At 62.5% G+C, this 99,497-nt stretch carries 83 protein-coding genes and 5 pseudogenes; 56 read left to right on the forward strand and 32 right to left on the reverse strand.

The genetic code is table 11. The features are described 5' to 3' along the window. Positions 1–84: 84 nt before the first annotated feature. From VLA65_RS16875 to VLA65_RS16895, 5 genes and pseudogenes are all read right to left on the reverse strand, one after another. Positions 85–504: pseudogene (locus VLA65_RS16875) on the reverse strand (ParB/RepB/Spo0J family partition protein); the annotation flags it as partial. 314 nt (positions 505–818) lie between these two features. Beyond that, on the reverse strand, positions 819–1,067 hold the full coding sequence (locus tag VLA65_RS16880) for a hypothetical protein (RefSeq protein ID WP_332603155.1): 249 nt from the start codon (positions 1,065–1,067) through the stop codon (positions 819–821). 147 nt (positions 1,068–1,214) lie between these two features. Continuing rightward, the gene (locus tag VLA65_RS16885) at positions 1,215–2,546 is read right to left on the reverse strand and encodes an MFS transporter (RefSeq protein ID WP_332603156.1); all 1,332 of its coding nucleotides are present in this window, start codon (positions 2,544–2,546) and stop codon (positions 1,215–1,217) included. Positions 2,547–2,701: 155 nt separating this feature from the next. Continuing rightward, complete coding sequence (locus tag VLA65_RS16890; protein ID WP_332603157.1) at positions 2,702–3,748, reverse strand: NAD-dependent epimerase/dehydratase family protein; 1,047 nt, start codon at positions 3,746–3,748, stop codon at positions 2,702–2,704. A 13-nt stretch (positions 3,749–3,761) separates the two neighbouring features. Beyond that, positions 3,762–4,853, reverse strand: a complete 1,092-nt coding sequence (locus VLA65_RS16895; RefSeq protein WP_332603158.1) for a dihydrodipicolinate synthase family protein — start codon at positions 4,851–4,853, stop codon at positions 3,762–3,764. Positions 4,854–5,052: 199 nt separating this feature from the next. Here VLA65_RS16895 and VLA65_RS16900 point away from each other — a divergent pair, with 199 nt between their 5' ends. Genes VLA65_RS16900 through VLA65_RS16915 form a run of 4 tightly spaced genes read left to right on the forward strand, consistent with a single transcriptional unit; the run spans position 5,053 to position 9,470 of the window. Continuing rightward, complete coding sequence (locus VLA65_RS16900) at positions 5,053–6,231, forward strand: CaiB/BaiF CoA transferase family protein (RefSeq protein ID WP_332603159.1); 1,179 nt, start codon at positions 5,053–5,055, stop codon at positions 6,229–6,231. Continuing rightward, positions 6,221–7,033: an enoyl-CoA hydratase/isomerase family protein gene (locus VLA65_RS16905; protein ID WP_332603160.1), complete on the forward strand. Its 813-nt coding sequence runs from the start codon at positions 6,221–6,223 to the stop codon at positions 7,031–7,033. Before VLA65_RS16900 ends, VLA65_RS16905 begins: the two co-directional genes overlap by 11 nt. 5 nt (positions 7,034–7,038) lie before the next feature. Continuing rightward, positions 7,039–8,415 carry an FAD-dependent oxidoreductase gene (locus VLA65_RS16910; RefSeq protein WP_332603233.1) on the forward strand — a complete coding sequence of 459 codons (1,377 nt, stop codon included), beginning with the start codon at positions 7,039–7,041 and terminating at the stop codon, positions 8,413–8,415. Positions 8,416–8,438: 23 nt separating this feature from the next. Continuing rightward, on the forward strand, positions 8,439–9,470 hold the full coding sequence (locus VLA65_RS16915; RefSeq protein WP_332603161.1) for a LacI family DNA-binding transcriptional regulator: 1,032 nt from the start codon (positions 8,439–8,441) through the stop codon (positions 9,468–9,470). Positions 9,471–9,509: 39 nt separating this feature from the next. On the opposite strand, the gene VLA65_RS16920 is transcribed toward VLA65_RS16915, so the two are convergent. The 3 genes and pseudogenes from VLA65_RS16920 to VLA65_RS16930 all read right to left on the reverse strand — a co-directional run. Then, positions 9,510–11,915, reverse strand: a complete 2,406-nt coding sequence (locus VLA65_RS16920) for a site-specific integrase (RefSeq protein WP_332603162.1) — start codon at positions 11,913–11,915, stop codon at positions 9,510–9,512. Beyond that, entirely contained in the window at positions 11,908–13,092 is a 1,185-nt protein-coding gene (locus VLA65_RS16925) for a tyrosine-type recombinase/integrase (RefSeq protein WP_332603163.1), read from the reverse strand. The genes VLA65_RS16920 and VLA65_RS16925 overlap by 8 nt, the downstream gene beginning before the upstream one ends. 58 nt (positions 13,093–13,150) lie before the next feature. Continuing rightward, positions 13,151–14,062, reverse strand: a pseudogene (locus tag VLA65_RS16930) (ParB/RepB/Spo0J family partition protein); the annotation flags it as partial. A gap of 457 nt (positions 14,063–14,519) precedes the next feature. Here VLA65_RS16930 and VLA65_RS16935 point away from each other — a divergent pair. Continuing rightward, positions 14,520–14,771: a hypothetical protein gene (locus VLA65_RS16935; protein WP_332603164.1), complete on the forward strand. Its 252-nt coding sequence runs from the start codon at positions 14,520–14,522 to the stop codon at positions 14,769–14,771. Positions 14,772–15,355: 584 nt separating this feature from the next. Here the strand turns inward: VLA65_RS16935 and VLA65_RS16940 are convergent. Together VLA65_RS16940 and VLA65_RS16945 are read right to left on the reverse strand one after the other, a co-directional pair. After that, a complete protein-coding gene (locus tag VLA65_RS16940; RefSeq protein WP_332603165.1) occupies positions 15,356–15,874 on the reverse strand; it encodes a hypothetical protein in 519 nt (172 codons plus the stop codon). A gap of 129 nt (positions 15,875–16,003) precedes the next feature. Beyond that, complete coding sequence (locus VLA65_RS16945) at positions 16,004–16,660, reverse strand: helicase associated domain-containing protein (RefSeq protein WP_332603166.1); 657 nt, start codon at positions 16,658–16,660, stop codon at positions 16,004–16,006. Positions 16,661–17,268: 608 nt separating this feature from the next. Between VLA65_RS16945 and VLA65_RS16950 the strand changes: the two genes are divergently transcribed. The 12 genes from VLA65_RS16950 to VLA65_RS17005 all read left to right on the forward strand — a co-directional run bounded on the left by VLA65_RS16950 (position 17,269) and on the right by VLA65_RS17005 (position 28,207). Continuing rightward, positions 17,269–18,357 (forward strand): LacI family DNA-binding transcriptional regulator, encoded by a 1,089-nt coding sequence (locus VLA65_RS16950; RefSeq protein ID WP_332603167.1) that lies wholly within the window; start codon positions 17,269–17,271, stop codon positions 18,355–18,357. A gap of 358 nt (positions 18,358–18,715) precedes the next feature. Beyond that, on the forward strand, positions 18,716–19,630 hold the full coding sequence (locus VLA65_RS16955) for a BMP family ABC transporter substrate-binding protein (RefSeq protein ID WP_332603168.1): 915 nt from the start codon (positions 18,716–18,718) through the stop codon (positions 19,628–19,630). A gap of 32 nt (positions 19,631–19,662) precedes the next feature. After that, positions 19,663–21,189 (forward strand): ABC transporter ATP-binding protein, encoded by a 1,527-nt coding sequence (locus VLA65_RS16960; RefSeq protein WP_332603169.1) that lies wholly within the window; start codon positions 19,663–19,665, stop codon positions 21,187–21,189. Continuing rightward, positions 21,182–22,246, forward strand: coding sequence for an ABC transporter permease (locus VLA65_RS16965; RefSeq protein ID WP_332603170.1), 1,065 nt, complete (start codon positions 21,182–21,184; stop codon positions 22,244–22,246). The genes VLA65_RS16960 and VLA65_RS16965 overlap by 8 nt, the downstream gene beginning before the upstream one ends. Beyond that, complete coding sequence (locus VLA65_RS16970) at positions 22,239–23,147, forward strand: ABC transporter permease (protein ID WP_332603171.1); 909 nt, start codon at positions 22,239–22,241, stop codon at positions 23,145–23,147. Before VLA65_RS16965 ends, VLA65_RS16970 begins: the two co-directional genes overlap by 8 nt. A gap of 30 nt (positions 23,148–23,177) precedes the next feature. Further along, positions 23,178–23,669: a nucleoside deaminase gene (locus tag VLA65_RS16975; RefSeq protein ID WP_332603172.1), complete on the forward strand. Its 492-nt coding sequence runs from the start codon at positions 23,178–23,180 to the stop codon at positions 23,667–23,669. A gap of 28 nt (positions 23,670–23,697) precedes the next feature. After that, a complete protein-coding gene (locus VLA65_RS16980; RefSeq protein WP_332603173.1) occupies positions 23,698–24,735 on the forward strand; it encodes a Gfo/Idh/MocA family protein in 1,038 nt (345 codons plus the stop codon). Continuing rightward, positions 24,735–25,532 (forward strand): SDR family NAD(P)-dependent oxidoreductase, encoded by a 798-nt coding sequence (locus VLA65_RS16985; RefSeq protein ID WP_332603174.1) that lies wholly within the window; start codon positions 24,735–24,737, stop codon positions 25,530–25,532. Before VLA65_RS16980 ends, VLA65_RS16985 begins: the two co-directional genes overlap by 1 nt. 22 nt (positions 25,533–25,554) lie before the next feature. After that, positions 25,555–26,592: a nucleoside hydrolase gene (locus tag VLA65_RS16990; protein ID WP_332603175.1), complete on the forward strand. Its 1,038-nt coding sequence runs from the start codon at positions 25,555–25,557 to the stop codon at positions 26,590–26,592. Further along, positions 26,589–27,413 (forward strand): ribokinase, encoded by an 825-nt coding sequence (locus VLA65_RS16995; RefSeq protein ID WP_332603176.1) that lies wholly within the window; start codon positions 26,589–26,591, stop codon positions 27,411–27,413. Before VLA65_RS16990 ends, VLA65_RS16995 begins: the two co-directional genes overlap by 4 nt. A gap of 84 nt (positions 27,414–27,497) precedes the next feature. Then, positions 27,498–27,806, forward strand: coding sequence for a hypothetical protein (locus VLA65_RS17000; RefSeq protein WP_332603177.1), 309 nt, complete (start codon positions 27,498–27,500; stop codon positions 27,804–27,806). A 47-nt stretch (positions 27,807–27,853) separates the two neighbouring features. Further along, a complete protein-coding gene (locus VLA65_RS17005; protein ID WP_332603178.1) occupies positions 27,854–28,207 on the forward strand; it encodes a hypothetical protein in 354 nt (117 codons plus the stop codon). Between the two features lie 85 nt (positions 28,208–28,292). Here the strand turns inward: VLA65_RS17005 and VLA65_RS17010 are convergent, their stop codons facing one another. Continuing rightward, the gene (locus VLA65_RS17010; protein ID WP_332603179.1) at positions 28,293–28,748 is read right to left on the reverse strand and encodes a MaoC/PaaZ C-terminal domain-containing protein; all 456 of its coding nucleotides are present in this window, start codon (positions 28,746–28,748) and stop codon (positions 28,293–28,295) included. 162 nt (positions 28,749–28,910) lie between these two features. On the opposite strand from VLA65_RS17010, the gene VLA65_RS17015 reads away from it, so the two are divergent. From VLA65_RS17015 to VLA65_RS17075, 13 genes are all read left to right on the forward strand, one after another. Continuing rightward, positions 28,911–29,501, forward strand: coding sequence for a helix-turn-helix domain-containing protein (locus tag VLA65_RS17015; RefSeq protein WP_332603180.1), 591 nt, complete (start codon positions 28,911–28,913; stop codon positions 29,499–29,501). 135 nt (positions 29,502–29,636) lie between these two features. Next, on the forward strand, positions 29,637–30,938 hold the full coding sequence (locus tag VLA65_RS17020; protein ID WP_332603181.1) for an MFS transporter: 1,302 nt from the start codon (positions 29,637–29,639) through the stop codon (positions 30,936–30,938). A gap of 117 nt (positions 30,939–31,055) precedes the next feature. After that, complete coding sequence (locus tag VLA65_RS17025; protein ID WP_332603182.1) at positions 31,056–32,432, forward strand: FAD-dependent oxidoreductase; 1,377 nt, start codon at positions 31,056–31,058, stop codon at positions 32,430–32,432. Then, complete coding sequence (locus VLA65_RS17030) at positions 32,429–33,661, forward strand: CaiB/BaiF CoA transferase family protein (protein WP_332603183.1); 1,233 nt, start codon at positions 32,429–32,431, stop codon at positions 33,659–33,661. The genes VLA65_RS17025 and VLA65_RS17030 overlap by 4 nt, the downstream gene beginning before the upstream one ends. A gap of 93 nt (positions 33,662–33,754) precedes the next feature. Continuing rightward, positions 33,755–34,660: a dihydrodipicolinate synthase family protein gene (locus tag VLA65_RS17035; RefSeq protein WP_332603184.1), complete on the forward strand. Its 906-nt coding sequence runs from the start codon at positions 33,755–33,757 to the stop codon at positions 34,658–34,660. After that, positions 34,660–35,433 (forward strand): SDR family oxidoreductase, encoded by a 774-nt coding sequence (locus tag VLA65_RS17040; RefSeq protein ID WP_332603185.1) that lies wholly within the window; start codon positions 34,660–34,662, stop codon positions 35,431–35,433. The genes VLA65_RS17035 and VLA65_RS17040 overlap by 1 nt, the downstream gene beginning before the upstream one ends. 37 nt (positions 35,434–35,470) lie before the next feature. Then, positions 35,471–36,904: an aldehyde dehydrogenase family protein gene (locus VLA65_RS17045; RefSeq protein ID WP_332603186.1), complete on the forward strand. Its 1,434-nt coding sequence runs from the start codon at positions 35,471–35,473 to the stop codon at positions 36,902–36,904. Positions 36,905–37,645: 741 nt separating this feature from the next. Further along, positions 37,646–38,257, forward strand: a complete 612-nt coding sequence (locus tag VLA65_RS17050; RefSeq protein ID WP_332603187.1) for a recombinase family protein — start codon at positions 37,646–37,648, stop codon at positions 38,255–38,257. A gap of 538 nt (positions 38,258–38,795) precedes the next feature. Beyond that, positions 38,796–40,457: an amidohydrolase gene (locus VLA65_RS17055; RefSeq protein WP_332603188.1), complete on the forward strand. Its 1,662-nt coding sequence runs from the start codon at positions 38,796–38,798 to the stop codon at positions 40,455–40,457. Positions 40,458–40,464: 7 nt separating this feature from the next. Continuing rightward, the gene (locus VLA65_RS17060) at positions 40,465–41,547 is read left to right on the forward strand and encodes a C45 family peptidase (RefSeq protein WP_332603189.1); all 1,083 of its coding nucleotides are present in this window, start codon (positions 40,465–40,467) and stop codon (positions 41,545–41,547) included. A 629-nt stretch (positions 41,548–42,176) separates the two neighbouring features. After that, the gene (locus tag VLA65_RS17065) at positions 42,177–42,743 is read left to right on the forward strand and encodes a recombinase family protein (RefSeq protein ID WP_332603190.1); all 567 of its coding nucleotides are present in this window, start codon (positions 42,177–42,179) and stop codon (positions 42,741–42,743) included. 16 nt (positions 42,744–42,759) lie between these two features. Then, positions 42,760–44,202, forward strand: coding sequence for a Mu transposase C-terminal domain-containing protein (locus VLA65_RS17070; protein ID WP_332603191.1), 1,443 nt, complete (start codon positions 42,760–42,762; stop codon positions 44,200–44,202). After that, positions 44,189–45,115, forward strand: coding sequence for an AAA family ATPase (locus tag VLA65_RS17075; protein WP_332603192.1), 927 nt, complete (start codon positions 44,189–44,191; stop codon positions 45,113–45,115). Before VLA65_RS17070 ends, VLA65_RS17075 begins: the two co-directional genes overlap by 14 nt. Before the next feature lie 325 nt (positions 45,116–45,440). Here the strand turns inward: VLA65_RS17075 and VLA65_RS17080 are convergent, their stop codons facing one another. Then, on the reverse strand, positions 45,441–46,430 hold the full coding sequence (locus VLA65_RS17080; RefSeq protein WP_332603193.1) for a LacI family DNA-binding transcriptional regulator: 990 nt from the start codon (positions 46,428–46,430) through the stop codon (positions 45,441–45,443). 200 nt (positions 46,431–46,630) lie between these two features. On the opposite strand from VLA65_RS17080, the gene VLA65_RS17085 reads away from it, so the two are divergent. From VLA65_RS17085 to VLA65_RS17095, 3 genes are read left to right on the forward strand one after another with little or no spacing between them, the layout of a single operon-like run. Further along, positions 46,631–46,852, forward strand: coding sequence for a hypothetical protein (locus VLA65_RS17085; RefSeq protein WP_332603194.1), 222 nt, complete (start codon positions 46,631–46,633; stop codon positions 46,850–46,852). Then, positions 46,852–48,396, forward strand: a complete 1,545-nt coding sequence (locus VLA65_RS17090) for a sodium:solute symporter family protein (RefSeq protein WP_332603195.1) — start codon at positions 46,852–46,854, stop codon at positions 48,394–48,396. The genes VLA65_RS17085 and VLA65_RS17090 overlap by 1 nt, the downstream gene beginning before the upstream one ends. Before the next feature lie 53 nt (positions 48,397–48,449). Continuing rightward, positions 48,450–50,066, forward strand: coding sequence for an amidohydrolase (locus VLA65_RS17095; protein WP_332603196.1), 1,617 nt, complete (start codon positions 48,450–48,452; stop codon positions 50,064–50,066). Between the two features lie 361 nt (positions 50,067–50,427). On the opposite strand, the pseudogene VLA65_RS17100 reads toward VLA65_RS17095, so the two are convergent. From VLA65_RS17100 to VLA65_RS17110, 3 genes and pseudogenes are all read right to left on the reverse strand, one after another. Further along, positions 50,428–50,985: pseudogene (locus tag VLA65_RS17100) on the reverse strand (IS110 family transposase); the annotation flags it as partial. 430 nt (positions 50,986–51,415) lie between these two features. After that, a complete protein-coding gene (locus tag VLA65_RS17105; RefSeq protein ID WP_332603197.1) occupies positions 51,416–51,610 on the reverse strand; it encodes a hypothetical protein in 195 nt (64 codons plus the stop codon). 249 nt (positions 51,611–51,859) lie between these two features. Continuing rightward, on the reverse strand, positions 51,860–52,831 hold the full coding sequence (locus VLA65_RS17110) for a LysR family transcriptional regulator (RefSeq protein ID WP_332603198.1): 972 nt from the start codon (positions 52,829–52,831) through the stop codon (positions 51,860–51,862). Between the two features lie 295 nt (positions 52,832–53,126). Here VLA65_RS17110 and VLA65_RS17115 point away from each other — a divergent pair, with 295 nt between their 5' ends. The 9 genes from VLA65_RS17115 to VLA65_RS17160 all read left to right on the forward strand — a co-directional run bounded on the left by VLA65_RS17115 (position 53,127) and on the right by VLA65_RS17160 (position 66,109). After that, positions 53,127–54,029: an NAD(P)-dependent oxidoreductase gene (locus VLA65_RS17115; RefSeq protein ID WP_332603199.1), complete on the forward strand. Its 903-nt coding sequence runs from the start codon at positions 53,127–53,129 to the stop codon at positions 54,027–54,029. Continuing rightward, positions 54,026–55,498 carry an aldehyde dehydrogenase family protein gene (locus tag VLA65_RS17120; RefSeq protein WP_332603200.1) on the forward strand — a complete coding sequence of 491 codons (1,473 nt, stop codon included), beginning with the start codon at positions 54,026–54,028 and terminating at the stop codon, positions 55,496–55,498. The genes VLA65_RS17115 and VLA65_RS17120 overlap by 4 nt, the downstream gene beginning before the upstream one ends. Before the next feature lie 162 nt (positions 55,499–55,660). After that, the gene (locus tag VLA65_RS17125) at positions 55,661–56,956 is read left to right on the forward strand and encodes an MFS transporter (protein ID WP_332603201.1); all 1,296 of its coding nucleotides are present in this window, start codon (positions 55,661–55,663) and stop codon (positions 56,954–56,956) included. 2 nt (positions 56,957–56,958) lie between these two features. Then, entirely contained in the window at positions 56,959–58,086 is a 1,128-nt protein-coding gene (locus VLA65_RS17130) for a glutamate cyclase domain-containing protein (protein ID WP_332603202.1), read from the forward strand. Next, positions 58,076–59,368 carry an aminotransferase class I/II-fold pyridoxal phosphate-dependent enzyme gene (locus VLA65_RS17135; protein ID WP_332603203.1) on the forward strand — a complete coding sequence of 431 codons (1,293 nt, stop codon included), beginning with the start codon at positions 58,076–58,078 and terminating at the stop codon, positions 59,366–59,368. Before VLA65_RS17130 ends, VLA65_RS17135 begins: the two co-directional genes overlap by 11 nt. Next, on the forward strand, positions 59,365–60,417 hold the full coding sequence (locus VLA65_RS17140) for a glutamate cyclase domain-containing protein (RefSeq protein WP_332603204.1): 1,053 nt from the start codon (positions 59,365–59,367) through the stop codon (positions 60,415–60,417). Before VLA65_RS17135 ends, VLA65_RS17140 begins: the two co-directional genes overlap by 4 nt. 29 nt (positions 60,418–60,446) lie before the next feature. Next, positions 60,447–63,917: an NAD-glutamate dehydrogenase domain-containing protein gene (locus VLA65_RS17145; RefSeq protein WP_332603205.1), complete on the forward strand. Its 3,471-nt coding sequence runs from the start codon at positions 60,447–60,449 to the stop codon at positions 63,915–63,917. Between the two features lie 49 nt (positions 63,918–63,966). Continuing rightward, the gene (locus tag VLA65_RS17150) at positions 63,967–65,253 is read left to right on the forward strand and encodes an ATP-binding protein (protein ID WP_332603206.1); all 1,287 of its coding nucleotides are present in this window, start codon (positions 63,967–63,969) and stop codon (positions 65,251–65,253) included. Positions 65,254–65,935: 682 nt separating this feature from the next. Next, the gene (locus VLA65_RS17160) at positions 65,936–66,109 is read left to right on the forward strand and encodes a helix-turn-helix domain-containing protein (protein ID WP_332603207.1); all 174 of its coding nucleotides are present in this window, start codon (positions 65,936–65,938) and stop codon (positions 66,107–66,109) included. 179 nt (positions 66,110–66,288) lie between these two features. Here VLA65_RS17160 and VLA65_RS17165 read toward each other — a convergent pair whose 3' ends face one another. The 4 genes and pseudogenes from VLA65_RS17165 to VLA65_RS17180 form a co-directional block, all read right to left on the reverse strand. Continuing rightward, the gene (locus VLA65_RS17165) at positions 66,289–66,816 is read right to left on the reverse strand and encodes an AAA family ATPase (RefSeq protein WP_332603208.1); all 528 of its coding nucleotides are present in this window, start codon (positions 66,814–66,816) and stop codon (positions 66,289–66,291) included. 531 nt (positions 66,817–67,347) lie between these two features. Beyond that, a pseudogene (locus tag VLA65_RS17170) lies at positions 67,348–67,972 on the reverse strand (alpha/beta fold hydrolase); the annotation flags it as partial. A 34-nt stretch (positions 67,973–68,006) separates the two neighbouring features. Further along, a pseudogene (locus VLA65_RS17175) lies at positions 68,007–69,144 on the reverse strand (IS3 family transposase). Between the two features lie 383 nt (positions 69,145–69,527). Continuing rightward, entirely contained in the window at positions 69,528–70,874 is a 1,347-nt protein-coding gene (locus VLA65_RS17180) for an aspartate aminotransferase family protein (RefSeq protein WP_332603209.1), read from the reverse strand. A gap of 126 nt (positions 70,875–71,000) precedes the next feature. Between VLA65_RS17180 and VLA65_RS17185 the strand changes: the two genes are divergently transcribed. Further along, entirely contained in the window at positions 71,001–72,605 is a 1,605-nt protein-coding gene (locus VLA65_RS17185; protein ID WP_332603210.1) for a PucR family transcriptional regulator, read from the forward strand. Positions 72,606–72,990: 385 nt separating this feature from the next. Here the strand turns inward: VLA65_RS17185 and VLA65_RS22025 are convergent, their stop codons facing one another. The 3 genes from VLA65_RS22025 to VLA65_RS17195 form a co-directional block, all read right to left on the reverse strand. Beyond that, complete coding sequence (locus tag VLA65_RS22025) at positions 72,991–73,239, reverse strand: helix-turn-helix domain-containing protein (protein ID WP_442880319.1); 249 nt, start codon at positions 73,237–73,239, stop codon at positions 72,991–72,993. A 1,191-nt stretch (positions 73,240–74,430) separates the two neighbouring features. Next, on the reverse strand, positions 74,431–74,553 hold the full coding sequence (locus VLA65_RS17190) for a hypothetical protein (RefSeq protein ID WP_332603211.1): 123 nt from the start codon (positions 74,551–74,553) through the stop codon (positions 74,431–74,433). 88 nt (positions 74,554–74,641) lie between these two features. Continuing rightward, a complete protein-coding gene (locus tag VLA65_RS17195) occupies positions 74,642–74,944 on the reverse strand; it encodes a putative quinol monooxygenase (protein WP_332603212.1) in 303 nt (100 codons plus the stop codon). A gap of 222 nt (positions 74,945–75,166) precedes the next feature. Here VLA65_RS17195 and VLA65_RS17200 point away from each other — a divergent pair, with 222 nt between their 5' ends. Together VLA65_RS17200 and VLA65_RS17205 are read left to right on the forward strand one after the other, a co-directional pair. After that, complete coding sequence (locus tag VLA65_RS17200) at positions 75,167–76,408, forward strand: acyl-CoA dehydrogenase family protein (protein ID WP_332603213.1); 1,242 nt, start codon at positions 75,167–75,169, stop codon at positions 76,406–76,408. A 95-nt stretch (positions 76,409–76,503) separates the two neighbouring features. After that, positions 76,504–76,719 (forward strand): hypothetical protein, encoded by a 216-nt coding sequence (locus tag VLA65_RS17205; protein ID WP_332603214.1) that lies wholly within the window; start codon positions 76,504–76,506, stop codon positions 76,717–76,719. A 123-nt stretch (positions 76,720–76,842) separates the two neighbouring features. On the opposite strand, the gene VLA65_RS17210 is transcribed toward VLA65_RS17205, so the two are convergent. The 7 genes from VLA65_RS17210 to VLA65_RS17240 form a co-directional block, all read right to left on the reverse strand. Next, a complete protein-coding gene (locus tag VLA65_RS17210) occupies positions 76,843–77,757 on the reverse strand; it encodes a dioxygenase family protein (RefSeq protein WP_332603215.1) in 915 nt (304 codons plus the stop codon). Positions 77,758–77,795: 38 nt separating this feature from the next. Continuing rightward, positions 77,796–78,887 carry a maleylacetate reductase gene (locus VLA65_RS17215; protein WP_332603216.1) on the reverse strand — a complete coding sequence of 364 codons (1,092 nt, stop codon included), beginning with the start codon at positions 78,885–78,887 and terminating at the stop codon, positions 77,796–77,798. 40 nt (positions 78,888–78,927) lie between these two features. After that, positions 78,928–79,797, reverse strand: a complete 870-nt coding sequence (locus VLA65_RS17220; RefSeq protein WP_332603217.1) for an NAD(P)-dependent oxidoreductase — start codon at positions 79,795–79,797, stop codon at positions 78,928–78,930. After that, complete coding sequence (locus VLA65_RS17225; protein ID WP_332603218.1) at positions 79,794–81,176, reverse strand: M24 family metallopeptidase; 1,383 nt, start codon at positions 81,174–81,176, stop codon at positions 79,794–79,796. Before VLA65_RS17225 ends, VLA65_RS17220 begins: the two co-directional genes overlap by 4 nt. Positions 81,177–81,249: 73 nt before the next feature. Beyond that, positions 81,250–81,954 (reverse strand): SDR family NAD(P)-dependent oxidoreductase, encoded by a 705-nt coding sequence (locus VLA65_RS17230; protein ID WP_332603219.1) that lies wholly within the window; start codon positions 81,952–81,954, stop codon positions 81,250–81,252. Positions 81,955–82,060: 106 nt separating this feature from the next. Next, positions 82,061–83,389, reverse strand: a complete 1,329-nt coding sequence (locus VLA65_RS17235; RefSeq protein WP_332603234.1) for an MFS transporter — start codon at positions 83,387–83,389, stop codon at positions 82,061–82,063. A gap of 125 nt (positions 83,390–83,514) precedes the next feature. Next, positions 83,515–84,105 (reverse strand): flavin reductase family protein, encoded by a 591-nt coding sequence (locus VLA65_RS17240; RefSeq protein WP_332603220.1) that lies wholly within the window; start codon positions 84,103–84,105, stop codon positions 83,515–83,517. A 294-nt stretch (positions 84,106–84,399) separates the two neighbouring features. Here VLA65_RS17240 and VLA65_RS17245 point away from each other — a divergent pair, with 294 nt between their 5' ends. After that, positions 84,400–84,879 (forward strand): VOC family protein, encoded by a 480-nt coding sequence (locus tag VLA65_RS17245; RefSeq protein ID WP_223937319.1) that lies wholly within the window; start codon positions 84,400–84,402, stop codon positions 84,877–84,879. Between the two features lie 714 nt (positions 84,880–85,593). Beyond that, positions 85,594–86,892 (forward strand): PucR family transcriptional regulator, encoded by a 1,299-nt coding sequence (locus VLA65_RS17250; RefSeq protein WP_332603221.1) that lies wholly within the window; start codon positions 85,594–85,596, stop codon positions 86,890–86,892. 1 nt (position 86,893) lies between these two features. Here VLA65_RS17250 and VLA65_RS17255 read toward each other — a convergent pair whose 3' ends face one another. After that, a complete protein-coding gene (locus VLA65_RS17255) occupies positions 86,894–87,592 on the reverse strand; it encodes a GntR family transcriptional regulator (protein ID WP_332603222.1) in 699 nt (232 codons plus the stop codon). 5 nt (positions 87,593–87,597) lie between these two features. Beyond that, positions 87,598–88,128, reverse strand: a complete 531-nt coding sequence (locus VLA65_RS17260; RefSeq protein WP_332603223.1) for a VOC family protein — start codon at positions 88,126–88,128, stop codon at positions 87,598–87,600. A 698-nt stretch (positions 88,129–88,826) separates the two neighbouring features. On the opposite strand from VLA65_RS17260, the gene VLA65_RS17265 reads away from it, so the two are divergent. The 4 genes from VLA65_RS17265 to VLA65_RS17280 are packed head-to-tail and all read left to right on the forward strand — an operon-like array spanning position 88,827 to position 93,076. After that, the gene (locus VLA65_RS17265; protein WP_332603224.1) at positions 88,827–91,034 is read left to right on the forward strand and encodes an alpha-ketoacid dehydrogenase subunit alpha/beta; all 2,208 of its coding nucleotides are present in this window, start codon (positions 88,827–88,829) and stop codon (positions 91,032–91,034) included. Between the two features lie 32 nt (positions 91,035–91,066). After that, positions 91,067–92,329 (forward strand): dihydrolipoamide acetyltransferase family protein, encoded by a 1,263-nt coding sequence (locus tag VLA65_RS17270; protein ID WP_332603225.1) that lies wholly within the window; start codon positions 91,067–91,069, stop codon positions 92,327–92,329. 31 nt (positions 92,330–92,360) lie between these two features. Then, positions 92,361–92,813, forward strand: coding sequence for an aldehyde dehydrogenase family protein (locus VLA65_RS17275; RefSeq protein WP_442880320.1), 453 nt, complete (start codon positions 92,361–92,363; stop codon positions 92,811–92,813). Next, on the forward strand, positions 92,810–93,076 hold the full coding sequence (locus VLA65_RS17280; RefSeq protein ID WP_332603226.1) for a hypothetical protein: 267 nt from the start codon (positions 92,810–92,812) through the stop codon (positions 93,074–93,076). Before VLA65_RS17275 ends, VLA65_RS17280 begins: the two co-directional genes overlap by 4 nt. Before the next feature lie 55 nt (positions 93,077–93,131). Here VLA65_RS17280 and VLA65_RS17285 read toward each other — a convergent pair whose 3' ends face one another. Continuing rightward, a complete protein-coding gene (locus tag VLA65_RS17285) occupies positions 93,132–94,637 on the reverse strand; it encodes a CoA-acylating methylmalonate-semialdehyde dehydrogenase (RefSeq protein WP_332603227.1) in 1,506 nt (501 codons plus the stop codon). 1,136 nt (positions 94,638–95,773) lie between these two features. Here VLA65_RS17285 and VLA65_RS17290 point away from each other — a divergent pair. From VLA65_RS17290 to VLA65_RS17310, 5 genes are all read left to right on the forward strand, one after another. Then, the gene (locus VLA65_RS17290; protein WP_332603228.1) at positions 95,774–96,157 is read left to right on the forward strand and encodes a hypothetical protein; all 384 of its coding nucleotides are present in this window, start codon (positions 95,774–95,776) and stop codon (positions 96,155–96,157) included. A 232-nt stretch (positions 96,158–96,389) separates the two neighbouring features. Next, a complete protein-coding gene (locus VLA65_RS17295) occupies positions 96,390–96,512 on the forward strand; it encodes a hypothetical protein (protein WP_332603229.1) in 123 nt (40 codons plus the stop codon). Positions 96,513–96,667: 155 nt separating this feature from the next. Then, complete coding sequence (locus tag VLA65_RS17300; protein WP_332603230.1) at positions 96,668–97,237, forward strand: helix-turn-helix domain-containing protein; 570 nt, start codon at positions 96,668–96,670, stop codon at positions 97,235–97,237. A gap of 103 nt (positions 97,238–97,340) precedes the next feature. Next, positions 97,341–98,738: an NAD(P)/FAD-dependent oxidoreductase gene (locus tag VLA65_RS17305; protein WP_332603231.1), complete on the forward strand. Its 1,398-nt coding sequence runs from the start codon at positions 97,341–97,343 to the stop codon at positions 98,736–98,738. 114 nt (positions 98,739–98,852) lie between these two features. After that, a partial coding sequence (locus VLA65_RS17310; RefSeq protein ID WP_332603232.1) for an aldehyde dehydrogenase family protein occupies positions 98,853–99,497 on the forward strand: 645 nt, incomplete at its 3' end.

The raw sequence follows: 99,497 nt of genomic DNA on the forward strand, positions 1-99,497 counted from the left end.
CCCGACATTTCACGGTTCCGGGCCTGCGGGTGGTGTGGCCGGGGGGCCGTGCCGGGCGGTGGGGTTCCGCCCGGCACGCCGGTGTTATTCCGCCGTTTCCTCGCTGGTTTCGGAGGGGGCGTGCTTGTCGAGGATGATCTGTTCGACCTCGGCGGGGGTGTATCCCCATGCCACGAGCTGGCCGAGGTAGTCGGCGTGCCGCTCGCTGGCCGAGCGCCACGAGTCCTTGACGATCGTCTTCTCGTACCCGGCGCAGACGAGCGCGATCAGGGAGATCTCGGGCCGCGTTGTCGACTTGGCGACGTGGTCCCGGAGCGGGTTCCACGCCCAGCGGTCGCTGTCTTCGAACTTGGCTCCGATCATTTCGGCGGCCACCTTGCCGTCGTAGCCGCTGGCAGTTTCGGGGTGGTGGGTGATCGCGTGGACGGTGAAGTACTGCCATCCCTTCGGTACGGTCTCGCGGGCAAGGAGTGTCTTGACCCAGTCGCGGCGCACGGTCGTCGCTTCTCTGCACTTTTCAAGTGCAGACGACTTACGAGGGCGACGCTCGGTTGCGCTAGTCCTTTGTCAACGTTTGGGCGCCGGAATTCCAACCGTAACAGCAACCGCAATTGAAACAACGCTGGATGTGCCCGCGGACAGCCGGATTACAATCCACGGCCATTGCGCTGGCCGTCCCCCAGACGGGCATGGGCGGTGGCGGCCGATCCAATGCACTGGTTCACCAAGAGTCCTGGTGGGAGACACAGCCAGCCACGTCTCTGGAACCGTATTCCTCCGCGTCCCAGTTCTGCCCGCCAGCGCCCTCCCGGCTCGCCTCATGCCGGGTACTTCAGGCCGGCCGCCTGAGTCCTGAGCAGCCACTGCTCCCTACTGATTTTGAGTTCGTGTCCACGGGCCTTTTCGATCAGCATCCGGGGGTCGTTTCCGTCGGCCGTGAGCCAGGCCATGGAGGAGTCGTGGCTTGCTGTCTCGACGCAGCCTTCCCGCACTTTGCAGCCTTCGTGCCACAGTTCCACATTCGTGCCGCGAAGCAGGCACCATTCATCGAATATTGTTCCGCTCAACTTGCTGGACCTATCGGCTAAGAAGTCGTTATCTATGGTGAATTCGGTTTCTCCGTGCCACGCGACGCGGAGAAGAGGCTTGTAGGAAGGCGGACGGGCACCCGTTTCTTTCCCGGGTGCCCGTCCGCGTTCAAAGACCGTGGTCCTTTAGGGTGAAAGCTGTTCGAGGACGCGTTCCTTGGTTTCGAGGGCAAAGATTGCCACTACGGCCGCTGCGATGAGGGCGACGACTCCGAAGATGGCGAATACGGAGGCCAACCCGAAGGTGATGAGCGTACCGACGATGACCGGTCCCGCCATGGATGCCAGCCGGAGCCACGCGGTTGCCGTGCCAACGCCCAGTGCCCTGATTCGTGTTGGGTACAGCTCCGGGGTGTAGAGGTAGAGGCCAATGGCAACGGCGGCGGCGAAGAAGTAGGCGCCACTGCCGTAGATGAGAACATCCGCAGGGGTTTTGGCTCCTGTGAGCGTCAGAATGCCGAGGAATACGGCGGTCCCGGTAAGGGCGAAAGCGAACCATTTCCGGCGTCCCACGTAGTCGATGGTGAAGGCGCAGACGGCGGCTCCGACGAAGCCGATGGCGTTGCTGATCAGTCCGTAGCGCAGTGATTCTTCCAGCGGGAGATTGAAGACCGTCTTGTACAGGGTGGGCAGCCAGGTTCCGATGCCGTAGTAGACAAGATAGGCAGCGAACCACATGATCCAGACGACTAGGGTGCGCCTCAGGTAAGGGTGGCGGAACAGCTCGGCCCAAGTGGTCTTCTTATCCTGCACGGGAACGATCAGGGACTGGGCGGGTTCAGGGAGTGGCTGGCCGGTGGCTTTCTCGACTTTGCTCTCGATCAGGCTCATTGACTTGTCGGCGCGCTGGTGGCGTCCCTTGCTGGCCAGCCAGCGCGGGGATTCAGGCAGCCAGGTGCGGATGGCGTAAACCATGAGGATGGGTGCTGCTCCGATGATGAACATGTAGTGCCAGCCCAGGTTGGGAACGATCCAGAGGCCGACGGTGCCGGCGGCAACAACGCCAACGGAGAAGATCAGTTCGTAGACGAGGACGAACTTCCCGCGGCCGTGGGCCTTGGTCATCTCGCTGATGTAGACGGCGGCGATGGGGACCTGCCCGCCGAGACCGAGTCCCTGGATGGTGCGGAAGATCAGCAGGGATTCGAAGTTCCAGGCGAAGGAGCAGAGGATGCTCACGATCGCGAACGTGATGATGGAGGCGACCATGGCCGGGATGCGTCCGTAGCGTTCCGCAATCCACGAGAAGAATAGTGCGCCGACGAGCTGGCCGAGATAGCCCACCGAGATCAGCAGGCCGACCTGGGCGCCGTTGATGCCCCAGGCTGTCACGAGTACTGGAAGAACCTGGGCAATGGTCAGTGCGTCGAACGCATCGAAGAAGGTGGCGGTGCCAATAAGGACACGGGCCTTGACCTGCCATTTGGACAGCGGCAGGCGTTCGAGCCGGCTGGTCACGTCTTGTACGGAGCCTGGCCCGACGGATGGTGGTTGTAGGGTTTGGGGGGTAGAGTCCACGTCAAATCTCCACTCTGAGTTTGAGGGTTGGGGTTTGGTTGATGGTCCCGGCGTTGATGCTGGCTGGCATGAACGACGCCGGGACTGTCGGGGGTTTAGAAGACGCCCGTGCGGACCTCGAACTTGCTGGGCTTGCCCAAGGTCGGTTTTCCGGCTTTCGCCCACTCGGCGACCCACTTGATCATGGTCTCGACCGGGACGTTCGGGTTTCCGAGGATCCCGGCCGCTTCGTCGCAGTTGACGGCGAGGCAGTCCGTTTCGGTGCCGGAGAACGTCGGTGTGAGGCCGAAGATCTCACCGAAGCGGTTGGCGATGTGGCGCACGCTCACGAGCTCGGGGCCGCCGATGTTGATCGGTGACGTCGGGGTGTCGGTGTGGCGGAGCAGGCGGGCGAACTGGTTGATGGCGTCGCCTTGCCACAGGATGTTCACGGTTCCGGTTTCCAGGGGGATGGTCTTGCCGTCAAGGACCCACTGGGCGATTTCCTGCAGCACGCCGTAGCGCATGTCGATGGCGTAGACGAAACGGACGTTGCGGCCCGGGGAGTTGTGCAGCTTTGAGTAGTACTCGAAGATGCGTTCCCGGCCCACGACGGAGTTGGCGTACTCGCCCGGGCGTGCCAGCGGCGGGGTCTTTTCGGTGACACCGCCCTGCAGCGGGTTGCTCCATGGGTAGACATGGATCGTGGACAGGGCCACGATCCGGGAGCCGGCGTAGGCTTCGGCCACGATCGCCGGTGCGATGGTGTTCATTGCCCAGAGGAAGTCTTCGCGGCCTTTGAAGTCGAACTTCAGGCCGGCCATGTAGATGACGTTCTCTGTCTTGGGGAGCTTGTTGACGCCTTCGCGGTCCAGCAGGTCGCACGGGATGGTCTCCACACCCCATGCTTCGAGGTGCTCGCGGGATCCGGCTTCGGAGAAGCGCGAGACGGCGATGACGCGCTTGTCGGGGGCGGCACGCTTGATGAGGCGGGCGAGGGTGACGCCCATCTTGCCGGCGGCGCCGAGGATGGTGACGTCGCCAGGGACTTCGGCGAGGTCGTGGATGAGCTCCTGTGACGGAGTGGACATGAAGTCTTCCAGGTGCTCGACGTCGCGGAAGTACTCGGGGAAATCGGCGACTTTGAGGTAGTCGGTGTTCATGCTGAATCGCTTTCTAGTTGTTGCTGACGGTGACGAGCGGTGCGGGGTTGAGCCACCGCTGAAGGTTTTCTTTGACGAATTCGTCGTCGTTCATTTCCGGATGCTGGCGATAGACACGGTCGATCTCGTCCAGCTGGCCCGGGCTGAGGACTTCGTCCGGGTCAAGGCACCAGGTGCCCTTCAGTAGCCCCTGCCGGCGCAGGACTTCCATGCAGCCCGGGATGCAGCCGCGGAAATCATTCAGTGCATCGTAGATGGCACCGTTGCAGTCGGTGACGACCGAGTCCAGTGCGAGCATTTCGGCTGGGACGGCGGCGCCGTCGGGCAGTTCGTGGATCCGCTGCAGCAGGGCAACGGCCTCCCGCGTCCAGACGCTCCAGTGGCCCAGGAGGCCCCCTCGGATGCGGACCGTGACCTCTTCGCCTCCGCGGTTGATTGTGTAAGGGGCGAGCAGATCCAGGACGATGTGGTCGTCGTTGCCGGTGTACAGGGTGACCCGGTCTTCCGCGCGGGCATCGACAACCGCTCGGACGATGTCCAGCGTGCGGTAACGGTTGAACGGCGCCATTTTGATGGCGATCACGTTCTCGATGGCCGCAAACTCCCGCCAGAAACCGTACGACAAGTGGAATCCACCGACCTCGGGCAGCAGGGAGAACCCGATGACGGGCATGATCTGGGCGATCTCCCGGCAATGTTTCAGGATGTCCGCTTCGGACCTTCCTTTGAGGGCTGCGAGGTTCAGGAGGACCGCGTGATAGCCGAGGTGCTTCGCCATCTCCGCTTCGAAGACTGCCTGCTGCGTCGTTCCCGTGACACCGGCGATGAGGGCAAACGGCCGTCCCGTCCAGGAACGCGCCGTCTCGGCGGCGAGCTTCAGAACCGGCTCGTAGAGACCGTGCTGGCGGATGGCGAACTGTGTGGTGTGCACGCCAATTGCGATTCCGTCGGCTCCTGCGTCGATGTAGTAGCGCGTCAATGCGCTTTGCCGCACAGGGTCCAGCCTGCGCGTTGCGTCCAATGCCAGCGGGTGCGCCGGCAGCACCGCTCCGGCGCGAATAACGTCTCCGACCGCGCTGGGAACAGGACTGTTTTGTGGATTCATTGATACCTCTCCTTTGGGGCGTACTTCGAGTGAACCACATCACCCCGGGGTTGCACAACCGGTTGTGCAAGGGTAATTTTGAATGTGTTGAATCGGTTCTGTCGGAGCAAGGAAGCCAGGCAAGGCCGCTCGACGACATCTCAATCGCCCGCAATTCCTTCCATGCGGACGAGTGCCACCGCAGATAGGAACCCCCACAATGTTGTCCGGAATCCGTGTACTGAGCTTCACCCATTTCCTGCAAGGCCCTTCCGCGAGCCAAATGCTCGGAGACCTCGGAGCAGAGGTGATCAAGATTGAACCCCCAACGGGTGCTTTCGAACGCTCCTGGTCAGGCCCGGACGCTTATCTGGACGAAACCAGCGTGTTCTTCCTGCTGGCCAACCGGAACGTCTCCAGCTTGTCCATCGATCTGAAAGCCCCGGAATCCAGGGAAGTGCTGGACGACCTGGTGGCCACCGCCGATGTACTGGTTGAAAGCTTCCGGCCCGGTGCCATGGACCGGCTGGGGCTCGGCTACGAACGGCTGAAGGAAATCAATCCGCGATTGATCTACTGCTCGCTCTCGGGATACGGGTCCGATGGCCCGTACCGGGACCGTCCCGGCCAGGACATCCTGCTGCAGTCGCTGTCGGGACTCGCCGCAGCGACCGGACAGGCCGACGCGCCGCCGACTCCCACAGGCGCGTCCCTGGTTGACCAGCATGGCGCCGTGCTGGGTGCCTTCGGCATCCTGGCTGCCCTGCAGGGACGCGAACGCACCGGAACCGGGTGCAGGGTGGAAAGCAACCTTCTCAATGCGGCGCTGGATCTGCAGATCGAACCCTTGGGCTACTACCTGAACGGTTTCAAGGGGGACCGGAGCTCCGCCGGTGTGTCCTCCCGGTACTACAAGGCCCCGTACGGGGTCTTCGAAACCCGCGACGGCCACCTCTGCCTGTCCATCAACTCCTTGGCAACCCTCGGCGAAGTCTTCAACGACCCGTGGTTCCAAACTGTCGGCGACGACGAGTCCTACACACGCCGTGACGAGGTCAACAAGCGCATCACCGCGCACCTCGGCGACCGCGACAACCATACTTGGGAAGAGATTTTCGCCGTGCACAAGGTCTGGTTCGCCCCGGTCAATGAGTACGCCGACGTGGTTGCTGATCCACAGGTGGAATACAACGAAACGTTCCTCACGTTCTCCCACCCGCAGGCGGGCGACGTCAAGGTCCTGGGCCACCCGATCAAGTACGACGGCAAGAGGCCGGGACTGCGGACGGTCCCGCCCGGCTTGGGCGCCGACACCCGGGCCATTCTCCGGACCCTGCAGTACGACGACGTCAAGATCGACGGGCTTCTCGCCTCCGGGGCGGTGCGCCATGACCACTGAACCCACCGTCCTGGCCACGACCGAGAACGGCGTCCTGTACCTGACACTCAATCGTGAGAGAAAGTACAACGCGGTCGATTCCTCCGTCATCACCGGCATCAGCGAGGCAGTGGCGAAGGCCAACGCCTCGAACGACGTAGGCGCCATCGTCATCACCGGCAACGGCAAGGCCTTTTGCGCCGGTGCAGACATCAGCAACTACCATGAGGCCGACCCCGACATCCTCAAAGACTTCACCGCCTCGGCCAACGCACTCAGCAAGATCATCGAACGGTCCCGGATCCCCGTCATTGCTGCCATCAACGGTGTCGCCCTCGGCGGCGGATTCGAGATCGCCCTCAGCTGCGACATCCTGCTTGCCTCAACCGCTGCCTCGTTTGGCCTGCCCGAGATCAGCCTGGGGCTCATCCCCGGCTGGGGCGGAACCCAACGGATCACCAAGCTCCTCGGCCGGCACCGCGCCACCGAAATGATCATGCTCGCCACCCGCCTTTCCGCTGAGGAAGCCCGCTCACTCGGGATCATCTCCAGCATCCACGAACCCGACGAACTCCTCGACGCCGCAGGGGCACTTGCCAAACGCCTGGCCGCCGGTCCGCGGGAGGCCATCGCAGCCGCCAAACAGGCCATCGCCGAGGTGGCACGACTCCCCCGCGGCGGCTTCGAGACAGAACAGGAACTCCTCGACTCCCTGTTCCGGACAGCCGACGGCATCGAGGGCGTCCGCGCCTTCGTGAACAAGCGCAAACCCGAATTCGGAAAGGGCCGCGAACAGGCCGAAACCGCAGGAATTGGAAAGTGAGCCTCATGCTGATCGACCACTCCACCCCCGGGCTCGAATCCTGGCGGCTTGATGCCATTTACGCAGGAAAGGAGGAGCTCCCTGTCCTAGCCGACGTCGATGTCGTCGTCGTCGGGGGCGGCGCAGCAGGAGTCGCGGCAGCAACCACGGCTGCCGAAGCAGGCAAGAGTGTCGTCCTCGTCGAAAAGTACGGTTTCGCCGGCGGCGCAGCCGTCGCCGGCATGTCCGGAACCATCTGCGGCCTTTACGCCGCCTCCGACAAGTCCGGATCCCCCGAGCAGGTCGTCTTCGGTTTCACCGAACGCTTCAGACGAGCACTGCATGACAAGGGGGGCCTCACAGCCCCGCAAAAGTACGGCAAGACCTGGACTGTCGCACATGATCCTTTCGTCTGGCGCGACGTCGCCGACGACTTCTTAGCCGCTGCCGGGGTCCGAACCATATTTCACGCTGCTGTGGTAGGCGTGACGATGGACGGGGCCAGCCATACGGGCGTCGTCGTCGAATCGAACGCCGGACGTGCCCTCATCAAGGCCCGGCGGACTATCGATGCCTCCGGTGACGCAGCCGTCATTGCACGCGCCGGCCACCGCTACCGGTTCGGCCAGGACGGGCGTATTCAAAACCCCACCACGTTCTTCCGGATCGCCGGCGTTGACGTGGACGCGTTCGTCGCCGGATACGGGCCGGACAGCATCTCCCCTGTCTGGGTCAGCGAGCTGATCACCCAGCAGCGCGAGGCAGGCGCGGACCTGCCCCGCCAGAAAATCTTCGTCTTCACCACCCCGAACGAGGGGGAACTGCTTGTGAACGCGACCAGGCTCACCGGCTCTGACGGCCGGGCATTGAACGTGATTGATCCGGAAGACTTCACTCTGGCCGAGATCAACGGCCGGCGCCAGGTCCGTTCGTACGCCAAGTTCATCCGGGAAAATCTGCCTGGTTGCGGGGACGCCTATGTCATGGACACCGGAGTCGAAGCAGGCATCCGGCAAACCCGCAGCATCGAAGGGCTGGCCACGCTGGAAAACGAAGCAGTCGTCGAAGGCAGGAAGACTGCAGACAGTATTTGCCGCTCACCGTGGCCCATTGAGCTGCACGACGGCGACAAGCCACGCCTGCAATGGCTTCTCGACGACTATTACGACGTCCCGTACCTGTCCCTGGTCCCGGTCACCGGCAGCAACATCATCGTCGCCGGCAGGTGCCTCAGCGCCCGGCACGAAGCATTGGCATCCGCCAGGGTCACCGCCCAGTGCTTCGAGTATGGGCACGCGGCCGGCGCCGCAACGATCATCTCCCTGGAGCAGGACAAACAATTCGCTAACCTCGACGTTCAGCAGGTCAGGGCAGCCATGCGTACCCAAGGCAGCAATATCTAGCAAAATGGACAAAGGAAGGGCACATGGTAGTTTCTAGAACTGTGGGAACACTACAGGACGTCGCCGCGGCCGCCGGCGTCTCGAAGTCCGTCGCGTCAAGGGTGCTCAACGACGACACGACCTCACGGATCAGCGAGACCACCCGAGCGAAGGTCAAAGCCATCGCCGCTGAACTCAGCTATGTGCCCAACCACCGCTCCCGGGCACTACGTTTCGCCCGCTCAGGCGCCCTGGGGCTGATCATCCCTGACGTAAACAACTCGGTCTTCTCCGACCTCTTCACCGGGGTCCAGGAAATCTCCGAGGAACGCGGGGTGTCCGTTTTTCTCGGCCAGGCCTCAATCGATGGAACGAAAGGCCGCGGCCTGGCAAGCGTCATCGGACAGGGCCGCGTCGACGGAGTCATCCTCCAGCGACCCGAAACCGTCGATGACAAGACCCTGCTTTCCTACATCGACACTCCGGCCCCGGTGGTCCTCTTCAACTCCGTCCTGCCGAACCGAACGGGGTCCGTCACGCTTGACGACGTCCCGGCAGCCCGGGCCGCTACGGAGTACCTCATTGGACTGGGTCACCGCGACATAGCCCTGCTCGGAGGGACCTCCCTTCATGATGCGGCCGCCCGCCGCCGCGCCGGCTACATGGAGGCGATGGCCGACGCAGGATTGCAGATTAACCCCAAATGGATGCTCACGGCTGGGTGGGAAGCCGACGCTGGTGCAGCCGGGATGCGGAAACTCCTCGAACAAGGTCCGCCACCGACCGCAGTGGTTGTCGCCAGTGTCAACGCAGGTTTGGGCGCCGCCTCGGAAGCCGCACACAGAGGCATCCGAGTGCCCGGGCAGCTCTCCATCATCTGCATCCAGGACTCGTGGACAGCGCAAGTCTTCGTTCCCTCACTGACTGTGGTCCGGATGCCACTACGGCGAGCTGGAGCTGTCGCCGCACAAATGCTCCTGGACCACTTAGACGGAGCGGTGCTTTCGGACGAAATCGTCCGTCAACCGCCACCCGAGATCGTCGCTCGATCCTCCACCGCCGCTCCCTTCATCTAGTAGACCCCGCGTCGGTCAGGCCGCGCCCATCCCCCCGTATCAAATGCGAATGGCCGGGATGCCCAGACTGGTAGGGCCCCGCCGGGCGGATTTTTGCGCGTCGGCGCGTTTGTCTTTAAGGAACCGGAGGGTGAGGTCGATGCCTTCGAGCTCACCTAGCCACCCCTTTGTTTGGGCGAGTTCGCGTCGGGCGATGAGGTCAGTATTGATCTCGTCGAGGCGATCGATCATGCCGGGGTCAATCTGGAGCATGGGGCAGCGGATGCAGGCGTGTTCGTGTTCGCAGGGGGTCGCGTAAGGACGCCCGCAATTGCCCAGCTCGACCTTGCGTTTGTCGAAGTGCTCTTCAAATTCGGCCCATTCCGTTGAGGTCGGCGACCTGTATTCCCGGCCCGGCCTGGCGGCCCGCCGCCCGGCCAGATGGGCCTGGTAGTGGCGGATGACGTCTTCCTGGAAGACGGTGACGTAGCCGTGGGTGGTCTGCACGTCCAGGTGTCCGAGGAGGGCGGCGCCTATATGGATCGGCAGGCCGTGGTTCACAAGGTCGGTGGCGAACAGGCGGCGGAAGTCGTGCGGGGTGAACCGGCAGCCGGCCAGCTCCGGGTGCTCGACTGCCAGGGCATCGCTGAGCTTGGCCAGTTCCGCGCGGAGCGTCTCGGGAGTAATGACCTCGGTGCGTTGCCCGATCGTGCGCTGGAACAGGAAGGGCTGGGGTTCGCTTGTGATGCGTTCTTGCTTGACAAAGCGCGTCGCCAACGGCACACCCTTACGGTCCCTAGTCAGGCGGCGGATGATCGTCGCGATCACATGGAACAAGTCGGCGGTCATCGGGATCACGCGTTCGCGGTCGGTTTTGGACGGGGCGACCACCAACAATGCCACAACTTCCCCGTTGGGCCGGGCGTACTGGCGGATGCTCAGTTGGGATAGCTCAAGGAGTTCCTCGCAACGCAGCCCGGTGTGCCGCAAAGTCTCAACCGCTGCCCACTGCCAGAACGCGGCGTCCTCGGTGAAGGTGACGTTGAGCTTCCGTCCGGTTGACTCATCGAGCACCCGGATGTTGGCATGACCGTGACGCTCGGCGTGCCGGGCGTCACCGACGGTGAACAGCCGCCGATAGCGCTTCGTTCCGACCGTCAGTTCCTGGTCGGGTTCGGTATCGGTCGCTGCCGTCAGGAGGTCACGCAGGTGGTCCCGGCGTGCGGTGACGGCCGCTACGAAGGCAGGAAGGAGGGGTTGAAGCAAGCGTATGCGGCCATCCATGCGTTCCTTGGCTCGGCGTTTCGTTTTCGCCTGTGACCTGGTTTCCCTGCTGCCGATGGGGCAGGCAGCTACCCATCGGGCCCACATTTCTGGTTCCTGGGCTGCCCAGCCCTGGATATCGAGGTAGAAGGCCCGGATCGTCGTCAGGACCGCGTCCGCGCTCAGACGTGGCAACCCGTCTACGCGGATCTCCAGGACTGTCCGCCAGCTTTCATAGTTTTCCGGCGTGAGAGCGAGATCCGCTTGGGCGGGGTTGACCCTAAGGATCCCGGTCCAGAACTTTCCGCAAAGGTCCGCTGCGATGTCCCGCAAGGTCGTGTAGTCGATGTCATGGCTGCGCCTGGTCAGGTAGGCCACGAATAGTGCGTGGATGTCGGGGTCGGTGATGTTGTGCCGGTCGACGAGCTCCGCGGGAGTCATGGCCGGGGCGCGCATCGCTCCGCGCAACGTTGCAGGAACGTGCGCGGGGAAGTGGCCGGATTCGGCCATCACCCGCCAGGCGAGGTGACCGACGTAGGACTCGTAGCCGGCGCCCCAGCCGCCCTCACGGGTGGCGACCGCATAATGAAGCAGCGCTTCCGCGCTCAGATCGGCGAACGCGATGCCCTGAGTCGTCAATGCCGCGGCAACATCGAACCGGGCACAGCGTTTGAAATGCCCGGAGGTTTCGTGCTTGTCGACCAATGTCAGAAACCGCTCCAGGTCGGGGTCGTTCTGGGCGGCTTCGAAGTGTTCGTGGTAGCGCACGAAGCTGTTGACGCGGAACGCTGCCAACGACGGCCTGATCACGCGAAGGCAACACAGCAGCAGAAGGGAATGGCCCAGTTCCCTGTCCAGGCGAAGGTTCCCTGTGGTTAGTTCCCGGATCCGGCGTTTCCCGTCGTTCAGGCCCGAGGCGATCCATCTTTGCTGCCAAGTCTTGCCCGGGTGGCCTTCGAGGTAGCCGAGCAGCCACCTCAATCCCGCGCGGCGCAGCGAGCGTCTGGGTTGAGTCCGGGGCCAAATCAGATCGACCAGCCCGTTGATCGTCTCCAGTGTCCCCTTGTTGAGGTCTCCGTGGGGGCGCGGCGGGACCGCCGGCGCGGTTGCCGGGGCGGGCGTGATGACGCTGCGGGTCAGCTTCCTGCCCGAAGATGCCGGCTCAAGCAGCCTCTGCTGAGGGTGCCGGAGTGCCCTAACCACCGAACACCACCGTGAAGTCATCCGCGTCATAACCGGGCGTCAACGTTGGTTCGGGGCGGGGCGCGGCAAAGTGCTCCTGCACTTTTTGAAAGACTTCATCTATCCGCGGCCGCAGGTAGGGTGCCATTGAGGACACGCGCCGGTGGCGGGTCACGGCCATCACCTCGGGCAGTGTCAGGTTCGGGTCCGACACCATCCGGTCGATCGTCGTGTGCCGCAGATCGTGCAGCGACCAGTCCGTCCCAAGTACGGCATTGGCGCGCTGCAGGACGCGGCGGGCCGCGTGATAGGTCAGGGGTCGCGGCGTTCCGTGCAGGGCCCGCCAGACGAGCTCGCCAGGGCCCGGGGTGCCGTGCTCATGAAAGTACGCTGCCAAATACTGCAAGGACTCTGGCGACGCGGGGACCGGTTCCAGGATCCGGGACCCTTTTGAAACCACCCAGACTCGTTGCCCGGCCCAGTCCACCTGGTCGCCCCGGACGCCGAGTAGCTCGCTCGCCCGGGCGCCCGAGGACAGGTAGAGGCTCACGAGCGCCCTGTCACGGCTCGTCCGTAGGGCACCGATGAGCTCATCGACCAGATCGTCAGGAATGGAGCGCGGTGCCAGAACGGCCGTCTTCTGCCTCAACGGCGCACGACGCATTCCCGGGGTCTCCTCCAACGGGCTGCGGTGTGCCAGCCGTGCCCGGCGGCCAGGGCTCTCCGGCACAGGGTTCACCACCGGTCCACGAGCGAAACGGGCATGGAACGCGTAAAAGGAGGCGAGGACAGCCAGTGCGTGATTGATAGTCGATGGCGCATACCCCGCAGCCAATGGCTGCTTCCCTGTCCGCGGGTTCATCAGCCTGGCCCCGCTCCCCCGCCGCTGAGGATTCACCGTCGAGCGCATCCAGCCGACCATGACCTCGACGTCCATACGGCCCGCCTGGTCCCACGGGAGCCCGATCAGCTGCAGCACCCTCCACCAGCGCAGCAGGTCATTGCCATACGAACGCACCGTCAGCGGGCTCATATCTGTCAGTACCAGGTCCCTTAGAAATACCGAGAACTCTTCGATCTCTCGCCCTGCCTCGTCGACGACTGCATACGGCAGCAGGCCCGCCGTGTTTTGCCGGACCGCACCGATCCCCGGTAACCCGATCTGACCCTCAAGCAACTTCAACCGCATTTCGTCCATGATGACCACCTCTCCGAAGCACCTCGGTCCGGGCTCCATGAAGTTCAGTCAACAGGACCGATTCCATGGCCTTGTTGTTGGCAATCAGGGTTTTCCGTTCGGCTTTCTGCTCGTCGGTCATCGGGCCCTTCTGGGCCTGGGTGCCGCCGTCGTAGCGTTCGTACTTCGGTGTGAAGCCGAGTTCCTTCCAGCCTGTGATGACGGGCTTCGCGTTGTGCTGGCCCCGGTAGTCGGTGCTGATCAGGTAGGCGTTGGCGTCCTCCACGATGGCCGGTTCTCCATCTGCCCGGTTTGCCGCTGAGACGTACAGGCTCTCCTCGTCGGCGTAGTTCCCGGCGTCCTCCACGATGGCTTTGCCTTGGGTTGCCAGTTCCGCGATCAGCGCCGCGAGGGCGGCTACGTGGAGCAGCTGCTCGGGTTCATCCATGATGACCGATTCCAACTCAGCGATGGCTTCCTCATCCGACTCAAACTCGGCGAGGATCAGGGCTTCCTCGATGGTGCATCCCTTGCCCAGGGCGGAGGCTCCGGCCTCGGATGCCTTGGCCTTGAGCGCTCCCTCGACGGTGGTCTTGGCGCGGCCTGTCTTCTTGGCGATCTGTGCGGCGGACACGCCGATGAGGGAAAGCTGGTGGTAGGCGTCGGCCTCGTCGGCGTCGGAGAGTTCCGTGCGCTGGATGTTCTCGACTACCTGCGTGAGGATGCGGTCGGCTTCTTCGGGGCTGCCCACAAACATCACGGGGATGGTTCCGCGTCCGGCTTCGACGGCGCCGAGGGTGCGGCGCTGTCCCATCAGGACGTGCACGGTGCCGTCGTCCCTGCGGTGGGCGATCACGGGTTCGAGCACGCCGAGTTCCTTGATGCTTTTGACGAAGTCGGGCGTGAGTGCGGCGTCGCGCCGCACGTTGGTGTCCACGGTCAGGGTGGAGGGGTCGAGCATTTCCAGCACGGGTGTCTGGGTTTCGGTCATGGTTTTTGTGTCCTTTGCAGAGGATTGGGTGAGGGAGCGGCGTGACCGGGCCAGCTACTTCCGGTTCCTCCCCTGTTGTTTTTTGGCTGCTGGCGAAGCTTGCGGAGCTGTGGCCGACGGAAGCCTGTCTACCCGCAGGGCAAGGGGCGGGGAATCAGCGCAGGAAATAAGCGACGTAGGAGCGCCGGAGCCGATTCTTCGGGCCGCAGGCCCCGGAGGAACGGAGGGGCTGACGGGGTGGAGCGGACACGTACAATCCGAAGGACAGCAGCCAAAAAACGTCGTAGACACCAAGGTTCAGGGGGTCCGGAGCTCTGCGACGGCGCGTCCTGGACCCCACAGCCGGCCGCCGAGCGGACGCCCGATTACCTGGTTGCAGCGCAGCGGAAACCAGGCGGGGGCTGCGCTGGCAAGGGTAGCTCTGTCCGTGCTGTACTGCCGGTCCTAGGCTTGTCCCATGGACGAGGAGTTCAGGCTCTGGACCAAGAAGGACTGGCGAGAGGTCCGGACCCTTCACACGAAGACCATGCGGCTGCTGTCCGGCACGATTGAACCTGCCCTGGCTCTGAGGCCGAACGACATCGAGAGCAAGGCCGCCCAGGCCCGGTGCACGGAAGTTCTCGAGTCCTTGGAAGCGGCCATCGCGATCCAGGAGGAGATGTTGCGCGAACGCGGCCTGACCGGACCTCCCGACGATCCACCGGCTTGAGGAACAACAATGGACCTGCGAAGCTTTTTCCGGAGGCGACGGACGACATCTGGCGCGAAGGAATCGACCCCTGCGGCGGGTACGCCCACGACGCCGGATCCGCTGGCACCTGAACGGGCGGAGGACGTGGAACAGGCTTGGATTGAACTCCGGAAAGCCGCGGAAGGGTCCGGCGTGAGAACGTTCCGCGCCTGTGCGCGTGACGGGAGCAGGTGGGAAGACGACCCGGCCGCTGTCCGTCGTCTGGCTGCCATTCTCCGAAGCCTCAAGGAAACCGACACAGCCACCGGCGGCGACACTGCCCGCTAGGCTGCCGTTGCCGGACCCGGCCCCCTCGCCGGGGACCGCCACGCATCAGGTCGAAAGCTGCCCTCCTCGAAAGCATCCGGAACAGCGCGGGGGAACTTAGAATCCAGGCATGGAAGTCATCCTGACCATCGAAGCCCCTGACGGCACACAATCGACCGTCGATGCCACGGCCGGCAGCTACGAGGAAGCCAAGACGTCGGCCCGAGGCCCTGGTCCCGGAAGGGCACAGGATCATCGTGATCCGGACGGACGGCTACTGAACGGCAGCCGGAGGGCTACAACCGGTGTCCCGGGTGCCAGTAACGGTACCAGTATGCGGCTTCCGCGTCGGTGAGGATTTCGTCGATCCGCTCGGCTGTGAACTTCCCGAAATAGGGACGGTCTCGGGCCTCCAGCTCACCCAGGGACTCGAGGGCGCCGGCCAGCAGCGCGTCATCCCCCAGGGAGTCCTCGACCCGTTCCTTCACGCCGTCGGCGCTGAGGTCTTCCCAGATGTGGGGCGAGGTTGCCACGGCTTCGCGGGCCGCACGGAGACGCTCCCGGAGGTTTGTGCCGCGGGACTTCACATAGAGACGAACCTGATATTCGTCGGAGGTCACCGACAGGACCGGGGGTCGGCCGGTTGCTGCGGACGGGCCGGCAGGAGTGAGCCCGTACCGCCTCAGGGCCTGGTGCTGCCGCTGGTGGAGGTCCTGGCGGATTTCCCTGATGCGGTGCCCTGGCCGGGGCGTGGTTGCCGCCGGGGTGGTGCGGCTTCCATGGTTGCTGTCCTGGATGTTGTTGCCTGGCGTCATGGTGCGTCCCCGTGAGGTGGGCCAATATGCGCCCTAGTCCCCTCATGGTATTCCCGGCGCCCGAGCCGATGAAGAGAAGCAGGTGCCACGCCGGTCGTTCCCGGCACCGGCGCCTGCATAAGAAACCGCCTACGTCGCGGTCCGCCAGATGTTCCAGCCGGGGACGAGGGTATCGAGTTGTTCCCGGTGAGCCCCGCTCAGCCGGCCTTGGCTGGCGGCTTGACGCTGACCGTGCAGCCAGGTGCCGAGCTGCCGTTCGTCCTCGCCTTCCGGGTTCTTCCATGCCGGCCACCGGCCCCCGGCTAGGTGGAAGTGCGCGAGGCGGGTCAGGCATTGCTGCCAGTGGCGTTCGTCCCGGTCCTGCCGGTAAGAGCTCCGCCACGGCCCTGCATGGTCGAGGCGCCGGATTCTGTCCCCGCTGAGCTTGCCCTGCTTGTGCAGGGTGCGCTGGGTGGACAGCCAGCGGGCCAGGCTCCGTTCAGCCGGGCTGCTCCCCGTGGCTGTTCCGGGCGGCCGGCCGTTCTCCTTCAGGAAAGTCTGGAATTCCCGAAGCCTAGCCGTCCAGTCCGGTGTCGGGACGTCAACGGGGGTGGCCGGGGCGTTGCTCAGGTGTTCGTCCCGCAGACGGGGGTCTTCGCGTGCGCGGCGGCCGAGGGTCCGGTTGACCGTGGCCACCGGCACGTTGCAGGTCCTGGCGATCACCGCGGGGCTCAGCCCGCTCCGGTACATCAGTTCCCATTCGTCGCGGCTGGAAAAGGACCGCTCCCCTGTTGTTTCTTCCCCCACCTCATGAGCCTCGCACACCGGACACCTACGCCGGCGCATCCAGTTGCGGTTGCCGGGCAAAAGACAGCCAGCGGGCAGGCGGTTGCTCCCGGTCGGGCGTATGTTTCCGCCACGTCGGGAGGGTTGTGCCCATTGTGGACAGGTGGAGCCATCCCCACAGCTCAAAGCTGTCCCCACTGGGTTCAACCCGGTCGTTCCCGACCGCCCGGGCAGGCTCCGGTATTTGGGTCCCCAGGCGGTCTAGTTCCCGGGCGTCGTCCGGATCGGGGGCGGAGTTCCAGCTAAAGTCGACGTACCGGGCAACAGCCCGGGGGCGGCGTTGAACGAACAAAGGACCCGAATTTGGCCTCGGATCCTTGTTCAGAGCGTTGCCGCTCTTTGGTGCGATTTCAAGGGTCTACGCCTTGAGCCGTTTCGCCCGCCGATCTCTCCGCTCGCGTTGGCACTCAATGAAGCGGATGTAGATGGTTCTATCCTCATCAAATGTCATTGGCCCACATCTCGGGCAGGGCGGTGGGACCGGTTTTAGCGCCGAGTCCGTGCGCGTCTGTCTTGCACGTCCCCTGCCAGATCAGCGTAGGACGTATTCTGGGTTCATCTCGCACCGTGTGCTCGACGGTGCTTGCAAAGAAGGGATCACTCAAACTATGGCTGACACGGCAACCCAACGAACGCGCCGGGTCACAGCAACAGAAGTTGCGAAGCTGGCCGGCTGCTCTCAAGCTGCTGTTTCCCTCTGGATTACCGGCAAGTACGAGGGAAGACTCACGCCCGAATGGCAACAACGCATCGCGGCTGCTGTCGCCGAGCTTGGTTATGTTCCAAACCGTACGGCACAGAAGCTTTCCAGCGGCACAGGGCGGGCGGTTTCGTTCATTTTCCCTGGCTTTTCGTACAGCTTCTTCGGTCCCGTTCTTGAAGGGGTGAGCTCGGCTCTAGGCCATGGGTGGGATCTGTCCTTTTATGATTCGCGACCCAACGGGGGGTCCAGAAAGGACTCCGCTGAGGCTCTCGTTTCGGTCGCGGTTGGTGCCGACACCACGGGAGTGATTCTGGCCAGCCCGTCTTCCGCGGAACTAGGCGCAATTGGCGACGTGCTGGCGGCAACGGTGGTGGTGGATGCTCCGGAAGCCCCGTCAAATGCCTCGTTGGTGGCCTTCGATACCGATCCGAGTATTGATGAAATGGCTGCCCAGCTGGCGCGTCTGGGTCACAAGCGGGTCGGCTACGTCTCCTTGGCTGCTAACTCCCTGACGCTGATTGAGCGACGGAAATCCGTGGTTCGGTCTTTGAAAGCCCACGGAATCCAGCCGGTCGGACCCGATTTGCGCGTCACAACAGGCGGTCTTGACGCGACTGCCGACTTGTTTTCCGGCAAATGGCCGCACTGGCGTCATGAGAGGGTCACCGCCGTCATTTGTTCCGATGAACGGCACGCTTATGGCGTCCTCGCCGGGGCCAGGGCCATGGGACTGTCCGTCCCAGCGGACTTTTCACTCGTCGCGTTCAACGACAGCGATCCAGCTCAGCTACTCGCGCCATCTTTGTCCTCGATCCATCTGTCCGCTGTCGAACTTGGCGCGGCTGCAGGGAAAGCGCTGAAGGCCAGGGTTGGCGGGATCGTCGCCGCCCCCATCCTGGTCCCGACCAGTTACTTTGGCCGCGAATCGACAGGGATCGCACCCCTCGTCGACTAAGTCCGGCGCTCATCTTTCTCCTTGGATGTACACGGGATCACAAAAAGCCCTTGCGTTATGCGCATAACACGCCTATGCTGGCTTTACTTCAAACAGACCGGAGCCCTGCGGACCACCCCTTTCCACACGGCTTACAGTGCACGAAACGGTCCTTCGAAGAGCTTTCGACAGCGCACACGCAATCTGCGTCCGGCGCTCATCTCCGTTCATGTCAATAGGGAGTTCTAAGGTGAAAATCCCATCTCTGCCGCTGACTGCTGCCATTTCCGCTCTGGCCGCGTCCGCTCTTCTTCTTTCCGGGTGTTCTGCACCGGCTTCATCCGGGGCATCGTCCAACACGACGAAATCCGTAAATTTCGTGACCACCCAGCCGCCGGGGGACGGTTCCGGCGTCGATGATCTGATTGCCGGCCTCGCAAAGATCAAAGATCAGACCGGAGCTTCGACGAAGACGATCGAAGCCACTGACCCTTCCACGTATGAATCCTCCGTGCGCAACGCTGCGCAGGCCGGGGCGACGGTCATTGCCGGGGCCTTCCCGGACATCACAAACGCCCTGCGGACGGTGGCTGGAGAATTTCCGAACACTCAGTTCGTGCATATCTTTGCCGACGCCCCTCCCACACCTATCGCCAACCTCACGAGTGTGAGCTTCGACGTTTACAAGGCCGCCTACTTGAGTGGCTACGCGGCTGGATCCTTGACCAAGTCCAATACTTTGGGATGGATCGGTGGTGCGGGATCGCCGTTGCTGAACGCGAACTTCCATGCGTATAAGGCAGGCGCCCTGGCCGCGAACCCGAAGGTGAAAGTCATCTCCGGCATTGTCGGTTCCTTCTCTGATCCGGCAAAGGCCCGCGATATCGCCCTGGGCATGATCTCGCAGGGAGCAGACATGCTCCAGACCGACGCAGGTGGCAGCTCCCTGGGCATCATCCAGGCAGCTGAGACCAAGGATGCCTTGGTCCTCACTGATGCCTCGGAAGCTGTGGCAAAGGAGCACCCCAAGACCGTTGCAGGTACTACGTTCCTGAAGTTTGGTGACGCTTTAGCTGATGCCACTGAGCAAGTCCTCAAGGATGGCAAGGCCCTGGGCACCTACGCTGCCTCCCTCGACAAGGACCTCGTGGGTCTGAAGCTTTCGGACAGCTTCCTGTCCGGCGGCTCACCCCGCGCAGCGGCTCTGAAGGCCCTGCAGCCCAAGCTCGATGACCTCAAGAAGCAGATCGTGGGCGGCCAGATCAAGGTCACCTACGACACCAACGGCATCTAGCCAGAGATCCCTCACGGAAAGTTGCACTAGCAATGACAGGTCCACGCCTCGACATCAGCCAAGTCACCATGCGTTTCGGTGATTTCGCAGCCCTTGACGATGTCAGTGTTTCTTTTGAGCCCGGCTCGGTCCACGCCGTAGTAGGGCAAAACGGAGCAGGCAAGACCACGTTCGCACGCGTCGTCTGTGGGCTCTACGAGCCCACAGACGGGGCGGTTTATCTGAACGACAAACCCCTTGCCGCGGGCGATGTTATCGCCGCCCGCAAGCAGGGCGTCGACATGGTCCACCAGCACTTCACTTCTCCCCCGTCCATGACCATCGCCGAGTGCCTGGCCATGTTCTCCACCGATTCCCGCGCATTCCACGGCCGGCGCGCCCTGGAAGCCCACTGGCAAAAAGCCGCCGATTCCCTCGGCCTGGGCTTGGACGTCAAGCGTCGGGTGCGCGACCTTTCGGTCCCGCAGCGCCAGTCCCTCGAAATCACTCGGGCCCTGAGCGGCAACGCCCGTGTCATGATCTTCGATGAACCGACCGCCTCCATTCCCGCAGCTGACGTCCCTGCGCTTTTTGAACGCATCCGGTCACTCGCGGCCAGTGGAATGACCGTCGTCGTCGTTCTGCACAAGCTCTCGGAAGTCTTCGCCGTTGCCGACACGGTCACGGTTTTGGAGAGGGGCCGCGTCACCATGGCCCAAACGCCTGTGGCAGACTTGACCCCCGATATCGTCGCCCGACACATCATCGGCGAAAACGCCGCAGCAGGGGAGGCAGCCGAAACGGTCGATGGCGGCGGCGTGACCTTCACCGGCCGCGCAGGCTCGACGCTGCTTCAAGCCAATGCACTGAAAACCAAGTCCTTGCCCAATGACGCCGCTCTGGAAGACGTCAGCTTCGAGATCCGCCAAGGCGAGATCGTAGGAATCGCCGGCGTGGAAGGCAACGGCCAACGGTCACTGGTAGAAGCCATCGTGGGCCTTATCCCGTCGCAAGGAAGCCTCAGTCTCGCCGGAGAGGACATCACCGGAACTCCGGTGCTGGAGCGGCGACGCAAAGGCGTCCGGGCCATCCCGTTTGAACGCAACCTTGAAGGGGTTAGCTCAACAAGTTCGCTCTGGCCCAACGTCGCCATCTCCGAAGTCATGATGCAGCGCAGCGGCATCATCTCCCGCCGGAAACTCCGCGCCCGCGTCACCGAGCTGCTCACAAAATGGAACGTCTCCTACCGATCCATCGACCAGCCCGCCGGACAGCTGTCCGGGGGAAACGTCCAACGCGCCATCCTCTCACGCGAACTGGACACCAAAGCTGTCCTGGTCCTCGCAGCCCAGCCAACCCGCGGCCTGGACATCGGAGCCATTAACTTCGTCCAGCGCAGCCTGACCGAAATCGCAAACCGCGGCGGCGCCGTCATCCTCGTCTCCAGCGACTTGGATGAACTGCGCGCCCTCAGCACCCGAATTCTCGTCCTCCGGGGTGGCAAGCTCGTCGCTGAGCTTCCCCCAACAGCAAGCCTCATCGACATTGGAACCGAAATGGTAGGTGGCGTACATGCGTGACTTCTCAGCCATCGGCAGATCAGCACTTATGGTGCTCTCGGCGTTCTTCCTTGGATCACTGATCATCTTCGCCTCCGGCTACGACATCGTCGCCCTGTGGACCGGAACCCTCCAAGGAGCCATCACAGCTCCAGGTGCCCTGCAGAACACAATCCGCTGGACCATCCCGCTCATCGTTGCGGGCTTGGGCGTCCTCGTAAGTTTCCGGGCCGGCTTCTTCAACGTCGGCGCCCAGGGACAGATCTACATCGGCGCTTTATGCTCGGCCATCGTCGGTCTGGCCGTGAACGCCCCCGGACCAGTCGTCACCACCCTCTCGGTTCTCGCCGGCATGGCAGGCGGCGCCATCTGGGCGTTGATCGCAGCTGTCCTGAAAGTCGTCTTCGGCACCGATGAAGTGCTTTCGACACTCATGCTGAACTTCATCGCGGTACTGCTGGTCCAGTACGTCGCTGGCGGTCCGCTGCGTGACAAGGCAGGATCCAGCGCGGTGGCTTCCACCACTGCCATCGCCGCAGATGCCCGGCTATCCAACGGCTTGGGCACCTCCCCAACCCTGATCGCGATCACCGTCGTCGTGATCGGCATCGTGTGGGCCTGGCTGTCCTCCACCCGCAGCGGGCTGACCACCGACCTGCTGGGCCGCAACCCTGTCGTCGTCCGATGGCAAGGCGCTTCCTGCAACCGGCTGGCATTCTCCTGCTTCGGCGCAGCCGGAGCTGCCGCCGGCCTGGCCGGGGCAATGGACCTGCTCGGACCAGCCGGCCGCCTTGTTGCCGGTTTCTCACCGGAACTCGGGTTCACCGCGGTGCTCGTCGCCCTGGTCGGCCTGCTCCGGGTCCCCGGCGTCATCGCAGCTGGCCTGCTGTTCGGCGGCCTGCAAGCTGCCCTGCAGTACCTCCCCGCAGTAACGACCGTTCCCCGGTCCGCCCTTGACCTGATCCAAGGCCTCATCGCCGTCCTGATCACCCTGAAATTCCGCAAGATTGTCCTGCGCAAGAAGCAGGAAACGGCCACCGCCAAGAACGACAAAGTCCCGGAGAAAGCCCATGTATGAGTTCATAGCTACCGCAATCCGTGACGCGGCACCGCTCCTGTGGGTGGCGTTGGGCGGACTGATAGCCTTCCGGGTCGGCGTCTTCACCCTCGGTTTGGAAGGCCTGATGGCCATCGCCGCCTTCACCGCCGTGGCCGCGGCAAAAGCCACGGGCAACGTGTTCCTGGCCGTCGTCATTGCCATCCTCGTCACCGTCGCAGTGTCTGTCGTGTACTGGGCATGCATCACCGTATTCAAAGGTGACGTGATCATCGTCGGTATCGGGCTCTCCACCGTCGGGCTCACCGCCACTGTGTTCATGCTCAACGTCCTGTACGGGTCCCAGGCCACGGCAACGTCTCCGACGACGCTTCCTGATCCCATCTCAGACGGGGCGGACGCCGGAATCTTCTCCATCATGGGCGGCATGTCCATCCTTGTCTGGCTGCTGCCTGTCGTCGCCTTTGGCGTATGGGTGCTGCTGCGCCGCTCCCGGATTGGTTTGATGATGAACGCCGTTGGCGAGTTCCCCTTCGCTGCCCGTAGCGCTGGCCAGTCCCCGACCAAGCTTCGTCTTCTGGCTCTCATTGCCTGTGGAGCTCTGGTCGCCCTCGGCGGGGCCCAGCTCTCCCTCGACGGACTGAACTCCTTTTCCCAGGACATGACCGCCGGTCGCGGCTTCCTAGCCTTCAGCGCCATCATTTTCGGCGGCGGCACAGTCTGGGGAGTTTGCGGTGCGTGCCTGTTCTTCGGGTTCGCCAACGCCTTGGGCATCCTCGCGCAGGTCCAGGGATGGAAGCTGCCCACGGAATTCCTTCTGGCGCTGCCCTACCTGCTGACCATCGTCGCCGTCACTGTGGCCGCGTACATCGCCAAAAAGACCAACGGGTCAGCCGTCAGCTTCGCTGAATTGCGCGATTGACCCCCTGAACCACACCAGATAGGCACCGCCATGAACCCCATCACGAACCTCACCGCCCAGGACCAAGCCTGGCTCAAGCAGGCCATCGACCTCGCCACCGAAAACGTCCAGGCAGGCGGCGGCCCCTTCGGCGCCGTACTTGTCAGTGCAGATGGACTCATCGCCACCGGCCAGAACCAGGTCACCCGCTTGAACGATCCCACTGCACACGCCGAAGTCGTCGCTATCCGCAACGCCGGACAGGCAAGGGGCACTTTCAACCTCTCGGGACTGACCCTGTACTCATCCTGCGAACCGTGCCCGATGTGCATGGCCTCGGCCCTCTGGGCGCGGGTGGACCGGGTCGTTTACGCGGCCGACCGTCACGACGCGGCCGCCGGGGGATTCGACGACCTCGAATTCTACGAAATGTTTGCCCGCGACCGGTCGACCTGGGGTACCCCGGTCGAGGAAGCTGCGCTGGAGGAAAAGAAGGAACCCTTCCATGCCTGGCTGAACAACGCTGCGCGCATCGACTACTAGCTCTGCATACCTAAGAAAGAAGAACACCGTGGAGATTCCCCACGTCCGTCCGGTCATCATCGGATCCGGCATGATCGCTGCAAGCCACGCGAAGGCACTTCGGGACCTCGGCACCGCCCCGGCCGTCGTCTGGAGCCCCAACCGGGCCAACCGTGAACGCTTCGCCTCCCTCTGGGGCGCCACCGCCGCAAACTCCCTCAACGAAGCTTTGGATCTACCGGGCGTCTCGCACATGCACGTATGCACCACCCCGATGAACCACAACGACCCCATCCGCGAAGCCGCGGAGCGGGGATTGAGCATCATCAGCGAAAAGCCCCTCGCCCCTACCGCCGAACTCGCCGCCGAAGCCCTGCACCACGTCACCAGCAACGACGTGCCGAACTACCTGAACTTCAACCGCCGCCAAGACGAGGGCATTCAGATGCTGCGAGACCTGCTTGCCGAAGGTGAAATCGGTTCCCCGGTCTCGGTGTTCGGCCACTACCGCCAGCAATGGAACGCCAGCCCCAGCGGACTCGACTGGCGCTACGACCCCACCCAGGTCGGCCCCGCCAGGACAGTGATCGAAATCGGCTCGCACTGGCTGGACCTCGCCCACTTCGTCCTTGGCTCCGAAATCACCGCAGCCAACGCCTTGCTCGGCTACATGGGCGAACGCGACTACGACACCGGCTCAGAGAAGGGCCGCGTCACCCCGCCAAACGACGATCTGTTCGCCGCCATGCTCACCTTCGAGAACGGCGTCATCGGGCAGGTCTACGGCACCGAACTCGCTCACGGCGCCTTCGACGAAATCGAACTCCGCATCGATGGAACCACCGGCAGCGCCATATGGACCTCCGCGCACCCGAACCAATTGCAGATCGGCAACAAGGTCACCGGTCTACGGACCATCGGTTTCGACAGCGACACCGACTCCATCAGCCGCAGCATCGCAGCGATTTACACCAATCAAGCCAAGGAGAGGGGAGTGGCGACCTTCGAGGAAGGCCTTGCAAATGCCCGCGCCATGGACGCCATTCGCAACTCCGCCGAATCCCGCACGTGGAAGGAAACACGATAATGAACAACCTGGCACCCGCGACTGAACTCGCACCGACCGACAACCTCTCCCCGCTGGGATTCTCCCTGATCGGCAGAACAGCCCTCGTCACCGGCGCCGCAGGCGGAACAGGACGGGCCATCACCTCTGCGCTCGTCGCTGCCGGTGCCACCCGGGTACTGGGCTGGGACCGTGTAGCGGACGACTCCCCCAACGTTGAGGGCATGGTGATCGACCTCAGCGACACCGCCGACGTCGAACGCGCCCTCGCCGAGCTGGACGAAGTGCCCGAAATCATCGTCAACGCTGCCGGCTTCTACGCCAACCGTCCTACCTTCGATGTCGAGACATCGGATTTCCGCCGAACCCTGGACATCAACCTGACCAGCCCCTACATCATCCAGCGTGAGATTGGCCGGCGGCTGATCGCCGAGAACCGTCAGGGCGCCTTTATCAACATTGCCTCTGTCGCAGGTAAGCACGCCTTCGGAAACCAAGTGGATTACTCGGCATCCAAGGCCGGCCTGATCGGCTTGACCCGGGCAGCGGCACTGGACCTGGCACCCAACATCACCGTCAACGGCATCGCTCCCGGAACCGTAGACACCCCTATGATCTCCAAAGTCATTGCAGACGTCGCCGCGGTGACGGGTCTGTCCCTGGAGGAACAGCGCGAAGCCTTCATCGGAAGCATCCCAACCAAGCGCATGCAGCAGCCCAACGAAATCGCCGCGGCAGTAGTGTTCCTCGCATCCGTGGCCGCACGTTCGATCACCGGTGAGGTCCTGAACGTCGACGGTGGAAGCACCCGCGACTAGCCGGATCACCTGAAAGAAGCAGATGAGTTCCCTCAACCAACCCACATCCGCGCCGGTCAACGAGGCCGGCGCGGATGGCCAGAGCAACAAGCGGTCCCCTGTCCGTGTCATAGCGGATGTGGACACCGGCGTTGATGACGCGCTGGCCTTGACTTTCCTTGTCCGGGACCCGGGAGTTGACCTGGCGGCGGTCACTTGCGTCGCCGGCAACGCAAACGTGGACCAGGTCGTCCAGAACACCCTCGACGTACTGGAGCTGGCAGGCGCCGGATCTACTCCGGTCGGCCGGGGCGCTGAGCGCCCACTGATCAACGAAGCCCGGACCGCCCACGGCTTTCACGGCGCCAACGGCATCGCCGATCTTGAGCTGCCGCGCAGCCCTCACTCAGCCTCCGAGCTCCCTGCTCTTGAGTTGCTGCGTAGGACCATCGAAGAATCCGAGGTCCCGGTCACGTTGCTGGCGTTGGCACCCCTGACGAACATCGCCTTGTTTGTCCGGGCGTATCCACACACCGCACGCAAGCTTGAACGGATCGTTTTCATGGGCGGCTCGGTAGGCATGGGAAACGCCACCGCGGTTGCCGAGTTTAACGCCTGGCACGATCCTGAAGCGCTGTCGGTGGTGCTGGAGGCCGGTGTTCCGGTCACGATGTACGGCCTGGATGTCTTCTACACGGCCACGCTCCCCAGCGAGGACTACCTGCCGCTGCTGTCCTCGGCAGACGCGGGGGTCCGCCTGGTTGGCGAGCTGCTGCGCCACTCCGGTTCCAAGGAGTCCTCCGATCCCAGGCTGAAAGGGGGCGCGACCTTGGGCGATGCAGGAGCTGCCTGTTTGGTGGCCCGGCCCGAAACAGCCGTTCTTCAGAAGTTCCCGGTTTCCGTCGAACTGGCCGGGGGTTGCCGGGGCAAGACCATCGTGGATCAGCGCAGTCACGAGGGCGAAAGCGAGCTGCACGGAACGACCGTCCGAAATTCCTTGATCAACGTAGCAATGTCGATCGACCGTGATGCCATGCAAAGGCTGTTCATGTCCACGGTCCAGGCTGGATGCCCGGCATGAACGGACGCACGACCGTCGTTGGTTCCCTGAACGTCGATACTGTCCTCACCACAGAGCGGCATCCAAAGCCTGGGGAAACGGTCCTGGGTTCCTCCATCACAGACCGCCCCGGCGGTAAAGGCGCGAACCAAGCACTGGCTGCTGCCCGTGCAGGGTCTGCCACGGCTCTGATCGGGCGAACGGGAAATGATGCCGCGGGCAGGACTTACAGGGACAAACTCGCTGAACACGGCATCGGCATCGACTTCGTCATCGAAACCCCGGGACAGACCACGGGCCGGGCACACGTGTGCGTCGATAGCGCCGGAGAAAACAGCATCGTCGTCGTCCCGGGTGCCAACAGTGTCTTGACAGCCAAAGACGTGCGATCAGCTGAACAAGCCATCGCCGAATCCGGCGTCGTACTCCTTCAACTGGAGAGCCCGCCCGACGCCGTCCGCGAAGCCCTGCTGATCGCCCGCAAGCATTCTGTGCTGAGTATCCTCAACGCCTCGCCGGTCACGGAGCAGGCCGCTGAACTGGCGGCCATGGCCGACGTCGTGATCGTCAACGAACACGAGCGGGCCCAACTCCCGGCCCTGAGCAACCCGTGCGTCACGCTCGGGGGTGACGGTGCCAGCTGGCATGGATTCGCTTTCCGACCCGGGCCAACAACCGTTCAAGACACCACCGGCGCCGGTGACGCGTTCGCCGGGACCCTGGCAGCCAGCCTCGCGCTGGGTGCCACTGCAGAGGAAGCCCTTCGGCAAGCCGTCGCGGCCGGAGCCAAAGCAACAACCTGGACTGGAGCGCAGCCCTGGGAGTTAGCGTCCCCAACGTAATCCGTGCACCCATCGACGCCCGGCACCTGGCAACAGGGCCGGGCGTCGTCGGTATTAATTGCGCTACCAAACAAAGGTCGTGTCGTGCAAAGCAAACCACAAAACCCCATCCACATCATCATCCAGGCCATCGGCGAGGGCATAAGGAACGAAACCCTGGTCAGGACTGCACCCTTGGCCAGCGGGATAATCGTCGGGGATAACGGAATCCACATCACCGTCCAGTCTCCCTGCGACGTTCCCGAGATGTTGACCTGGGCCGAAAACCAGCTGCGCCCAGTCGCTGTGTCTGCGGCCAGCGGAATTCTTGTCACCAGGCACGGCCCCGCCAGCTACTCACTCTCCGTCGACCACACGGTCCCGGTCGGAGAAACACTCGAACGCAGCCTCTGAGCGGACGTCTACAGGTGGCGATCAAACCAAGATTGGATGCCCAACACATGCGATTCGTAGGAACTACACACAAGAATGTCTCCCGCTTTGGAGGTACCAGAGCTTATCCCACGGACACTGAACGGCGTCCGTCCGGGGAGGGCATACCGTCGGACAACACCCTGCCAGCCCACAGCGGACCCTCCAGCGTAGGCCCGTACTTTGACCGGGACTGGGGTCAGCTTGTCGAGGCGGAGCGTGTTCATGTCTGGAACAGCAGGATCTCAGGGACAGGCCGCGTCGACAGCGTCATGCCTGACGGGTCTGCCGTCTGGGTGTGGCTCGAGAACGGCATGGGCCGCGTGCTGCTGATCGAAGGTGAGGACCGGCTTCGGCGGCTCGACGGCGACCCCGGCTCTTAGTGCCTGGCGAGCAGAAAGCCATGCAATATGACATCCATGACTTCCCAGGCCCATGAGCAGGGAATCCACGGACCTGGGACAACTTTTAGCCCTCGACAGCGAAGGCTTTGGTCAGGTGGGTTGCGGCCAAAACCAGCTCGCCGTGCTGGTTGGTCACCCGTCCCTCAGCCAAGAACCGACGCTTCTCCTCGTCCCAGCCGGTCACCTGGTAGGTGGCGGTAATGGTGTCACCAAGAAAGACCGGTTTGATGAAGCGGACATTGTCGTAACCCAACGAGACGCCGACTCCCTCCCTGCCCGGGACCCTCCAGTAGACGGCAGAGGCGGTAGCCAGGTAGCCCAGGATCAAAACCCCGTGAGCTATCCGCTGACCATAGGCGCTTTTGCTCATTAGATCCGCGTCAACGTGGAAGGGCGCGAAGTCACCGGTTACCCCAGCGAACTGATAAACATCGAACTCTCCCACTGTCTTGCTGAAAACCGCTTGTTCTCCTTGCAGCTCGTCCAACTTCAAGGGCTGAGACAGCGTCGTTTCGCTCATGGTCGTTCCAATCTGAAAAGTTGACGGGGTGACGGGCGACACACCCGCTAATCCTGACCATAATGAACTAATATTCACTTCGTCAATGTTTTTTGCTTGACATGATGAAAAACGTTCATCATAGTGGTGATTGTCGTCGAGGCGGAGGGTTCCGGGAACACCATGAATGATCGTCAGGAAGTCCCGGTCTCGGCGCTGATGAATGAGATGGGAACGCGAATCCGTTCCCTTCGCAAGAGCCGCGGACTAACGGTCCAGCTGCTCAGTTCACTTTCCGGCCTGAGTGCCGGCATCGTGAGCCAACTTGAGCGAGGCCACGGCAATCCCTCGTTCACTACCTTGGCTCAGCTGGCCCACGCACTTGGAGTTCCGGCGGGCCAGCTTCTGACACCACAGGAGAATCACCTCTCCCCTGTCGTGCGGCACAATGAACGCCGTCAGCTGGGCGGCCACGGATTCGAACCCGACGGCGGGGTTTATGAGCTGCTCACCCCCGACCTTCGAGGAGCACTGGAAGTAACCCGCGTAGTATCCATGCCCGGGCATGACACCAGCGCCAACCCCTTCGTCCATCAAGGCGAAGAGTTCGGACACATTCTCTCCGGCACCAAAGACGTATACCTCGACGGCGAGCGTCACAGGCTCGGCCCCGGAGACTCCATCCGTTACGCATCAACCATCCCCCACTGGTATGTCAATCCCACTGACGAACCCTGCGTCGCCATCTGGGTGATCACGCCACCCACCTGGTAGATCTACCAGTCCTACCGGTCTTTTTCTTTTCGCATCGATCTCTCTGGTCGATGTCCCCTGCGTGCTTTCTGTTAATCCTCATTCTCCGCAGCCCCACACCGTAGTGAGCTGCGTCCATTTTCAAAGGATTGAAACATGATTGACCGATCAGAGACGACAGTAGTCGTCGCAGCTGAACAGAACATTTCCACCACAAGGTCAAACAAAAGGGCTCTATTGGCCCTTGGCCTGGGCAACACAATGGAGCAGTACGACTGGATCATTTTCGGTCTGCTCGCCTCCTTCATCGGTCCGCAGTTCTTCCCGTCCCATGACCCCCTGGCTGCCACGATGAACGCGTTGATCATCTTCGCGGTTGGCTTCGCCATGCGTCCTGTTGGCGGTGTCATCCTTGGTTTCGTGGCAGACCGCTTTGGCCGGCGCCGGGTACTGCTATGGTCCTTCACCCTCATGGCCCTGATGACCCTTGTTATCGGGATCACACCCTCCTACGCCGCCATCGGGCCCTGGGCGAGCATCATCCTGTGCGCCTGCCGGGTCATCCAAGGGATTTCCGCTGGCGTCGAAATTCCCCTCGTAACAAGCTATGCCGTGGAACTGACCCCCAAGGGAAATGAGGGACGTACCGGCGGCTACATGAGTTTCTACGTCAATCTGGGGATCCTCCTGGCGTCCCTCGTGAGCTTCTTCAACAGCCTCTTCCTCAGCGAAGAAGTCATGAACAGCTGGGGCTGGCGTATCCCATTCCTTGTCGGTGCCCTGTTGGGCGCGGTCGTCATCTTCCTCCGCAGGAGCCTGCCCGAGTCCCTCGTTGAAGCTGACCGCCAAACAACCCCGCAGATCTGGTCCGGCGTCCGCCGTGCCTGGATGGGTGTTCTGGCCATCGTCTTCGTCGTCGGTGCCGTCCAGGCCTATATCTACGCCTGGAACGTGGGACTGCCCAACCTGGCCCGCGGCACCTACCGCGAAAACCCCACCATGGTCTTCGCGGTCACCACGGTCCTGAGCGTTCTTCTCCTCGTCGCATCCCCAATCTGCGGAAAACTCGCTGACCGTTTCAAGCTCTCACGTGTCTTCATCTGGACCCGGCTGCTGGCAATCCCCTCGGTCTTCCTGATGCTGCTCTACACGGCGCAGGGCATGGGCACCTTCATTGCCGTTGTCTTCGGTGGCGCAGTGATGCTGGCCCTGAACTCGACCATTTACAACGTCGTCGCCACCTCGCTACTGCCCAAAGCGTGCCGAGGTACCGGCGTCGCGCTCGGCTACGGCATCGGCGTTGCACTGTTCGGTGGGACCGCTTCCTATCTGCTGCTGTGGCTCAGGGACAACAACATGATCTGGATGTTCCCCGTCTACATCTCTGTCCTTTCCCTGATTAGCGTCCTGCTGTACATCATCGTGCGGCGCAAGGGCGGCATCTACGCCGGCGAATAGCCCCTTACCCGAAGACTGCGTCCCTCCGGTTGGCGACGGAGGGACGCACCGGAGGCTCCGCCAACCCCGTCCCCGCACCCTCCAGCGCCACAGATTTACAGAAAGCAAGGAATAACAATGAACGAACTCGATCTGCGCGTCTCCAGCGACCAACTCCAGGCCCCGGTGGTAACCCGGTCGCAAGTGTTGGTCGTAGGCGGCGGCCCCGCAGGGGTCTCAGCGGCAGTTACCGCTGCCCGGTCTGGCGCCACGGTCACACTGCTTGAGCGGTATCCAACCCTTGGAGGCCTCGCTTCCGGTGGCATGGTCCTGGTCTTGGACGACATGGTCAACGGACAGGACATTACGGTCACCGGGATTGTCTCCGAATACGTCGAACGGCTGCAAATGCTAGGCCTGGCGATCGTTCCACCAGTCGAGGACCGCAAGACCTCAACGGAACTGTGGAATAAATGGAGCCGCTATGGAACCTTCGACTTTCATGCCCACGGACTTCCCAAGCCCATCTGCTACGCCGCCGCGTTCGACCCAGACGGCTGGAAGCGCGTTTCCAACGACCTCGTCCGCGAAGCTGGCGTCACGCTGCGCCTGCACTCGTGGTTCTCCCGCCCGATCGTCGACGACGGAGTCATCAAAGGCGTCATCTGTGAAACGAAATCCGGACCCCAGGCCTACCTCGCCGACGTCGTCATCGACACCACCGGTGACATCGACGTCGCTTCCCGGGCAGGGGCCAGCTACATCCAGGACTCCTACATCACCACCTTGGTCTTCCGCCTCGGTGGGGTCGACACAGCCGAAGCGGAACGCTTCGAACAGGAAAACCCCAAAGAAGGCCGCGCCATCAACCGCAAGATCAAGCGCCTCCTCGGCGGAGCCTGGGAACTGTGGTGGCTCAAAACCCCTATCGAAGGCGTCGTCTGGTGCAACGCCCCGCACATGAGCGGCTACAGCGGCGTGGACCCGGCCGACCTCACCGCAGCCGAATTCGCAGCACGCGACCGTATCACCGAAGCCCTGGCGTACGTCAAGGAAAACCTTCCGGGCTTCGCAAACGCGCACCTGCTCGACGTCGCGCCGCAGATCGGTGTCCGGCAAACCCGCCTGCTCGAAGGCGAATACGTCATGACCAAGGACGATGTCACCAGCCGCCGCCACTTCGCAGACACCGTCGCCCGCGGCCGCGACTACTACTACCCATACCGTTCCCTCCTTCCCAAGGACGTCGACCAGCTCCTCGTCGCCGGCAGGCATTACTCAGCAACACCGGAGGCCCAGAAGATGTCCCGCGAAATCCCGCCCTGCATGGCCATGGGCCAAGCCGTTGGCATCGCCGCAGCCCTCGCCTCGGAAAACGGCGTCATGGTCCGGGATATCGAGGCCGCCGACATCCAACAAGGTATGCGCCAGCACAACGCAGACCCGGGCGATATCCCCTCCGCCAACGCCACCATCGACGCCGGTTCGGTAGCGGCCGTGGAGACCGGGGCATGAGCACCGTCATCGACACTGCTACCACGGCCCCAGCCACCGTGACCGCTACGGCCCTGCCCTTGGCCGGGATCACCGTCGTGGACTTCACCCAGGTATTCATGGGACCGTCGGCCACCCAGCTCCTGGGCGACTACGGCGCCGACGTGATCAAAGTCGAACGACCTGGCGCCGGCGACATCTCCCGTAACTCCTTCCCGGACAAGGACGGTCAGGACAACCCGATCTTCCTGGCCATGAACCGCAACAAACGAAGCCTTTCGGTCGACACACGCAAAGACGAAGGCCGTGCCGTGCTGCAGCAGCTGCTCAGGGAAGCGGACGTCGTGGTCAGCAACTTCCGCTCCGGCGTCATGGAACGAATGGGCTTCGGCTACGAAGACCTCACAGCAGAAAACCCTGGCATTATCTGGGCCTCTGGGACGGGTTTCGGCCCCGAGGGTCCCTACTCCCATAAGGGCGGCCAGGACGCAATCGCGCAGGCCTACTCCGGGGTGATGTGGCGCCGGAACTCCGACACCGTCACGCCGTCGATCTATCCGACTCCGCTCTGTGACTACATCACAGGCATGCACCTCATGCAGGGCATCCTGCTGGCACTGCGCACCCGCCAGGTCTCCGGTGTCGGACAGAAGGTGGAAGTCAGCATGTACGACTCCATGCTGCACCTGCAGATGCAAGAGGCCTGCATGCAGCTAAATCGCGGCTACGAGGTCAACTGGGGAGCCATGCCGCTCAGCGGCGTCTTCGAAACCACCGACGGCGCTGTTTGCATGGTCGGCGGCTTCACACCGGACCCGCTCGCCCGGATCTCCGAGGCGTTCGGACTCGATGAGGACCTGACCGACCGACCAGCCTTCGCGACGCTGGAGGCGCAGTTCAAGAACAAGCCCGACCTGCAGGAGATTTTCCGGGAACACTTCGCAACCAACACCACCGCGTACTGGACCGGAAAACTTGAAGAGCAAGGCCTTCTTAACGCCCCAGTCCACACCCTGGAACAAACCCTGGAGGACGAGCAGACACACGTCAATAACATGATCGTCGAGGCCGAACACTCCACACTGGGCATCGTCAAAATGCTCAACGCACCCATCCGGCTGTCCACCACACCGGCGTCAGTACGCCGGGCAGCTCCCCGGTTAGGCGAACACAACGTCGAAATACTCCATGAAAACGGATTCGACGAAGCCACAATATCCCGGCTGATTGAACTTGGCGTCCTCCGCTAAGCCGGACAACCCGCAGGTAACCGTCCCGGCGCCGGCCGCCGCACGCCGTCGGCACCGGACCAGCCACCGGCTGACTGACTTGAAGGAAAACCCATGAGCAACCAATATCTGGCCCCAGGCGTCTGGGGAGTCATCGCGACACCATTCCTCGACCGCGATCTCGCAGTGGACACGACCAGCCTGGACCATCTGGCCAGACACTACGAAAGCATCGGAGCCACAGGGCTGACGGTTCTGGGTGTATTCGGTGAGGCAGCATCACTAACCCTGTCAGAACGGGCGCTGGTTCTGGAAACTGTCAGCAACGCAACTTCCCTGCCACAGGTGGTCGGGGTGACAGCACTGTCCACGCAGGCTGCTATCGACGAAATCCTCGCCGCGCAGGCCGTCTCTGGCATGCGCTTCGCGGCGGCCATGATCCAGGTCAATTCATCCATCCCAAAAGTGGTCACCGACCACCTTCAGACAATCCGTCGGGACACAGGGGCGGCGATCGTTCTGCAGGACTATCCCGCCGCCACCGGCGTCACCATCAAACCCGCTGACCTGATCGACGTCGTAAAGGCGTGTGACTTCATCGCAGCGGTAAAGGCCGAAAACGCACCCACCAGCGCCGCCATTTCAACCATCAGTCCCCAAATCGAGGCGCCCATATTCGGCGGACTCGGCGGGCAAGGCCTTTTGGACGAATTGCTCGCCGGCGCCGCCGGGGCAATGACCGGTTTCTCCTACCCGGAGGCGCTCATTGCCTGCATACAGGCCTGGCACGAAGAAGGGTACGAGGCGGCGAGAGACGCTCTGCTGCCCTACCTTCCCCTTATCAACTTCGAGCAACAGCCACGCATAGCCCTCGCCATACGCAAGGAATGCCTCCACAATCGAGGCCTCATCAACCGCCCGCACGTCAGACAACCGGCGGCAACCTTCCCGGAAGGGTTGCGCTCGTCCATGCTCAGGCACCTTCAGGAAGTGCCGCAGGTTCAGTTGGAGAGTCACTAATGGATCTGCAGATAAACGGCCGGACCGCATTGGTAGCCGCTTCCACAGGCGGCCTCGGGCTAGCTGTCGCTCGTGCGCTGGCCCTTGACGGGGCAAAGGTGGCAGTCACCGGCCGACGTGCCGACGTCGCCAAGCGCGTTGCTGCGGACCTGCCGAGCGCGATAGGCATCCCAGCAGACCTTCAAACCAACGAAGGCGTTGACACTGCACTGCGCCGAACCCAAGACGAACTGGGCGAGATCGACATTCTCGTGCTCAACGGCCCAGGACCCAAACCTGGGCCCGCAGCGACCCTGTCGTCCGCAGAGATGGCCAATGCCTTCCACAGTCTCGTCGAACCACACCACCACCTTGTCTCACGGATCCTGCCTGGTATGCGCGCACGTAAATGGGGACGCATTCTTGCACTGGGATCCAGCGGTGTAGCCGCACCTCTGCCAAACCTCGCCGTGTCCAACACCGGCCGCGCCGCACTGGCCGCCTACCTCAAGACCCTCGCGGCAGAAGTGGCAGAGGATTCCGTCACTGTGAACATGCTCTTACCCGGACGAATCGCCACTGACCGCGTCGGTGAACTCGATCAAGCGGCAGCGGACCGGACCGGAGTTACCCTCGACGAAATCCAGACAGCGTCCCGCCGCTCCATCCCGGCAGGCCGTTATGGCGACCCCGACGAGTTCGGAGCCGCGGCAGCTTTTCTCTGCAGCGGTCCCGCGTCCTACATCACCGGAGTGGCCTTGCGGTGCGACGGAGGGCTCATCCGAACCCTCTGACCTAGCCTGCCGCCAGCCTTCGAAGAAAAGAGCAACGATGTCCAATCCAGCAATCGCACAACACCTCATCAACGGGCAATGGCTCGGTGAAGCAACCACGAAACGGATGAATCCCGCCCGGCCCGGCGAACTGGCAACCCTTGCCCCCACCGGCGGCCTGAGCACCATCAACGAAGCCATCACCGCTGCCGCAGAGGCACAGCACACATGGTCCGAAACGCCACCGCCCGCACGCGGCGCAATTCTCGCTGCAGCAGCAAACCTCCTCCGGGAGCGCCGGGACACCATCGCCGCTGACCTGGTGCGGGAAGAAGGAAAAACACTTACCGAAGCCACCGGCGAAGTCACCCGCGCTATCGACGTCCTGCGCTTCTTTGGCTCCCTGGGATGGGCACCCACGGGGGAAGTGCTCACCAGTGGCGTTCCCAACACCACAGTGACCACCAGCAGAGAGCCACTCGGAGTCGTGGCACTCATAACCCCCTGGAACTTTCCCCTTGCTATCCCTGCATGGAAAATGGCACCGGCCCTGATCAGCGGAAACACCGTGGTCTTCAAACCCGCCGCCCTTACCCCCATGTCCGCGACACACTTGGCCTCTGCCCTCCACGATGCTGGATTGCCGGCAGGCGTCATGAACCTCGTTCATGGCCGAGGCCGCGAAGTAGGTGACGCCCTCGCCCGCGACCCCCGAATCGCTGCGTTGTCCTTCACCGGCTCAACGGCCGTCGGTCTCAGGCTGCAAGAAACCCTGAACTCCCGCAGGGCACGAGTCCAGCTCGAAATGGGCGGCAACAACGCCGTCCTCGTCCTCGACGACGCTGACCCGCACAAAGCCGCGCAGGTTGTCGCTGGCGGAGCCTTCGGCCTCACCGGACAGGCCTGCACCGCCACCTCCAGGGTCTACGTCACCCCCGGAATCAAGGCACAATTCCTTGACGAGCTCATCACCTTGGCCGGAGAGCGGGTCGTCGGTGACGGCCTCAACCCCGAGACAACCATGGGTGTCGTCGTCGACGAAACCCAACTGCAGCAAAACGTCCAAACTGTTCAGGACGCGATCGGACGAGGTGCAACCGTACTCCACGGAGGGACCGCGGCCGGTGACCTCAGCTTCCCACCCACGATCCTGACCGGACTCCCCCAAACGGATCCGGTCTTCCACGAAGAAACCTTCGGCCCAATCCTCACAGTCCTGGAAGTACCGGACTATGAAACCGGTCTGACACACGTCAATGACTCCCACTACGGCCTCACCGCAGGCATCTGCACCGATAACCTGGGCAAAGCAACAGACTTCGCAAAACGCGCCCAAGTCGGAGTAGTCAAAGTCAACCGTCCTACTGCAGGTCTCGACCTTCACGTACCTTTCGGCGGAGTGAAGGATTCCTCAACAAACACGTTCAGGGAGCAAGGCCATAACGCGGTGGAATTCTTCACGTGGAGTAAGACCACCTATACGGGAGTTTGAATCCTGCAGCACGGAAGACAGCACACTTCTGATTGGATCTGCTCGACCGCGAGCTGTGCAGCCCAAGATATGCCCGCCGAAAACTCTTCGGCGGGCATATCTCTGGATCGGCCAACGCCGCTCGCAACGACCCAAACGCGGCAAAGTGCGAAAACGGCAACCAAAACACCGCCTCTGCAGCGATTGGCGGCCGGCGGCCGCTGTCCTGGCGTAGTGCGCGATTCGGTGATCAATAGCATCGCGGCTGAGCTTCGTGCCGCGGAGGGTCGGAAATGGGTGTGTTGGCATCGCTGTGCTGTTCGGTGATCCAGTCGCGGAGGGCTGTGATGGTGCCCCCTGGTCAGCGGAGAGATCCGGTCTTTGCGCCCTTTGCCGTGGCAAGCCACGTCCGCGCCGGCGCCAGGGTGCACATCAGCGCGGGTGAGTCCGCTGATTTCGGAGATCCAAAGCCCGGTCTGAACGGCGACCAGCAGCAGCGCGTGGCCGCGTCTGCCGGTCCGGGTGGTTGGTCGCAGGCGGTGAGAAGCATCTCGACGGCCACGCCCGATGCGGATGCTGGAGTGAAGAATCCGAGCGTGCGCTCCGGGAAGATATCCTCGACTATCTGTCACAAACACGGTAAAAAGTAGTCCTTTACATGACTTAGAATAAGTTACCGGTTAAGTGACATATATCGATCCCAAACCGTTTTTGAATCACACTGTCACTTAAACGAACATATAAATCACAGAGGAAGTCCCCGTGCTCGTCGGATACATGCGCGTCTCAAAGGCGGACGGCTCCCAGACAACGGACCTGCAGCGCGACGCGCTCGTCGCCGCCGGCATCGATACGGACTCCCTCTACGAAGACAAGGCCTCAGGGAAGAAGGATGACCGGCCTCACCTGGCCGCGTGCCTCAAAGCCCTGCGTCACGGTGACACCCTGGTCGTATGGAAACTCGACCGGCTGGGGCGTGACCTGCGGCATCTGGTCAACATCGTCCATGACCTCACCGAGCGCGGCATCGGGCTGAAGGTCCTCACCGGCCAGGGCGCGGCCATTGACACCACCACCGCCTCCGGGAAACTCGTCTTCGGGATCTTCGCCGCCCTCGCCGAGTTCGAACGCGAATTGATCTCCGAGCGCACCCTCGCCGGTCTCGCCTCCGCCCGGGCCCGCGGACGGAACGGTGGGCGCCCGTACAAGATGACACCGGCGAAACTCCGGCTCGCCATGGCCTCCATGGGCAAGCCCGGAACCAAAGTCAGCGACCTCTGCACCGAACTCGGCATCACCCGCCAGACCCTCTATCGGCACGTGTCTCCGGCGGGCGAACTGCGCCCTGACGGTGAAAAGCTCATTTCCCGGTAGACGCCGAGCAGTGCGATCGCCCCTGAAGCACAACTGCTGACCCGTCCAAAAGGACCTGAGCCCGATGTATCCGTCGGCCTCGCCGCCGAGGCGTGTACTCGTCAAGGTGCCGGCTGGAGGCACCTTGAGTCTCCAAAGCTGGCACCTTCACCTGAAATCGGGGCGATCAGGTCTGGGTAGCAGCGCATTCCAGGCATAGGTTCGCCTGTCATTGACAGGGGGTGTCTCCCTGTTCTATAAATGAATTCTATTCATTTATCTGGTGTCGTGGGACTATTGGCGCTGGAAGCGATCATGCTCTTGCCCCTCCAAGCCCCTCCATGGCGCGGCTGCGTTCAGCAAAATGAATGATCCGGATCCCCGCAACATCTCGGCGTTGTCAAGGGCGGGAGCGGCAACCTGCATCGGTGCCTTCTTTCCCTAATCTTGCCCGTGATGCGTCACCTCGGGGTGCCGTGTCCCTGGAGAGGGTCCCCACCCGCGCCCCTTGTTCTTAATAGTTGGGAGATGAATTGCTATGACATCAGGACCCTCGCAGGTGCCTACACTTTTCCGAAACTGCGAAATATTTACGGCCGGCGCAACTGGACCAGCCCAAGCGATCGTCGTTCACGGTGACCGGCTCGCCTGGGTCGGCGACATCGCTACCGCCGAGCGGATGGCCGGTGACAATCCCAACGTGATCGACTTGGCCGGGGGGTTCGTTGTGCCTGGTTTCATTGACGCCCATACCCATCTGCTGTCGATGGGACAGGCCTTGCAGAAGGTCCACCTGGTCGATGCCGGTGATCTTGACGAGATCCAGCGCAGGCTCGCCCACGCGCGCTGGCACGAGCCGGACGCTGAACGAATCCTCGGCCGGAGCTGGCTTTTCGACCAGGTGCCAGGTGGGAATCCGACTCGGCAAATGATTGACGCCGTCGTATCGGATGTGCCGGTATATTTTGACGCAAACGACCTCCATTCGTGCTGGGTCAATACCGCAGCACTCAGGGAAATGGGCATCACCAAGGATTCACCTGACCCGGTGGGGGGAACGGTCGAGAGAGACCCTGAAACCGGGGAGTCAACGGGGCTGTTGCTTGAGACCGCCGCCTGGAAATATGCGTGGTCCGCGCTTGCAGATCAGGTGAGCGATGCGGAGCGGGACTCCGCCCTGGCCCGCGCCTTTGAGACCTACCTTGCCGCCGGGGTCACAGGTGGCATCGACATGGCACTCACCGCACTGGATCTCGAAGCCCTGAAGCGGGCACTCTCCCGCGGAAACGGTGTACTGCCGATACGCGTCGTCGGGCACTGGTTCATCGAGCGAACGGACTCGGACGACGACAACGTTGGCCAGATTGAACAGGCCATCGCCCTGGCAGCAAGCATCGACTCGCCCTGGTTGCGCGTGGCCGGGATCAAGATCATTGTCGATGGAGTCATCGATGCGTGCACGGCAGCCATGACTGAACCTTTCGCAGATGGGTCACGGCCGGGACCGATCTGGGATCTGGAATCCCTCATCCCGGTCGTGAGCGCCGCGGACGCGGCAGGTCTCCAGATCGCGTTCCACGCAATCGGGGACGAGGCTTCGGACATTGTCCTTTCGGCTCTTGAGCACTCGTACCTGAAGAACGGGCCAAGAGCCCGCCGTCACCGCATCGAGCACCTTGAAGTGGTCAAACCCGGCAACGCCGAGCGGATGGCCCGGCTCGGAATCGTCGCCTCAATGCAACCGGTTCACGCCGATCCCGCGGTTCAGTCAAACTGGGAGGCAATGCTCGGCGATGACAGGGTAGAACGCGGATTCCCATGGACCGAATTCACGGAAAAGGGCGCGAAGCTCGCATTTGGTACCGACGCCCCAACGGCACCGCACTCTGCCCTGCACAATGTGTTCATAGCGTCGACCCGCCGCTCGGCCATCTCGCCGGGCATGCCACCGGGCCGCGGACTGACTGTTGAGCTCGCCGATGCCATCGCGCATGCAAGCCGCGACGCGGCCTGGTCATGCGGTGCCGAATCAGAGCGGGGCCGTTTGGAAACAGGTCTGCTCGCGGATTTCACCGTGATCGACACGAACCCCTTCACGGCCGGGCCTGAATCACTCCTCTCGGCGAGGATCGCACGCACGGTTGTGGGCGGGGAGACGAAGCCCGGCTGGAAGCCAAAACGCGGAGTGATCGAACTCCTTAACTCAAAGATTGCGAGCTAAATTCACGATGAATCAACAGATCGACACCCGACGCGCCCTGATCGAGGTCAACAGCTTCAGCCCCTTTGAGCGGGGCGTGCAACGCAGCACGGCCCTGGGCGGGGGTGTCCTCAGCGGAATCGAGCTCTACCAGCGGCTCTTCCACACTGTCGGGGTCAACATGGACACCGTCCGCGCGGACGCGGAGCGGATTGTCGATGCCGTCGCGGACTGGTCCCCGGATCTGGTGGCCGAAATGAACGGCATCGCCTCCGGTTCCGGCGTGGATTTGTGGCAGATCGCCGCCCTCAATGGCCGGACCGAAATCCTGTCACAGGCGCTCGGCGCCCGGCCGGGCGAGTGCACCACGATTGGCCGCGTGGCCGGCCACGTCTTCGGTGTCCAGACCTGGGACTGGCACGAGGAGATGAATGACCACTGGTACCTCCAGAGCGTCTCGGGCGCCAAGCGGTCCTTCGTCGGGCTCGCCGAGCACGGCATGCTGGGCAAGATCGGCATGAACGACGCCGGCGTGTCCGTGTTCCTGAACATCCTGGGGCATGTCAACGACGAGCCGCGGGGCATCCCTATCCACCTACTGGCGGCCGAGGTCCTGGCGAACGCCTCCTCCGTGGAGGAAGCCACCAGCATCGTGTCTTCGGCCGTGGTCAGCACCTCCAGCGCCCTGACCTTCATGGACGAGCACACCGCTGTCACGGTGGAAATCAGCCCCGGCGTGGTGTCCGTGATCCTGCCGGAGAACGGCACGCTCGCCCACACCAACCACTTCCTGGACAAGGAGTTCGGTGCCGGCGAAAAACCGGGCCTCTACGACCCCGACTCCCAGGACCGGCTGGCCCTGGTGCAGTCCCGCCTGGACCGCTACCCGGCATCCACCGGCGTGGATGACATCCTGCACTTCCTGTACTCCGACCCCGATCAGCCCGGCATCTGCTGTGTCCCCACGCCGGACGCCACGTTCGGCAACCGCTGGGCCACACTGGCAACAGTCACCATGGAAAACCGCAAGTGTGAGATGCGGGTCGCCAACGGATCCCCGATCGACGCCCGTGCACAGGACTGGTACGTGATGACACCACCGGCCAGCTAATGGCCACAAACAACAGACAGGAACGCGGTTGATTTGGATGGGCCTGCCGACCTCCGGCAGGCCCATCATCCGCAGTGCCTGAATAACGCCGAAAGAGGCCGAAAGTATGCGTGAGGCAACGCAACCATTACCAAATTTGGAATCTCTAAGTGTTGACGTCGTGGCCCTTGACCGGGCTTCGATGGACTGCTGCATCAACCTGGCGGTGGAACAGATGATTGAAATTGCTGTCCGGATCGCGACACGCGGCATACTGGTGGCGCGCCTCGACGATGGGCTCTTCCGAGTCGGGCTTAGTGACGCGGTCCCCTTCGGCTATACAGAACAGCGAGACCTCCGTAGCTGATCGTCCGGCACGCGGTGCAGCGACTGGGTGACCAAGGATGCCGCGATACCCCGGACTGCGAAGAGGAGATGTCCTCGCCGGACTGACCTCCGCAATCCCAGTGGTGTCCCGCGTACGGTTCCCCTTCCGGACATGTAGTGGCCGTGCAGACGACTTTGGACATTTCGTGCAGACGACTTCGGAAAATGACACTGGCCGACTCGGCAAACCCGGCGTGTCGTGTTCCATGGGCCGTGTCCGAGAGCTATGTACTCTCAGGCGCGTCCACGATACATTTCTCGGCATGGCGTTGGTCGGATATGCGCGGGTCTCGACCCGGGAGCAGAACCCGGAGGCGCAGACGGACGTCCTGGAGTCGGCCGGATGCGAGAAGATCTTCGTCGAGCACGCCTCCGGGGTGCTCACGCGCCGGCCGGTGCTGGGTGAGGCCCTCGGTTACTTGCGCTCCGGCGACACTCTGGTCGTGGCGAAGCTGGACAGGCTTGGCCGGTCGGTGCGAAACCTGAAGGAGGTCGCTGACACGCTCCAGCGCCGGAACATCGGCCTGAAAGCTCTCTCCCAGGGAATCGATACCACCACCCCCGGAGGGCGGCTGTTTTTCCATATGCTCGCCGCCATCGCAGAGTTCGAGCACGACCTGATCGTGGAGCGCACCCAGGATGGCCTAGCGGCGGCAAGGGCCCGCGGGCGCAAGGGCGGGGGCCGACTCAAGATGAGCCCGACGAAGGCGGCCCAAGCCCGAGCGATGTACGACGCCCGGCAGCACACCGTGGCCCAGATCGCCGAGACATTCGGGGTCTCGCGCGGAACGATCTACCGCCACCTGACCCAGCACGTCGAGCACTCCTGAGGAGAAGGGGGCCGTGATGGCACAGCGCAGTGACCATGAGAAGGCAGAGCTGGTGCACCGGCATCTCGACGGCGTGACGTGGGTGCGGATCGCTGATGCCGCCGGGGTCCCGACACGGACTGTCCAGCGGTGGGCCGCACGGCTGGAAGCAGGCGGGCTAGCCAGACCCGCGCGCAGGGACAAAGGAACTAGACACACCCCGCCCGAACTCATCGAAGCGGTGGAGGCTCTCGCGCTGCAGCGGCCCGTACCGACGGCGGCGTACATTCACCGTCGCGTGGGCGACATCGCCCGGGACCGAGGCCTTGCGGCACCCAGCTACACCACGGTGCGGGCCATCATCCACGGGCTCGATGCGGGCCTGCGCACTCTCGCGGCCGGTGGCGATGCCGCCTACCGTGACAAGTTTGAGCTGGTCTTCCGTCGCACGGCCGCCGCCGCGAACGAGCAATGGCAGATGGACCACACCCTTCTGGACGTGATGATCCTGGACGAGAAGCAGCGGCCTGTCCGCCCGTGGCTGACGGTCGCCCTGGACGATTATTCCCGCGCAGTTGCCGGATACGCTTTGTCGGTCCAGGCGCCCACGGCGGAGCATTCGGCTCTAGCGTTCCATCAGGCGGTCAGCCGCAAGCACGACCCTGTCTGGGTCGTGTCGGGGCTCCCGGACGTGCTATACAGCGACCACGGCTCGGACTTCACCTCGACCCGCCTCGAACAGGTCTGCCTCGACCTGCACATCCGCCTGGTCCATTCCCGCGCCGGAAGGCCGCAGGGACGGGGGAAGATCGAGCGTTTCTACGGGACCTTGACCACCGAGCTCCTGCCCCACCTGCCCGGATTCATCCCCCACGGGACCGGCGGCGCGCCCCTGACCGAGCCTGCGCTGACCATCCGCCAACTGGACGAGACGCTCGGGAGATTCATCGTCCACGAATACAACGAGCGGCCGCATTCTGAGACAGGTACCGCTCCACACGCGCGTTGGCGCGGTACCGGGTTCGTCCCGCGAGGCCCGGCGCACCCCGAGGACATCGACCTGCTCCTGCTCAACGCTGCGACAACAAGACGCGTTCAGCGCGACGGCATCCGATTCGCATCCACCCGCTACATCTCACCGGTACTCGCCGCCTATGTCGGCGAAGACATCACTGTCCGCGACGACCCCCGCGATCTCGGCGAGATCCGTGTGTTCCACGAGAACGCATTCCTGTGCCGAGCCATCGCCCCGGAACGTTCATCCGAAAGCTACACACTCGCCGACCTCCAGACCGCACGCACAGCCCGCGGCCGCGCCTTGAAGAAGCAGCTGCGCGAGCGACGCCGCGTTGCCAGTTCACTGCCCGCCGACACCCGCCACCAGGTCGCTTCAGCACCCCAGGCCGGGCCTCCCCAAGACTCCGGTCCCGCACCGGACGAACCAAGGAAGCACGGGCTGAAGACCTATGCCACCGAATGAGCGCCTCCAACGCCATCCCCGGTCCGTCCTTTTCGAGGAAAACGACGACGGCCGCCGCTTCCTCAACGGCCACTGGGACGAATTCACCGACGCCCCACCTCCGTACCTCAACACGCAGCCGAATTTCGTCACCACTCGGGAACACCGCCGATTCACCGAATTCGCCGACACTGTCCGCACGCACCGCTATATCGGCCTTTGCTACGGCCCGCCTGGAGTCGGCAAGACGCTCTCGGCTCGTCGCTACGCCGGCACGGACGAATGGGAGCAATGGCACCCGCTAAGCAGCGGCAAAGAGGACCTCCCGCCCGTCCCAGGACAAGTGCTGCACAGCAAGACCGCGTTCTTCACCCCCACCGTCTCCGCCACAATCAAACAGATCGACCAAGGCCTGCCACGAGCTTGCCAGCACATCTCCTGGGCGATCGACTACGCCGAACACTGCCACGTCGACCCCTACGTCCACACCGAATCACAACACTGCGGCCGCACCGAACTGCTCATCATCGACGAAGCCGACCGACTCAAGACAGCCGGGCTCGAGCAAGTCCGAGACTTCTACGACCGCCACAGCCTGGGCGTGATCCTCATCGGCATGCCCGGTATAGAGAAGCGGCTCGCCCGCTACCCCCAGCTCTACAGCCGCGTCGGCTTTGCCCACGAATACCGCACACTTCGCAAAGACGAACTCGCCTCTGTAGCCGCCCAACGACTCCCAGCACCCGACCCCGACGACGACGGACTGGCGCACACAGCGGCGATCGCCGCCATCGTCCGCGCCACCACCGGCAACTTCCGGCTCGCCGACCGCCTCATCACCCAAATCAACCGCATCCTCGAGATCAACAACCGCCAGTACCTCACCCCCGAGGCCGTCGACGCCGCCCAAGAAGCGCTGCTCATCGGACACTAACCGACGCGGAAACCGTGACATTTACCGCTGCGGTTCACGGCCGCCTGAGCTTCCCAGATGCGAACGCGGTGTCTTGAAAAGCTTTTGATTAGTAAGACGCCCACCCGCGTTTCCTTTCCGTCCCATTTCGAAGAAAAGAGAACACCTGCAACCGAATCTCCTTCCGTAAGGTGGGAGCTGGCCACGCTCAGTGGCTCTTCGGCCCGGTGTCCAGTTCGCGATCTGAGTGCGTTTGTCGCCATACGCGCCGGCGGAGGGATCCAGCAGAAAGGCGCGCGGGTGAACGATGGTAGCTGCAGGTCCTCGACCCATGCGGGTCCAGGAGTTAGCCGGCGGTCAACGTCGCGCGATGGTTTCGCCGGCCGGTTTCGGATGCCTGGCCTGAAATGATCTCGCGCATAAAATTCACGGCCTCGTGGCCGAACTCCCGAGGACGGAGATCCACGGCGTGAATCAATGGATTCCTTAGCTCAGTGGCCGGGTCCCCTACGAGGGAGCCTAGGTGGAAGTCCTTGCCGAGCCGACGTCCCATGGACTGAAGTACGGGCGCGGCGCGTCCCGCCAGCCCCTGCGCTACAGAGACCAAAGCATCGACGTCATTCTGGTCCGCAATTCCTTGCATGACCGCGGCGAGCTCCTGATCCGTGGGGGTCACGGAGAGGGGAATCACTACAGGCTCAATACCGGAGCCGGAGCACCAGTCAGCATAGGCACGTGATACATCAAAGGTGTAGGACGAGCTGAACTTCTCATCTGATGCAAGGAGCAACGGCCGGCGCCCACCAGCGGCACGAAGTGCCTCAAGCAGGGCCGTTGCCATGCTGTAGTGGTCTATCTCGATCACGGCCAGGGGACGGCTCTGTGTCTCGTCCAATATTCGCCCGACAGTTACCACCGGAAGATCGGAGCCCAATAACGACTCAAGGACAGGATCTCCGTCAAGAGGATCAACGGCAATGAGCCCATCAACCTGAGGTGGCCCTGAGCGTCTTTTGCTGCCTACTCCTCGACCTATCAGCGTCAGGTCAAGATCATGGAGTGCCGACTCGTCCGCCGCCCCAAAAGCGAACTCCATGTAGAAAGACAAATTGCGGACATGACCGGGTATGTACAGGCCCAAAGCGCCAGTTTGGCTGCGGCGCAGCAGGCGCGCTGCCCGGTTGGAGACATATCCCATTCTCTGCGCGACCAAGAGAGTCTTCTGCCGGGTTGCCTCCGAAACGCGGCCCGAACCTATGAGGGCATCCGAGACCGTTGTCTTCGACATCCCGAGCTCACGGGCTATGTCGACTATGGTCACCGCAGACTTTGCCATATGCCCAGTGTAGGCACGTGGGGTAACGCCATCACGCCTCCCTCGCCCACAGGAGTAGAACGTCATCATCCAGGTTTCAATCAGGTGAATTAAGACGAAACCTTGACTGGCAGCGTGATCTGGATCATGATTATTTCAGTTGCCGGAACGTTCCGGCAATCTTCACGGGCTATTCGCCCCAAATCCTGAAGGACAGGCAGATGTCTTTTCCCTTACCTCACAGAGGCCCCAGCCAGTGGACCAAGTGGTCAGCAGCGCTGGTGGCAATCGACGCCACTCTCCTGCTGTTTCCGCCCCTCCACTGGCTGGCAGGATCCAATGGCCCATTGGCGTCCATTGGTTACTTCGTCGGTGCCGGGCTGGCCGTCATGGCATCGCTCTTCCTTATGGTCCGCTTGGACGAGAAGGCGGATGAGCAATAGTGGACATCCTCATCGGATACGGCGGCGTGGCTTTGTTCTTCCTCGTCGTCATCGTCGTTCTTGAGAAGACAAAGCGAAGGGATGCGACCTTCAGCGACTACGCCACCGCTGGACGTTCGTTCGGGTCTTTCTATAGCACTATGGCCTTCGTAAACACGTGGTTGCCTGGGACGATTTTCATTGCCTTCGCCGGTTTGGCTGCCGCGGCAGGTGTCATAGGTTTCTACTTTGTCCCATACTCGCTCCTGGCCGCTGTCTTAATGTTCTGGCTCGCCAAGCCGGTGAACAGGTGGGGCAAACGCTTCGATCTGCGAACGCAGGCTGATCTGATCGGCCTGCGCTACAACTCCAAGGTCGTCCGTGTTACGGCCGCGGCCATCGGCATCATCGCCTCCTTCCCCTGGGTGATACTGGGCATGCAGTCGCTGGGACTTGTATTCACGTATCTTTCATTCGGTGCCATTAGCGGTGTTGCTGCAGTCGTCATCGGCATTCTGCTTATTGGTGTTCGTCAGATCTGGACCGTTCGCTTCGGAATGCGGGGCGTGGTCATCAGCGATATGGTTCAAGGAATTTTTGCCTACTTTATCGGGACGGCTGTGATCCTGGGAATCCTGGTCTGGCTTCTTACCAACGGTCATGGTTTCGGGCAGGTCAGCCCAGGATTCTTCACCATCCCAGGTCCCGGCAGCGCCTTAGGCCCCATGTATCTCATGTCGCTGGTTCTGACCGGCGCGGTTGGTGGCTGGTGCTGGCCCGACATCTTCGTCCGCCTTTTCACCGCACGCAGCACGTCCACCATCAAGCGTTCGGCTGCTCAGGCAGCCCCCATCCTGTTCATCTTCGGAACGGCCCTTACCCTCCTTTCCATCTTGGCATCCTCAGTTCCAGAGGTGGCCGAGGCCCCGGATAATGTCTGGTTCATCACCGCTGGAATCGGGGGCGTCGGCCTGGTGACCGTTGCCGGAATCTGTGTCGTTGCCGCCACCATGGGTAACGTTGGAGCCAACTTGCAGGCACTGGGCACCATGACGGCGAATGACATCATCGGCGTTGCGCGCCATCATCGCGTCACAGACCCCAAAACAGGGAAAATCGCTGTCACTGTGCTCACCATACTCGCGGCGGCCGGAGCCTTCGCAACGTTGAACATTTCTACGGGCCTGATAGTCCTCGCGCTCGTTTCCTATCAAGGCATTTGCCAGCTGGCACCCACACTCTTCTTCGGGATTTTTTGGAAGCGCGGTAACGCCGCAGGTGCCACTGCCGGAATGATCGGCGGCTTTATCACCGCGGCAATTTTAGAAATCCTATATCCGACTTCAATTCCGTGGCTCGGGGGACTCACTTCCGGTGTCGCGGCCCTCATCGTCAACGTGTTGCTCTACGTGGGCTGCGCACTTGCGCTCCCGTCGGCACCTCAAGAACGGGCGCGAGTCGAAGAGCTCTTCGCGCACTTGAACGAAACTGAGACCGCAACCGACACCACCACGACAACTCCAATTGATGAAAAAGAACCGAGCAAAGCAAGGAACGCACGATGAACCATTCGACGCTTTCTGCTCCCGCGCTACCGGAAGCGCGTGGCTTTGGAACAATGAGCGCTGACACTGTCTATCGGGCGGCCCGCGTGGTTACTTTCGATCCCGACAGAGCACAGGCTGAGGCCGTTGCCGTCAAAAACGGCACTATCGTCGCTGTAGGTTCCTTCGCAGGTGTGCGGCTGTGGATCGGCCCGGACACCGAGGTGTTGGATTTCGGCGATGTCGCTATGCTTCCTGGCTTGACAGACGCCCACGTACATCCGATCTGGGGGATCACGGGTATAGCAAAAGGGATAGACCTGACCGGTCTTGACACACTGCACGACGTCACCGCACGCCTGCAAGAAAGCGACCCCATTGGCCCTGAGGAATGGATACTTGGATGGGGACTGGATCCGAACATCTTCAACGGGCCGATGAGTGGCCGCTCATTCAAGGAATCACTGCAAAACCGGCCGGTCTACCTGCGACTCAGGGATGTACATTCCGCAATTGTCAGTCCCCGCGCACTCGAGCTCGCCGGAATAACAGGAGAGGAAACTTTTGCCGACAAGTCATTGGTGGAGCTTGCCGACGACGGCCGGCCCAGTGGACTACTGCTCGAACTCAGCGCCATGGCCCTGATCGAACCATACCTTCCCAGCTTCACCTTCGAAGAAACAACGGCAGCTGTTCTTACACAACTTAAGACAATGGCATCACTCGGACTCACCGGTGGCCATGTCATGGACTTTACGGAGGGCAGCCAGGAAATTCTCGAGGCCATCGAGAGAGCGACCGATCTCCCGGTGCGGCTCAGGTTGTCCCCGATGTGCACGCCGGATATGGACGAAGGCCAATGGAAGAACCTCCTGAATCTCCAGGGCCTTGGCGGAAGGCGTTGGCAGGTAGAGGGCATTAAGTTCATGATTGATGGAACCATTGACAACGGCACAGCATGGCTCGAGGACCCAGACATCCATGGGGAAAACACAGAAGCAATCTGGAAGGATCCAAGCGCATACAGACGTGCGGTCCAATACTTCATCGCCGCGGGGATCCCAACGGCAACGCATGCCATCGGCGACGCTGCCGTGCGTTATGTACTAGATGCCATAGGTGCAGCCGAGCAAAGCGAATCACAGGTCCCCCACAGGATCGAGCACATCGAGACCATACCGGATGACCTCGTCCAAGAGTTCGCCAGGCTCGGCGTCATCGCAAGCATGCAGCCAGTACACGCGACCCACCACACCCGGGCCGATCGAACGGACACATGGTCCGCACGCCTCGGCGAGGAAAGGGCCTCACACGGATGGCGATGCAGAGACCTCCGCGACATAGGAGTCACATTGGCGCTGGGCTCGGACTGGCCCGTCACTCCCGTTGATCCCCGAGCCATGATGGCTGACTCCCAGCTGCGCCGTCCGGTCGAAAAACCGGATATCCAGCCAGTCCAGCCCGAACAGGCTCTCACAGCCCTGATGGCTTACGAGGGTTATACGACCCACGCCGCCAGAGCGGCGGGACATCAGGATTCGGCGGGCAAGATCAAGGTCGGCTATCGCGCCGATTTCACCATCCTCGGCGCCGATCCCCTGCAGCTGACACCCGAACAACAGGCTTCCAACCCTGTCATAGCCACCGTCATAGCCGGACGTCCGCAGTTCATCAATCAGGAGCACCGCTAAGCGTTACCAAAGCCCCAAAACCTGCCGCTAAGCAATTTCCGGGCAGCCGCATACCTGACTGCTGACCTGGATGTTCCCCACGGACTTCCAAGCGCTGCGACCCGACGAAGTAGGCCCTTCTCTGGGGGCCGCTTCGTTTGGTCGAAGCCTGCTGAGCTGTTGATTGACAAACAGCTCAGCAGGCTTAGGCCTGTCAGACCCCTATCCGTCCCGAGCGGACCACCCTGCCGCGATGAGCAAGGACTCGATACGAGGACGGAATCGTCACGAAAGGGTGCCGGCCCATCGAAGTGAATCCGACGGCAAAGACCAGAATCAACGCGCCTGCAGCAAGGTAAGCGGTGGGTGCCCCCAGCTGGTTTTGGGAGACCTCGGCAATCTGGGTTTCGGTCAGTTTTTTGCGGGCGTCCAGACCGAGCTCGTTCACCCGTGCCAGCGCGGTCAGCGCGTTTACCGCCCGGGTGCGGTCGGTGGTCATGGATTCCCGGGAGGTGACCAGGATCCGCAGGGCCGCCCGGACTCCTTCGTTCAGCCGGGGCCGGCGCAGCTGCTGCTCATCCAGGGGCAGGACGGCGGCTCCGATCCGGTGCGCGTCCAACGGATCGGACTTGCCTACCCCGTGATGGGCCCGGGCATCCATCCGTGCGGCTTCGGAGACCTCGTAACCGGCAGCGCCGACAGCGCCGGTCAGCAACGCCCCGTATGAGGCAGCGCCCTCGATCACCCACAGGGTCGCCAGGTCAGCGCCGGTAAGCCGCGCAGCCCAGGCGATGGCCCGGTTGATCCCGGCGCTGGTAGTGGGGAATTCCCGGGTCTGGAGCAGTGCCCCGGTGGCGGCGGCGATGATGGCGTAGACATGGCTTTTGGCGTGGGTGTCGACCCCGACGACAAACGGGCGGGAATGAGCAACGATAGACATAGCGGTTCTGGCACTCTCCTCTATTCACGGATATGGTCAGGGCCGCGCACGGCCGGTACCAGTCCGGGTAGAGGTCACTTCGGAACAACACTGTGACGAGCCACGCCCCCAGTCATTCGAGGCGGGCAACCTTCTGATCAAGTTACCGAGGTGGGCCGGGCAGGTACCGGCCGCCTACTCCATGGACGGACAAGTCACCAGAAGGGCACCCAGGGGGCCATGTGTTTGATGAGTCACGACCACAGGGCAAACGGCCGGTACCTACTCTGCCAGCCAGTCCCGGACCAGCCACCACAATCCTCATAGTGTTTGAGCCGGTAGCTGGAGCCTTTGAGAGTGACGACTTCGGCGTGGTTTCGACAAGGACAAAATCGACGACATCGACTTTGACGCGCTCCGAAGCGGCACCTCCTCAGAGGCGTATTCGTGTTCAGGCCTCGTCGGCGAGCCCCGCCGCCCAGTCCACCAGGTAGGCGAGGAGAGGAGCAGCGCTGTCGACGTCGAGCTGGCGCGGATCGGCGCCGAACACGCCGTGCAGCGGGTGATCGGGGCGGTGGCGGTCCTGACCGTACGGGTCTTCGCCTGCAGGGGCCGGGTGGGCGGCGGCGTCAGGGAGAGCGCTCACGTTCACGAGCTCAGGCGACAGCGCGTGCAGCAACAGCGACTCGAAACGGCCGGCGTGATCCGGCGTCACCGGTGGCGTCGGCGCCTGGCCGAGCGTGCGTGCGACGGCGCGAAGCGGAGCATCCCTGGCGTTCCACTTCTTGGCGACCCGCGTGATCAGTCCGCACTGCTCGTCGGCGAAGTGCCTGCTGAGGATGACGGCGCGGTGTACAAAAGGCTACTCCGCCAATTGCCTATCGAACGGCGTCTTTCAGTTCGCAGTTGAGTCCGGATCAAATGGATGTTCCGTCGATTGGGAATCGGCGAAGCCTTGGAGTCCGGGTTGGACGCGGCGTGCGTACGAGGATCGCATGGCGCGGAAGCATTCGAGTATTGCCGGGTGATTGGCGCGGCCCTTGAGGGTGGCGAAGAGCACTTCGCGCCTTAGTGCGAGGTCCAGGGGTCTGACGACGAGTCCGGTGTGGCGGCCAATGAGGGCCAGGCCGGGGAGGACGGAGATGGCCAAGCCCGCGCGGAGCATCTGCAGCACTGTCGTGGTGTCTTTGCAGTCGCAGGTGATGTTGGGCCGAAAACCCTCCGCAAGGCACGCGTCGACGATCGACGTGTGGTAGATCCGCGCGGACCTATTGAGCGCCCAGTCTTCGCTCGCCAAGTGCGCCAAAGGCACAGTGTCGAGTTTCCGGTAAGGGTGTTGCTCGGACATGACCACGTAAAAGTCGTCCGCGAACAAGGGCTGATAAAAAACTGCTTCGTTGCGGGGATCCTGATCGGAAAGGTTGTCCAATATCGCAACATCCGCACGTTTGGCCATGAGGTCAATGATGGCTTCAGCCGGCTCGTGTTCGACCATGTGGACCTTCAGCCGTGAGTGGGACCCACGTAGCAGAGCCATTGCCGTCGGCAGCACCGTGGCCGAGAACGACGGAAAAGCGGAGATCCTGATGTCGCCTGAGATTGAGTTCTTCGTGACCGCAATTTCTGCATCAATGCGCTCAAGCGACTCAAAGACTTCATGGCTTTGTTCAACGAGCCGGATACCTGCTCCGGTCAGCCGCACAGTGCGCCCGGCCCGTTCGACCAAGACGAGCCCGGTGTCCTTTTCCAACTGGGAAAGCTGCTGAGAGACTGCCGGTCGCGTCAGCCCCATCGAGTCGGCCACTGCGGAAATCGTCCCCAGGAACGAGAGCTCCCTCAGGAGCCGAAGCCTCTGAACATTAATCACTCGGGGACCTCCCACGGGACAAGCGTCAGGAAAAGTAACGGAAGGCGCTCCGTCTTCCACTTTCATCTTACGCATTTCTCGTCAGGCGATCGTCACCGCCGGAGCTGTTTCTGACGGAACCCCTGGCATCGTTAGGAAAGCTTTTCTTTCGGTTGATGCAATTAAAAGAAACTTGTGCCGTCGTTTAGGGTTCCCTAGTCTTTTTCTAACACCAGGCGGTGTGATCTGAATCAAACGACCGAGATACGCCTCACAACTGCGCCTGTGTTCATCTCTACAGAAGGACAACCACAACATGGCCACACTTTCATTTATCGGCGTAGGCCGGATGGGATCCGGCATGGCGGCGAGGCTCCTCGGCGCTGGCCACACCGTCCAGATCTTCGATCCCAACACCGAAGCTGTTGACGCCCTGGTCCAGCAAGGGGCAATTGCCGCCTCGTCGCCGGCCAAGGCCGCACAAGGCGCGGAAGCTGTCTTCACCAGCGTGCCTAATCCAGCCATCCTCCGGGATGCCGTTGAGGGACCTGACGGGGTGCTGGCCGGCGCCGCTTCCGGCGTGACCATTGTCGATTTCAGCACCGTCGATCCCGAGACCGCACGCACTCTCGCAGCGATCGTCGAAGCCTGGGGCGGCCACTTCCTGGACGCCCCCGTCAGCGGCGGAGTCGCCGGCGCGGCTTCGGGAACCCTCTTGACTATGGTCGGGGCCAGCGACGAAGACCTGGCAAAGGTCCGCCCATACCTGGAGAAAATCGCCACGCGCATTGTCCACTGTGGTCCTGTGGGATCCGGGCAGCTGACAAAGCTCAGCCACAACATGCTGGTGGCTATCAACACCGTTGCGGCCGGTGAGGTACTGGCGGCCGCGGTCAAGGCCGGAGGCGACCTGGAAACGCTCACCGAGGTGTTCGAAGCCGGCCTTGCCGGCAGCAAGATGCTGGACCACTTCGGCAAGACGCTCTTCACCGAGGAACGGCCGCCGCTGTTCGCCCTTGACCTGATGCACAAGGACATCAGCCTGTGCCTGAAGGAATTTGGACAGTTTCCGATGCCTCTGAGCCAACTCGTCATGCAGACGTATAACGCAGCACGCGCCAAGGGCCTGGGCGGACAGGATTCAACTGGCGTCAACGAAATCTACGAAGAGCTGTTCGGCCTGCAGCTGATTGCAAAAACCAAGGAGAACCAAGCATGAACCCCCAGAGGACCCTCGTGCTTCCCAGCAAGGGCTCAACAGGGCTTCTGATCGACGGCCAGTGGATCGATCCTAAAGACGGCGGGACACTGGACATCCAAAACCCCAGTAACCGGAGCACCGTTGCCACCGTCGGCCGCAGCACTGCAGCCGACGTTGACCGTGCTGTCGCGTCTGCTGCAGAGGCCTTCAAGTCCTGGCGCCTGTTGGCCGCCCGTGAACGGGGCGCGTTCCTTACCCGCCTTGGCAACGCCGTCGCCGACAACGCCGAAGACATCGCCCGACTCCTTGCCGCCGAGACCGGAAACGCGATCCGCACGCAGTCCCGCGGTGAAGTGGCTTCCACCGTCGAAGTGCTCCGTTACTACGGCGGTGTCGCCTCGGAACAGAAGGGCGAGACCCTGCCCCTTGGCCAGGGACTCTTCAGCTACTCCACCCGTGACCCGCTCGGTGTGGTTGCAGCGATCATTCCGTGGAACTCCCCGCTCGTGCTCGGCGCCGTGAAAATCGGCATGGCGCTGGCAACGGGCAACACGTTGATCCTCAAGCCCGCCGAGGACGCACCTCTGGCCGTTATCCGCGTCTGCGAACTCGCCGCCGAAATCCTGCCTCCCGGTGTTCTTAACGTCGTCACGGGACGTGGATCCGACGCCGGAGCAGCCCTGGCCCAGCACCCGGACGTCGCCAAAGTCTCGTTCACCGGCTCAAGCGAGGTCGGCCGTGGCGTCCTGCACGCAGTGGCAGACCGCATCGGTCACGCGACCCTGGAACTTGGGGGAAAGAGCCCGGCTATCGTGTTCCCGGACAGCAACAATGAGGAAACGGCCAAGAACATTGTTGCCGCGATGCGTTTTGCCCGTCAGGGCCAGTCCTGCACCGCAGGTTCCCGGCTCTTCGTCCACGCCGACATCTGGGACGACTTCATGCCCAAGGTCATCGCGGCCGTAGAAGAACTCGTCATCGGTGACGCCCTCGACGAGGCTACCGACATGGGCGCCGTCATCAACACCACCAGGTACCAGGAGATTTCCGATTTCGTTTCGGAGGCGGAAAAGCAGGGTGCGCAATTCCTGACCGGCGGCCCCTCGGCGACTCTGGACGATGAGACGCCACTGCGCCTGGAGCCCACCGTCATCGCCGGCGTGGACAACAACTGGCGGATCGCCCGTGAAGAAGTCTTCGGCCCCGTACTTGTCGCTATTCCGTGGCAGAGCGAAGCCGAAGTGACCTCATGGGCCAACGACACCCACTACGGACTCGCGGCTTACGTCTTTACCCAGGACCTCAACACCGCTCTCCGGATGGCCGAAAACGTAGACGCCGGGTGGGTTCAAATCAACCGTGCCGGCGGCCAGCTACCTGGCATGTCCTACGGCGGCCGCAAACAGAGCGGCATCGGCGCCGAGTATTCCATCGAAGGGGCACTCGAAAGCTACACCCAGCGCAAGAGCGTCACCATCGCTCTCTAAAGACCGGCGGGAGAAGGTGCGCAGGACTCCGCGCCCGCCTTCTCCCGCCATCCATCAAGCCACACCGGATGCCCGGTATATACGCCAGGCAACCGTCCTCCCCAGCTTGGTTCCGGAAGCACTCCGGAACCGAAAGGACCCACCATGAGCAGTCAAGGTGTAATGAAACCGGAATCGGTCGACACCAAAAGCAAAGTTTCGGTCAGGGCAGCAGCCAGCTCCTTCATCGGAACCACCATCGAATGGTATGACTACTTCCTCTACGGCACCGCAGCCTCCCTGATCTTCCCCCGGGTCTTTTTCTCAGATCTTGAGCCTGCCGTCGCTACCCTGAGCTCCTTGGCAACCTTCGCTGTGGCGTTCCTGCTGCGTCCGGTCGGCGGCGTCGTCATCGGGCACTTCGGGGACAAACTCGGACGCAAGAAGATGCTCATCCTGACGCTGATGGTCATGGGCGTCTGCACTGGCTTCATCGGACTCATACCGCCGGAACAGACCATCGGCATATGGGCTCCCGTAATTCTGATCGTTCTGCGGGTCTTCCAGGGTTTCGCCCTCGGTGGCGAGTGGGGCGGAGCTGCCCTCATGTCTGTCGAGCACGCACCTGCCGGGCGGCGCGGCCTCTTCGGGGCAACGATGCAAATGGGCGTCCCCGCAGGTCTGCTCCTCTCCACGGGTGCCTTCGCAGTGGTCTCAGCCATGCCCGATGAAGCTTTCTTCAGCTGGGGCTGGCGCATCCCGTTCCTGGCAAGCTTCATCCTCCTGGGCATAGGCATGTACATCCGCCTTGCCGTGACGGAATCCGATGCCTTCAAGAAGGTCAAGGAAGAAGGCCACATCGCCAAACTTCCGATCCGCGACGTGTTGGCTAACGACAAGCGCCGCACACTCAACCTCGTTTTTCTTCAGAGCGCAGCAAATGTCGGCTACTTCCTGATCACCGTTTACTCACTGGTCTACGTGACCGAAACCCTGCACCTGCCGCGCACCTGGGCCGTGACCGGCGTACTGATGGGCGCGGCCGTGGACCTCTGCCTCCAGCCGGTCTTCGGTTGGCTCTCGGACCGCTTCGGCCGGAAAAAGGTCTACGGGGCCGGATCGCTGTTCCTCGGCCTCTACGCCTTCCCCTTCTTCTGGCTCCTGGAATCCGCATCTGAGCCCCTCGTCTGGCTCGCACTCATCCTCGGCCTGGGCATTGGACACGCGTCCACCGGTTCCCTGCACGCAGTTATTTACGCTGAGCAGTACCCGGCGCGTTACCGCTACACCGGTTCCTCCTTGGCGTACCAGCTCTCGGGAATCATCTCCAGCGCACCCACACCGCTGGTTGCTGCTTGGTTGGTCAGCACAACAGGGCAGTCCAAGCTCGTCGCCGTATACGTCATTATCGCCGCAGCTGTCAGCCTGACGTGCACCTTCCTCCTCAAAGAAACCTACAAGAGCCGGATCGACCTGTAGCCATGGAAACCGAGTCTGTTAGTCCTGTCCTTGACGAAGCTCCCACTGCCGCCCCGGTGGCCGATGAGCGACACCTTGCTGCCGTTATGGAAAGCCTGGACCGGCTCATGACAATAGAAATCAGGCCAGCAGATGGCAAGCTCCCCGCCGGAATCGTTTCCGGACTGTACGGGGCCTGCCGGGACTACTTCGGAGAGCCCCTCACCGGGCTTGCCGAACGACGGCTGCGGGAATCCGTGGCCACCAACTCCACCGTGTTCATCGCCACCGGGGCAGGCATTGGGCCTTGGCTGCCCCAGGGTGAAACGGATGGGCCGATGGGTGCCGCGGTGCTGGGCAGGGCCATTGCCATGACCCTGAAAGCCCGGACAGTTTTCGTCACGGAGGCCCGCCACGAACCGGCCGTCCGGGCGGCCATGGACAGCCTGGCGTTCCCGGACGGGTTTGAGCCGGAGATCGAGCTCGTGGCCCCCGGCGAAAAAGAGGGGCGGCAGACCGCTCAGCGGCTCATCACCCTGTACCAGCCCACGGCTGTGATTTTCATCGAAAGGGATGGCCCTGGCACCCAGGGACGGTTTCACGGCGTGCGGGGAGACTGCCGATCCGCAAACGACGTGGCCCAGCTGCACCACCTGGCAAACCTGGCCGGCCGGTCCTCGATCCTGACGATCGGTATCGGTGACGGAGGCAACGAAATCGGGTTCGGCGCCCACCGGCGCCGGATCGCCAGCAGGCTCCCCGGCGACGGCACCTGCCGGTCCGGATGCGATTCAGGGATCTACACCGTCACGAAAACACAGGTGACCATCAGCGCCTCGGTCTCAAACTGGGGTGGCTATGCCCTGGCCGCCGCCCTGGCAGCAAGTTTCCGCGACCCTGACGTCTGTCACACGCCTGAAGAGGAGGAGATCCTTCTGCGGGCCTGCATCGCAGCCGGTGCACGAGACGGCGCCACGGGATCCGCAAACCTGCAGACCGATGGAATCCCGCTGGAGACCCACCAGCATGTCATCGCACTCATGAAGACCATCGCAGCCACCACGTTGGCACGCACCGCAACCGTTGAGCGTCAACCAACGCAGGTCTTCGCACCACCCGCAGTAACAAATAGGAGCCGTTTTGTCAGCTAACCAAGCCACCGTACCAACCGTCAAAACAGATCGTTTTGGCAACCCCATTGACCCGATGGTGGGGTACGCCCGCGGCACTATCATCGATTCCAGTATTGCCGAGGGCCGCCGACTGCGGCACGGGCAGGCCATCGCTGCTCAGCGGGTGCGGGCTTCAGGTGCTGATGCAGTGGCCGTCTACACGGGCAACCAAAGGGACCTGCCCCTACAGGTAGAGGATCTGGCAACGTATGCCGAAGAATGGGTCGGTCCAGGTCTCTTCGCCGATGAGCTAAAGGAAGCAGCCATCCGCCACCTCGGCGGCGGGCCCGACGACGCGGTGGCGGCGTTCAACCGGACTACTGCCGGCATCATCGCTGCTATCTGTGCGCTGGCGGCCGACATGCCCGTGGTATCAGTTGTCCCAGCAGGGGCGCGTTCCCACGCGTCCCTGCCGCGGGGAGCGAAGCTTGCAGGCGTGTCCTGTCTCGAAGTTGGCATCGACCAGGACTGGCGCGAAGTCATCCGCGCCAACCGCCCCGCTTTGGTGATCGTCACAACCGTGACCTCAAGCCTGGAGCGGCTGGAAGACAATGAAAGCATCTCAGCCGTCGCATTTGCCCAGGCTGAGGGATCTGTCGTCCTCCTCGATGAAGCCTACGGTGCACGGCTGCGGACGGTCCTCCACGGGGGAATGCCCTCCCTGCACCTCGGTGCGGACATCAGCATCACTAACTGCGACAAAGCCGGACTGGCGGGTCCACGTGCCGGAATCATGGTTGGCCGCCCCCATCTGGTCGCCGCTGCTTCGGCAAAAGCCTCGGAGGTCGGTGCGGAAGCACGCGCACCCATCGCCGCCGGCGCGCTGCGTTCACTGCAAAGCTTTAACCCACAGGACCTTCTCACGGAGTCGGTGTCCGGGCAGGAAATCTCCGATGCCCTGGAAGCACGACTGGGTGCCGTTGTTGAACGCAGCGACCTTGGACCCATGATCCATGAAGATGACGTCCATGCCATTGTCCTGCAGCGGGCAGGCAACGCATCTTCGACTCTCGTTCCCGCCGAAACAACATCCGCGCTCGGAGCGCTCCTGTTGCGGGATTACGGCATCCTCACCGTCAACACGCACGGTCAACCGGGCGCACGCGTGTCGCTGCGCCTGAAGCCCACCCTTGACGCACTTCGACGTACAGGTGGCCCGCTGAAGGTGGCAGAGGCTGTCGACGCCGCTTTGGACACTTTGGCCGCTCAATTCGAAGACACAGACGCTATATCCACCCTCATTCTTGGGAGTTCACGATGACAGACCTGCAAACACATGAACCGACCGCTCTCAGCCGCACATTCGCACCACACGACAGCAGGCTGGACAAGATCGTCAACGTGGACATCGGTGGCCGCGGCGTAGAACATCTGCATGAGGCTGCCCTTCGCCGCCAGGATGGCTGGTCGTTGGTCGGACGGGCAGCTGATCTTCTCGCTGCCGTCCCCGAGAAGGGAACCGTTCTGATGACGACGGGTTCCGTATCGCGGGCCTGGATCTCACCGACCATCGGCGAGAACGACGGACCTGCAGGCGCAGCTGTCATCGCCCGGGCCTTGGCCATAGCTAAGCGCGTGACACCCATCGTTCTCGCCGAAGCCACACTCATCCCGGCGCTTGGTCCGATCTTCGAAACGGCAGGCCTGACGGTTCTGTCCCCTGAAAAGGCTCGTGAAGCCAACGCCGGCGGCACCCTGTTGGCCGTAGCCTTGGTGCCCTTCACAACCAGCGACGACGAAGCAGCAGCCGAATCGCAGAAGGTCCTTGATGAGTACAAGCCTGACCTGCTGTTCTCCACGGAGCGCGTTGGACGCAACAAGAACGGCTTCTACTACAACATGCGCGGGGTGAACTTCGGCCAAGACCGGGCACGGGTGGACTACGTGTTCGACCTTGCCTACGTCTTGGGCATCCCGACCGTGGCTGTCGGCGACGGCGGCAACGAAATCGGCATGGGCAATGTGGCAGAGGCTGTTGCAACCCATATTTCCCACGGTGCTGAGGGTTCCTGCCCCTGCGGCGGAGGGCTCGGTGCGACAACCCAGGTCGAGGCCCTTGTCACCGCTGCTTGCTCGAACTGGGGTTGCTACGCCGTTGCGGCAGCTCTTGCCATCCGTTTGAGCGATGCGCGAATCGTGCACACCGTTGATCTGGAACAAGCACTCCTGCGGCGGGGCGTTGATGTCGGGTTGATCAACTCCGTTGTTGGGGTTGTGGACCCCAAGGTCGACAACATCGATGTCTCCACGCACTTGGCCGTCGTGGAACTCCTCTCCGCAGTCATCAGGCCGGCTCTGTCCCTCTCGTAGGCCCCAACCAAGGATCGAAGAAGCTCGCCATGCCGCACCTGACCGAAGATCAGTCCCCGAACCGCACCCGCGAGAGCGGCGGAGCACCTCCACAGCACGGTGCTACCCACGGCACCCGCAAGAACCTTGCCGACTGGATCACTGAATGGGACACGTCCTTTGCAGGAGAAGCCCGCCGCGCTGTGGGAGCCGGTCAGGCGGATGCGCTGGTCCGCCGCTGGATCGGCGCGATCCCGCTTTCCTACCGTGAAACGTTCAGCGCCACGGAGGCGCTCCAGGACTGCCTGGCCATCGAGGCCGGAAGCGGTGCGGCTGGAGCGCAGATTCTCAGGTTCTACAATCTGGAAGCCGACGCCGGGCGCCAGAGGCTGAAAATCCTAGGTCCCTCGGAACTGTCCCTGGAGGAAATCGTGCCGCCCTTTCGTGATCTGGGCATCACCATCCGGGACGAAAGGCCGTACCGGATCGCCCCCGCTGATCAGCGGCCAGCCTGGATCTACGACCTCGGCATTGACGGTGTCGGCGACGAAACCATAGCTGAAGAGATTCACGCCCGGATCGAAGAGACCATCCGGGCGGTCTGGTCCGGGACGACCGAATCGGATGCCTTTCATGGCCTCATCACCGCGGCTGGGCTTACATACCGTGATGCACTGCTGCTGCGGGCGTACTTCCGGTACCTCAGGCAGAGCGGACTGGGCTTCTCTTTGGAACGCGTCGCCCAGGTCCTGGGAGGTCACGGTCACATTGCGGCGCGCCTGGTCTCGTACTTTGACGCCCGATTCAGGCCCGGTCTTGATCCGACCGGAAGCGCGGCCCAGTCGCAGCTGACCGGCATTCTCGAAACCCTTGATGACATCACGGCACGGGACGATGACAGGATCATCCGCTCGTACCTCGACGCGATGAAGGCAACTGTTCGGACCAACTTCTACCAGGCGGGCGCCAACGGGGCATCCAAGGGCTACGTTTCACTGAAAATCGCCTCCGCCGAGCTGCCGCTGCTGCCCGAACCCCGTCCGGAAAGCGAAATTTGGGTCTACGCCGCAACGGTCGAGGGTATACACCTGCGTTTTGGATCCATCGCCCGGGGAGGTCTTCGTTGGAGTGACCGGCGGGAGGACTTCCGCACGGAGGCCCTTGATCTCGTCAAAGCGCAGGTCGTCAAGAACGCCGTGATCGTGCCCACCGGCGCAAAGGGCTGTTTTTACGTGAAAGGTGGAGCAGGAACCGATCGTTCCGGCTCCGGCGCGCGGGAAGCCTACAAGTCCTTCATCAACGGACTGTTGGACCTGACCGACAATATAGTCCCTGCCGACAATGGCACGACTGTTCAACCACCGGCCAATGTCGTGAGGCATGACGCTGAAGATACCTATCTGGTCGTCGCGGCCGATAAAGGTACTGCCCGCTTTTCGGATCTGGCCAACGAAGTCGCCGCCGAGCACGGATACTGGCTCAAGGACGCCTTCGCCTCCGGAGGTACTGTCGGCTACAACCACAAGGCAATGGGCATCACCGCCCGCGGCGCTTGGAAATCGGTCGAGCGCCACCTCATGGAAGCGGACTTTCCGTGGAACTCAGCTCCCATCGACACGATCGGCATCGGTGATATGAGCGGTGACGTCTTCGGCAACGGCATGCTTTACACCGATAAGATCGCGTTGAAAGCTGCGTTTGACCACCGGCACATCTTCCTTGACCCAACCCCGGACCCGGCCGTGTCCCACCAGGAACGTGCCCGGCTCTTCCGCCTCGAAGGCTCGTCCTGGGACGACTACGACCGGAACAAACTCTCGGGTGGAGGAGGGATCTTCTCCCGGCAAGCCAAGCTCCTCCTGATCTCACCCGAGGCAGCCTATGCCCTCCGTTACGAAGGCCCTGTCACCCTCACCCCGGAAGAACTCATCCGAGCGATCCTAAGAGCCCCGGCAACCCTGCTGTTCAACGGGGGCGTCGGAACCTACGTCAAACACAGCCTGGAATCCCACTCTGATGTGCTGGACAAGGCCAACGACGCCGTCCGAATCGACGCCAACCAACTCAGGGCGCAGATCATCGGCGAAGGCGGGAACCTGGGAGTCACACCCCGCGGCCGGGTCGAAGCATCGTTGTCGGGCGTTCGAATCAACACCGACGCGGTCGACAACTCCGCAGGCGTCGACTGCTCCGACCACGAAGTCAACATCAAGATCCTGCTCAACTTGGCTGTATCAGCCGGAGACATCGCCGAAACCGACCGGCCGGGTCTCCTGCGCGCCATGACCGACGAGGTAGCGCAGTCCGTCCTGGCCAACAACTACGAACAAAACTTCGCCCTCGGCACTACGGTGGGCCACACACGGTCCATGACTCAGGTCTATCTGCGGGCCATGAAGTTCATGGAGTCCAAAGGCCGCCTGCATCGCCGTCTGGATTCGATGCCCAGTGTCGAGGAAATCCTTCGGCGCCTGGATATGGGACAGAGCCTGACCAGGCCTGAAATCTGCGTCCTCCTGGCCTACATGAAGTCGTCGCTGAGCCAGGAAATACTCGCCAGCTCGATACCGGACGAAGCGTGGGCCCAGCAGGAGCTCGAAGAGTACTTTCCCAAACAGCTTCTGCATAAGGCGCGCAGACATCTTCAAAGCCACCCCTTGAAGCGGGAGATCATCGCAACCTCCCTGGCCAACAGGATCCTTAATCACTCAGGCATCACGTTTGTGTTCCGGCTGTGCGAAGAAACCGGGGCGAGTGAAGCCGACGCGGTCCGGGCATATTTCATTTCCGCTGGAATCTGGAACCAGCCGGCGTTCTTCAGTTACATCCGGGGCTTGGACGGAAAGGTTCCGGCCACCGTCCAGGAGCGGATGGACCGCATCATGCGGCGCCTGCTCGACAGATCAAGCCGGTGGTTCCTCAAGCACCAGACAGGGACCTGGGATGTTCTGGCCGAGATCGAAAAGTACCGGCGACCGGGGGAAGAACTTTCGGCGCAGCTGGACACGCTCCTGCGACCCATCCAACTCCAGGGAATCCGGGACAGCGCCGCCGAACTGGAGGCACAGGGAGTGCCTGCGGAATTCGCTGTGCGGTCCGCGACGCTGCTTTACAAATATCCGTTACTGGACATTGCAGAGGCCGCATCGACCGCAGACATCGCACCGTCCTTACTGGCGACCACGTACTTCGATCTCTTCGAACAAATCGAAGGCAGCAGTCTGCTGAGCAGGATCGATTCCCTGGCGCGCAACGACCCATGGGAAACCATGGCTCGGGCCGCCCTGCGTGAAGATTTCTATGACGTCCTCTCCAGCGCTTCAGTCGCCTTGGCCACACCGAAGGCTGGCAGCTCCCGCCAGGTGTCGAGCGCCGTCATTGAAAGCCGGCTCGGACTGATCGCAGACGCACTCTCCGAATTGAGCGCCCGCGAGACATCAAACAACAGGGACTTTGAAATCCTCACAATTGTCCTGCGTGCTTTGCGCAGCCTGCGAACCGCGGCATTCACACCCCGCTAGCCATGCGCTTGCGCGCTTCCACTGCTTCAACACTCAAAAGGACAACTCCGTGCACGCATGGCGCTTACGAGAACTTCAACACGAAGATTTGGACCAGCTGATAAAACTCTGGCATTCCTCCAGAGACGGACACCTCCACTCGGTTTACAGCATCTCTGACATCATGGCCGCAGCCAGTGACGGCAACAGCATCGGCGCCTTTGTCGGCACCGAGCTCGTCGGAGCCGCAGTCTCAAGGATCCAAGTAGACCGTGCATGGATCCTCATGCTCGCCCAAGCCCCACAGTGGCGGAACCAGGGACTTGGCAGTTCGCTGATCTCCACTCTGGAGGAGAGCCTCGCTGAAACTGAAGTTGTCAAGATATCCGCGCTGCTGCCGGCCACTGAAACACGAGTTCAGGCATTCCACAACAGCGGTTTCGGACCGCAGGAAGAACTCGTGTATTTCGAACGCAGCGTCCCCGTGCAACCCAAGGAATTACAAACCCTGGGAAGGCTCGGCGGATCAGCATCCCCACGAGGCTTGTGGGACGACATGGGAGGAATGCAACGCGAGAAAGAGCTCATCGAACGCAGGCTCGTTTTGCCTCTTGCGAAGGCAGACCTCGCCAAGTCCCTCGGTGTCGAACCCCCGCGCTCGGTGGTACTGTTTGGCCCCCCGGGAACCGGGAAAACAACCTTTGCCAAAGCCGTCGCCTCACGACTCGGGTGGCCCTTCGTTGAAGTCTTTCCATCCCGTCTCGCCACAGATCCCAGCGGACTGGCCGCGGCACTCCGCCAGACATTCCTGGACATAGCCCACCTCGAACACGCCGTCGTCTTCATCGACGAAGTCGAGGAAATCGCAGCCCAACGAACTGGCGGGCCGCCATCACCCCTTCAGGGCGTTACCAACGAACTGTTGAAGACCATACCGGCCTTCCGCGCTAAGGACGGCAGGCTGCTCATTTGCGCCACGAACTTCATACGATCTCTGGACCAGGCATTCCTTCGCCACGGGCGTTTCGACTATGTCATCCCCATTGGACTGCCGGATCTCGACGCCCGCAAGGCTATCTGGGAACGCTACATTCCAGACAGCGTAAATCAGCACGTCGATATCGACGTGCTGGCCAAAAGCACCGAACGTTTCTCTCCGGCCGACATCGAATTCGCCGCACGAAAGGCATCCCAGCGGGCCTTGGAAGAGGCTGTCTACGGCACACCTGCCGGTAGGGGCGAGCCTGCCCTGCAAACACGGAACTACCTCGAAGCCATCGCCCAAACGCGGGCAACATCAAGCGAAAAAACAGTCAACGATTTCCTCGATGACATCGACAGGCTAGGCCGCATCTGAACCCCGAGGTACCACCCTCATCGACGACAACGCGGAACGGACTTTCGTCTCTACAGTCGGGGCCAAAGGAGAAGTGACAGCGGACTACTGCCGCAAAGCCGCGCCTCGAACGGGCAACCGCCGCCTGATCTACCGGCGCCGGACGCCTTTCTCAGCGGTTACAGCACTGACTGGATGTATGGGAGGAAAATGCTAACCTCGAGTTCGAAAATTGTGCGTCCCACCGTGGACAAACCACACCCGGAAGAAGAGTCCGGATCCCACACACCTTCACTTTGTCAACGGATCGTGCACGGGCAATAGATATGCCATGAGAGGTGCCCGATGACAGAGACGTCCCACAAGAACCTAAAATGTGGGCCGCAACGTCATGTCACCCGGAACAGAGAACTGCATGTACTGGTGAAGGCACAACCATGAGCAAGGGACCGAAATGCAGGCCGAAAGCCGCCCGTGCAAGAAGGTGTGCACAATGTGCACACCCCTTTGGCCGGACAAAAACTGTGATGTCTCGGGACATAGGTGACGGTTTTGTATCAGGAGATCGGTGACATTTCTTGTATCAGGACTTCGGTGACGGTTGTGGGTTGTTTCATGGTGCGTCCTGGGGGCTTGCCGTTTCCGACTGTTTTGGTCCCGGCCGGCGGGTAGGGGTAGGACGTGATGTGGGCGACCCTTCACGATGACGCCGGCGAAGATCCGTCTCGCGATGTCTGCCATGGGCCAGTCCGAGACTCACATCGGGAAACTCGCCAAAGAACTCGGCGCCTCCCGACAGACCCTCTACAGGTATGTCTCACCCACCGGCGAGCCCCGCCCTCAAGCCCAACGAATACTCAAACAGGCCAACGGTTAGCCCGGGCGCGGAAAGGGGCCTGAGGACCCAATCCTCGGAAAAGTCACACTGAGCCGATCTTGCGCGATAACGGTGGCCCGCCCTGGTTCGTTCGTTGACTGTCTCGGGGTCTTCTCTTGTGGGGAAGGTGACCTGACACAGCATCAGTGAAAAAGGGGACCTACGGCTGTTTTCGCCCCTTATATTGCGGTCGCTGGCCGTGACCGGCCATCAGGTGATCCCAGATCTTCAAAGATCATCTGAGCGATCTCTTCAGCGGTGAGGGTCTGATCGATGACTTTTTGGGCGAGGCCTGGTAGTACGTCCCGCGGGCGATACCAGCTTTGCATTTTTGTGGCGTCAAATTCGGTTGCTTTGGCGCGGGTTTTGTGACGAACGAGGGTGACGGCCAGGGGCACGTCCAGGTAGTAATGTCCGGCGATTCCTCGGTGATCTTGGGTGAGCTGCCGCAGCATGGTCCCGTATCTGTCGCTGTCCAGGATCCCTTCAATCAGAACATCGAAGCCGGAATCAAGGCAAAACCTCGCCATGGTGTCAATCAGTCCAATGTTGACCGAGTCCGTTCGGTCCTGCTCGGAGAGGACCGTGCGGCGGACGTGGTCCTGCTCAATGACGGCGAGACCGGGACCAACTTTTTCCCGCACCAGCTGTGAGACTGTGCTCTTACCGGCTGCCGAGTTGCCGCGAAGGACTATAAGTCTGCTCACCATCGATCCAGTCACCGTCATGAGACACAACTCTACTGAAGCCTTGGTGCAGGTTGGTTGTCTATTTCAGCCAGATGCGTCGGACAACTGTCTACCGACACCTGGCCGCGAGGAATGAAACGTGTGACATCCACGTCGACAAGCCGTGTTGGAAAACAATGACGTAAAACCTCTGGTCGCAACAGAATCGACATGCTCAAGAACAGAATTGCATGCCAATTCAAGGAAGCCCAATCACTAACGTGACTTTCCCGAGCATTGGTCTTCAACGTGATCGTGTCAAATATTTCTGGCCCCAGGAGGGCATCTGAAGCTGGCCCCACCCCGGGCAGGTGAGCGTAGGCGGGCGAGTCAGATCGGGAGAGCGAGGAGGGCGGGAGGGCGGTCCGACAGTATCGAGGCCGTTTGACGAACTCGATGGCCGAGATGCGTGCGTCTGTCAGAGCGCGATTCGCCGCGGAGGCCGGTCGAGTCAGGGTCGGCCGGGGTGGCTCGGTCCCGGCCTCCGCGTTCGAGCTATGTACGTTCAGTTCAGTTGGTTCGAGAAGCCGCTGAGTGAATGGCCTTGGCAAGGTCGCGGGGACGGCTCCACATAGGCCAATGCCCCGTGGGGAGGTCGATGACATCGAGATGTTCGAGGTTCGCGACTTCGGCAAACATGGCATGGCCTGCTCGGGCCAGCTCCAGCACCTACGCGCTCGGGATCGAGCAGCACACCAGGGTGGTCTGGACCTTGCGGCGGGCATCGTTCGTGAGCTCGACGGGCTGACGAAGCACGGGGCCGGGCCCAGGGACGGCCCTGGCCCGAAAACGCCCGAGGACCTCTGCGCACAGGCCTTCGAGGCTCGCCTGCTGTGCGAGGACGTCGAAGGACGGCAGCGGAAGCTCCTCCAATCCCTCCGGGGTGTCCGGGGCGAAGACGCTTCCCGCCGCCACAGGGCCGGAGTCGACCCACACCACTCGGTGGACAAGCTCAGGGTGGCGGTCAAGGACGAGGCTGACGGGGGCGTTAGCCCCACTGTGAGCGACGATAGTCGCCGACTGATCCCCCGTAGACCCCGAGTCGAGTGATGACGTCTATGACCGCTGCGGCTTGATCGTCGAGAGTCTTGGCCGCACGCTCAGGGTCGTCCCCGTCGAGACCAGGCAGCGTCATTGGGGACTGCCCCGGCTTTTGTTGACTCGGGGTCTTAGGCCGCTGTGAGCGCGGTCCGGTTGATTGTTTCATATTCGATTGGCGTGAGTTTTCCCAGCCGTCTTTGCCGTCGCCGGCGGTGGTAGGTCCTTTCGATCCAGGTCGTGATGGCGAGGCGCAGTTCCTTCCTGGTGTTCCACCGCTGACGGTCCAGAACGTTCTTTTGCAGCAGCGAGAAGAACGATTCCATTGCGGCGTTGTCCGCGCGCCCCCGGCCCATCGACCCTGCGAGCCCGTGGTGTCGGAGCGATTCGACGAAGCGGCGGGACCGGCCTGGGATCCACGATCCGAATGCACCACCGTTCCGGCCGGGCGGCGTGAGCGCACCGCGTTCTCCAGTGCGGCCACCGCCAACGAGGATTTCATCCGCGAGTCCATCGAGTACCCGACGATCCTCCCGGAATAGACGTCCTTGACCGCGCAGAGGTACAGCTTTCCCTCAGCGGTAGGGTGCTCGGTGATGTCGGTCAGCCACAGCTCGTTCGGTGCCGCGGCGGTGAAGTCCCGCTCCACCAGGTCGTCGTGAACAGGCGGCCCGGGCTTCCGGTTCAGGCCCCGCTTCTTGGAAAACACGGACCAGATGCCATGGTCCCGGCACAAGCGCTGGACCCTGTTCTCGCCCGCCGTAATGCCTTTCTCGGGGAGTTCGTCGGCGATGAAACGGTATCCGAAGGCCGGGTCGTCGTCGTGGATGTCCACGGCAGCGTTGACCAAATGCGCATCGATCCAATCCCGTTCCGTCACCGGGCTGGCCCTCCACCGGTAATAGCCTTGCTTGCTGAATCCCAACACCCTGCAGGTCACCGCCACGGGAACACCCTCGGCGGCAAGATCCGTGACCAGCGGGTAGATCATTTTGGGTTGATGTCCCTCGCCAAATAAGCAGCAGCCCGGCGCAGAATCTCCTTCTCCTGCTCCAACAAGCGGTTGCGCTTCTTCAACTCCCGCACCTCGGCCGACTCCGCCGCCACTGGGCCGGCCCCGGACTCCTTACGTTCCGCGATGGCAATCCAGCGCTTGAGCGTCGTGACCGACAGCCCAAAATCCTTCGCAATCTGCGCCAGCGGCGCCTCGCCCTTGCGGGCCACATCAATAACATCCTGGCGGAACTCCGCCCCATAAGCCGTGGGCATGGTCAACATCCTTCCACGAGCACCAGCTCGCTAGGTCAAGGAGTCAACAAAACCGGGGGCAGTCCCGAACCACACCCATCACCCGGATGCCACCAACCTAGTGGCGCAGTACACCTAGCACGGTTCACGCATCCTGCGAAGCACCGGGCAGGCGACGGCCAGCAGAACCCCTCCAGTCGGGCATTACGGTGGTACATGAAGACCCCGTAGTCGTTGGCTGTGGGTGGTAACCGCCAACCTTAGAGGTCTTCACATATTTACGATGTAACCAATCTCCTGACTCTGTGCAGCTAAGGCCCGAAAAGCGACTGTGCCACAGACGAGTAAATCGCCGCCGGGCCTCAGCCGAGCGGCGATTCAACGTCAACTGGAAGCAGGCCAGCCTAGATGCTGACGGCGGAAAGGGCTTGGTTGTAGATGGCAAGTGCCTGGGCCACTTCTTCGGCCGTGACGACGGCGGGCGGGACCACGTGGATGCGGTTTTCAGCGATGAATGGCAGCAGTCCGCGGCCAAACAGTTCGGCCTTAAGGCGGCCCATGTAATCGGCGGTGACCGGCGTGCGGGTGCTGCGGTCCTGCACGAGTTCGAGCGCCCAGAAAACCCCGCGGCCGCGGACGTCGCCAATGACATCGTGCTTTTCTGCAAGTGCCTGGAGGCCCGGCTCCAGGTGGTCGCGGCCAATGCGTGCGGCGTTGCCAACAATGTCTTCTTCTTCGAAGGCTTCGATGGAGGCGACGATGGACGCCGCGGCGATCGGGTGGCCTGAATAGGTCAAGCCGCCCGGGAAGACGCATGCGTCGAAAGTGGCTGCAATATCGCCGGAGATGATGACGCCGCCCACCGGGATGTAGCCGGAGTTGACGCCTTTGGCGAAGGTGATCAGGTCCGGTGTCACGTCAAAGGCGTCAAAGGCGAACCAGTCGCCGGTGCGGCCGAAGCCGGCCATGACCTCGTCGAGGATCATCATGATGCCGTATTCGTCGCACAGGGCCCGCACCCCTTGGAGGTACCCGGGCGTGGGGACAAGGATGCCGGCGGTACCGGGGACGGTTTCGAGGAGGACAGCTGCGACCGACTGGGGTCCTTCGGCCTGGAGCACCCGGCGCAGGTGGTGCAGTGCCCGTTCGGTTTCCTGCTCAGGGGTTTCTGCCCAGAATTCCGAGCGGTAGAGGTAGGGGCCGAAGACGTGGATGTGGCCGCGGGAGTATTCGTTGGGGATGCGGCGCCAGTCCCCCGTTGCCGCAATCGCGGCGCCGGTATTGCCGTGGTAGGAGCGGTAGCAGGAGATGACTTTGTCGCGGCCGGTGTGCAGGCGGGCCATGCGTATGGCGTTCTCGTTCGCGTCTGCGCCGCCGTTGGTGAAGAACACCTTGTCCATGGTGGCGGGGGCGTGGGAGAGGATCTTGGCCGCTGCCGTCGCCCGGACGTGGTTGGCGTGTGCCGGGGCCACGGTTGCCAGGCTTGTTGCCTGCTGGGCGATGGCGGCGATCACTTTGGGGTGCTGGTGGCCGATGTTGGTGTTGACCAACTGGCTGGAGAAGTCCAGGAAGGTGTTGCCGTCGTGGTCCCACACGGTGCTGCCGGAGCCGCCGGCGATCGCCAGGGGGTTGAGGGACTTTTGCGCAGACCAGGAATGGAAGACGTTCGCCCGGTCCAGGGCAACGACGTCGGCGTTGCTGGGGCCTGCGTTATCGATTGCTGTGTCCAGGATTGCCGGGCTGGCGAGCATGACGGTTCCTCTCAGTGGATGGATGGGGAAGTTCCTTCATCATCCGACCTAAAGGCCTCGCGGCGCCGTAGACGTTTGTACAATCAATTCAGTGCTGTTCGACGTTTTCACATCTTGGGGTCCCCGATGCCACCCAGCCTGAACATCCTCCTCCGCAGCCGGTCGCTGAAGCTTCGACTCGTTGTGCCCGACCTTGGCGCCGCACAGCTGGAAGAACCGGTCAGCTGGGTGCACAGCTCTGACCTTGAGGACCCCACTCCGTTCCTGGACCCGGGCCAGCTGCTGCTCACCGATGGCACGCAGTTCCCCGTTGCCGGCGTGGGTGGTGGTGCGGCAGGAACGACGACGGCGGAACAGGCCCCCGGGGGCCCGCCGCGGAAAGTGCCGAACGGCCGGCGGTATGAGGAGTATGTGCGACGGCTGGTGGACCATGGAATCGTGGGCCTCGGCTTCGCGACGCAGGTCATCCACGGGACGTTGCCGCCCGGACTTGAGGAGGCGTGCCGGAATCAGGGCCTGCCCCTGTTGGAGGTACCGGACCGCACACCGTTCATCGCCATCATCCGCATGGTGGCGGACTACCTCGCGAGGGAGGAGCACGCCAGGGCAGAGTGGTCCCTGCAGGCGCAACGTGCCATTTCCCGCGCAGCCCTCCGGCCGGACGGCCTGACCTCCATCCTGGGCGAACTCGAACGGCAACTTCACAGTTGGGTGGCCCTGTACGACGCCGCAGGAAACTACGTCCGGATGCCGCGGAACCGCCCCGTTCCCGCAAACATCGCCGCCCACGTGAGCCAGCGCGTACGGGACGCACTGGACCTTGGCACGCGTTCGGCCTCACTCCTGGACATCGAGGGCCAGTCAGTGACATTGCAGACACTCGGCCGTAAGGGCAGCCTTCGGGGAGCACTGGTTTTGGGCGCCATCGAACCCCTGGATCCCGCGAGGGCGGACATCGTCAACAGCGTCATCGGCCTGGCCAGCCTGGCCCTGGAACAGGCACGCACCCTGGATACTGCCCGCAGGCACCTCCGCGCCGGCGTCTTTGAACAGCTGCTGGCGGGCAGCACCGACGTGGCCATTCGGACGGCGCGGCAAGTGTGGGGCCAGCTGCCGCGGGAGCCGCTGCTGGTGACGGCCTCACGCCAGGAGAGTCCTGCGCCGAACCTGCTCGAGGCCCTGGAACTCCTATCCGACGATTACCGCGGCGCGGTGTTCTACGCTGTGCGCGGTGACCTGCTGATAGTCCTCGCGGCACGGGCCCACCACGACAAGGTCCTGGTACTGCTTGAACGCCACGGTGCAGTGTGCGGTGTCTCGGCCGAAACCGCCATGAGTGGCCTGGCGGATGCGCTCGAGGAAGCCACTCGGGCGGTGCTCCGTGCCGCGGAGTTGGGCCGCGCCGTCGTCACATTTCCAGAACTGTCCGACGGCGGGATGCTGGGATTGCTGCTCGAAGAGAAGGCAGGGCCGGTGGCCCGCGGGCTGCTCCAGCCATTGATTGCCCACGACGCCGCCGAGCAGACTGAACTGCTGGAGACCGTCCGCGAATGGTTTGCCAACAACTGCGTCTGGGACAAGACCGCCAGACGGCTGGGCGTCCACCGGCATACCCTGCGCAACAGGATAGACGCCGCCGGCAGGATCCTTGGCCTGAACCTGGACGGCATGCGCGACCGCCTCGAACTGTTCGCCGCAGTGCAGTTCCTGGAAAGGCGTAAAACCGAGTAGGAGGGCCGGGTTTCCCGGCCCTCCTGTCACACCCCCGTACGTGCGGGCCTCGCATACGGCGGCTCGCTGCGTTGTTGAAAACGGCCCTATGCCGGGTGCGAGTCTCGACGAGTGCGGGGCGTGGGCTAATCGGCTTCAGGTTGGTGGGCTGCTTCAACGCCCCCACACGGGTCCTGCCGCGACCACGTTTATGGCGGCACGTTCGGCCCGTGCGAAGTGTGAAGCTGTCCTGCGCGGCGATGAGACCACGGTTGACGGCTTCGTAGATGGTCTGGTGCAGACATGCCAGGAGCTGCGTTTGGGCCAGCGGCGTTTGAGCAAGCGGCTGATTTGGGTGGGTGACCAATGGTTATCAAGCTTTCCGGCTACAACGTCCCGGAGCACCCTATCCAGAGCGAGGCAGCGTTCTCTGGTCCTGAGCCAACGTTGATGGGCTTGGCCGTGGGCGTACCGGGGTTAGTAGCGGCCGCTTGGCCAAGCGGTTGCGAGATCTCCCGGTAGACGCTCTGATAGCTTTCCCGATCCGAGCGGCGATCGCTTTTACTGGCTCACCGGCGGCGAGGCGGTCTGCGATTTCGATCCGGTCATCCTGAGTCAGGTATCGGCGGCTGATCGGCTTGTCTACTAAGTCCACTCTGCCAGCATCGATAAGACCTCAGCTATACCCTGTGGTCCTCATCGATGCGGTGAACGTGAAGGTCCGCGGGGGCAGGTTTCGGAACGGCCGATCTACGTCGCGCTGGCGGTAATCTCCGAGGGCACCAGCGAGATCCTCGGGCTGTGCGCCGGCGAGCACAGCGACGGGGAAGGGGCAAAGTACTGACTGCGGGTCCTGTCCGAGATCCAGAACCGCGGCATCCAGGACTGCCTGATCGTGGTCTGTGACGGGCCCAGGACCTGCCCGAGGCCGTCCTGATCGAGCGGTTGTCGTCCAAGGAGGCAACGGACGTCGCCTATCGACGGACAGTATCCGTACGCGACACCGCGGAACATACTACTTGCGCCCGCGGTACAGGCCACGGCCAGGGTGGTCTCGCGAAAAATCCATGATCGAGAGTTCGGTGGCATCCGCGCCGGCCTGATGCGCCTCTGGCATCAAGGCCCGACCATGCCCGAAATGGGGCATACGCCGACGCGGGGAGGTCGGTGTCGACGTCGTTCCCTTCCTTTCCAGCACGGATGATCCCTTCGCGGAAGTAGCGGCCGTATATGACCGTGCGTCCGCTGGCGGTAGAACTTCGCCGAACACCACACGAGATTCTTGGCTGAAAGAGCCGCATCGAGGACCTGCCTACGACCGGCGAGGGTTCGCCATCGAGGAAACGGCACAGGTTTTCGACCCTCGACATGGGGACTGAGCGGGCAGTGGGTCCTGCCGTAGGGGTCACGGTCGGAAACCCCGCGCTTAATACACTTTGGACATCAGGCTTTCTTGGGTTCCGGCTTAGGGTGGGTCTGTTCCCACTGTCTGCGCCGCTCGTAAACGAGTTTGATGTTCTTCACCTGAATTCACCTCCACCCAACCGAAGGAATACTGCGTATTAGAGAGTGGCACTGCCGGCGGCTGGGCCTGCTGGCAGATTAAGGGGAGTGTTCGCCCGGAATGATCGGCTGCTGGATATCCGCATGTGAATCGAAGTGGTTCGCGCATATCGCCCCGGCTCCATCGCAGTAGCGCCTACACCACCTGACGGCTGTACCGGCAGAACTTGTCATCGCTTCTTTGGCTACGAAGTCGTCGGAGCTGTCTCATCAAGGAGGCGACATACCCCGGGTCGGGGCGAACTGGCATTCGGCAGAGGATTCTTGAGCGAATCAGCATCGTTCACACGTGGGTCACTCGTGGTTCGCCGAATTCGTCCGCATCTACCCATGCCATGAAGTCCGCCAGCGACATGAAACTGTAGTAGTCGCAGTTTCGAAGCTTTTGCTTCTCAATTTTTCTCATGACAGCACCGAGCGAATTTGTGGGAGGGTGCCATATTGGACCGGTTGTCACCGGGCCACCGCGCGGTTTCGCTTTTCATCGTTGGCTCCTAGATGCCTAGGTGAATGATGTTGGAGTAGCGCTGTAGGGCTGGCGGGGCGGCCAGGATGGTACCCAGGTCATTTTTGCCAGCCGGTTTAGAGCGCCATTCGGAGTAGCTGTCATGCGCCTGCGTGCTGGACCATTTCTCGACCACCACGATGTGGCAGGGATCGGCGTTGTCCGTCAAAACTTCCAGTCCCTCATTGCCTGGCCAGGCGCGGGTTGCCGCCAAGGTTTCACGCAGCACTCGTGGGGCTTCGCCGAGTTTGGCGGGATCGATGTGAATCTCAAAATGGACGATCGTGGACATGCCTTTTTCCTTTGGTTTGGTTGAGCCTCGATTCGCCGCAGCTGCCTTATTAAGGATGCCGTGTTGGGCAGCGCCGCCGCTTGCCTGTGGAGGACAAAGGTTGGCGCTGGTTTTGGCTGATGGGGGCAAGCGGCGAGGTGGTGGAGCGGTGTTGACTGGGTCACACTTTCCTTCGCCTGGCATGAGGCTGGACGAGGTGGAACCGAATGGAAGGGAATGACGATGACGTCGAATCAAGGAGCCGCTGTCTTCGCCGGTTTACGTGTGCCGGAGCCGGATCTGACACCGGACCAGGTTATTGCCCGTGCCGCGGCCATGCGACCGGTCCTGCGGGAAAACCGGCTGAAAGCCGCCGAGGAGGGCGCTTATTCCGCCGAGCTCCACGCGGCGTTTGACCAGGCCGGCTTCTACCGTCTGGTTCAGCCCCGCCAGTACGGGGGCTACGAATTCAGCCTGGAAACTTATTACCGGGTGATGATGGAGATCTCCCGGGGAGACCCCGGCATTGGTTGGTGCCTGACCCTGGGTACGGGACACACTATTCCCTTGGTTGCCCACTACCCTGAAGAGGTGGTCCGGGAGGCCTTTGGTTCGGACGGGCTCTTCATCGCCCCTCACTCGGCCAGCCCCCGCGGCATGGCCACCCCCGTGGAAGGCGGCTACCTGCTGACGGGCGTATGGCCGTACTCCTCGGGAGTGGCCCATTCGACGCACGCCATGGTCACCGCAGTGACCACCACTGAGAGCGGTGAAATGGCGATGATCGTGGCCCTGCTGCCCCGAGAGGACTACATTGTCCGCGACGACTGGGGGGCCCACATGACGATGGCCCTGGGCGCCAGCGGATCCAACACTGTTGAATTGACCGAGGTATTCGTCCCCGCTGCCAGAACCTCCCCTTTCGACTGGGGCACAGCCAACTACCCGCAGGGGACCCACGGGACCGCTTCCACCGAGAACCCCCTCTACGTGGGCAACATCCAGCCCCTCTACGCCGCTTCCCTGGCCTGCGTGCAGGTGGGCGCGGCCCGTGCAGCGCTGGACGCGTTCGAGGAAACCATCCTTACCAAAAAGCGGCTTTACCCCCCGCAGATCGAACGCTACAAGCACCCCGAAACCCAGGTCATCTACGGTGAAGCCCGCGGCATCATCGACGCCGCCCAGGCAGTGGTCCTCACCGCGGCACGCGACTACGGCCACCTCGGAGAACAAGGGGCGAACGGCAAACCCGCCGCCACTGAAGACTGGTTGGCCCTGGGCAACATGCTGTACGCCGCCTCACGGCTGGCCCACGAAGCTACGGAACTCCTCTTCCGCTCCGTAGGATCCTCCGTCTCCCAGAAGGGAGTTCCCCTGCAGGACTACTTCCTGGCCACCCAGATGTCCCGCGCCCAGACAGCCGAACACCGCCCCCACATCGGCCAGATGCTCGCCCAGGCCCACTTCAACCTCCCGCCGCAGTAACGACCCCACGGCCGTACCAGGTGCCTCCCGCCGCTACGCCTGGAACGCGCTGGCGGCGGGCAGCTGCCTCCGCTACCTAGAAGAAAGAGAAGGACATGCTCAAGCACCGCATACAACCAGGCAACACCCTTCCCACAGCAATCCGATCCAGCGTGACGGAGGCGCACCACGCACTCGAAACGCCCGCGCCGCCCCTGCCGGGAGCGGACATCGACGGGCTCATGGCGTCGCCCTGGATTGGGCTGCACTACCGGCACGAGTTCCGGCCCCACCACCGGCACGAGCCGTTGGATCCCTGCCAGCGAGCCTGATTCCAGGTGCTGCAGTACAGTAAAAAACCCGGAGCCTCAGCTTGATAAGGCCGAGCGGCCGCCTTCTTCGATGAAGGCGGCCGCTCGGCGTTATCTGTGACCCTCATCCACCGCCCACGTAGGTCAGCCGACAGCCGCCGGCGCGAGTGTGATGTCGAATCGCGTCCTGCTCCAGGTCTGGCCTTGGAGATGGCGCCCGTCGGGTGTGGGTGCATCGGCAGGCTGCTCAACAAATTCCTTGATCAGGGATTCCTTGACGCCAAAGACGCAGTCGCCGGTTTCAATCTGGGGGTCCCCCCGGACGAATATATGGGTGACCAGCGTGCGCAGGTTCGGTGCGGTGACCATGAAGTGCAGGTGCGAAGCGCGTAAGGGCGAGCGGTTGGTGGCCGCCAGCAATTCACCCACCGGTCCATCGTGAGGGATCGGATACGGTGTGGGCGTCAGACCCCAAAATCTGTACACTCCCTGGGCATCGGTATGGAGATGAGCCCGGCCCGCAGTGCGTCCGTCGGCGTACTGGACGTCATAGAGGCCGTCTTCATCTGCCTCCCATACCTCCACCCGTGCCCGCGGGACGGGATTGCCGTAAACATCCCTGACCGTGCCCTCAACCCAGCACGGTTGGCCATGGGCGCCGCAGGCAATGTCCCCTCCCAACGGAATTTCCGGAGAATCCTGGCTGAAGAACGGCCCGAACACGGTGGCCTCGGTGGCGTTCCTGTGGGTCTGGTTGTTGATGGCAATCGTCTGCATGGACAGGCCCATGACGTCGGAGAGCAGGATGAATTCCTGTCGTCGGTCATCGGTGATATGGCCGGCGGCCGTAAGGAAGCCGATCGCAGCGGTCCACTCGTCCTCGGTCAGCCTGACCTCACGGACAAAGTCATGAAGGTGCCTGGTCAAGGACTGCATGAGCATCCGCAGCCGGGGATCCTCGGTGTTCTTAAAGGACGCGACGACCGTATCCACAAGTTCCTGTTCCACCGCCTCCTGTTCGGGGCTGATGCTGTGGTGCTGGACGGTGGGTTCAGACATTGTTCCTCCTGAAGTTTGGAATGTGGGGTGCTGGTCCGTCACGCCGTGAGGAGTGCTTCGGGGCGTTCTCCGGTCAGCGCAGCTTCAAGGAGGGCGGTAAGGTTCTCCGCCGTGACGGGACGGGGATTGGACGCCGGGACGGTCGGAAGGATGATCTGCACGGCGTGTCCGATCCCGTCAGCCCTGAAGCCATACTCAGCAAGGGACTTGGGGGCGTCCAGGCGGGAGCGGAGGTGCTGCAGCCCGGCCAGGGCATCCTCCGCGCCGGTCCCGGACACGCCAAACGCAGCAGCGATTCTTGCTGCTGCGCCCAGCGCGTGCGGGGCGTTGAAGGCTAGCACGTAGGGCAGGACCGTTGCATGCGTCTGGGCGTGCGGGAGGTTGAAGGTCCCGCCCAGGACGTGGCAGATCTTGTGGTGCAATCCGGATCCTGCGGAAGCGAACGCGGCGGCGGAGAGGTACGCCCCGTACAGTGCCTGCTCGCGTCCTTCCAGGTCATGGGAATCCCGGGCAATGCGCGGCAGCCCCTGGCCGAGGGCGCGGATGCCTTCAGCTGCCAGGGCAGCGTTGATGGGGTCGGCCCGCGGAGCCCATAAAGAGTCGATGCAGTGCGCCAGACCGTTGAGTCCGGAGGCTATGGACATTGCCCCCGGCAGGGACAGGGTCAGGGCTGGATCGTAGATCACGGCAACGGGCAGGACTTTCGGGTCCATCCCAGTTGTTTTCCTGGACTCCTCCGTCAGCCCCCAGACATTGGTCGCCTCTGACCCGGCGTAGGTGGTGGGCACAGCGATGATGGGCAATCCCGTGGTGAGGGCCACCGCCTTGGCGAGTCCCGTCGTCGAGCCGCCGCCGATGCAGACAACCAGGTCGATCCCATACTCGGAGGCCGCGGCCCGAGCCTTCTCCGCCGTCGCGGCCGGAACGTGCATCACCACATCGTGGTGCCACAGCGCGACGTCGATCCCTGACGCGGTGGATGTGGCCAGTTCGGATTCGGCTTTCGACGCGATCACCATGACCCGGGACGCGCCCAGCCGGGCCACCTCGCTGGCTAGCCGGGCGGCGGCCGTGCCTGTTCCGAAAAGTACCCGTTGGGCGAGGATTTCATGGTCAAAAGCGAGGCTCATTACGTCGGTTCTTTCAGTAAGGAAATCGATGATTCCGGTGTTACAGCAGGTTTTGGCGCGAAACTTCGGCTATGGCGCTCCAGTCAGATTCCTTCAGAATAGGGTCCGCGAGGGCGCGGTCGAAGACGGCTTTGAGCGCTGGCAGGGTCGCGGGCGCCAAACCGCTGGCGGCAGCCACTTCCTCGGCAAGGCCCAGGTCCTTCCGCCCCAGGGCCATCTGAAACCCCGGTGGTGTGTAGTTGCCCCGGGCGATTAGGTCCCCATAGCCGGTATAGACGACACCGCCAAAAAGTGTGCTGGACAGCAACTCAGTGAAGAGTCCCGGATCCACGCCTTGGCGCTCAACCATGGCCACCGTCTCGCCGATGGCCTGCAGGGCATGGATGATGTTGTAGTTCACCGAGGCTTTGACGGCATTTGCCACCGATGGCCTGTCGCCGATCTGCCAGGTCCGCTTACCCATGACGTCAAAATAGGGCTGGACCTGGTCCAATGCAGTGGGCGGCCCGGCCGCCAGGATGTTCAGTTGGCCGGCCGCTGCCACATCGGGACGGCCGAGGACCGGTGCGGCCACGTAGGTAGCCCCTGCCGAGTCGAAGGCAGCGGCGAGTCGGTCTGCCAACGAAGGACTGATCGAGGCCATGACCACGTGCGTGCGGCCTGCCAGTGAGCGGATGGCTGACTCATCAAGGATGGACAGTACAGCCTTGTCATTGGCGAGCATGGAGAATGACACCTCGGCCGCGAAGGCCTCGGCGGGCTGTTGGGCCCGTCGGGCGCCCGCGGCCACCAATTGGTCAGCCGCATCCGGAGAGCGGTTCCATACGATCACGTCGTGCCCGGCGTCGAGAAGGCGTCGGGCAATGCCGGATCCCATGGAACCCAGGCCAAGGAAACCCAGAGTGGTCACGCCTGGCCCCGGCCCCAGGTGGTGTTGAGGTGCGACTGCGAGTCGCGCTCCAGGTTGAGCGAGCCACCAATGGTGTAGTACCGCTTTCCGGCCACCAGCAGTTCCTCCGCGGGGAACTTTGTGATGACTTCGCAGCCCGTGGCCGTGACCACCACTTCCTCCTCGATGCGGGCAGCGCCCCACCCGTCCGCGGATGGCCAATAGGTTTCGAGGGCGAAGACGTTGCCTTCCTGCAGCACCTCGGGGTGGTCCAGGGAGGTCAGCCTCGAGAAAATTGGCTTCTCCCAGATCGAGAGCCCCACACCATGTCCGTACTGCAGCGCGAAGGCGGCCTCCTCATTCTCGAAACCGAACTCCTGCGCTGTGGGCCACACGGCCACGATGTCCGCAGTGGTGGCGCCTGGCTTCACGAGGGCGATGGCCTTGTCCATGTACTCACGTGCCCTGGTGTAGGCATCTCGTTGCGCCGAACTGGCCGAGCCCACTGCGAATGTGCGGTAGTAGCAGGTGCGGTAGCCGTTGTAGCTGTGAAGGATGTCAAAGAATGCCGGGTCGCCCGGCCGGATCAGGCGGTCGGAGAACACGTGGGGGTGCGGCGAGCAACGCTCACCGGAGATCGCGTTCACCCCTTCGACGTATTCGGAGCCCAGGTCATAGAGGGTCTTTGCCACCAGTCCCACAGCCTCGTTTTCGCGGACCCCTGGTCGGAGGAACCGGTAGAGCTCCTCATAGGCGGCGTCCACCATGGAGGCGGCCTGCGTGAGTAGGCGGATCTCGTCGTGGGTCTTGACCCGCCGCGCCTCCATGAATACCTGTTGGCCGTCCACCACCTGTATGCCCTCCTGCTGCAGAGCAAACAGGATGGGCAACTCGATCACGTCAACACCAAGCGGTTCGTTGGCCAGGCCGAACTTCTCCAGCTCGCGCTTGATCTTCCTGGCTACCTTTTCGGCCATCTGCGCATCCGGCGGAAAGGCGCCGCGGAGGGTCGAGATGCCGGCCCGGGCCCCACTTTCCAGGCGGGGCCGTTTGGCGCCTTCGTGCGGTGCATCGGGGTTGGCGTCCATCTCGGCTGTGGTGGTGTCCAGCCAGGGGTTGTAAAGCTTGTGGTGCTTGGCTGCCGAACCGAAGTCCCACACAATCGGGTCGGTGTTGCGGGTGAGCAGGGAGAAGCGGATGAGCTTGTCCACCGCCCACGTCCCGATGTGTGTGGAGCTCATGTACCGGATGTTGGAGAAGTCAAAGGCGAGGATCGCACCCAGCTCGGATGCTGCCAGCTCTGCTTTGAGGCGTCCCAGGCGTTCATCGCGCAGCCGGTCGAAGTCCACCCTGGCTTCCCAGTCAACGGCGTTGGTTCCGGTGGTGCCGGTGCTCTTCATTGAGTCCTCCTGAAAGATCGTTGGGTCCTGCGGCAACCGGACGGCTGCTGCAGGTGACTGTCCACGGTGGGGCTCACGTGGTCAGGGTGGCGCGGTTGACGTGGAGGGTGGTTCCTGAGACGCCCTTGTTGTCCAGAAGGAACAGGGTTGATTCCACCACGTCCTCTACCGTCGCGAGCTCACCGCCAGGGGTCCGCGAACGGTAGGCGTCGAGTGCGCCGGTCTTGTCTTCCCAGAATGGGCTGTCGCCGACGATGCCCGGGTGGAGGACGTTCACTCGGACTGGAGCAAGCTCTGCGGCGAGGGCGGTGGCCATCCCTTCAACGCCACCGTTGACGGTGGATACCGTCAACGAACCGGGGTAGGGGCGGTACCTGGCGATTCCGCCCATGAGCACGATCCCCGTATCCACCGTTTCCTCGATCCGCCCGATCAGGGCATGGATGGTCTCCAGGTACCCCACCAGTTTCAGGGTTGCCAGGCGGCTTGCCTTGTCAATGCTGAAGTCGCGGACCGTGTTCGAGTCGCGTTCCACGGCGGAGAGCACTAATCCATGGACTTCCCCTACGGAGGCCAGACTTTCAGCAATCGTGTGCGGCGACGCCAGGTCAACACTGATGCCGGTGGCGTTTGGCCCCAGGGACGCTGCAACATCTTTAGCCCGGGTAGCGTCGCGGCCGGTCAGGATGACCGTGTCTCCCCGTGCCACAATCCTGCGGCTCAGTTCAAGGCCGATGCCGCTGGTGCCCCCAACAACAACAATGTTTCGATCAGTCACAATTTTTCCTTTCGACAATCAACCCGTCACTCGGGTGATTTTCTGGTGTACAGGTGTATTGGAATCCAGGAGTGCGGCTCAGCCCGTGGCTGATCTGCGCGGGAGCCTAGCGGACGCCTCTGATGGGGACGATCGCCAGGGCGCTGATGATGGCAATGCCACCGGCCACGGCGAAGAGCACGGTGTAGTTTCCGCCGCCGATGGCAAGGATCAGCGGAGCGATGGCGGGCGCTGCAGCGTTGGGGAACGTGGCGGCGATGTTGAATACGCCCAGGTCCTTTGCCGTGTCATCCGGATTGGGGAGTACCTGGGTGGCCAGGGCAGCATCCACCGCGGTGTAGGCGCCGTTGCCCAACCCGGTAATGGCTATTCCAATCAGGAACTGGGTGAAGGTGGTGGATGTCGCGATCACCAGGACGGCGGCGCCGTAGATCACGGCGGAGCCGATGATGAATGGCTTGCGGCGTTCCATCACATCGCTGAGGCGTCCGCCGATGATGCTAGAGGCCACCATGGTCACAGACAGGACGAGCATGGACAGGAACACATAGTTGGCCACTTCAGAGGCCGGGATGCCCAGCCGGTCAATGAGGAAGAAGGTCTGGTACAGAGTCAGGAGGGCATAAGCAAGGAGGAGCAGGGCCCTTCCCCACCATGCCCAGGCGAAATCAGGATAGCGGCGCGGATTGACCCAGAAGGTTGCGGGCAGGCTCCGCCATGACGCCGCCGGCCGGGACTCCGGTGCCAGCCGTGCATCCTTCATATAGACGCCGAACACGATTATCAGGATGGCGCCCATAGCTGCCGGAACAGCCAGCGGCAACAGCGGGTCCGTGGCGATGTACTGCACCACAAAGGTTCCGCCGACGAGCCCCACGGGAACGCTGATGCCGATCAGGCCGGAGACGAGGCCACGCTGATTGACAGGGACACGGTCTGCCACCACAGGCGCCAGCGCGCCGAACGAACCGGTGAAACCGATCGCCAACAGCCCGTACCCGACGGCCAGAACTGCGATGTTCGGTGCCAGGCCACCCATCACAGCCCCCACCACGCCAATGAGCGGATTGAGGAGCAGGTAGGGCCGACGACGCCCGAGCCGTGAGGTGGTGCGGTCACTGAGCCTGCCGAAAACCGGGGTGGCGATCAGCGCAATGGCCGGTCCCGCAGCTGCAACGATCCCCAATGCAGCAGGAGCCTGTTCCGAACCCACCAGGCTGGTCACCTTGAGCGGAAGCGCTATCACTCCAGGAGTGATAACGGCAAGCCAGTAACCAATGTTCGCCAAGGTGTACAGGGCCATCCACAGGCCCGAGACCGGTTCCTGCGGCACAGCCGCTCCGTCGCGGACGCTGAGTGCGGGCGGCGCGGCTTCTGTGAGCCCACTCGCCGCCGACCTGGATTCGTCCAACACAACAATTTCTTTGTCCTGCATAATCTTCACGACTCCTTTGTCATGTCAGTGCACGTTGTATCTGGTATTGAGGCGCCCCGACGGGACCCTCGGGATGGAAACTAGCGAGCTTTTGAGTCATGACACCCGGAAGACCCACGTAGTGGTCAGGCGAGGGTGGCCGTCCGGTCCAGGGCCAGCCACTTACGGCTGTGGTAGACCAGAGGTGCGTTGAGGGTTTCGACGTCGGCCCCGGGCGATGTGGCGTGCGTAACGTTGACCACCACCAGGCGTGACATGCCGGCCTCATAGGTATTCACCACCTCGCCCCGGATACGCACAGGCGGCTCCACGAAGTATGGCTCCCCCGTCGGCAGGACATCCCAGGAATCCTGATCGGCGAACCGGTCCACCCCACTCGTGGAGCAGAGGCGTGCCAAGGCAATATTCGTCGTGTCAAGCAGGTGGACCACTAGCGATGGGGACCGCAGGATGGTCGGCGTCGCGGAAGACAGCGACGACACCGAGAACACCAGCAACGGCGGCGTCGCACTGACAGAGAACACGGACGTCGCCGTCATGGCGACTGGACCGTCCCCGGCGTCGGCCGTGATAATAGCCACGCCGGCCGCATGGTTGCGGAAAGCCAGCCGAAATTCGTCGGGCGAGATGCCTTCCAGCAGCTGACCGTCCGGGACGAGCGCGGTGGCGGCAGGGCTCTGGTCCACTTTGTTGTTGATTGCCTGGTTCGACGTCATCGTCGGTTCCCTTCTCTGGGCTCCATCTCGTCCGGCCTCGTGCCGAGCATCGGAAAGTGTGACCCAGTCAACTCTGTCGGCGCCCATGCCGCTTGCCCTCACCAGCCAAAACCGATACGGCCCTTTGGCCCGGGAAGGCAAGCGGGGCCCCGGACGGGGGCCGCATCATGAAACGAAGCCGATCTTGGCGAACATGGAGAAAGGTACCAACACGATGGTCAATGGACATCTTCCGAACCAAGCACCCGTGCAAGCCTCTGGCCTGGACGAACACGGCGCCAGAGGAGCGCTCTGATGGCGACTGTCCAGCATTTGGCCGTGCGGGTCTCAGACATCGCACGCTCCACGAAGTTCTATGTCGAGGCCCTTGGAGGGAAGGAGGTCCTGCGCCCTTACTCGAACAACCCTCAGCTGACCGAGATCTTCTTCGGCGTCAAGGACACCGAATACGTCATCGCCTACATCGAACTGCCCGACGGGTTTGGGATAGAACTATTCCAGTTCATTCCAGAACCCAACACAACAATCGGTGTCCCGCAGACCCAAGCCTCGTTCATGCATTTTGCCCTGCACGTAGACAACATGGACGATGCTCTGGTTCGCGCTGAGGCCGCTGGTGGGCAGCGCGTCCACGATCCCGGCACATGGAGCAGCGACCCTGCAAGATTCGTTTATCTCAAGGACCCAGACGGGAACATCATTGAGTTCAACGAAACCACCTGGGAGGGCATCCTCACGGCAGCAGTGGAGCTGCACCCGGAAGCGGCGCCCTGATCCCAAGGCGTCAACAAAGTGGGCCGTGGGCATGCCTGCGGCCCACTTTCCTGTGCAACCCGCAACTGATCAGGGGTGGGCAGGGTAAGCGGAGGCAGCGTTCCTCAGGATCAACCACCTCTTGATGCGCTGGCTTATGGCTCGGAGTTGCTGTTTCTGGGCCTTGATGGGCGGGTCGAAGGCCAGGGAGCGAACCAAAGCCACGTGATCCGGTGCCGTATCCAGCGCTTGGTCCCATCCTTCGGAGCTGAGCATTGCCAGCGTGAACCTGCGATCTGAGGGATCCGGTGACCGATTCACCCAGCGTTCTTTCGAGTCGGCCACAGGAGACACTATGAACATTGCCCTCTGCATCGTTGCCTCAGTTCTCGCCCTGGCCTCCCTGGACAGTCGGCCGGATGGAAAGTCCTGTAACCAAGAAAAGTGATGGAAGGAGCCGTGGTCGTACACCCCCAACGTGGAGAAGCAGTCCATCCTCATCCATGTTGTCCTGGGCGCAATGACGCTACCCCCTCCCCCGGCTTCACCGCCTGCCCCCTACCCGCCAAAACCACCAACACCTGTTAGCGCTTCAAAAAAAGAGGCGAAGTTGGCTCATTCAGGCCTGGCAAATTCCGCGCCAGGCGTGCTATGAGCTTTGCCCAGCGGGCGCGTATAGTGCTCGCATTAGTCCCGAATGGTTCGGGAACCCGCAAGGATGCGGGGGAAGGACAGATGTCAAGAGCTAGATCCTGGGTGCGGGATCTCCATCCTGCGGGGTCTGCAGATCGCCTGAAGCCTGCCTGCCTGCCGGCCACCTGGAACAGGACCGTGGGCCGTATCGGCCTGGACGCGGCCTTGTGGGCCGTAGAAATATCGCTGGAACTGGCGCAGTTGGGCGTCGACCCGGCGACGCCCGCAACCAGGCGGGAGGAAGCTACACAGGAGTTGCGTCCCCCTGCTGAAGCGGTGGTCATGGAGGCCCTGCTGGCCCTTGATCAGGGCGTTCCCGTTCCCACCACTGTTCCGTTGGAAATGGTTTTGCAGACGGCCCGTGCCGTCAGGCAGCGGGTGCCGCTGGCCAAGATCCTCGAAGTGCAGCGGGTCTCCCACGCGCGTTTCAGTGACGTGCTGGTGGAAGAGTTCCGGCGCCTTGTACCTGCCGAGATGCAGTCAAAGGAACTTGCTGAGCTCTCCCACTTCCTTGTTGACCACGTCAGCACGTTTGCTCTGGCGAGCAGTGCTGCCTATGCAGCTGAGGAGCAGGCGTGGCTGGCAAGCGTGGATGGTTCGCGTGCCGAACTGGTCCGCGCACTGCTGCGGGGAGAGGCGCTGGGTCCGGACCGTGCAAAACTTCGGTACGAGCTCGCCAACCGCACCCACGTAGGTCTGGTCCTGCGTCGCGAAGGCCGTGACGACGCAACCGTTGAAGGGCTTGATCGGGCAGCAGCGATGTTGTTGGCGCGCATGGGCGCCACGGCGCAGCTTGTGCTCCCGGCCGGCAACCATGAGGTGTGGGCCTGGGGTGCCTTTCTCGAGCCTAAAGCAGTCAACATGGCCGCTATCAAGGGCGTCCCGCACACCCTCGTTGCCGTGGGGCGTCCAGCAACCGGTTTGGAGGGGTTCCGCGGCAGCCATGAAGAAGCGGTCAGCGCGGCCAACGTATCCCTGCTTGCGCCAGCCGGCAAGCCATGGAGTGAACCCGTTTTTTTCAAGGATGCCCGGTTTGCGGTGCTGCTGACCGCAGATCCCGCGAAGGCGGCCAGCTTTGCCCGGGACGAGTTGGGTGCCCTCGCCGGCTCCAAGGAGGCGGCCCTGCGTGAGACAGTTCGCGTCTATCTTGAACACAACTGCAGTCCCGCGGGTGCCGCAGCAGAGCTGAGCGTCGCGAACAACACGATCAAGTACCGTATTAGGCGCGCAGAGGAGTTGTTGGGGCACAGAGTCAAGGAGCGGCAAGGGATTCTTTGGGCTGCACTCTACCTCGCAGAAACGATCGATCTTTCCCCGGCATCAGGGAAGGAACACGGCTGAGTCAGTCGTTGTCCTCCAGGCCTGGCGGCGCAGTAGCGGGGTCTTCGAAGATTTCCGGATGCCGGGCCAGCTCAAGGCGGGTGCGCCTGATGTGCGAGGCGAGGACGCGTTCCGCCTCATCGGCATCGCGGCGACGCAGTGCGGCCACGAGCAAATGGTGCTCGTGGTGAGCGCTCCGATCACCCTCGGAACGGAAAACAGAAGTGTAGGCCCACCTGTAAGGCTGCGTCCGGTTCCACAGCCGCAATACCGTGTCCGTCAGCATGATCGTCTGGGCGTCGGTGTAACAGGAAAGGTGGAAGTCCCGGTCAAGGCGCAGGAACGTCTCCACGTCACCAGCAGTTTCCATCTCATGCGCCAGGCCGTCCAATGCCTCGATCTGGAGCTCAGTGAGGAGCGGGACGTTGTACCGGAGCAGGAGCGGTTCAAGCCGCTCACGCACCTGGTAGATCTCCTCGCACTCCACGAGGTTGAGGCTGGTGACCCAGGCGCCCGTATTGGCCACGACCTTCACCAGGCCTTCTGCCTCAAGCATCCGGAGTGCTTCCCTGGCAGGCACGCGGCTGGCACCGTACCGTTCGGCCACGTCTTCCTGCCGGATCCGGCTGCCGGGTTTGTAGGTACCGGCCAGGATTGCCTCGCGCATGGCTGCGGCCACACGGGCGCCCGCTTTGCCATGGGTCGTGGATTCGATTGTCATACCCGCTATTCTCCCGGGTGGCCGGGGTGCCACAGGTGCAGGCTGGCGTCCCGTTCGTACGCCTTGCCGCCTGGGAAGCTCACCAGTTCGAACTGCATTCCCCATGGGCTCCGGAAATATACCCACCGTTGGCCTTCGGCGGATTGCCTGCTTGCTGTGGGTTCCCCCATCACTTCAAGCCCGCAGGACTGAAGGTAGGCCAATGCCTCATCCATGTCGTCAACGTAGATGGCCAGGTGGTGGCCACCAATGTCGCTGTTGCGGGGTTGGCGTGCCTGCGGTTCGGCGGCCTCGTACTGGAAGACTTCCAAATTGGAACCGTTGCCAAGCCTGTAGAAACGAATTTCGCGGATCTTGGTGCGCGGATGCACGCCGATGTGGACGTTCATCCAATCATCCTCTGAGCACTTGGCGCCCAAGGTATAGATGAGTGTTGCGCCCAAGACCTCGGTCAGGAACTTCTCCGCTTCGTCCAGGTCCGGCACCGTGAAGCCGATGTGGTCGATGCCCTGCGCTCCGGGTATTCCACGCTGCAAGACTGCCTCCTTGTGTGTGAATGAATCCATTATGCATGCGGTGAACATTTTTTCCTTCCATATTGGCCAATATTCTGCAATATTGGATTCAATATCGGGCCGTCAGGGCGGCCGCGCTGCGCCACAAGGAGCCGTCATGCAGGAGCCACAGTGGCGCCATGAAGAGAGTCCCATACCCGGCGGGGGGCATGGCGGGCCACCCGTCCCAGCCCTTGTGGAAAGCGGCAGGATCCACCCCCTGGCCGTCTGCTGCTGGGGATTGGGCTTAATTTCACTGGCCTGCTTGGCCGCCGCATTTGCGTACGTGGCGGCAATTCCGGGCTGTCCAGCCCAAGGTGCAGAAGATGGAGCCGTACAGGCCTTTCGGCTGGCTCCACTGGGTGCTGAATGCCTTGTGCTCGGCGAAGCCAGTGCTACGGGGTGGTCGGGATCGTGGGTTATGACGTGGCTTTTCGTCGCAGGCTGCGCGGGTGTGCTCGCCACGCTCGGTGTCCGTGCGGTACTGGAGGCCCGATTGGCAGTGGCGCACCTCGGTAACAGTATTTGTCAGCCAATGGATCCAAAGTAGGGTCCTGAGGTGGCAAATTCCACAGAAAGAGGCCCTTGATGTCTTGTATTGGATACATTATGGCTTGTATTGTTGGCTCTTAAGCCCATAAATTGCCGCAATCTCAGCGGCCAACCCCTCCGGAGCAGCCATGACCCGCCACATCCAACTGGCCCCAGATGTCGAATGGATCCAACTCACGACAACCGAGCAAGACTGGCAGGAAGCCGATCCGGCGCTGCTCAAGACCATGCTCGTCCAAATGCAGATCATTCGTTCCTTCGAAGAGGCCGTCCTGGAACTCGCTTCTGAGGGCTTGGTCCATGGGCCGGCGCATTCGAGCATCGGGCAGGAAGGCGGAGCTGTGGGTTCCATCGTGAACCTCAGGTCGGGAGACGGCGTCAACGGTTCCCACCGGGGCCACCACCAGTTCTTGGCAAAGGGCTTGGCGCATCTCTCGGCAGCTATGAACGGCCGGATGGAACCGGAAGCCGCCGTCGGGGCCGAGGTCCAGGCATTCCTGCAGCGTACTCTTGCGGAAATTCTTGGGCTCGACCAAGGCTTCAGTCATGGCAGGGGCGGATCCATGCACCTGCAGTGGCTGGACGCAGGCGCCCTGGGAACCAACGCCATTGTGGGCGGCGGGGTACCGCTGGCAGCCGGCAATGCCTGGGCCCAGAAGCACTCCACGGCGTCGGCCTCCGGCATGGATCTCACTGTCTCCTACTTCGGCGATGGGGCCATCAACATTGGTTCAGTGCTGGAAACGATGAACCTGGCTGCTGCGTGGAAATTGCCCTTGTGCTTCTTCGTGGAGAACAATCTTTATGCCGTTTCAACGCATGTCTCGGAGGTGACCGGTGAGGGGCGGCTCTCCGGACGCGGCCCCGGTTTCGGTATCCGGTCCTGGCGCGTCGACGGAATGGACCCCCTGGCCGTTCACCTTGCCATGGAGCAAGCTACCGAACATATGCGTTCAGGCGGGGGACCCGCAGTAATCGAAGCTGAGGTGTACCGGTACTTCCATCAGAACGGTCCCTTCCCGGGCAGTGCTTTCGGCTACCGCAGCAAGGAGGAGGAAAAGTCTTGGCGGGACCGGGACCCAATCCAGCGTATGGCAACCGAGCTGAAGAAGCTGGGACACCTCGATGACGTGGCATTCCTGCAGATGCAGGAGCAGGTCAGCGCGGCCTGCAACCTCGCCGTGTCCGAACTGACTGAAACCGATCCTCAGAGCAAGGCCGGCAAACGGCGCATCCGCCCCGAACTGTGGCCGGACCCTTCATTCGTCGATGTCGGTATCCGGGGGGACCTGTCTGAGCTGGAAGGGGCCAGGACCGAGGAAGAATTAACTTTTAAGGGAGGCCTTCGGGAAGGGAAATTCGTCGACGCTGTCGCTGAAGTGGTGCAGGCACGCATGGCCGCCGATCCATCCATCGTGGTCATGGGTGAGGACGTCCATCGGCTCAAGGGTGGAACAAACGGTGCCACGCGAGGCCTCGTGGACGCCCATCCGGACCGCGTCCTTGGAACACCCATCAGCGAAAACGCGTTCGCAGGGCTTGCGGGCGGAATGGCCATGGATGGCAGATTCAAGCCAGTGGTCGAGTTCATGTATGCCGACTTCATGTGGGTGGCCGGCGACCAGATCTTCAACCAGATTGCAAGGGCGCGGCACATGTTCGGTGGAACCGGCGAGGTGCCGCTGGTCCTGCGGTCCAAGATCGCCATGGGTACAGGGTATGGATCGCAGCACTCCATGGATCCTGCGGGCGTCTTTGCCACCTCGGCGGGCTGGCGGATCGTAGCCCCATCCACTCCGTTCGATTACGTGGGCCTGATGAACGCTGCCCTGGCGCTCAAGGATCCCGTGGTGGTGCTGGAGCACGTTGACCTCTACACCACCACCGGCCAACTGCCAGTGGACGACTTCGATTACCAGATCGCGTTCGGAAAGGCAGCCATCCGCCGCCGCGGAGACTCACTGACCGTCTTGACCTACGGCGCGATGGTCCGCCCCACGCTGGTGGCGGTGAGGGAGACGGAAATCGACGCCGAGGTGGTGGATCTGCGCTGGCTGGACCGCGCCAGCATTGATTGGGAGGCCATTGGAGCAAGCATCATGAAGACGAACAATGTCCTCATTGTCGAACAGGGTGCCCAGGGCACTTCCTACGGCGGATGGCTCAGTGACGAGATCCAGCGCCGATACTTTGACCACTTGGACTACCCCATTCAACGCGTTACCGGCGGTGAAGCTTCGCCCAGCATCTCCAAGGTCCTGGAGCGCGCATCCTATGCCGGTGTTTCTGAAGTGGGCGCAAAGCTGCTGACCATCAAAAATGACCAAGGCCTCTAGGTCAGCGTCCAACAGACTTTTGGGAGACATGAATGCCCGCACTAATGAACATGCCTGAAGTCATGGCCAACGCCCTTGAGGCCACGCTGTCCAGCTGGCTGAAGAAGGAAGGTGAAACCGTTGAAGTTGGAGATGCCATCGCCGAAGTGGAAACCGAGAAAGCGACTGTCGAAATACCGGCCGAACATCACGGCGTCGTTGCCCGGCTGCTGGTGGAGGAAGGAGCAAGCGTCGAAGTCGGCGCACCGATTCTAGTCATCAGGACCTCTGGTGAAACGGACGAGGAAGTAGTCACATTCCTTCGGGACGCTGGAACTCAGACACCGGCCGCCGCGCCCGAGGACAGCGTTGGTGCTAACCCCGTGCTGGTGGCGGAGGTACCTCGACAGGCCGAACGCCGGTTCAGTTCCCCCCTCGCCCGCCGGCTGGCGAGGGAGAACCACGTGGACGTTGCAGTTATACCCGGATCGGGCCCCGGGGGAAGAATCGTTCGGCGCGATGTTCAGCAAGTCATCGCGGGCCGCGCGGACAGCTCCCGGGATTGGACGGCACAAATGGTCCCGGTCCAGCCTACGGCAGCCGACCCTGTTCAGGCAAAGGCCCAGGATGTCCCGACCAGAGTCATTGCCGTTCCCCACACCAAGATGCGAAGGGCCATCTCCCGCCGCCTCACTGAGTCCAAAACTACCGTTCCGCACTTTTACCTCACAGCAGATGTCCGGGTGGACGCACTCCTTACCCTCCGTAAGCAGGTCAACGAATCCGCAACCCGGCGGATTACGGTCAACGACCTCATCGTCAAAGCCGTCGGGCTCGCGCTGCTGGACACCCCGGGAGCCAACTGCACGTGGAGCGACGAAGCCCAGCTCCAGCACACCGCTGCCGATATTTCCGTGGCAATTGCCGTTGACGGCGGGCTGCTGACGCCGGTAGTCCGGTCCGTTGACAGCCAGACGCTCAGCGCAGTCAGCGCAGCGATCGGGGATTTCGTGGAACGTGCAAAGGCCGGGAAGATCCGCCAAGAGGAACTCACCGGTGGAAGTTTCTCCGTCACCAACTTGGGCATGTTTGGCACCCGGCAATTTTCCGCCATCCTCAACCCGCCGCAGTCAGCCATCCTCGCGGTGGGGGCAGCTGAACCACGCGCCGTCGTCGTCGATGGTTCCCTGGCGGTGGCCACCGTGATGACCTGCACTCTTTCGGCTGACCACAGGGTCATCGATGGGGCCGTCGCTGCCCAGTGGATGCAGGCCTTCAAGGCCCGCATCGAAAATCCCTTGACCATCCTCATCTGAAGCCCAGTCCCACATGAATCCGAAGACCCGAATGTCCACACCAGCACTACTGGCCGCTGTGCGCGAAAGCAGCCTTCTGGCTTCTGTTCCCACGCGCCTGTTGATCAACGGTCATTGGCGTACTGCCCTCACCGGGAAAACGTTCGACGTCGAGGATCCCGCCACCGGGGAGGTGCTGGCCAGCGTCGCCGACGCCGGTGCTGAAGATGGTGCTGCGGCCTGGGATGCTGCGGTGGCGGCTCAGGAATCTTGGCGAACGTGCCGCCGCGCCAACGCGGTGAGATTCCTGCGGCGCGCTTTTGAGCCGGTGACGGAGCGTGCGGAGGACTTCGCGCTGCTGATGACCCTGGAATGGGCAAACCGGCTAGCCGAGGCCCGCGGTGAAGTCACGTATGGAGCGGAGTTCCCGCGCTGGTTCTCCGAGGACGCGGTGCGTGCTTTGGGACCTTTCGGTGTCCCCGGATGGGAAGTCGCGCTCGCATGAGTGGCCTGGCGGATGCCCTCGAGGAAGCCACGCGGGCGCTGTGCCGTGCCGCGGGGCTGGGTCGTGCCGTCGTCGCATTCCCTGAACTGTCCGACGGCGGGATGCTGGGTTTGCTGCGCGAAGAGAAGGCAGGGCCGGTGGCCCGCGGGCTGCTGCAGAGGCTGATAGCGCACGATGCCGCCGAACAGACTGAACTGCTGGAGACCGTGCGCGAATGGTTTGCCAACAACTTCGCCGCGGTGCAGTTCCTGGAGGAACGCTAAGGGAGAACACCCGAGGGCTCCCGCCAGGTCTGCCGGGAGCCCTCTGGTGCAACTCTTAGTTCTGGGGGAAGCCGAGGTTGATGCCGCCATGGCTGGGGTCCAACCAGCGGGACGTGATGGCCTTCTCACGGGTGAAGAACTGGAAGCCCTGCAGGCCATACGCCTTGGAGCTGCCGAAGATCGAGTCCTTGAACCCGCCGAAGGAGTAGTAGGCCACGGGAACGGGAATCGGCACGTTGATGCCTACCATGCCCACCTCCACCTCGTTCTGGAAACGGCGGGCAGCTCCGCCGTCGTTGGTGAAGATCGCAGTACCGTTGCCATAGGCGCCGGAATTGATCAGGTTCAGGCCCTCCTCGTAGCTGCGGACACGGACCACGGACAGTACCGGGCCGAAGATTTCCTCCTTGTAGACGCGTGAGGTGACGGGGACGTCGTCGATCAGCGTCGGGCCCAGCCAGAAGCCGTTTTCGTCGCCGTCCACGGTTACGCCGCGGCCATCCACGACCACCTTGGCGCCATCTTCCAAGGCCACATCGATGTAGGCCGCCACCTTGTCACGGTGCTCGCGGGTGACCAGCGGGCCCATGTCGCAGTTCCGGCGACCGTCGCCGATCCGCAGCGTTGCCATCCGCGAGGTAATCTTTTCGAGCAGTTCGTCGGCCACCGGCTCCACGGCGACCACCACGCTGATGGCCATACAGCGTTCGCCGGCCGAACCGAAGCCGGCGTTGATGGCAGCGTCGGCAGTCAGCTCAAGGTCGGCGTCGGGCAGGACCAGCATGTGGTTCTTCGCCCCGCCAAGTGCCTGGACGCGCTTGCCATTCCGCGCCGCGGTCTCGTAGATGTACTGCGCGATCGGGGTGGAACCAACGAAGGAGATGGCTTTGACGTCCGGGTGTTCCAGGAGACCGTCCACCGCTTCCTTGTCGCCGTGGAGAACGTTGAAAACGCCGTCCGGCAGGCCGGCTTCGGTGAACAGCTCAGCGAGCCAGTTCGCCGCCGTCGGGTCCTTCTCGCTCGGCTTCAGGACCACCGTGTTGCCGGCGGCAATGGCGATCGGGAGGAACCACAGCGGCACCATGGCAGGGAAGTTGAACGGGCTGATGATACCCACCACGCCGAGCGGGGACTTGGTGGAGTAGACATCCACACCGCTGGAGACGTTCTCCGAGTGCTCGCCTTTGATCAGGTGCGGGAAGCCCGTGGCGAGTTCCACCACTTCTTGGCCGCGGGTGATTTCACCGAGCGCGTCGGAGACTACCTTGCCGTGCTCAGCGGTGATGATGTTGGCGAGTTCGCCCTTGCGCTCGTTCAGCAGCTCGCGGAAGCGGAAGACGATCTGCTGGCGCTTCGTGATCGACAGATCACGCCAGGCCGGGTACGCCTTCTGCGCAGAGGAGATGGCTGCCTCAATGTCCGCGGCGTTACCGAGTGCCACCCGCTTGGTCTCGATCCCGCGGGCCGGGTCAAAGACGGGAGCAGTGCGGTCTCCGGAGGACGGTGCTTCTTCCCCACCAATCCAGTGGGACAGCACGGGAAGTTCTTGGTTGACTGACACGTTTCTTCTCTCGCTTTCGGGGGTGTTGATCCAGCAATGCCGGAGCGGCCTGTAGCCACGGTACTCGGAAGACAGCCACCAATGACCCGCGACATTTGGCAAGAATCCTGCGGGTGAATCGACATGTGTATATAACAGGGTCTAAGAGATTGGCGCCAAGCGTTACAGCATCACGCGCACGCCAAAGGAGTCTTCATGAAGAGACCCGTGCCCACGACCACTGGCTGGCAGCGGTTCCAGCGGGCCCACTGAATCCGCAGCGCCTCCACATCGGCTGCTGCGGCACCACCAGAACTGCCCGGCGCTGGATCCGTGCAAGGGAGGACGGAACCGGGCCCTTCGAGCAACCTATCGATCCGGCCCAGGTCACCGGTTCTGGGTCCGCCCATTGTGGCTGCGGGATCCAGGGAGTCTGCCGTCCGGGAGCCCTACGGGCCCCACTCGGTCAGGTAGCCAGCCGGACCGACGAACGCACAGATCAGGTGCCGGTCCAGACTCACTGCCATGTTTGGGGGCGCGTGGATCAGACGCCCCGCCGGCTGCCAGGGGACTCCCATCACCAGCGGACCCGCCGGACATCCCTGGCCGGCGTTGAATCCCATCATGTCCGTGTCCGTCAGGATAGCCGTCTTCCCCGTGTTCGGGCTGCGGCCCGGATCCGGTTTCGCGGACAAAATCCGGCCCGCCTTCTAAGCGCTGGTGACGGACCTTGCTGGCATCGGCGACATCGACAGCCCGGATTTCGACGCGCGCCTTTCCGCCAACCACACCCAGCAGAGGTCCGGGTAGCCGCCGTTTGGCGGGCAGGTCGGTTCGGAGTGCCCGCGGAGTTGCTCCACCCGCTGACACACCGGCCAGCCACCGCAGGAACTGTCGTCGCAGCGTTCCCCCGCCATGTCCAAGGACGCCTTGGACAACGCCGGGGACACCGGCTTTATTGCAGCGTCACTGACAGGGATTTCCGGTCGGGGCACGGGTGCCGCCCGCCAGCGGCAGCCATTGAAACGCGGGGCTAGATCGGCTGACATTGTTGCCGTCGCCATTGCTGGCATCCACCAAGAGTTGGCGGGGCATCTTCAGGACCTTGCCACCGTTTCGGCCCGACCGTCCCAGAACGAACTCCAGGTGAATTCTGGGTGAGCGCCTGTCCGTACAGGATCGCCGGGAATTTCACGGTCTGGGAATCCGGAATCACGTGGGTGGACGGCGAGGTCAGCAACGGCGCCCTGATCCGAATCAGGACCGCCGCCGGCGGCCGCCGGACCTTCCGGACGCACGTGGAGCAAATGCCGGGCCAGGTCATGATCTGGAAAACAGGCTTGCTGCCCGGCCTGCTGAGCGCGACCCGCACGTACAGCCTCTCACCACACAACGGACTGACATACCTCCGGGTCAAGGATGACATCCGTGGCCCGCTGCGCAGGTTCGCCGGCGACACCATTCCGTTCTCCCCGCAGGACCTGCACTCCTACACCGCCGCGGTCAGAAGACGCGCCGAACTACTGGACCGGAAGGCATAGGAGCACATCCGCGGCAGGTTATCAGGCAACGTCCTCAAAGTCCGCCCACCTCTGATTTCCAGACCACTGATGCCGAGGAATTATTATCAGCGTTCGCTGAGTAACTTCAAGGCGTCACAGGCACGTAGTGCCCGCTCTAAGGCCTAACGGAATCGCTGTGCACCATGGGGAGGACCGAGGGACGGCACCGCCGCTGTTGCTGCGCAGGAGCTCTGCGTGAAGGTGCCCGTGCGTGAGCCCGGCGAGATACTGCAGCGGGGCCGCCGATCCCGTCACGGAACGGGCCGAGGCCGGGGTGCCATGGCTGCAAGGCCACTGCTTTGACATCAACGCCATCAACGTCGATGAATACTGAGGGGGTTCAATTTACCTCAGAAAACTGAGGTATATTCTAAAAACTATTGTGCGTGACCCTAGTCACGGGTAAATTGGTTGGAAACAGGAGGACAGATGCCAGAGGCTCAACCACAAGATTCGGCTGTACCAGGTGCCGGACCACTGAGTGGATCCATGCACAGCGGGCCGCACAACGATCACGAGTCGGTGGGCCAGCGGTTGCGGCGCCGGCGAAAAGCCAAGCGCATGACGCTCCGGGAAGTAGCAGCGCAAACAGGGCTTGCGGAGGGGTTTATTTCTCAACTTGAGCGGGGCGTGCACTCTGGCAGCGTGCGTACGCTGCAGAAACTCTCAGCGGCCTTAGGTTTGGATGTGGGTGACCTTTTCGAGGAAAGCGTCAACGGCAGCCCGGCCGTTAACCGCTTCGTGGACACGATCGGGTTTTCGTTCGGAGTCAACGCCCGCAAGAGCAGGCTCACGCCAAAGTCCTTCGACCATCTCGAAGTCTTTCTCGGCGTCCTCGAACCATACGGATCGACCGGAGTTGAGCCCTACTCACACGGTGACTCGGAAGAGCTTCTCCTAGTCATAGACGGCGAGGTAGAAGCGACAGTCGGCGACCAGACGTTTCACCTGAGCGCCCTCGATTCCCTGCCCTACTCCAGCAGCAAAGCTCATCGAGTCGCCGAGTCGGCCGGAGAACAAGCGACGGTCCTTTGGGCCATAGCCCCGCCCAGCTACTGAACAAGTAAACACGCTCCCCCAGGCTCCACCCCATCACAGCAAGGGTGACGAGCCTAAACAGTCATACCCAAAATCAAGAATCATTTTTTCGATTGGACCCGCAATGAACCAGTATCGCAATGGCCAGATTTCCCATTGGATGACGCAGGCGGGCGACTCCCTCCCCATATTTCCCCAATTCCGTGGCGGGCTAGCGACTGCAGACCTGGTCGTCGTTGGCGGCGGCCTCACGGGCCTTTGGACAGCCTATTACGCAAAGAAATCCGACTCCAGCCTTAACGTGGTCGTGCTGGAGGCCGAAAACGTAGGTTATGGCGCCTCCGGCAGAAACGGTGGCTGGCTCTCCGCCCTGACACCGGGAAACCGGAAAAAGTTTGCCTCAGCCCCGGGTTCCAGCCGTGAGTCCGCGGTTCGATTTCAGCGGGCGATGCAAGAGACAGTGGACGAGGTCCTGGACATTTGCCGACTGGAGAAGATCGACGCTGACCAGCACAAGGGCGGCAACCTGACGGTCGCGACCACAATGGCCGGGTGGGCCCGTCTTCAATCACGACGAGATACGGACTTGCAGTACGGCCTCGATGAGGGTGAGGTTCAGTTGCTGAGCCGCGACCTGGCAAGTGAGCGTATCAACATTGATGGAACCTGCGGGGCTCTCTTTTATCCCCAGGTAGCCCGCATAGACCCTGCCAAACTCGTCCACGAGCTGGCAGCCGTCGTAGCCAAAATGGGAGTAATCGTCTATGAGCATTCGAAAGTGGAAACGGTGGAACCAGGCAGGGTCAAGACCAAGCTTGGGCAACTCAGTGCGGACCGTGTCGCCATTTGCACTGAAGGATACTCCGGACCGATCGTAGGATCACGGAAGATTATCCCCATCAACTCATCCATGATCGTCACCAAACCCCTCTCCGATACGGACTGGCAGCAGATCGGTTGGAACGGCCTGGAATGCCTCAACGACGCGGCACATACGTTCATCTACGCTCAGCGCACGGACGATGGCCGGATCGCCATCGGCGGACGGGGGGCACCCTATCGGTATGCATCGGGCGTAGGCGGCGCAGGGGAAACACCGCCGCAAACCGTCGGACTTCTGCTCGGCCGGCTACGCACCTTTTTCCCCGGGATAACGTTCGAGGCTGACCATGCCTGGTCCGGCGTCTTGGGTGTAACCCGCGACTGGTGCGCCTCGATTCACTACGACCCCTGGAGCGGAATCAGCTCCGCCATGGGCTATGCAGGCCACGGCGTAACGGCCACAAATCTTGCCGCAAGGACACTGGTTGATCTCATGTCTGAGACAAAGTCAGAGCTCACCACACTCCCATGGGTAGGGTACGACTCCGGTAAATGGGAACCCGAACCCATCCGTTGGTTGGGGGTCCATGCCATGTACCGGCTTTTCGGCGTAGCCGACCGGTGGGAGGAAAGCCTGGGTTCGCACAAGACCTCCCTGCTCGCCAGAGTCGGGAGCCGCCTGGCCGGGCTTCACGAATAGCCTTCCCGGGTCTCACAGCCGCCTCCTATCTGAACACTTTTCCGAACGCTGAAGCTGAACGAACGCGGGTAGTGACTATTCCAACTCGTTCCTAAATGCTCAAGGAGCATGTACGTGACTAATACAGCAAGAAATGAAGAGGAACTGCTGGCCTCTGTTCCCACTGGGCTGCTGATCGACGGCGAGTGGCGTCCGGCCGCTTCCGGGAAGACGTTCGACGTCGAGGACCCCGCCACGGGCAAGGTGCTCCTCAGCATTGCCGACGCGGGCGCCGAAGACGGCAAGGCGGCCCTGGACGCCGCAGCCGCGGCACAGGAATCCTGGGCGAAGGTCCCGCCCCGTGAACGCGGTGAGATCCTCCGCCGTGCCTTCGAACTCGTCACCGAACGGGCCGAGGACTTCGCGCTGCTGATGACCATGGAAATGGGCAAGCCGCTGGCCGAAGCCCGCGGCGAAGTCACCTACGGCGCCGAATTCCTGCGCTGGTTCTCCGAGGAAGCGGTCCGCATCTCCGGCCGCTACTCCGTCTCGCCCGACGGCAAGGACCGCCTGCTGGTGACCAAGAAGCCCGTGGGCCCGTGCCTGCTGATCACACCGTGGAACTTCCCGCTGGCCATGGCCACCCGCAAGATCGCCCCGGCCGTCGCAGCCGGCTGCACCATGGTGCTGAAGTCCGCCAACCTCACACCGCTGACCTCGCAGCTGTTCGCCGCCGTGATGATGGCGGCCGGCCTGCCCGCCGGAGTCCTGAACGTCATC

Source organism: Arthrobacter sp. S2(2024), assembly GCF_036662515.1.
In the GTDB taxonomy this organism is placed as follows: Bacteria; Actinomycetota; Actinomycetes; order Actinomycetales; family Micrococcaceae; genus Arthrobacter.

Excerpts from the sequence above, each read along its gene's own strand:
- VLA65_RS16890 (WP_332603157.1), bottom strand. The coding sequence starts at position 3,748 with ATGAACACCGACTACCTCAAAGTCGCCGATTTCCCCGAGTACTTCCGC.
- VLA65_RS16895 (WP_332603158.1), bottom strand. The coding sequence starts at position 4,853 with ATGAATCCACAAAACAGTCCTGTTCCCAGCGCGGTCGGAGACGTTATT.
- VLA65_RS16900 (WP_332603159.1), top strand. The coding sequence starts at position 5,053 with ATGTTGTCCGGAATCCGTGTACTGAGCTTCACCCATTTCCTGCAAGGC.
- VLA65_RS16905 (WP_332603160.1), top strand. The coding sequence starts at position 6,221 with ATGACCACTGAACCCACCGTCCTGGCCACGACCGAGAACGGCGTCCTG.
- VLA65_RS16910 (WP_332603233.1), top strand. The coding sequence starts at position 7,039 with ATGCTGATCGACCACTCCACCCCCGGGCTCGAATCCTGGCGGCTTGAT.
- VLA65_RS16915 (WP_332603161.1), top strand. The coding sequence starts at position 8,439 with ATGGTAGTTTCTAGAACTGTGGGAACACTACAGGACGTCGCCGCGGCC.
- VLA65_RS16925 (WP_332603163.1), bottom strand. The coding sequence starts at position 13,092 with ATGGACGAAATGCGGTTGAAGTTGCTTGAGGGTCAGATCGGGTTACCG.
- VLA65_RS16935 (WP_332603164.1), top strand. The coding sequence starts at position 14,520 with ATGGACGAGGAGTTCAGGCTCTGGACCAAGAAGGACTGGCGAGAGGTC.
- VLA65_RS16940 (WP_332603165.1), bottom strand. The coding sequence starts at position 15,874 with ATGACGCCAGGCAACAACATCCAGGACAGCAACCATGGAAGCCGCACC.
- VLA65_RS16960 (WP_332603169.1), top strand. The coding sequence starts at position 19,663 with ATGACAGGTCCACGCCTCGACATCAGCCAAGTCACCATGCGTTTCGGT.
- VLA65_RS16965 (WP_332603170.1), top strand. The coding sequence starts at position 21,182 with ATGCGTGACTTCTCAGCCATCGGCAGATCAGCACTTATGGTGCTCTCG.
- VLA65_RS16970 (WP_332603171.1), top strand. The coding sequence starts at position 22,239 with ATGTATGAGTTCATAGCTACCGCAATCCGTGACGCGGCACCGCTCCTG.
- VLA65_RS16975 (WP_332603172.1), top strand. The coding sequence starts at position 23,178 with ATGAACCCCATCACGAACCTCACCGCCCAGGACCAAGCCTGGCTCAAG.
- VLA65_RS16985 (WP_332603174.1), top strand. The coding sequence starts at position 24,735 with ATGAACAACCTGGCACCCGCGACTGAACTCGCACCGACCGACAACCTC.
- VLA65_RS16990 (WP_332603175.1), top strand. The coding sequence starts at position 25,555 with ATGAGTTCCCTCAACCAACCCACATCCGCGCCGGTCAACGAGGCCGGC.
- VLA65_RS16995 (WP_332603176.1), top strand. The coding sequence starts at position 26,589 with ATGAACGGACGCACGACCGTCGTTGGTTCCCTGAACGTCGATACTGTC.
- VLA65_RS17005 (WP_332603178.1), top strand. The coding sequence starts at position 27,854 with ATGCGATTCGTAGGAACTACACACAAGAATGTCTCCCGCTTTGGAGGT.
- VLA65_RS17010 (WP_332603179.1), bottom strand. The coding sequence starts at position 28,748 with ATGAGCGAAACGACGCTGTCTCAGCCCTTGAAGTTGGACGAGCTGCAA.
- VLA65_RS17015 (WP_332603180.1), top strand. The coding sequence starts at position 28,911 with ATGAATGATCGTCAGGAAGTCCCGGTCTCGGCGCTGATGAATGAGATG.
- VLA65_RS17020 (WP_332603181.1), top strand. The coding sequence starts at position 29,637 with ATGATTGACCGATCAGAGACGACAGTAGTCGTCGCAGCTGAACAGAAC.
- VLA65_RS17025 (WP_332603182.1), top strand. The coding sequence starts at position 31,056 with ATGAACGAACTCGATCTGCGCGTCTCCAGCGACCAACTCCAGGCCCCG.
- VLA65_RS17030 (WP_332603183.1), top strand. The coding sequence starts at position 32,429 with ATGAGCACCGTCATCGACACTGCTACCACGGCCCCAGCCACCGTGACC.
- VLA65_RS17035 (WP_332603184.1), top strand. The coding sequence starts at position 33,755 with ATGAGCAACCAATATCTGGCCCCAGGCGTCTGGGGAGTCATCGCGACA.
- VLA65_RS17040 (WP_332603185.1), top strand. The coding sequence starts at position 34,660 with ATGGATCTGCAGATAAACGGCCGGACCGCATTGGTAGCCGCTTCCACA.
- VLA65_RS17045 (WP_332603186.1), top strand. The coding sequence starts at position 35,471 with ATGTCCAATCCAGCAATCGCACAACACCTCATCAACGGGCAATGGCTC.
- VLA65_RS17060 (WP_332603189.1), top strand. The coding sequence starts at position 40,465 with ATGAATCAACAGATCGACACCCGACGCGCCCTGATCGAGGTCAACAGC.
- VLA65_RS17065 (WP_332603190.1), top strand. The coding sequence starts at position 42,177 with ATGGCGTTGGTCGGATATGCGCGGGTCTCGACCCGGGAGCAGAACCCG.
- VLA65_RS17070 (WP_332603191.1), top strand. The coding sequence starts at position 42,760 with ATGGCACAGCGCAGTGACCATGAGAAGGCAGAGCTGGTGCACCGGCAT.
- VLA65_RS17075 (WP_332603192.1), top strand. The coding sequence starts at position 44,189 with ATGCCACCGAATGAGCGCCTCCAACGCCATCCCCGGTCCGTCCTTTTC.
- VLA65_RS17080 (WP_332603193.1), bottom strand. The coding sequence starts at position 46,430 with ATGGCAAAGTCTGCGGTGACCATAGTCGACATAGCCCGTGAGCTCGGG.
- VLA65_RS17085 (WP_332603194.1), top strand. The coding sequence starts at position 46,631 with ATGTCTTTTCCCTTACCTCACAGAGGCCCCAGCCAGTGGACCAAGTGG.
- VLA65_RS17095 (WP_332603196.1), top strand. The coding sequence starts at position 48,450 with ATGAGCGCTGACACTGTCTATCGGGCGGCCCGCGTGGTTACTTTCGAT.
- VLA65_RS17115 (WP_332603199.1), top strand. The coding sequence starts at position 53,127 with ATGGCCACACTTTCATTTATCGGCGTAGGCCGGATGGGATCCGGCATG.
- VLA65_RS17120 (WP_332603200.1), top strand. The coding sequence starts at position 54,026 with ATGAACCCCCAGAGGACCCTCGTGCTTCCCAGCAAGGGCTCAACAGGG.
- VLA65_RS17125 (WP_332603201.1), top strand. The coding sequence starts at position 55,661 with ATGAAACCGGAATCGGTCGACACCAAAAGCAAAGTTTCGGTCAGGGCA.
- VLA65_RS17130 (WP_332603202.1), top strand. The coding sequence starts at position 56,959 with ATGGAAACCGAGTCTGTTAGTCCTGTCCTTGACGAAGCTCCCACTGCC.
- VLA65_RS17140 (WP_332603204.1), top strand. The coding sequence starts at position 59,365 with ATGACAGACCTGCAAACACATGAACCGACCGCTCTCAGCCGCACATTC.
- VLA65_RS17145 (WP_332603205.1), top strand. The coding sequence starts at position 60,447 with ATGCCGCACCTGACCGAAGATCAGTCCCCGAACCGCACCCGCGAGAGC.
- VLA65_RS17160 (WP_332603207.1), top strand. The coding sequence starts at position 65,936 with ATGACGCCGGCGAAGATCCGTCTCGCGATGTCTGCCATGGGCCAGTCC.
- VLA65_RS17180 (WP_332603209.1), bottom strand. The coding sequence starts at position 70,874 with ATGCTCGCCAGCCCGGCAATCCTGGACACAGCAATCGATAACGCAGGC.
- VLA65_RS17185 (WP_332603210.1), top strand. The coding sequence starts at position 71,001 with ATGCCACCCAGCCTGAACATCCTCCTCCGCAGCCGGTCGCTGAAGCTT.
- VLA65_RS17190 (WP_332603211.1), bottom strand. The coding sequence starts at position 74,553 with ATGAGAAAAATTGAGAAGCAAAAGCTTCGAAACTGCGACTACTACAGT.
- VLA65_RS17195 (WP_332603212.1), bottom strand. The coding sequence starts at position 74,944 with ATGTCCACGATCGTCCATTTTGAGATTCACATCGATCCCGCCAAACTC.
- VLA65_RS17200 (WP_332603213.1), top strand. The coding sequence starts at position 75,167 with ATGACGTCGAATCAAGGAGCCGCTGTCTTCGCCGGTTTACGTGTGCCG.
- VLA65_RS17205 (WP_332603214.1), top strand. The coding sequence starts at position 76,504 with ATGCTCAAGCACCGCATACAACCAGGCAACACCCTTCCCACAGCAATC.
- VLA65_RS17210 (WP_332603215.1), bottom strand. The coding sequence starts at position 77,757 with ATGTCTGAACCCACCGTCCAGCACCACAGCATCAGCCCCGAACAGGAG.
- VLA65_RS17215 (WP_332603216.1), bottom strand. The coding sequence starts at position 78,887 with ATGAGCCTCGCTTTTGACCATGAAATCCTCGCCCAACGGGTACTTTTC.
- VLA65_RS17225 (WP_332603218.1), bottom strand. The coding sequence starts at position 81,176 with ATGAAGAGCACCGGCACCACCGGAACCAACGCCGTTGACTGGGAAGCC.
- VLA65_RS17235 (WP_332603234.1), bottom strand. The coding sequence starts at position 83,389 with ATGCAGGACAAAGAAATTGTTGTGTTGGACGAATCCAGGTCGGCGGCG.
- VLA65_RS17240 (WP_332603220.1), bottom strand. The coding sequence starts at position 84,105 with ATGACGTCGAACCAGGCAATCAACAACAAAGTGGACCAGAGCCCTGCC.
- VLA65_RS17245 (WP_223937319.1), top strand. The coding sequence starts at position 84,400 with ATGGCGACTGTCCAGCATTTGGCCGTGCGGGTCTCAGACATCGCACGC.
- VLA65_RS17250 (WP_332603221.1), top strand. The coding sequence starts at position 85,594 with ATGTCAAGAGCTAGATCCTGGGTGCGGGATCTCCATCCTGCGGGGTCT.
- VLA65_RS17255 (WP_332603222.1), bottom strand. The coding sequence starts at position 87,592 with ATGACAATCGAATCCACGACCCATGGCAAAGCGGGCGCCCGTGTGGCC.
- VLA65_RS17265 (WP_332603224.1), top strand. The coding sequence starts at position 88,827 with ATGACCCGCCACATCCAACTGGCCCCAGATGTCGAATGGATCCAACTC.
- VLA65_RS17270 (WP_332603225.1), top strand. The coding sequence starts at position 91,067 with ATGCCCGCACTAATGAACATGCCTGAAGTCATGGCCAACGCCCTTGAG.
- VLA65_RS17275 (WP_442880320.1), top strand. The coding sequence starts at position 92,361 with ATGTCCACACCAGCACTACTGGCCGCTGTGCGCGAAAGCAGCCTTCTG.
- VLA65_RS17280 (WP_332603226.1), top strand. The coding sequence starts at position 92,810 with ATGAGTGGCCTGGCGGATGCCCTCGAGGAAGCCACGCGGGCGCTGTGC.
- VLA65_RS17300 (WP_332603230.1), top strand. The coding sequence starts at position 96,668 with ATGCACAGCGGGCCGCACAACGATCACGAGTCGGTGGGCCAGCGGTTG.
- VLA65_RS17305 (WP_332603231.1), top strand. The coding sequence starts at position 97,341 with ATGAACCAGTATCGCAATGGCCAGATTTCCCATTGGATGACGCAGGCG.